Source organism: Vreelandella sp. 162(4c), assembly GCF_058152265.1.
Window position 1 is genome coordinate 4,632,299 of the sequence record NZ_CM176981.1, and the last position, 115,343, is coordinate 4,747,641.

93 protein-coding genes, 4 tRNA genes, 3 rRNA genes and 1 CRISPR repeat array (2 of these 101 running past the window's edge) are annotated in these 115,343 nt (G+C 55.0%); of the genes, 61 read left to right on the forward strand and 39 right to left on the reverse strand.

The window, feature by feature from the left end; genetic code table 11:
* The 3 genes in view from AC4EYZ_RS21295 to trpC are tightly spaced (at most 37 nt apart) and all read left to right on the forward strand, a layout consistent with a single transcriptional unit that may run on beyond the window.
* Positions 1 to 131 carry the final stretch of an anthranilate synthase component II gene (locus tag AC4EYZ_RS21295; protein ID WP_474192243.1) on the forward strand. Its footprint begins 505 nt before the window's first position, so 131 of the gene's 636 nt are visible here — the last part of the coding sequence; its start codon lies off the left edge, out of view; the stop codon is at positions 129 to 131.
* A 37-nt stretch (positions 132 to 168) separates the two neighbouring features.
* On the forward strand, positions 169 to 1,188 hold the full coding sequence (gene trpD, locus AC4EYZ_RS21300; RefSeq protein ID WP_027958429.1) for an anthranilate phosphoribosyltransferase: 1,020 nt from the start codon (positions 169 to 171) through the stop codon (positions 1,186 to 1,188).
* A gap of 9 nt (positions 1,189 to 1,197) precedes the next feature.
* Positions 1,198 to 2,001 (forward strand): indole-3-glycerol phosphate synthase TrpC, encoded by an 804-nt coding sequence (gene trpC, locus AC4EYZ_RS21305; protein WP_161463654.1) that lies wholly within the window; start codon positions 1,198 to 1,200, stop codon positions 1,999 to 2,001.
* A gap of 11 nt (positions 2,002 to 2,012) precedes the next feature.
* On the opposite strand, the gene AC4EYZ_RS21310 is transcribed toward trpC, so the two are convergent.
* From AC4EYZ_RS21310 to AC4EYZ_RS21330, 5 genes are all read right to left on the reverse strand, one after another.
* Positions 2,013 to 5,156: an efflux RND transporter permease subunit gene (locus AC4EYZ_RS21310; RefSeq protein WP_490204004.1), complete on the reverse strand. Its 3,144-nt coding sequence runs from the start codon at positions 5,154 to 5,156 to the stop codon at positions 2,013 to 2,015.
* A 17-nt stretch (positions 5,157 to 5,173) separates the two neighbouring features.
* Positions 5,174 to 6,235 (reverse strand): efflux RND transporter periplasmic adaptor subunit, encoded by a 1,062-nt coding sequence (locus AC4EYZ_RS21315; protein WP_490204005.1) that lies wholly within the window; start codon positions 6,233 to 6,235, stop codon positions 5,174 to 5,176.
* 87 nt (positions 6,236 to 6,322) lie between these two features.
* A complete protein-coding gene (locus AC4EYZ_RS21320; protein WP_490204006.1) occupies positions 6,323 to 9,547 on the reverse strand; it encodes an FAD-binding and (Fe-S)-binding domain-containing protein in 3,225 nt (1,074 codons plus the stop codon).
* Between the two features lie 102 nt (positions 9,548 to 9,649).
* A complete protein-coding gene (locus AC4EYZ_RS21325; RefSeq protein ID WP_490204007.1) occupies positions 9,650 to 10,240 on the reverse strand; it encodes a DUF4202 domain-containing protein in 591 nt (196 codons plus the stop codon).
* 162 nt (positions 10,241 to 10,402) lie between these two features.
* Positions 10,403 to 11,650, reverse strand: a complete 1,248-nt coding sequence (locus AC4EYZ_RS21330) for a dicarboxylate/amino acid:cation symporter (protein WP_009287993.1) — start codon at positions 11,648 to 11,650, stop codon at positions 10,403 to 10,405.
* Positions 11,651 to 11,997: 347 nt separating this feature from the next.
* On the opposite strand from AC4EYZ_RS21330, the gene AC4EYZ_RS21335 reads away from it, so the two are divergent.
* Both AC4EYZ_RS21335 and AC4EYZ_RS21340 read left to right on the forward strand, forming a co-directional pair.
* Positions 11,998 to 12,240, forward strand: coding sequence for a type II toxin-antitoxin system Phd/YefM family antitoxin (locus AC4EYZ_RS21335; RefSeq protein ID WP_125746783.1), 243 nt, complete (start codon positions 11,998 to 12,000; stop codon positions 12,238 to 12,240).
* On the forward strand, positions 12,237 to 12,500 hold the full coding sequence (locus AC4EYZ_RS21340) for a Txe/YoeB family addiction module toxin (protein ID WP_190372980.1): 264 nt from the start codon (positions 12,237 to 12,239) through the stop codon (positions 12,498 to 12,500). Before AC4EYZ_RS21335 ends, AC4EYZ_RS21340 begins: the two co-directional genes overlap by 4 nt.
* A 190-nt stretch (positions 12,501 to 12,690) precedes the next feature.
* Positions 12,691 to 17,729: a CRISPR direct-repeat array (repeat unit 33 nt; unit sequence GTTTCTATCCGCACGCCCCGGGCGGGGCGCGAC).
* A 188-nt stretch (positions 17,730 to 17,917) separates the two neighbouring features.
* On the opposite strand, the gene cas2 is transcribed toward AC4EYZ_RS21340, so the two are convergent.
* Genes cas2 through cas3 form a run of 7 tightly spaced genes read right to left on the reverse strand, consistent with a single transcriptional unit; the run spans position 17,918 to position 25,535 of the window.
* Entirely contained in the window at positions 17,918 to 18,208 is a 291-nt protein-coding gene (gene cas2 / locus AC4EYZ_RS21345; RefSeq protein ID WP_113270882.1) for a CRISPR-associated endonuclease Cas2, read from the reverse strand.
* 18 nt (positions 18,209 to 18,226) lie between these two features.
* Positions 18,227 to 19,270 (reverse strand): type I-C CRISPR-associated endonuclease Cas1c, encoded by a 1,044-nt coding sequence (gene cas1c / locus AC4EYZ_RS21350; RefSeq protein WP_474192005.1) that lies wholly within the window; start codon positions 19,268 to 19,270, stop codon positions 18,227 to 18,229.
* A 5-nt stretch (positions 19,271 to 19,275) separates the two neighbouring features.
* Positions 19,276 to 19,914, reverse strand: coding sequence for a CRISPR-associated protein Cas4 (gene cas4 / locus AC4EYZ_RS21355; RefSeq protein WP_474192006.1), 639 nt, complete (start codon positions 19,912 to 19,914; stop codon positions 19,276 to 19,278).
* Between the two features lie 10 nt (positions 19,915 to 19,924).
* A complete protein-coding gene (gene cas7c, locus AC4EYZ_RS21360; protein ID WP_474192007.1) occupies positions 19,925 to 20,794 on the reverse strand; it encodes a type I-C CRISPR-associated protein Cas7/Csd2 in 870 nt (289 codons plus the stop codon).
* Positions 20,791 to 22,590 carry a type I-C CRISPR-associated protein Cas8c/Csd1 gene (cas8c, locus tag AC4EYZ_RS21365; RefSeq protein WP_474192008.1) on the reverse strand — a complete coding sequence of 600 codons (1,800 nt, stop codon included), beginning with the start codon at positions 22,588 to 22,590 and terminating at the stop codon, positions 20,791 to 20,793. Before cas8c ends, cas7c begins: the two co-directional genes overlap by 4 nt.
* Positions 22,587 to 23,255, reverse strand: a complete 669-nt coding sequence (gene cas5c, locus AC4EYZ_RS21370; protein WP_190372984.1) for a type I-C CRISPR-associated protein Cas5c — start codon at positions 23,253 to 23,255, stop codon at positions 22,587 to 22,589. Before cas5c ends, cas8c begins: the two co-directional genes overlap by 4 nt.
* Positions 23,256 to 23,282: 27 nt before the next feature.
* Complete coding sequence (cas3, locus tag AC4EYZ_RS21375; protein WP_474192009.1) at positions 23,283 to 25,535, reverse strand: CRISPR-associated helicase Cas3'; 2,253 nt, start codon at positions 25,533 to 25,535, stop codon at positions 23,283 to 23,285.
* Positions 25,536 to 25,743: 208 nt separating this feature from the next.
* Here cas3 and serS point away from each other — a divergent pair, with 208 nt between their 5' ends.
* Positions 25,744 to 27,021: a serine--tRNA ligase gene (serS, locus tag AC4EYZ_RS21380; protein WP_041159200.1), complete on the forward strand. Its 1,278-nt coding sequence runs from the start codon at positions 25,744 to 25,746 to the stop codon at positions 27,019 to 27,021.
* Here the strand turns inward: serS and AC4EYZ_RS21385 are convergent.
* Complete coding sequence (locus AC4EYZ_RS21385; RefSeq protein WP_022522891.1) at positions 26,966 to 27,823, reverse strand: SIMPL domain-containing protein; 858 nt, start codon at positions 27,821 to 27,823, stop codon at positions 26,966 to 26,968. The two genes, serS and AC4EYZ_RS21385, sit on opposite strands and share 56 nt — an antisense overlap.
* 204 nt (positions 27,824 to 28,027) lie before the next feature.
* On the opposite strand from AC4EYZ_RS21385, the gene AC4EYZ_RS21390 reads away from it, so the two are divergent.
* Positions 28,028 to 29,131 (forward strand): AI-2E family transporter, encoded by a 1,104-nt coding sequence (locus AC4EYZ_RS21390; RefSeq protein ID WP_474192010.1) that lies wholly within the window; start codon positions 28,028 to 28,030, stop codon positions 29,129 to 29,131.
* A gap of 68 nt (positions 29,132 to 29,199) precedes the next feature.
* On the opposite strand, the gene trxA is transcribed toward AC4EYZ_RS21390, so the two are convergent.
* On the reverse strand, positions 29,200 to 29,523 hold the full coding sequence (gene trxA / locus AC4EYZ_RS21395; protein WP_007113240.1) for a thioredoxin: 324 nt from the start codon (positions 29,521 to 29,523) through the stop codon (positions 29,200 to 29,202).
* Between the two features lie 391 nt (positions 29,524 to 29,914).
* Here trxA and cysB point away from each other — a divergent pair, with 391 nt between their 5' ends.
* Positions 29,915 to 30,889 (forward strand): HTH-type transcriptional regulator CysB, encoded by a 975-nt coding sequence (cysB, locus tag AC4EYZ_RS21400; protein WP_490204008.1) that lies wholly within the window; start codon positions 29,915 to 29,917, stop codon positions 30,887 to 30,889.
* Between the two features lie 14 nt (positions 30,890 to 30,903).
* Here the strand turns inward: cysB and AC4EYZ_RS21405 are convergent, their stop codons facing one another.
* Together AC4EYZ_RS21405 and pabB are read right to left on the reverse strand one after the other, a co-directional pair.
* Positions 30,904 to 31,524: a phosphoadenosine phosphosulfate reductase domain-containing protein gene (locus tag AC4EYZ_RS21405; RefSeq protein ID WP_027958435.1), complete on the reverse strand. Its 621-nt coding sequence runs from the start codon at positions 31,522 to 31,524 to the stop codon at positions 30,904 to 30,906.
* 117 nt (positions 31,525 to 31,641) lie between these two features.
* Positions 31,642 to 32,997, reverse strand: a complete 1,356-nt coding sequence (pabB, locus tag AC4EYZ_RS21410; RefSeq protein ID WP_474191564.1) for an aminodeoxychorismate synthase component I — start codon at positions 32,995 to 32,997, stop codon at positions 31,642 to 31,644.
* 233 nt (positions 32,998 to 33,230) lie between these two features.
* On the opposite strand from pabB, the gene AC4EYZ_RS21415 reads away from it, so the two are divergent.
* From AC4EYZ_RS21415 to prpD, 6 genes are all read left to right on the forward strand, one after another.
* Positions 33,231 to 33,974, forward strand: a complete 744-nt coding sequence (locus tag AC4EYZ_RS21415; protein ID WP_490204009.1) for a GntR family transcriptional regulator — start codon at positions 33,231 to 33,233, stop codon at positions 33,972 to 33,974.
* Between the two features lie 48 nt (positions 33,975 to 34,022).
* Positions 34,023 to 34,913 carry a methylisocitrate lyase gene (gene prpB, locus AC4EYZ_RS21420; protein ID WP_022522896.1) on the forward strand — a complete coding sequence of 297 codons (891 nt, stop codon included), beginning with the start codon at positions 34,023 to 34,025 and terminating at the stop codon, positions 34,911 to 34,913.
* A 232-nt stretch (positions 34,914 to 35,145) separates the two neighbouring features.
* Positions 35,146 to 36,273: a bifunctional 2-methylcitrate synthase/citrate synthase gene (gene prpC, locus AC4EYZ_RS21425; protein WP_022522897.1), complete on the forward strand. Its 1,128-nt coding sequence runs from the start codon at positions 35,146 to 35,148 to the stop codon at positions 36,271 to 36,273.
* A 67-nt stretch (positions 36,274 to 36,340) separates the two neighbouring features.
* On the forward strand, positions 36,341 to 38,950 hold the full coding sequence (gene acnD, locus AC4EYZ_RS21430; protein WP_039860097.1) for a Fe/S-dependent 2-methylisocitrate dehydratase AcnD: 2,610 nt from the start codon (positions 36,341 to 36,343) through the stop codon (positions 38,948 to 38,950).
* Positions 38,951 to 39,051: 101 nt separating this feature from the next.
* Entirely contained in the window at positions 39,052 to 40,251 is a 1,200-nt protein-coding gene (prpF, locus tag AC4EYZ_RS21435) for a 2-methylaconitate cis-trans isomerase PrpF (RefSeq protein ID WP_457548043.1), read from the forward strand.
* 54 nt (positions 40,252 to 40,305) lie between these two features.
* Positions 40,306 to 41,790 (forward strand): 2-methylcitrate dehydratase, encoded by a 1,485-nt coding sequence (gene prpD / locus AC4EYZ_RS21440; RefSeq protein ID WP_474191566.1) that lies wholly within the window; start codon positions 40,306 to 40,308, stop codon positions 41,788 to 41,790.
* Between the two features lie 78 nt (positions 41,791 to 41,868).
* On the opposite strand, the gene AC4EYZ_RS21445 is transcribed toward prpD, so the two are convergent.
* Entirely contained in the window at positions 41,869 to 42,150 is a 282-nt protein-coding gene (locus AC4EYZ_RS21445) for a ComEA family DNA-binding protein (RefSeq protein WP_022522901.1), read from the reverse strand.
* Between the two features lie 271 nt (positions 42,151 to 42,421).
* On the opposite strand from AC4EYZ_RS21445, the gene pyrF reads away from it, so the two are divergent.
* A complete protein-coding gene (gene pyrF, locus AC4EYZ_RS21450) occupies positions 42,422 to 43,123 on the forward strand; it encodes an orotidine-5'-phosphate decarboxylase (protein ID WP_474191567.1) in 702 nt (233 codons plus the stop codon).
* 30 nt (positions 43,124 to 43,153) lie between these two features.
* Here pyrF and lapB read toward each other — a convergent pair whose 3' ends face one another.
* The 3 genes from lapB to AC4EYZ_RS21465 all read right to left on the reverse strand — a co-directional run bounded on the left by lapB (position 43,154) and on the right by AC4EYZ_RS21465 (position 45,051).
* Complete coding sequence (gene lapB / locus AC4EYZ_RS21455; protein WP_474191568.1) at positions 43,154 to 44,359, reverse strand: lipopolysaccharide assembly protein LapB; 1,206 nt, start codon at positions 44,357 to 44,359, stop codon at positions 43,154 to 43,156.
* A complete protein-coding gene (locus tag AC4EYZ_RS21460) occupies positions 44,360 to 44,665 on the reverse strand; it encodes a LapA family protein (RefSeq protein ID WP_474191569.1) in 306 nt (101 codons plus the stop codon).
* Positions 44,666 to 44,754: 89 nt separating this feature from the next.
* Positions 44,755 to 45,051: an integration host factor subunit beta gene (locus AC4EYZ_RS21465; protein ID WP_008959540.1), complete on the reverse strand. Its 297-nt coding sequence runs from the start codon at positions 45,049 to 45,051 to the stop codon at positions 44,755 to 44,757.
* Positions 45,052 to 45,257: 206 nt separating this feature from the next.
* Here AC4EYZ_RS21465 and AC4EYZ_RS21470 point away from each other — a divergent pair, with 206 nt between their 5' ends.
* Entirely contained in the window at positions 45,258 to 45,551 is a 294-nt protein-coding gene (locus AC4EYZ_RS21470; RefSeq protein WP_039860102.1) for an FAD assembly factor SdhE, read from the forward strand.
* Positions 45,511 to 45,939, forward strand: coding sequence for a hypothetical protein (locus tag AC4EYZ_RS21475; RefSeq protein ID WP_474191570.1), 429 nt, complete (start codon positions 45,511 to 45,513; stop codon positions 45,937 to 45,939). The genes AC4EYZ_RS21470 and AC4EYZ_RS21475 overlap by 41 nt, the downstream gene beginning before the upstream one ends.
* On the opposite strand, the gene nadB is transcribed toward AC4EYZ_RS21475, so the two are convergent.
* The 7 genes from nadB to uvrY all read right to left on the reverse strand — a co-directional run bounded on the left by nadB (position 45,936) and on the right by uvrY (position 51,438).
* Positions 45,936 to 47,543 (reverse strand): L-aspartate oxidase, encoded by a 1,608-nt coding sequence (nadB, locus tag AC4EYZ_RS21480; RefSeq protein WP_039860105.1) that lies wholly within the window; start codon positions 47,541 to 47,543, stop codon positions 45,936 to 45,938. The genes AC4EYZ_RS21475 and nadB overlap by 4 nt on opposite strands.
* Positions 47,544 to 47,813: 270 nt before the next feature.
* Positions 47,814 to 47,900: transfer RNA gene (locus AC4EYZ_RS21485), tRNA-Leu, on the reverse strand.
* Between the two features lie 68 nt (positions 47,901 to 47,968).
* Positions 47,969 to 48,042: transfer RNA gene (locus AC4EYZ_RS21490), tRNA-Cys, on the reverse strand.
* A gap of 86 nt (positions 48,043 to 48,128) precedes the next feature.
* Positions 48,129 to 48,203: transfer RNA gene (locus AC4EYZ_RS21495), tRNA-Gly, on the reverse strand.
* An 84-nt stretch (positions 48,204 to 48,287) separates the two neighbouring features.
* A complete protein-coding gene (gene pgsA, locus AC4EYZ_RS21500; RefSeq protein ID WP_027958445.1) occupies positions 48,288 to 48,836 on the reverse strand; it encodes a CDP-diacylglycerol--glycerol-3-phosphate 3-phosphatidyltransferase in 549 nt (182 codons plus the stop codon).
* Positions 48,837 to 48,931: 95 nt separating this feature from the next.
* Positions 48,932 to 50,746, reverse strand: coding sequence for an excinuclease ABC subunit UvrC (gene uvrC / locus AC4EYZ_RS21505; protein ID WP_027958446.1), 1,815 nt, complete (start codon positions 50,744 to 50,746; stop codon positions 48,932 to 48,934).
* Between the two features lie 41 nt (positions 50,747 to 50,787).
* Positions 50,788 to 51,438 (reverse strand): UvrY/SirA/GacA family response regulator transcription factor, encoded by a 651-nt coding sequence (uvrY, locus tag AC4EYZ_RS21510; protein ID WP_009288007.1) that lies wholly within the window; start codon positions 51,436 to 51,438, stop codon positions 50,788 to 50,790.
* Positions 51,439 to 51,640: 202 nt separating this feature from the next.
* On the opposite strand from uvrY, the gene AC4EYZ_RS21515 reads away from it, so the two are divergent.
* A tRNA-Ala gene (locus tag AC4EYZ_RS21515) sits at positions 51,641 to 51,716 on the forward strand.
* A 73-nt stretch (positions 51,717 to 51,789) separates the two neighbouring features.
* Here AC4EYZ_RS21515 and argF read toward each other — a convergent pair.
* On the reverse strand, positions 51,790 to 52,710 hold the full coding sequence (gene argF / locus AC4EYZ_RS21520) for an ornithine carbamoyltransferase (RefSeq protein WP_474192341.1): 921 nt from the start codon (positions 52,708 to 52,710) through the stop codon (positions 51,790 to 51,792).
* A gap of 261 nt (positions 52,711 to 52,971) precedes the next feature.
* Between argF and grxD the strand changes: the two genes are divergently transcribed.
* The 8 genes from grxD (at position 52,972) to AC4EYZ_RS21560 (ending at position 59,021) form a co-directional block, all read left to right on the forward strand.
* Positions 52,972 to 53,322 (forward strand): Grx4 family monothiol glutaredoxin, encoded by a 351-nt coding sequence (gene grxD / locus AC4EYZ_RS21525; protein ID WP_022522910.1) that lies wholly within the window; start codon positions 52,972 to 52,974, stop codon positions 53,320 to 53,322.
* A gap of 162 nt (positions 53,323 to 53,484) precedes the next feature.
* Entirely contained in the window at positions 53,485 to 55,437 is a 1,953-nt protein-coding gene (dnaX, locus tag AC4EYZ_RS21530; protein WP_474192340.1) for a DNA polymerase III subunit gamma/tau, read from the forward strand.
* Positions 55,438 to 55,512: 75 nt separating this feature from the next.
* A complete protein-coding gene (locus tag AC4EYZ_RS21535) occupies positions 55,513 to 55,839 on the forward strand; it encodes a YbaB/EbfC family nucleoid-associated protein (protein WP_022522912.1) in 327 nt (108 codons plus the stop codon).
* A gap of 3 nt (positions 55,840 to 55,842) precedes the next feature.
* Positions 55,843 to 56,448, forward strand: coding sequence for a recombination mediator RecR (gene recR / locus AC4EYZ_RS21540; protein WP_009288010.1), 606 nt, complete (start codon positions 55,843 to 55,845; stop codon positions 56,446 to 56,448).
* Between the two features lie 47 nt (positions 56,449 to 56,495).
* Positions 56,496 to 57,629: a ribonuclease D gene (gene rnd, locus AC4EYZ_RS21545; protein WP_035537978.1), complete on the forward strand. Its 1,134-nt coding sequence runs from the start codon at positions 56,496 to 56,498 to the stop codon at positions 57,627 to 57,629.
* Complete coding sequence (locus tag AC4EYZ_RS21550; protein WP_022522914.1) at positions 57,629 to 57,943, forward strand: YcgL domain-containing protein; 315 nt, start codon at positions 57,629 to 57,631, stop codon at positions 57,941 to 57,943. The genes rnd and AC4EYZ_RS21550 overlap by 1 nt, the downstream gene beginning before the upstream one ends.
* A 12-nt stretch (positions 57,944 to 57,955) precedes the next feature.
* The gene (locus tag AC4EYZ_RS21555; RefSeq protein ID WP_138800539.1) at positions 57,956 to 58,534 is read left to right on the forward strand and encodes an acyl carrier protein phosphodiesterase; all 579 of its coding nucleotides are present in this window, start codon (positions 57,956 to 57,958) and stop codon (positions 58,532 to 58,534) included.
* Positions 58,535 to 58,565: 31 nt separating this feature from the next.
* The gene (locus tag AC4EYZ_RS21560; RefSeq protein WP_041159210.1) at positions 58,566 to 59,021 is read left to right on the forward strand and encodes a YcgN family cysteine cluster protein; all 456 of its coding nucleotides are present in this window, start codon (positions 58,566 to 58,568) and stop codon (positions 59,019 to 59,021) included.
* A 15-nt stretch (positions 59,022 to 59,036) separates the two neighbouring features.
* On the opposite strand, the gene AC4EYZ_RS21565 is transcribed toward AC4EYZ_RS21560, so the two are convergent.
* Positions 59,037 to 61,139, reverse strand: coding sequence for a S9 family peptidase (locus AC4EYZ_RS21565; protein WP_490204010.1), 2,103 nt, complete (start codon positions 61,137 to 61,139; stop codon positions 59,037 to 59,039).
* A gap of 62 nt (positions 61,140 to 61,201) precedes the next feature.
* On the opposite strand from AC4EYZ_RS21565, the gene AC4EYZ_RS21570 reads away from it, so the two are divergent.
* From AC4EYZ_RS21570 to AC4EYZ_RS21650, 17 genes are all read left to right on the forward strand, one after another.
* Positions 61,202 to 61,627, forward strand: a complete 426-nt coding sequence (locus tag AC4EYZ_RS21570) for a hypothetical protein (RefSeq protein ID WP_022522917.1) — start codon at positions 61,202 to 61,204, stop codon at positions 61,625 to 61,627.
* A gap of 63 nt (positions 61,628 to 61,690) precedes the next feature.
* Complete coding sequence (locus AC4EYZ_RS21575; protein WP_474192889.1) at positions 61,691 to 62,470, forward strand: class II glutamine amidotransferase; 780 nt, start codon at positions 61,691 to 61,693, stop codon at positions 62,468 to 62,470.
* 210 nt (positions 62,471 to 62,680) lie between these two features.
* The gene (locus AC4EYZ_RS21580; RefSeq protein ID WP_474192888.1) at positions 62,681 to 64,351 is read left to right on the forward strand and encodes an AMP-binding protein; all 1,671 of its coding nucleotides are present in this window, start codon (positions 62,681 to 62,683) and stop codon (positions 64,349 to 64,351) included.
* A 305-nt stretch (positions 64,352 to 64,656) separates the two neighbouring features.
* Positions 64,657 to 68,691: an ATP-dependent RNA helicase HrpA gene (hrpA, locus tag AC4EYZ_RS21585; RefSeq protein WP_490204011.1), complete on the forward strand. Its 4,035-nt coding sequence runs from the start codon at positions 64,657 to 64,659 to the stop codon at positions 68,689 to 68,691.
* Between the two features lie 139 nt (positions 68,692 to 68,830).
* Positions 68,831 to 69,952, forward strand: a complete 1,122-nt coding sequence (locus tag AC4EYZ_RS21590; protein WP_027958455.1) for a beta-ketoacyl-ACP synthase III — start codon at positions 68,831 to 68,833, stop codon at positions 69,950 to 69,952.
* Between the two features lie 42 nt (positions 69,953 to 69,994).
* Entirely contained in the window at positions 69,995 to 70,819 is an 825-nt protein-coding gene (locus AC4EYZ_RS21595; protein WP_035537982.1) for an MlaA family lipoprotein, read from the forward strand.
* Positions 70,820 to 70,827: 8 nt separating this feature from the next.
* A complete protein-coding gene (locus tag AC4EYZ_RS21600) occupies positions 70,828 to 72,021 on the forward strand; it encodes a PP2C family protein-serine/threonine phosphatase (protein WP_027958456.1) in 1,194 nt (397 codons plus the stop codon).
* The gene (locus AC4EYZ_RS21605) at positions 72,011 to 72,529 is read left to right on the forward strand and encodes an STAS domain-containing protein (RefSeq protein WP_022522924.1); all 519 of its coding nucleotides are present in this window, start codon (positions 72,011 to 72,013) and stop codon (positions 72,527 to 72,529) included. The genes AC4EYZ_RS21600 and AC4EYZ_RS21605 overlap by 11 nt, the downstream gene beginning before the upstream one ends.
* 140 nt (positions 72,530 to 72,669) lie before the next feature.
* Complete coding sequence (locus tag AC4EYZ_RS21610) at positions 72,670 to 73,857, forward strand: multidrug effflux MFS transporter (protein ID WP_009288019.1); 1,188 nt, start codon at positions 72,670 to 72,672, stop codon at positions 73,855 to 73,857.
* A gap of 46 nt (positions 73,858 to 73,903) precedes the next feature.
* Positions 73,904 to 74,635, forward strand: a complete 732-nt coding sequence (locus AC4EYZ_RS21615; RefSeq protein WP_051052139.1) for a sulfite exporter TauE/SafE family protein — start codon at positions 73,904 to 73,906, stop codon at positions 74,633 to 74,635.
* Positions 74,636 to 74,765: 130 nt separating this feature from the next.
* Positions 74,766 to 75,779, forward strand: a complete 1,014-nt coding sequence (locus tag AC4EYZ_RS21620) for a PstS family phosphate ABC transporter substrate-binding protein (RefSeq protein WP_138800548.1) — start codon at positions 74,766 to 74,768, stop codon at positions 75,777 to 75,779.
* Positions 75,780 to 75,874: 95 nt separating this feature from the next.
* Positions 75,875 to 77,125, forward strand: coding sequence for a phosphate ABC transporter permease subunit PstC (pstC, locus tag AC4EYZ_RS21625; RefSeq protein WP_474193213.1), 1,251 nt, complete (start codon positions 75,875 to 75,877; stop codon positions 77,123 to 77,125).
* An 18-nt stretch (positions 77,126 to 77,143) separates the two neighbouring features.
* Entirely contained in the window at positions 77,144 to 78,310 is a 1,167-nt protein-coding gene (gene pstA / locus AC4EYZ_RS21630) for a phosphate ABC transporter permease PstA (RefSeq protein ID WP_009288022.1), read from the forward strand.
* A gap of 26 nt (positions 78,311 to 78,336) precedes the next feature.
* Positions 78,337 to 79,176 carry a phosphate ABC transporter ATP-binding protein PstB gene (gene pstB / locus AC4EYZ_RS21635; protein ID WP_009288023.1) on the forward strand — a complete coding sequence of 280 codons (840 nt, stop codon included), beginning with the start codon at positions 78,337 to 78,339 and terminating at the stop codon, positions 79,174 to 79,176.
* A gap of 159 nt (positions 79,177 to 79,335) precedes the next feature.
* Complete coding sequence (locus AC4EYZ_RS21640) at positions 79,336 to 80,382, forward strand: ArsJ-associated glyceraldehyde-3-phosphate dehydrogenase (RefSeq protein ID WP_159176992.1); 1,047 nt, start codon at positions 79,336 to 79,338, stop codon at positions 80,380 to 80,382.
* Between the two features lie 52 nt (positions 80,383 to 80,434).
* Positions 80,435 to 81,601 (forward strand): organoarsenical effux MFS transporter ArsJ, encoded by a 1,167-nt coding sequence (gene arsJ, locus AC4EYZ_RS21645; protein ID WP_101148356.1) that lies wholly within the window; start codon positions 80,435 to 80,437, stop codon positions 81,599 to 81,601.
* A 270-nt stretch (positions 81,602 to 81,871) separates the two neighbouring features.
* Positions 81,872 to 83,023, forward strand: coding sequence for a trans-sulfuration enzyme family protein (locus tag AC4EYZ_RS21650; RefSeq protein ID WP_009288026.1), 1,152 nt, complete (start codon positions 81,872 to 81,874; stop codon positions 83,021 to 83,023).
* Positions 83,024 to 83,078: 55 nt separating this feature from the next.
* On the opposite strand, the gene AC4EYZ_RS21655 is transcribed toward AC4EYZ_RS21650, so the two are convergent.
* The 3 genes from AC4EYZ_RS21655 to arsH all read right to left on the reverse strand — a co-directional run bounded on the left by AC4EYZ_RS21655 (position 83,079) and on the right by arsH (position 85,278).
* On the reverse strand, positions 83,079 to 83,372 hold the full coding sequence (locus AC4EYZ_RS21655; protein WP_022522929.1) for a CC/Se motif family (seleno)protein: 294 nt from the start codon (positions 83,370 to 83,372) through the stop codon (positions 83,079 to 83,081).
* Between the two features lie 75 nt (positions 83,373 to 83,447).
* Positions 83,448 to 84,527: an ACR3 family arsenite efflux transporter gene (gene arsB, locus AC4EYZ_RS21660; RefSeq protein ID WP_041159217.1), complete on the reverse strand. Its 1,080-nt coding sequence runs from the start codon at positions 84,525 to 84,527 to the stop codon at positions 83,448 to 83,450.
* Between the two features lie 13 nt (positions 84,528 to 84,540).
* Complete coding sequence (arsH, locus tag AC4EYZ_RS21665) at positions 84,541 to 85,278, reverse strand: arsenical resistance protein ArsH (protein ID WP_022522931.1); 738 nt, start codon at positions 85,276 to 85,278, stop codon at positions 84,541 to 84,543.
* Between the two features lie 151 nt (positions 85,279 to 85,429).
* Here arsH and AC4EYZ_RS21670 point away from each other — a divergent pair, with 151 nt between their 5' ends.
* The 3 genes from AC4EYZ_RS21670 to AC4EYZ_RS21680 all read left to right on the forward strand — a co-directional run bounded on the left by AC4EYZ_RS21670 (position 85,430) and on the right by AC4EYZ_RS21680 (position 88,785).
* Positions 85,430 to 85,843 carry an arsenate reductase ArsC gene (locus AC4EYZ_RS21670; protein WP_022522933.1) on the forward strand — a complete coding sequence of 138 codons (414 nt, stop codon included), beginning with the start codon at positions 85,430 to 85,432 and terminating at the stop codon, positions 85,841 to 85,843.
* 24 nt (positions 85,844 to 85,867) lie between these two features.
* Complete coding sequence (locus AC4EYZ_RS21675) at positions 85,868 to 87,568, forward strand: methyl-accepting chemotaxis protein (protein WP_009288029.1); 1,701 nt, start codon at positions 85,868 to 85,870, stop codon at positions 87,566 to 87,568.
* Between the two features lie 155 nt (positions 87,569 to 87,723).
* Positions 87,724 to 88,785, forward strand: a complete 1,062-nt coding sequence (locus AC4EYZ_RS21680) for an SLC13 family permease (protein WP_490204012.1) — start codon at positions 87,724 to 87,726, stop codon at positions 88,783 to 88,785.
* A gap of 47 nt (positions 88,786 to 88,832) precedes the next feature.
* Here AC4EYZ_RS21680 and AC4EYZ_RS21685 read toward each other — a convergent pair whose 3' ends face one another.
* A complete protein-coding gene (locus tag AC4EYZ_RS21685) occupies positions 88,833 to 90,020 on the reverse strand; it encodes an acetyl-CoA C-acyltransferase (protein WP_022522936.1) in 1,188 nt (395 codons plus the stop codon).
* Between the two features lie 125 nt (positions 90,021 to 90,145).
* Between AC4EYZ_RS21685 and AC4EYZ_RS21690 the strand changes: the two genes are divergently transcribed.
* The 8 genes from AC4EYZ_RS21690 (at position 90,146) to rlmM (ending at position 102,462) form a co-directional block, all read left to right on the forward strand.
* The gene (locus tag AC4EYZ_RS21690; protein ID WP_474191997.1) at positions 90,146 to 90,715 is read left to right on the forward strand and encodes a TetR/AcrR family transcriptional regulator; all 570 of its coding nucleotides are present in this window, start codon (positions 90,146 to 90,148) and stop codon (positions 90,713 to 90,715) included.
* Positions 90,716 to 90,904: 189 nt separating this feature from the next.
* Positions 90,905 to 92,575 (forward strand): AMP-binding protein, encoded by a 1,671-nt coding sequence (locus tag AC4EYZ_RS21695; RefSeq protein ID WP_474191998.1) that lies wholly within the window; start codon positions 90,905 to 90,907, stop codon positions 92,573 to 92,575.
* Positions 92,576 to 92,674: 99 nt separating this feature from the next.
* Complete coding sequence (locus tag AC4EYZ_RS21700; protein ID WP_022522939.1) at positions 92,675 to 93,442, forward strand: SDR family NAD(P)-dependent oxidoreductase; 768 nt, start codon at positions 92,675 to 92,677, stop codon at positions 93,440 to 93,442.
* A gap of 247 nt (positions 93,443 to 93,689) precedes the next feature.
* Complete coding sequence (locus tag AC4EYZ_RS21705; RefSeq protein ID WP_027958464.1) at positions 93,690 to 95,495, forward strand: acyl-CoA dehydrogenase C-terminal domain-containing protein; 1,806 nt, start codon at positions 93,690 to 93,692, stop codon at positions 95,493 to 95,495.
* Between the two features lie 583 nt (positions 95,496 to 96,078).
* Positions 96,079 to 97,611: ribosomal RNA gene (locus AC4EYZ_RS21710) — 16S ribosomal RNA — on the forward strand.
* A 245-nt stretch (positions 97,612 to 97,856) separates the two neighbouring features.
* Positions 97,857 to 100,754 (forward strand): 23S ribosomal RNA (locus AC4EYZ_RS21715).
* A gap of 166 nt (positions 100,755 to 100,920) precedes the next feature.
* Positions 100,921 to 101,036 (forward strand): 5S ribosomal RNA (gene rrf, locus AC4EYZ_RS21720).
* The 16S, 23S and 5S rRNA genes sit together here, the layout of an rRNA operon.
* Before the next feature lie 355 nt (positions 101,037 to 101,391).
* Positions 101,392 to 102,462, forward strand: a complete 1,071-nt coding sequence (gene rlmM / locus AC4EYZ_RS21725) for a 23S rRNA (cytidine(2498)-2'-O)-methyltransferase RlmM (protein WP_474191927.1) — start codon at positions 101,392 to 101,394, stop codon at positions 102,460 to 102,462.
* Between the two features lie 18 nt (positions 102,463 to 102,480).
* Here rlmM and AC4EYZ_RS21730 read toward each other — a convergent pair whose 3' ends face one another.
* On the reverse strand, positions 102,481 to 102,768 hold the full coding sequence (locus tag AC4EYZ_RS21730; protein WP_022522948.1) for an antibiotic biosynthesis monooxygenase family protein: 288 nt from the start codon (positions 102,766 to 102,768) through the stop codon (positions 102,481 to 102,483).
* 29 nt (positions 102,769 to 102,797) lie between these two features.
* Between AC4EYZ_RS21730 and tusA the strand changes: the two genes are divergently transcribed.
* Positions 102,798 to 103,052 carry a sulfurtransferase TusA gene (gene tusA / locus AC4EYZ_RS21735; protein ID WP_022522949.1) on the forward strand — a complete coding sequence of 85 codons (255 nt, stop codon included), beginning with the start codon at positions 102,798 to 102,800 and terminating at the stop codon, positions 103,050 to 103,052.
* 128 nt (positions 103,053 to 103,180) lie between these two features.
* On the opposite strand, the gene AC4EYZ_RS21740 is transcribed toward tusA, so the two are convergent.
* The 3 genes from AC4EYZ_RS21740 to AC4EYZ_RS21750 all read right to left on the reverse strand — a co-directional run bounded on the left by AC4EYZ_RS21740 (position 103,181) and on the right by AC4EYZ_RS21750 (position 106,393).
* Positions 103,181 to 103,876 carry a hypothetical protein gene (locus tag AC4EYZ_RS21740; protein ID WP_009288633.1) on the reverse strand — a complete coding sequence of 232 codons (696 nt, stop codon included), beginning with the start codon at positions 103,874 to 103,876 and terminating at the stop codon, positions 103,181 to 103,183.
* A gap of 109 nt (positions 103,877 to 103,985) precedes the next feature.
* Positions 103,986 to 104,975, reverse strand: a complete 990-nt coding sequence (locus AC4EYZ_RS21745) for a DUF3080 family protein (RefSeq protein ID WP_138801658.1) — start codon at positions 104,973 to 104,975, stop codon at positions 103,986 to 103,988.
* Positions 104,976 to 104,977: 2 nt separating this feature from the next.
* Positions 104,978 to 106,393: an MATE family efflux transporter gene (locus tag AC4EYZ_RS21750; protein WP_041159550.1), complete on the reverse strand. Its 1,416-nt coding sequence runs from the start codon at positions 106,391 to 106,393 to the stop codon at positions 104,978 to 104,980.
* Positions 106,394 to 106,530: 137 nt separating this feature from the next.
* On the opposite strand from AC4EYZ_RS21750, the gene AC4EYZ_RS21755 reads away from it, so the two are divergent.
* Positions 106,531 to 107,115, forward strand: coding sequence for an elongation factor P hydroxylase (locus tag AC4EYZ_RS21755; protein ID WP_027958879.1), 585 nt, complete (start codon positions 106,531 to 106,533; stop codon positions 107,113 to 107,115).
* On the opposite strand, the gene AC4EYZ_RS21760 is transcribed toward AC4EYZ_RS21755, so the two are convergent.
* Together AC4EYZ_RS21760 and AC4EYZ_RS21765 are read right to left on the reverse strand one after the other, a co-directional pair.
* Positions 107,112 to 107,591 carry a hypothetical protein gene (locus tag AC4EYZ_RS21760; RefSeq protein WP_022522953.1) on the reverse strand — a complete coding sequence of 160 codons (480 nt, stop codon included), beginning with the start codon at positions 107,589 to 107,591 and terminating at the stop codon, positions 107,112 to 107,114. The genes AC4EYZ_RS21755 and AC4EYZ_RS21760 overlap by 4 nt on opposite strands.
* A gap of 13 nt (positions 107,592 to 107,604) precedes the next feature.
* Complete coding sequence (locus tag AC4EYZ_RS21765; RefSeq protein ID WP_474191928.1) at positions 107,605 to 108,456, reverse strand: TatD family hydrolase; 852 nt, start codon at positions 108,454 to 108,456, stop codon at positions 107,605 to 107,607.
* 237 nt (positions 108,457 to 108,693) lie between these two features.
* Between AC4EYZ_RS21765 and AC4EYZ_RS21770 the strand changes: the two genes are divergently transcribed.
* The 5 genes in view from AC4EYZ_RS21770 to AC4EYZ_RS21790 are tightly spaced (at most 41 nt apart) and all read left to right on the forward strand, a layout consistent with a single transcriptional unit that may run on beyond the window.
* Complete coding sequence (locus AC4EYZ_RS21770; RefSeq protein WP_490204013.1) at positions 108,694 to 109,935, forward strand: ABC transporter substrate-binding protein; 1,242 nt, start codon at positions 108,694 to 108,696, stop codon at positions 109,933 to 109,935.
* Between the two features lie 39 nt (positions 109,936 to 109,974).
* A complete protein-coding gene (locus AC4EYZ_RS21775) occupies positions 109,975 to 111,555 on the forward strand; it encodes a fatty acyl-CoA synthetase (RefSeq protein WP_133732692.1) in 1,581 nt (526 codons plus the stop codon).
* Between the two features lie 2 nt (positions 111,556 to 111,557).
* Positions 111,558 to 112,700: an acyl-CoA dehydrogenase family protein gene (locus AC4EYZ_RS21780; protein ID WP_133732691.1), complete on the forward strand. Its 1,143-nt coding sequence runs from the start codon at positions 111,558 to 111,560 to the stop codon at positions 112,698 to 112,700.
* Between the two features lie 32 nt (positions 112,701 to 112,732).
* Positions 112,733 to 113,920, forward strand: coding sequence for a beta-ketothiolase BktB (bktB, locus tag AC4EYZ_RS21785; protein ID WP_474191930.1), 1,188 nt, complete (start codon positions 112,733 to 112,735; stop codon positions 113,918 to 113,920).
* Between the two features lie 41 nt (positions 113,921 to 113,961).
* Positions 113,962 to 115,343, forward strand: the 5' portion of a protein-coding gene (locus AC4EYZ_RS21790; protein WP_490204014.1) for a fatty acid--CoA ligase. Its footprint extends 271 nt past the window's final position; only the first 1,382 of its 1,653 coding nucleotides appear in the window; the start codon lies at positions 113,962 to 113,964; the stop codon falls past the right edge of the window.

The following is a 115,343-nucleotide window of genomic DNA, read 5'->3' on the forward strand; positions in this document are numbered from 1 at the left end:
ACGTAACCCCCGGTTTAGTCATGGGGTTTCGTCACCGCGAGTTGGATATTGAAGGGGTGCAGTTTCACCCCGAGTCAATTCTTACCCGCCAAGGCCATGAGCTGTTGGCCAACTTTTTAAAACGCGGCTGATAGCCGGTTTCACACGCTTTTAGGGGCCCCTCTGCTCATGCAAATGCGAGATGCGATTAATGCGGTGATGCGCCGCGAAGACCTCTCTTTCGATGCCATGCACGCTTTGATGCGTCAGATAATGACCGGCGATGCAAGCGATGCACAAATTGGTGGCCTGTTAGTAGGCCTCGCCATGAAAGGTGAAAGTGCCGCGGAAATTAGCGCCGCTGCTCAAGTAATGCGCGAGTTGATGAAGCGCGTTGAACTGAGTGCTGAAAACGTTGTGGACATTGTCGGCACCGGTGGCGATGGTGCCAACCTGTTTAACGTTTCCACCGCCGCCAGTTTTGTCGCCGCTGCCGCTGGTGCCCATGTGGCCAAACATGGCAACCGAAGCGTTTCGTCTTCATCGGGTAGTGCGGATCTGTTCGATGTGGCGGGCATCTACCTGGATCTCAAGCCTGACCAGGTAGCGCGCTGTATCGAGCAGGTGGGTGTAGGCTTTATGTTTGCGCCTAATCATCATCCGGCCATGCGCTATGCCATTGGCCCCCGCCGTGAAATGGGCGTGCGCACGCTGTTTAATATTTTGGGCCCGTTGACCAATCCTGCTGGTGCTCCCAATCAGGTACTGGGTGTTTACGCGCCGGAGCTGGTGCCGCTGATGGCGGAAGTGTTGCAAACCTTGGGTAGCCGCCACGTGATGGTCGTTCACTCCGAGGACGGCCTGGATGAGATATCTCTGGCCAGCCCCACCTTGGTAGCCGAGCTTAAAGCGGGTGAGATTACCCAGTACACCATTACACCCGAAGAGCTGGGTATTGAGCGCCAAAGCTTGGCAACGCTGAAAGCCGCCAGCGCCGAAGACAGCCTGCGCTTGGTTAAGGCCGCGCTTTCCGGTGAAGGTGCCGCTGCCGATATGGTCGCGCTAAATGCAGGGGCCGCGCTCTACTGTTCGGGCGTTGCGGATACGTTAAAAGAGGGTGTGATGGTAGCCCAGGACGCGCAAGCTTCTAAACTGCCGCTTGAGAAGCTTAGAGAGCTTTCGCACTTCACCAGCGTTTTTAAACAGTAAGAGACCACCATGACTCAACAGGCAACGCCGACTATTTTAACGCGCATTCTTGCTCGCAAAGACCAGGAAGTGGCAGAGCGCCGTCAGGCCGTTTCAGAGGCGGATTTGCTCGCGTTAGGAGAGCAGCAGAGCACCCCGCGTGGCTTTATTGAGGCGCTGAATACGCGCATCGCAACGGGTGATCCGGCGATTATCGCCGAGGTGAAAAAAGCCTCACCTTCAAAAGGCGTTATTCGCGAAGAATTTCACCCCTCGGATATCGCCAAAAGCTACGCCCAGGGCGGTGCTGCCTGTCTCTCTGTGCTTACCGACGCCGACTTTTTCCAGGGCCATGAAGACTATCTAATTGCCGCTCGGGACGTCTGCACGCTGCCGGTGATTCGCAAGGACTTTATCACCCATGGCTATCAGGTCTGTGAAGCGCGGGCGATTGGTTCTGACTGTATTCTGCTGATCGTCGCCGCCCTGGATGATGCTCAACTGCGCGACCTGCATCAGCAGGCCAATCAGTTGGGTATGGATGTGTTGGTCGAGGTACACGACGCCAACGAGCTTGAGCGTGCCCTGACACTGGATCTAAAGCTGGTCGGTATCAATAACCGCAACCTGCATACCTTTGAAACCAGCTTGAATACCACCCTGGATCTGTTGCCGCGCATTCCTGAGGGCGTCACGGTGATTACCGAATCGGGTATTCATACCCGCGATGACGTTGAGCTAATGCGTGACCACAATGTTAACGGCTTTCTGGTTGGCGAAGCTTTTATGCGCGAAAGTGATCCGGGGTTGGCACTTAAGCGTTTGTTCTTCTAAGTAGCCCGCTTTTAGCTCGCCGGTCGTTTGGTTTTCCAACTGAGCACGGCGACGGTAAGCGCTGGCAAGAAGGTGACGGTGACAATCGCCGTGCCGAGCAGCCCGAATAGCACAATGGCCCCAACGCCGCGGTAAAGCTCGGTGCCTTCCCCAGGCAGAAACACCAGCGGCGAAAGGCCGCAAAGGGTAGTGAGAGTCGTCATGGCGATAGGCCTTAAACGGCTCTCTACCGCCTGTTGAACGGCTTCACGAACCCCCATGCTCGCCGTGCGCAGATTCTCTCTCGCCTGATGAACAACCAATATCGGGTTGTTAACCACTGTCCCCATCAAAATCAAAAAGCCCAGCATGGTGATCATATCAAACGGCTGGCTGATGGCACTCAAGCCAATTTTTGGCAACTGAGCTCCCACGGTATTCATTAGCCATAGCCCCACAATTCCCCCAGCGGCGCCTAATGGAATAGTGGCGAGGATAAGCAGCGGATAACCCCAGTGGGCAAAAATTGCCACCAGCAGCAGATACACAATAGCTAATGCAATTAACGCATTGCCGGTAAGCGCCTGGCGGGTGGCGTCTAACTGATCCCCCGCGCCGGTCACGCTGACGTTAATGTTGGCAGGGATTGCGCTCTCATTGCGCAGTGGTTCAATCACCTCACGCTGCATACGGTCGATACCGGCTTCCAGCGCCACGCTGCGAGGTGGGATGACGTCCAGCGTAACACTGCGGCGACCATCCACCCGCCGAAGGGTGGCCGTTCCCACGGTTTCGCGAATTTCGGCAAGGGTATTGAGTGGAACGCTCACACCAGAAGGGGTATAGATGGGCAGGGTGGCAAGGGCATCCAGGTCAATATCCCCCGCCTCGGGGCCATAGCCGTAAAGGTCGATTTTCTCGTCGTCGAGATAAAAGTCATCCAGGTAGGCGCCGTTGGTGAGCACCGCGACGGTGGTGCCCAGGGCGTTGGTATCCAGGCCGACTTCTGCGGCGCGCTTCCAATCGGGATACACCTCAATCAGCGGCTGGCCAAGATCCAGGGCGGAGGGCCGCGACTGAATGCGCGGGTTGTCGAACACTGTCTCGGCGCGCTGATAAATCGCATTGGCGGTGGTGTAGAGTTCGTTTAGATCGTTGCCGGCAATATCCAGCGTGATGCTGCGCGTTCCGCCGTCGTTGCTGGAGATAATCGAGCCACGGGCGGCAAAGGCACGCATGTCCGGGTACCTTTCAAAGCGCCGGGTGAGGTCGTCCATCAAGGCTTCAATATGGGTGGGGTCGATGGTTTCTACAATGATCCGTAGGCTTTGAGCTTCGGCTTGTATGCCCATGGTGCGAATCGGCGGGATATCGGTGTCGCCGCGTTCGAAGCCCTCTGGAGCAGCGCCTACATGGGACTCCAGTTCTTGCTGCAGCGTTTGCGCAATGGCATCCATGGTGGCCAGGTTGTAACTCGCCGGGGCGTTCATACTGGCAAAAGTTTTGGCCTCTTCGCCTTCGGGCAGGTACTCGGCCGGGGGTGTCAACAATACAAAAATGCCGATACCTCCCATGATGCCCAGCACGATAGCGAGAAAGCGCCGGGAAGCAGTGCGGATCATGCCATCAACCACCCACAGGCAGCCGCGTACCCAGCGCGGTGATGACGTTGAGGCACTCTCCTTACCACGAAAATCGATATGCGCGCCCAGGGTGGGGATAACGGTAATGGCAACCACCATTGAGACAATAATCGAGGTTGAGATGGCCACTGCAATATCGGAGTAGAGCTGCCCGGCTTCCTGCTGAATAAAGAAGATGGGCACAAAGACTAAAATAGTGGTCAACGTTGAAGCGAGCACTGCAGGCCATACTTGCTTAACGCCCTCGAGAGCCGCTTCAAAACGCGCCAAGCCTCGGCGGCGCTGGGTCTCAATGCTCTCCAGCACCACGATGGTGTTGTCGATGGTCATGCCAATGGCGAAAGCGACACCCGCCAGGGAAATAACGTTGAGCGTGCGGTCCGCTAGCAGCAGGCCTAGAAAGGCGGCGATGGTGCAGATAGGGATGCCGATAACCCCGGCCATGGTGGCGCGGGCAGAGCGCAGGAAGGCGTACATCACCAGGGTGGCAAACAGCGCGCCCAGGCCCAGGTTAACCCAAACATTGGCAATCGATGACTCCACGTAGCGTACGTCGTCGCTGGAGAGCGTCATGCGCATGCCCTGCTCGGCTAGTAGACCTTCATTAAGCGCCGCGACTTCGTCGAGCATGGCGCGCTTGATGTCGATCACATTGGCGCCCGGTTCTCGGCGCACCTGCACGCTCAGTACCGGCTGACCGTCCGAGCTGTAAGCGCGGGATGTGAGTTCGGCGTAGGATTGGCGCACCTCAGCCACATCGCTTAGCTGGGTAACCGCGTCGCCGTCGCGGATGAGAATCAGCGCTTCAAGGCTTTCAACATCCTCAAAACGGCCTACGGTACGCAGCAGGTAGCGGCGTTTGCCGCTCTCTAGGTTACCGCCGGAGACATCCTGATTGCGGGCCTGAAGGGCGGCCTGAATATAAGCGATACTCAGTTCACGGGCGGCTAGCGCTTCGGGGTCGATCAACAGCTGCATTTGCCGTTCGGCGCCACCGGAAACCGTGACTTCTGATACGCCAGCAACACTCTCCAGGCGCGGGCGGACGTTATCTTCCAGGTAGTCGCGCATGGCGGGCATATCGAGCTGGCGCGGATTGCCCTCCCGGGGTCCAACGTTAAAGTACATAAAAGCGTTGGCGGAAAACGAGTTGGCCACGATGCGCGGCTGGTCGACGTTGTTGGGGTAGGAGGGCACCTGGCTTAGCGCGTTGTTAACCCGAATCAAGGTTTCGGTGAGATCGACGCCGAAAGGGAACTCTAGCTCGATTTCGGCGCTACCGCTGCTTGCGGTCGACTCCATGCGCTGCAGGTTGGGCACATTGCGCAGGAACTCCTCCTGCTCGATCAGGATATCCTTTTCAATATCCTGTGGCGTAGCCCCCGGCCACTGGGTCTCGATACCCACCACGCGGGTTTCCAGGTCGGGAATCATCTGAACAGGGATGCGCCAAATGGCGGCGATACCCAGAATCAGCAGGATCAGCGTAATGACGCTAACCAAGATGCCGTGACGAATAATGGCGGCAAGCATACGCGGGTATCGCTCCTTTAGTCGTCGCTCAGGGACACTTCTTGCCCCTCTTCAAGCCGCTCATTACCGACAACGATAACGCGGTCTCCCGCTGATAGGCCCTCATTGACGGCGACCTCTCCCTGGTAGCTGCTGCCGATCTCAACCCGCTGTTCGAACGCCTGCCAAGTATCATCGCTCTGGCGGGCTAGCCAAACGCTAACGCTGCCATCCGGGCGGCGAATGAGGGCATCCCGCGGCACGCTGGGCCCGCTTTCGCCGTTAAGTTGCAAACGGCCTTCCACCGCCATACCTGGCAGCATCTCCAGCGGTGTTTCCGGCGCCGCGCGAAGCAGAAACTGCCTTGAGCTGGCATCGAGAGGAATACGCGCGAGGGTGCGCGCCGGGTGCCATTGATCGCTGCCTTCTAAGCGCACCTCTAATTGAGAGCCCTCAAAGCGTTGGTAGGCAGAGAGTGGCACCGAGAAATCTAAACGAAGTGAAGCTAAATCGACCAAGGTGAGCAGGGTATCGCCAGGGTTGACCCACTCACCGATATTGCTCTCCCGGTGGGTGACCATGCCGTCGAAGGGAGCGCGTACCTGGTGACGCTCAAGCTGCAGTTGAGCCAGCTCGTAATCTGCTCGGCGCGCTTCAAGGGTGGCCTGGGCCGCTGCTAAAGCGCTTTCACGCTGGCGGCGGTCGCTGGCGGCAAAGTTTTGCGCCGAGAGCTGGTTGGCTTCGCTTACTAGGCGCTGTGCTTCGTCACGCTCGGCTTCGGCCTGGGCCAGATCCGCGCGGGCGCGCTGGCTTTCCAGGCTAATATCGCGGGTATCCAGGGAGAGCAGCGGCTGGCCTTGAGTGACTGTGTCGCCCATCTCAACCGTTAGCTCGCTGACCTGACCCGCTTCAGCACTTGATAGCAGCGAGGTACGTGGGGCACTGACGCTGCCGGTAAGTGGCAATATCTCTATCCGGGGAGAGTCAGCAACCACCTGCGTCTCAACACGGTTTTCCTGAGCGACCGCCATGGCCCCCAGGCTCAGGGTTAAAACAGCGCCTGCGCCTAGGCGAGTCAGGGAAGAAAATAGAGATAACAAGGCAGTTCCTGAAAAAATAACAGTCAATAAACAGCGTGACAGTTTTCTGCACCGCACGCCGTTAGCTCCCTCAACATTATACAAGGTTTAGTGTTTGTACAAACTTTGGCTGCGCTTTAGGGCAATGAGTAACGCCTGTAAAGGATGTAGCAGCACTTGTTCAGAGTAGCGCTTTACCTGGCTGCGGCAGGAGTAACCGGTGGCCAGCAACTTGCCTACGTTGTTTTCGGCTTCTACTTGGGGCTGCCACGACTGGGCGTATATAGTCTTTGACGTAGCGGCGTTGCGGGTTTCGTGGCCATAGGTGCCAGACATACCGCAGCAGCCGGTGGCCATCAGCTCAAGCTCTAACCCAAACGCCGCAAATACCTGCTGCCATGCTTTAGGGCTACCCGGTGCATTGGTTTTCTCGGTGCAGTGGGAGAGCAGCTTAAAGCCAGGGTCGGTTAGCTTAAGTTGGTTGGGCGCTAGCGTATTGATGCGGGTCGTGAGCCACTCCTGCAGCATCAGCACCTCCGGCACCGCCTCATTACCTAGCGCTTTGACGTACTCCTGGCGATAGGTGAGCGTCATCGCCGGGTCGATGCCCACCAGGGGGATATCAAAGCGGGCCAAGGTGCGTAGCCGCTCGGCCTGCTTGGCGGCGGTACGTTCGAAGGCGCCCAAGAAACCCTGTACCTGGAGTGGCTTGCCGTTCGCCGAATAGGGCATCACAAACACGCGTAGATTGAGGCGCGAGAGCAGTTCCACCACGTCCATCACCAGCTTGGCTTCAAAGTGGGTGGTGAAGGCATCCTGGACAATAATCACGCTATTGGCACGCTGCTGTTCGGTTAACAGGGCCAGTGAGAGCGGTGTTGCCTCGGCAACGCCCCAGGCGTTCAGCTGCTTTTTAACACTGGCCCGTGAAAGCGCCGGGGAGTCGCTCATGCCCAGCGTGCGGCGCATCAGTTGCTCTACCCAGCGCTGGCCAATCACGGCGTTATACAGCGGTGCGGCTTTGGCCAGGGTAGGCAGCATAAACTCGGTGCCGCCAATCACGTAGTCGCGAATCGGGCGCAGGTAGCGGCCGTGGTAGACCTCCAAGAACTGCGAGCGGAACTGGGGAACGTTGACCTTGATCGGGCACTGACTCGCGCAGGACTTACACGCCAGGCAACCCGCCATGGCGTCATAAACTTCATGGGAGTAGTCGTGGTGCTGCTTGCGGCTTAGAGTATTCGCCACCCGCAGCGGAAAGCGTTTAATAAAGCCCCAGCCGCCTTCGGCTTTTTTCTTGCGCGACTCCTCAACAACATCGATTCCCGCCTGGGTCTGCAGGCGCAGCCACTCGCGGATCAGGCTGGCGCGGCCTTTGGGCGAGTGGCGGCGATCCCGGGTGGCTTTCCACGACGGGCACATGGGGTCATCAAGGTCGTAGTTGTAGCAAGCGCCGTTACCGTTGCAGTACACCGCGGCGTCGTAGGCCTGCCAGGCGCGCTCGTCGATGGTGCGATCGAACTGACCGCGCATGGGCACGCCATCCACCGTCAACAGATCGGGGTCGCTATCTTTGGCGATTAGCTCGCTGCTTTGAGGCTTGCCCGCAGCGTCGGGCGAGGTGGAAATGCCCGCGGCCCCGGGCGGGTTAGAGAGGGGGGAGGCGATCTTACCAGGGTTAAGCTGGTTATAAGGGTCAAAGGCCGCTTTTACCCGCTGTAGGCTGGGGTAGAGCTCACCCAAGAATTTAGGTGAGTACTCCGAGCGCACGCCTTTGCCGTGTTCGCCCCACAGCAGGCCGCCATATTTCTGGGTCAGCTCCGCCACTTCATCGGACACCGCACGAATCAGCTTTTCCTGTTCGGGATCCTTCATATCGATGGCGGGGCGCACGTGCAGTACACCGGCGTCGACATGGCCAAACATCCCGTAGGCGAGGTCTCGGGCATCCAGCGCGGCGCGGAACTCGGTGATAAAGTCCGCCAAGTGCTCCGGCGGCACAGCGGTATCTTCCACAAACGGAATCGGCCGCTTCTCGCCCTGCACATTGCCGAGCAAACCCACCGAGCGCTTGCGCATGGCGTAGACTTTCTGGATCTGCCCACGCCCCTCGGCCAAGGTGTAGCCTAGGCGCTCAACGGTGGTGTCTTGGCTTAGGTGGTCGGTAAAGGCGCGAACCCGCTCGGCGAGGGCGCTCTCATCGTCGTCATTAAACTCGATCAGGTTAATGCCGCGAATCGCCGTGTTAGCGGTTGCCGGGAAGAACTCCGCCACGCTGTCCCAGACGAAGTCCTCCATGGCCAACTGCAGCACGGTGTCGTCGATGGTCTCTATGGAAGTAGGGCGCAGCGCCTGCGGCTGGGGTTGTAGCGCCTGCGGCTGAGGTTGTGAAGAGGTGCTAGCGGCCATCAGCGCTTTGGCATCCCGCAGTGCATCCATAAAACTGGTGTAGCGCACATTGACCAGAGTGGAGTGCTTGGGAATCGGCAGCACATTCAACACCGCCTCGTTCAAAAAGCCCAGCGAGCCTTCCGAGCCGCACAGCAGGCTGTTGAGGTTGAGCTGCCCCTCGCTATCGCGCAGGTGGGCCAAATCGTAGCCGGTTAAGCAGCGGTTGAGCGGTGGGAACTTGGCTGCAATCAAGTCACTCTGCTGGTCGATAATCTCGGCGGCGGTGGTATGTACGCGACCAAGAATACCTTCCTGCTGACACTCAGCCTGCTCTTCGTCCGATGTTAAAGCGCGGCTGTGCAGGTGCTTTCCACCGATCAAAATGGTATCGAGCTCCAGCACATGATCACGGGTTTTTCCGTATTCGCAGCTGCCCTGGCCGCTGGCATCGGTAGAGATCATGCCGCCAATGGTGGCGCGGTTGGAGGTCGAAAGCTCCGGGGCGAAAAACAGCCCATGGGGTTTGAGCGCGGCGTTTAATTGATCCTTCACCACCCCCGCCTGAACGCGCACCCGCCGTGCTTCCACATCGATCTCTAGGATCTGATTCATATGGCGGGAGACATCCACCACGATGCCATCGGTGAGCGACTGGCCGTTGGTGCCGGTGCCGCCGCCTCTGGGCGTTAACACAATGCTGCGGTGAGTGGTTTGCGCGGCCAACCGGGTAAGGCGCTCTAGGTCTTCGGCATGCTTGGGGTAGACCGCCGCCTGGGGCAGGCGCTGGTAAATTGAGTTATCCGTCGCCAGCACCGTGCGGTTGGCGTAATCGGGAGCAATTTCGCCTTCAAAACCGCGCGTTTTAAGAGCCTGTAAAAAACGTACATACTCATTGCCCAAGCGTGCGAACGGGGCGGTACGGGTGTCCAAGGATGCAATCATAGTTGATCAAGCCGTCAGTGCCGGGGGCGCAATAAAAGAAGACCGCTACTTTACCGCAGCGGCTGCCTCGCTGCATCTCACTGTAGCGCTTTACTCTGCACCTTACTCTGCTCCCAGGGCCTCTTTTACCAGCGCTAATGAGGCATCCGACATCGGTAGCTTCAAGGCTAGTGCATGGGCGCGGGGTGACATTTTACGCCAGGTCATCTGCACAATGCGCACCATATGGTCGTGCTCGATCTTGCGCGAGAAATCGGCAAAGTAGTTCTCTAGAAACACCAGGCAGGCGCAATCTTCCAGCGCTTGTACATCGGTATCGCGGCCCAGGCCTTTCTTGCCGATAATTGTTGCGGCTCGGGTGGCATCTTCGTCTGCGTAGCCTGCGTCGCGCATTAGCTGGGCGGTGGTATCGCCTGCGCGCTTGCCCTGGTCGCGCCTCCAGGTTAAGTAGCCTACGCGCCCTTCGGGGTACTCCTCACGCGGCACTAACCAGCGCTGTAAGTGCTGGGCGCGTACGGCTAAGCGCAGCACCTCATCTGGAGCGTCATGCACGCGGTCTAGCCAGTCGCTCATGCGCTGGGCATAAGCCAGTTCCTGGGGCATGGATGTGCCATCGGCAAGCGTCGTGGAGCGCGGGTCTTCGGCATGCAGGGCATCGATGGCGATGAGCGTTTGATCAAAAGCGGTAGGCATAGCAGCGTTGCTCGGCTAAAAATGATGCTAATAGGTTGCCGAGAAACCGTGCGAATCACAACTGCTGTATGGGAGGGGAGGTTATGAAAGGCGGTAAAGCGCAGCGCCCGCTGCTAAGCACAGCGGACGCCTTTTCTTACGCTATAAATGCTAGCGTTAAAGTTAGCGACGGTTGTAGATTTCTTCGTTGAGCTCACCCTCGCTTTTACCTACCAGCGTGGTGACCATTAAATCGCCCGCGACGTTGACGCTGGTGCGTGCCATATCAAGGATCCTATCAATCCCCGCGACCACGGCGATAGCTTCCAGCGGCAGGCCAACCTGGGCCATTACAATCGAGAGCATAATCAGGCCAGCGCCTGGTACGCCTGCGGTACCAATGGAGGCCAGCGTGCCGGTGGCGACAATCATGCCGTAATCCATCATGCTCAAATCAGTGCCAGTCATTTGGGCGATGAATAGCACGACCACGCCCTGGTAAAGCGCGGTGCCATCCATATTGATGGTGGCGCCTACCGGTAACACAAACCCTGAAACCCCTTCGGAAACGCCCAGGTTCTTCTGCGCGCAACGTATAGAGACCGGCAGGGTGCCCGCAGAAGAAGCGGACGAGAACGCCACAACAATAGCGTCCAGACTGCCCTGCAAATAGCGCATGGGGTTTAGCCGCCCCAGTAGCGAGATCAAACCCGAGTAGATCACCAGCACGTGAAGAATGCTGGCCAGGTACGCCACGCCAATCAACTTGGCCAGCGGCAGCAATATCTCTAAACCGTACTGTCCAGAGACGTGGGCGATTAAGCCAAATACGCCGAAGGGCGCAAACGCCATCACAATGCCGGTGAGCTTGTACATTGCCTCGGCAAAGCTATCGAAGACCTTCATGACCGGCTCGCCTTTATCGCCGATCAACGTCAGCGAAATACCTAAACCAATGGCAAACACAATGATCTGCATAATGTTGCCGTTGGCCAGGGCGTCCAACGGGTTACGCGGCACTAAGTTAACCAGAATAGAGACCAGCGATGGCGCTTCGTTAGCGGCCACTTCAGAGTCAAAACTTAAATCAACGCCCACGCCCGGCTGCAGCAGGGTGGAAAGTACCAGACCAATGGAGATAGCAAAGGCGGTGGTGACCAAATAGAGCGTAATGGTACGCGCGCCAATACGACCCATTTTCTGGGGGTCGCGCATTGAGGTAATACCCACCACCAGAGTGGAAAACACTAGTGGCACAATCAGCATCATAATGGCGTTAATAAAAATATCGCCCAGCGGTTTAAACACGCTGGCGGTCTCACCTAATAGCGCGCCTGCCAAAATACCCAACGCCAAGCCGGCGAGAATCTTCTTCCATAGGGCAATTCGTCGCCACCAGGCAAACTTTCCTTGCTGTGCTGTCTCCTGCACTGCGCTTCTCCTGTCAAAAGTGTTAAAACCTATTATTTATCGATTCGCCAGACGAATCGGCGGGCACTCTATCACTTTTGGCTAACGGGCTGGGATGGATATGCCGAGTGGTCATAGCACATGCGTTAAGTCCGAGAGTTAAATGCTGCTCAGCCGCAGGCATACCACGCGCTACTTGAGGTTGAGGGCTCACGCTACAGCTATTTTGAAAATACAACGATCAGAACAAAGCTCTGAATTGTGGTGATTTAATTCGAGCCTAAATAGGGTTAAATAGTACGTTCGTTTTGACGTACGTACTGGATGGCGTACAATCAAGGTGATACGGGATAAATTAGAGGTGCGTTATGACCGGAATATCTGCAACAGAGGCGCGCAGCAATCTTTATCGGTTGATTGATGAGACTGCCGAATCTCATCAGCCCATTGTCATTATGGGCAAGCGGAATAAAGCCGTTCTGGTGGCGGAGGAGGACTGGTCTGCCATTCAGGAGACGCTTTTCCTGCTTTCTGTGCCAGGGATGCGAGAGTCTGTTCGTGAGGGAATGGAGACCCCAGTGGATGAGTGCGACGAGGAGTTGGACTGGTGACATGGAAGTTGGTTTACACCAAACACGCTCAGAAAGACGCGAAGAAGTTAGCCTCCAGCGGATTGAAGCCAAAGGCACAGGAGCTGCTAGCACTGATCGCAGAAGACCCGTATCGGAAACCACCTCCGTTTGAGAAGCTCATCGGTGATCTTGCGGGGGCTTATTCACGGCGCATCAATATTCAGCATCGTTTGGTTTGCCAGGTACTTGAAGACGAAGGGGTAATTAAAGTGCTTCGGCTTTGGAGCCACTACAAATAATGCATAATTTTAGCCGCTGTTGCCGATCATCTAAGCAGCGCTGCGCGCTGTATTCGCGGATGCGCCATAGGCTTACCACGTGAGTTACGCAGGTGTTTTTATTCAGGTCGCTACTCTTTGCGGTTTCTATCCGTACGCCTCGTGGGGGCGCGACATTTGCCCCCGGCGCGTCGATGAGTCACCATTTAGAGTTTCTCTCCGCGCGCCCTGGGCGGGGCGCGACTTGTTGCAGCGTGTAGACGTTCCACCCGGTTTGCATGTTTCTATCCGCACGCCCTGGGCGGGGCGCGACGCCGTGGTGCCGATATTCAGCAGATTGCCAGTGCTGTTTCTATCCGCACGCCCCGGGCGGGGCGCGACCCTATGGATTGGACGCCATGCTCGCCTTGAGTATGTTTCTATCCGCACGCCCCGGGCGGGGCGCGACCTTACCCCCACAATATGACGACCGGGATCTATGTGTTTCTATCCGCACGCCCCGGGCGGGGCGCGACCCCTACGCCGTTCATCAAGTGCTTAACGGCATACCTGTTTCTATCCGCACGCCCCGGGCGGGGCGCGACATCGCGGCCCGTATCGCTCATTGCATTGTGGATGTTTCTATCCGCACGCCCCGGGCGGGGCGCGACGGGTATTGAGTCGATGCCTTCGTGGGCCATACCTGGTTTCTATCCGCACGCCCCGGGCGGGGCGCGACGCGAAACTCTGTATTCATGCCACGCACATGGCGCTGTTTCTATCCGCACGCCCCGGGCGGGGCGCGACCAAAAGAGGATGTGGATGTCCTGGTTGTTGATATAGTTTCTATCCGCACGCCCCGGGCGGGGCGCGACCGCCTAGACCCGCAAACATACGCCTGGATATGGGTTTCTATCCGCACGCCCCGGGCGGGGCGCGACCTTTTCGTTTGGTTGGTCGTGCGCTTGATTAACGGTTTCTATCCGCACGCCCCGGGCGGGGCGCGACCCGGTGCGTGTGCGGATATCATATCACTTGTGCCTGTTTCTATCCGCACGCCCCGGGCGGGGCGCGACAAGGCAAAACCCTAGAAGTCGCCACGCCGAAGCGTTTCTATCCGCACGCCCCGGGCGGGGCGCGACCGCGTGGCATTCAAGACGCGGCAGGAAGCGTTTGTTTCTATCCGCACGCCCCGGGCGGGGCGCGACGATTGATGAAGTGGCACCACCTCGAAACGACGGAGTTTCTATCCGCACGCCCCGGGCGGGGCGCGACAGGGTGGTTGGTCTATCCTAACGATATCGGCGTAGTTTCTATCCGCACGCCCCGGGCGGGGCGCGACCGATCTAAGTCCGCTAGTTAGCTCCATTAGCTGCTGTTTCTATCCGCACGCCCCGGGCGGGGCGCGACCTGACATTTTGCGCAGGGTGATACACTCCCACGGCGTTTCTATCCGCACGCCCCGGGCGGGGCGCGACTCGGTAATGGTTTGGCTAGCTGCTACACGAACATAGTTTCTATCCGCACGCCCCGGGCGGGGCGCGACCTGTTAAATTTAGCAACGGCACTGGGAATAACCAGTTTCTATCCGCACGCCCCGGGCGGGGCGCGACGCGCTTCATTGCTGTAGAGGTTGTACCCAAGAATTGTTTCTATCCGCACGCCCCGGGCGGGGCGCGACTAATGGCCGCGCTTGCTTCCTCTGCGGTTGCGCCGGTTTCTATCCGCACGCCCCGGGCGGGGCGCGACGCCATTTGCTAGCTCTCCTTATTTAAATTTCACGCGTTTCTATCCGCACGCCCCGGGCGGGGCGCGACACATGGTGTTACTAAGTTGACGCAACCCATTATCTGTTTCTATCCGCACGCCCCGGGCGGGGCGCGACGTTCGCTGACAAGGCATTCAGGGCCATCATGATTGTTTCTATCCGCACGCCCCGGGCGGGGCGCGACTTGTTCGCCAGCGGAGTTGACCATGAGGCCAATACCGGTTTCTATCCGCACGCCCCGGGCGGGGCGCGACGCGGAAAGCCGTGCGGAGACCCCATGGAGTACGATGTTTCTATCCGCACGCCCCGGGCGGGGCGCGACCAACTGTTACGATAGAGATAGATAGATACTAGGAGTTTCTATCCGCACGCCCCGGGCGGGGCGCGACGCCGCAACCTCGACCTAGGCTGGTCTGCGCCTGCTGTTTCTATCCGCACGCCCCGGGCGGGGCGCGACCTTAGCAGCATGGCGGGGCCGGGTTTAAACTTAGCGTTTCTATCCGCACGCCCCGGGCGGGGCGCGACGGGATAGCGACGCCTCGACAAGCTGCGGGCGTTCAAGGTTTCTATCCGCACGCCCCGGGCGGGGCGCGACATCTCGTCGCGGGTGTTGCCGTAGATGATGATAAGTTTCTATCCGCACGCCCCGGGCGGGGCGCGACCGGTACTCCCTACCTTATCCCCCGCGTAGGATATGTTTCTATCCGCACGCCCCGGGCGGGGCGCGACATAAACGCGGTCGCCAACATAAGCGATAAAATCAGTTTCTATCCGCACGCCCCGGGCGGGGCGCGACGCGGCACCGAGAGATTGCAGCGCGCAGGTGTGGGCGTTTCTATCCGCACGCCCCGGGCGGGGCGCGACCCACCTGAATGCCGGGTATTGCGACCCGGGTTGGTTTCTATCCGCACGCCCCGGGCGGGGCGCGACCGATGCTAGGGCCATCAACGACGAGCGTAAAAAAGTTTCTATCCGCACGCCCCGGGCGGGGCGCGACTAGAGCTAGACGAGGACTATTACAGGGCGGCACGCGTTTCTATCCGCACGCCCCGGGCGGGGCGCGACGTTATCGCTAACTGCATAGTAATATTGACCATCTTGTTTCTATCCGCACGCCCCGGGCGGGGCGCGACGTGCAAACTCGCTATTCTCAAATTGAATATACGGGTTTCTATCCGCACGCCCCGGGCGGGGCGCGACGGGTGACAGCATACGACCATCGATTAAAGTTTCAGTTTCTATCCGCACGCCCCGGGCGGGGCGCGACCCAACAGCATCCTTAACTCCGCTGCACAGCACATGGTTTCTATCCGCACGCCCCGGGCGGGGCGCGACCACTATATCCCCGAGCTTGTAGTGAGTTCCTATGAGTTTCTATCCGCACGCCCCGGGCGGGGCGCGACACCTGATTACGCCTGCTAACGTATTTAGTCAGGCTGTTTCTATCCGCACGCCCCGGGCGGGGCGCGACGCGACTACGGCTCTCGTCATGACCGCGCAATTGAGGTTTCTATCCGCACGCCCCGGGCGGGGCGCGACGAACAGCGCATTCAATTGGCAATGCTTGACCGTTTAGTTTCTATCCGCACGCCCCGGGCGGGGCGCGACTTGTCCAGGCTGCTGAGGCATACTAGCCGTGTTACTGTTTCTATCCGCACGCCCCGGGCGGGGCGCGACAATGATGTTTGTGTATCGTTCACTAGCCACGCGCTGTTTCTATCCGCACGCCCCGGGCGGGGCGCGACCAAGTTTCCAGGTTGCGTCAAGTATTATACTCACTGTTTCTATCCGCACGCCCCGGGCGGGGCGCGACACGACACGTGCTTTAGACCTGATTTACCGACCGGTGTTTCTATCCGCACGCCCCGGGCGGGGCGCGACGCGTGCAAACTCACTATTCTCAAATTGGATGTATGGGTTTCTATCCGCACGCCCCGGGCGGGGCGCGACCGTTCAATATTGTTTAGCAAACCTTCCAGTTGTGTTTCTATCCGCACGCCCCGGGCGGGGCGCGACTGCTAAATCCGCGCTTTTTCAACGTGACGTTTCCGTTTCTATCCGCACGCCCCGGGCGGGGCGCGACGCTCTTCGCTTAAATGATGCCCGGTAATGGCGCTGTTTCTATCCGCACGCCCCGGGCGGGGCGCGACATGCTGACATTGAGCAATGCGCTAGCTCATGCGATGTTTCTATCCGCACGCCCCGGGCGGGGCGCGACAATAAATCTACTAACAGTATGGCCGATTGACTGACTGTTTCTATCCGCACGCCCCGGGCGGGGCGCGACTCGGTCAGGTGTACAACTAATTGGTCAAGCGGGAGTTTCTATCCGCACGCCCCGGGCGGGGCGCGACCAGGCTATGAACCAAAGAGCAGTTATCAAGCAGCGTTTCTATCCGCACGCCCCGGGCGGGGCGCGACCTGCGCGTGCTATCGCGTAAGCCTCGCTAGCGATGTTTCTATCCGCACGCCCCGGGCGGGGCGCGACATACCGGCGTTAGAGTCGCAGCGCGAGGTATGGGTTTCTATCCGCACGCCCCGGGCGGGGCGCGACAAATGCAAACCCGACATTATGTCATTGAGAAAATTGTTTCTATCCGCACGCCCCGGGCGGGGCGCGACGACTGACGAATTCAGCATGCATCTCTATTTAATCGTTTCTATCCGCACGCCCCGGGCGGGGCGCGACGTGCCGACAACCGCGACGCCCGCGACCTAGCGCTAGTTTCTATCCGCACGCCCCGGGCGGGGCGCGACATGTCGCTGCACGATGCATGCACGACGCCTAACATGTTTCTATCCGCACGCCCCGGGCGGGGCGCGACTGTTGCTCTGACCCGACCCTATTTTCCAGATAAAGTTTCTATCCGCACGCCCCGGGCGGGGCGCGACGGGGTCTAAGGTAATGATCGTTCTTGAGAGCACAAAGTTTCTATCCGCACGCCCCGGGCGGGGCGCGACGCCATCGACACACAGGGCGAGTTCTACGACCTACGTGTTTCTATCCGCACGCCCCGGGCGGGGCGCGACCTTCCGCGAAAGCAAAAGCGCACTGGAAAGCATCGTTTCTATCCGCACGCCCCGGGCGGGGCGCGACAACAAGAAAACAATCATTAGCAAGGTGACGTTTGCGTTTCTATCCGCACGCCCCGGGCGGGGCGCGACCCATGTCCATCGAGAAGTTCAGCGAGCGTTACTTGTTTCTATCCGCACGCCCCGGGCGGGGCGCGACCATGGAGAGGAACGGGCCAGACCCCGAAGACATGGTTTCTATCCGCACGCCCCGGGCGGGGCGCGACAGCCCGCCTGGGACGATGCGCCAGGCTGGCAAATAGTTTCTATCCGCACGCCCCGGGCGGGGCGCGACCCGACGAGGCATTGGCAGAGGGCGTTATCTACAAGTTTCTATCCGCACGCCCCGGGCGGGGCGCGACCGTACCATATCCATTGCTGATGGGGATGGCCGGGCAGTTTCTATCCGCACGCCCCGGGCGGGGCGCGACCGTTCTGTTTATAACATCATGAAAAATAAAAGCAAAAAGACATGCTTTTGCGAAACGCTGAGTATCAGACGATCTTGCTTGGTGCAAAGGAGTTGGCGAAAGAATTTATTATTAAAATCAATTTATTAAAGAGCTGCGAACCTGACGGGGTTTGGCAAAACACTTGCGGTTCGCAAACAAGAGAAACATTAAAAAACTAAAGGGCCATTCATATCTAAGGCGGGCTTGGCGCCAATATGTTCGATGCGGTTTTTCCAATTTCGGCCTAAGAAGTAAAAGCGTAAGCTGTCCACCTCGTCATCAATCAAGTCGATCAAGCGTTGACGGAAGCGTACCCATTGATCGGGATCGACTTCAATTTCAAACACGGAAAATTGTACTCGCTGCCCTACATCTCGACACGCTTTTGCTACTCGCCGCAGCCTGCCTTCACCGCCCTCTGAAGAGGTGCTGACATCGTAACTGACCAGTACCATCATGATATTGCCCTCAGTGTGCTATTTCCAAAGGAAAGGTGGGTAAGCATCTAAGTCGCCCCGTAGGTGACGCGCCATCAGCTGAGCTTGCAGTATGGGCAGCATGCCTATAGGTGCTTTTTCGTCAATAAACGTATGCAATAACTCTTCACGCTTTCGCTCTTGGTAAGCAGTTAGAACCAGCTTGCGGGCATCATCGGTCATAACGACGCCATTGCTTTCAGTAATGTTAAAGTCCTTTTCGCGTAGCTGGCGTCGATTGATAAGCGAAAGGGCTAGGCGGTCACCTAACAAAGGGCGGAACTCTTCAGCAAGGTCTAATGCAAGGCTTGGACGACCTGGGCGATCCCGATGTAAAAAGCCTACGGCGGGGTCTAAGCCGACGCTTTCTAGTGCTGAACGGCAGTCGTGGGTGAGTAGCGTATACAAAAACGATAATAACGCATTAATGCGGTCTCTCGGCGGGCGGCGATTACGGCCTTTAAACTCAAAAGCACCACCTTCTTGGCGCACTAATAAATTGAAGACACTGAAATATACTTGGGCGGCTTCGCCTTCTAGGCCCCGTAGCTCATTGGTTGTGGCAGGTTGCAGTAATAAATTACGTGCGATGCGGCTTAGCCGGTTACGAGCCGCTTCCAGGCGCTGGCGATCATGAGGAGGCATCTTGCTGCCATAATCGCGAATGCCCCGAGCGAGAACAGCGCGCTGGTTATGGACTTTACCAATCAAAAGGCTACTGACTAGGCTCGAACAGGAGTCTTCGTTATCACTGACTCGATATTGAGTGCGCCTGAGTAATACATTGCCAGAGACGGGGCCTTCAATACGCGCCAAGAATTTCCCGTTCGGTGACAGGTGGGTGATGGTAACGCCTTGTTCAGCGCAGAATCCCATTAACGGCGGGGATACCAGTACACGCCCAAAGCATACAAGGGACTCCAGCATATGAATGGGAAGCCTGGCGCGCTCTTTCCCTTCTACCTGCATGACAATGTTGGCGCCTTCCTTTTTAAGCCAAGCACCTTCGGTGGTGATGTACAGTGAGTTTAATTGTCGTCGCATTGGCGTCACTCATCCAGGGCATCAAGTTGACGGTTAAGCCAGTGGCTTGCGGAGCGCTGTTTGCCAAACACTTGAGGTTGGCAAATATCGACAAGGGAGCAGTGATCACACTTCTTGGCATCGTAAATAGCCGGCGGCGTCTGCTGCTCATCAAAAATAGCGCGGGTTTGCTCAATAATGCGATGAGTTAACGTGCGTAGAGTGTCATCAAAGACGACTTCTTTGCGCCGTCGTGTTTTGCCATAAAATAGGGCACCAGAGTCGATGTGGATATCTAGCATCTCTTCCAGGCAGAGCGCCTGAGCGCAAAGCTGCACCTCATCCGCACGGTGCGCTTTAGGTCGCCCGCGTTTGTACTCAATAGGGCGTACAGTCAAAGGTGATTGACGTTCATCAAACTCTACAACATCGGCAATACCACTCAATCCCAGCTGTTCACTTGCCAAAGGCAAGGCCATGGAAGTGTGTACGCCCCGGCGACGCTGATGCCCCAACTGGTCAGCGCGTTCGTGTAATAAACGGCCCTCAGCAGTGTAACGGTTTTCTGCCCATTGCTGCTCTACATGGATCAGCGCGCATTGGCGCGGGCAGAACAGCGTATGTTGCAGGGCCGAAAGCGGAATGGGGCGTGCCTCTTCTTCCATGGCGTTTCACCTATAGGTGTTCTTCTACCGTCACACTAGGCGGCAGTGACTCGCTGGCGATGTTGACTTGATAGTCGCTGTAGTGGCGTGCCGGTGTATCTTCTTTCCCCTCAACACGCTTCACTTGAACACTATCGAAGAGCACATGGGCGGGCGCGTTACCCATTGGGTGATCATGCTTGAAAACAACAAGTTTTCGGGTGGACATCTCACCACGCGCGGCAGAGCGGTCGTGTTCAAACATATTGATTAGAGAGCGCCATAAAAGAGCTAAATCGTCCTCTGAAAAACCGGTACGTTCAGCTAGTTTTGCAGAGACGTAGCCATGTACGCGGTATAAGCCATAAGGAATTATGTGCTTGCGCCCCATGGTGCGCTCTTTTTCAAGATCCTTTTCGTTGGTAACCGCCATACGGGTAATGGAGACTTCCATGGGTATGACGGGATCGATAGAGCTGGCAAAGGCCACCTGGACAGGGCCGCGTACTTGGCCGGAGTTTACCTCGGTTGTCATGACTGCGCCGAAGGTGCGCACGTCGAAAAAGTTATTGCACATCCATTTGGTTACTTGGCGCGCTTTTTCCGCTTCCTTGGGAAGCTTTTTAGATTCAGGTTTAATATCCAGAGCTTCATAAGCTTTTTTATGCTGGTTGTTGAGCACTGACTTTTCTTGCATATAAATGGCATAGCCAGCGTCGTGTTCTTTTTCGAGAGCGACGTAGTTACGAATTTTACGTTTTAGGCAAACATCTGTAATAAGCCCCTGGTTGGTCTCTGGGTCGAGCCGTGGCAGGTTGCCTGCATCAGGGTCGCCGTTGGGGTTGCCGTTGGTTACATCAAATAAAAGGACAAATTCGTAGCGGTTAGCAATGGTGCTCATTCTGAGTCTCCCTGTTCAGATTGTTCATCGCTATTCGCGTTGTCTTTCTTAGCGAATCGCGTTTGTGATTGATGGTAGTAACCAATGGCAAAACGCCCTTGTTCTTCGATACCTAGGCTGCGCGGGAAGGTATCGCCTAGTCCGTCAATAATTTGACTGATTTCACTTTCAATAGTGTATGCAATACCGCTTTTGTCTTTTTTACGCATGGATGAAAGATGGTTCTGCACATTGCGCAGCAGCATAGGGAAAACGCTGGCGGGCGTCGCCGAGGCGGCACCGTAGTAGCGATCCTTAATGGTGGCATTTAACTCTCTACCAAGTGCGCCACGTTGGGCGTTTTCTAATTCGGCAAATAAGCGGCCCAATAAGTAACCTGGATGGGTGGAGCTTTTATCAAGGCTCACGGAAACCTCCTGATTGTTCGAGTTTAAGTGCGTGGTTAAGCGAGCCTCTCGGGCTAACACCGCTTTGCAAAGTGCGACGCGTAAGCCGTTGATATTGCCATCACTGCGAAAACGCATAACAACACTGGTAAGTAGCGGTCGGGGATAACGCTGCCCTGTGATAATGGCGCGCATCATTTCGCCAGCAAGCTGGGGCAGAACATCTTCTGATTTTGGCCGTGCGCCATGAATAGGCGCTGTTTGCAGGGTTAACCACCAAACGCTGGGGGCAATGCCTTTCCATGGTGCAGGCTGGATATCTAGATCTCGGTAATGCTGTGCGTAATGCTTAGTTAAATGTTCCAGGCTATCAACCAACCAAAAACGAACGGATAGACGAGCGGCATTGGGAGCGAGGCCTAGTACGTAAAATTGCGTTTCGGGTTCTAGTTCTGGAGCGACTTCCTTTAGTGGGCGGCCATCAGCTACCTGGGCAAGTAGGGAGCCTAGTTTGCTGGCTTCCTGTTCATCGTTGGGTGGTTGGTTGAGTACCGCAAAAAAACTTTCCGCTGCCTGTGCGGCCTGTGATGTTTGAGCATTTGCCCAAAATACAAGTGTGGTATCGCCTATTTGCAGACGTTGTTGGTTGTCTGCATCGCCACGCAGTAAATAGTTAAGCGCCGTTGTGTAGCCAAAAATCGCTGATGTGGAAATAGCCGCGTTTTGATTTTTACGAAAGCCGTAAGACTCGTAGGCCTCGCTGTTAAATGAGACTAGCGAGGCACCCGACGATTGTGCGTCTCTAACGCCTTTAATGGCAGGGTGATCCGTACCTAGTACGGCGTTTTCACCGGTGATTAAGCACTGCCCATAAATGCCGGTATTTTCTTCGAGGGCAGTGCTCCAAATTTGGCGAGCGTCATCGTTTTCATGTAAGTATTGTCGTTGTCCATCTAGCCGAAAAATAATATTGCTATCTAGTACCTCCTCGCTGTAACCGGGCAGCGAGGATAGCTTTTCAGGGTGCCATTGATCTAAGAACTTCAAAAAAGCCAGGAGTGATTTGTCATCACTGTTACGGAAAAGGTCAAACTGGCGGGTTTTGAAGGCGGCATGTTCATCGTTTAAGCGTTTGCCTTCTCCGGCTGTTACTCCTAATGCATACGCAGTTTTATCCCAAAGTGGGTAGGCGTGAATACCCGATGTACGACGTTTATCAACAGGCACCTGATAAGGGCGGGCACGGGGTTTTTTGCCTGAGGTGTCACGTAGATCATCAATCTGCTGTGGCACACCATTTTGATCGAATGCCAAGGCAAAGCTGATTTTTTCTGTACTAAAGCCGGACTGCGGTACTTTGCTTTCTTTGGAGAGCCGCTGGTAGTAGTCATTGAGGGCGGTCAGTATCATGCGAGTGTCTCCTGGAAGGGAGGCACTTCAATCACGCCATCTTGTATCTTGGCACGAAAAAATCGCGATGTTTTGCCGTTTGCAAAGTCAATATCGTGCAGCATGTAGCCAAGGTCTTTTTCACCGGTTAATGCTGGGTCAAAAGAGGGGAGAGGCTGCTCAATTTCAATGAGCGCAAAATTCGCCGGGAATTCGCGGGTGCCCATGCAGGGAGTGTGGAAGCATTGGCCTTGGCGAGCGCGGCGATTGAAAATATCCAGGTGTTTGCCGGGCGTGTCGCTATCATCCGCACGTGGGGTAAATTCAAAGTGCGCCTCAATAACGTAAGCTACATTGCGTAAAATGGTGGCGGCGCGCTGTTGGCGGTTCTGGTCAACAAAATAGGCCACATCATCAACGCGGCCCGCTTTCATAGCTTTTGTTACTGATGCAGCTGAGAGCTTGCCGCCGACTTCATTTCGCCGCAGCGACTCAAATTGAATGGGCTTGAGCACGTGGATACGGTCTACGCACCAGCGAATGGCGGGTTTCCAGTGGATGGCTTCCAGAATGCCACGTGCCGCCGAGGGTGTAATCACATCATAGGACACACGCTCTACTTTCATCTCTGGCCGCGTAAAGCAGGCCCTGTCACCCCAGATATGCAGTCGAACCCCGTATGACATAATAGCTCCCTATGTAATTTTGTATGTTTACCACTGTAAGCTTTCGGCTCGCATAAAGGTTGGGTCGCTCCAGTTCAACCCTAGCGCATCATCGTAGAGGTCTTCATTGACCAGCAGCATGAATTGGTCATTAAATTTATCCGGTTCGATAGGCGCAATGGCACCGACTTTTTCTAGGGCTCTAAAGCCGTTATGGGGCACTTGCACTGTATAGAGCTGCACTTTTCGGGCGATGCCGCCAGGGCTTGTGGCAAAGGCGAGATCTTTAATCGCTTTGCGTGCGTCAGTGTCTCTGGGAATAATGACACTTCGTTGATTGTTGTCGATGAGGCGAAATTCCTGCTCGAGGGTTTCAAAGGGCAGACCGTCAAGCCGCCCTTTTTCAATCAGCGAGAGCAGTTGGTGCTTGTCGAGTTGGTCAGGCCCTTGCTGCCAGTAAAGTAGCGTGAAATACGCCTCTATCGCTTCCAGCGAAAGCGGGTCGTGACCGTGTTGGCGTAGTACTTCGCGAGTGGCTTGGGCGAACTGTTTTAGCTCGGGCGGCGGCGCCCACTCCTCATTGGCAGTTGCAAAAATACGCACTTCGCTTTCTTCAGCGGTTCGTTTACCTTCCCGATTACAGCGCCCTGCGGCCTGGGCGATGGAATCTAGCCCCGACTCGGCGCGCAGCACCCTCGGAAAGTCTACATCCACGCCCGCTTCTATTAATGACGTAGACACCACCCGGCATGGTTTGCCTTCTTTTAGTGTTTCACGAATATGATGTAATACCTGCCGCCGATGAACAGCGCACATGGCGGTGGTCAGGTGAAAAGCCCCTGGCTGATCGGCGATAGATTCATACAAGGCTTTGGCGTGGCGGCGGTTATTGACGATGCACAGTACCTGATCGACGTCTAGGAGCTCGTGGCGCAGCTGGTCGTCATCTAAGCAGCCAATATGCTTTACCGTCACCCGCTTTAACTTTCGATACAGGTTTTTTGGATCGGGGGCCAGCTCCTCAACGTCTTTGAAGCCACCTGTGAAACTGCGGGCTGCGTCATTAGTTTCAAGCAGGGCGGGTTGGGTCGCGGTACAGAGCACAATGCTGGCGTGATAATTCAGCGCGAGTTCATCCAGTGCGGCAACGCTTGGGCGCAGCAAGGGCAGGGGCATTGTCTGTGCTTCATCCAGAATCACGACGCTATGGGCAATATTATGTAATTTGCGGCAGCGTGATGTTTTAGCGGCAAATAGGCTTTCCAGGAACTGCACAGATGTTGTCACGACAATCGGTGCGTCCCAGTTCTCACTGTCGCGTCTGAGTTTATCAAGACTATCTTTATCGCCTTTTGACGCTTTTTCAGCATCAAAGGTGCTGTGGTGTTCGAGCACTGCTTCAGCGCCATATTTGCTCAGCGCCTTCCGAAACACGGCAGCGTTCTGTTCTACGATACTGGTGAAGGGGATAACATAAATAACGCGATCCATGCCGTGGGTGATGGCGTGATCCAGGGCGAAGGCGAGGGAAGCGAGGGTTTTGCCACCGCCAGTGGGTACCGTGAGGCTGAAACAGCCGGGTCTCATTCCCGCTTTGTTACGTACCTCACGCAGGATATGCCCACGTAATTGGTTAATGCCTTTTTCGGTGTCGAAGGTTTCCAAGTGTTGATTGAGCACATCTCGAAGCAGCGTTAGCGAAGCGCCGCCACCGCGTTGCCGTGCTAAGCCGTTTTCATGTTGGGCGTAGAAGGTTTCGGTATCGATATAGTCTGCATCAACTAAACATGAAAAAAGCATTCTGGTGAGAAACGCGAGTTGAAAGAAACCCCGTTCTGAACGTTGGGTAAACGTGCCAGGAGGACGTAGCTCCTGTGGAAGCGTAAGCGCATCTTGCCAAGCGTTATCTATTGCAGGAATATCCGCTTTAAGGCGTTCACTAAGCGGGGAGCGTTCGCCTGAATCACGGCCATTGGCAAGCCCTGCATGATGGCCCGCAACACAGTAGGCCAGCAAGTCGCCGATTCCTCCTTTGAAGCGTTGTTTAGCGACAATAGCGCCTGCAGTGGAATGATCAACACGTTCTGAAGAACCTTCCAGTCGCCGCTGAAAAGGCGCGCTGTATTTGCCTAAATCATGCAAAAGACCCGCTGCATATCCTGCATCTGCCATACCAAAGCGTTCAGCGCGTGTTGCTGCCATTTCGGCGACACACTGTAAGTGATCATCTAGGGTTTGCCAGGCTTGCTTGTCTGTTTCTGGGAGTGAGTGAGCGTAAAAGTGCGACGATTTAGGTGGCATTTGCATGGCTCAACATGATTAATTATTTAGTCACCTTAGCCTTAAAGTATCCCCTTTTTCTATAGCTAAATGTTTACACTGTACAAGCTATTGCTTAGCCCCTGAGGCCACCCATAGCCCCCCGCCGCGCTTTTGCCTACAATAGACCCCTTTATGCACGCGCATTGGCGCGGTGCTTTTATTGTTTTCAGGCCAAGGGACAGGATTCATGCTCGATCCGAAACTGCTGCGCGGTGATCTTGACACGGTTGCTCAACAACTGGCCCGGCGGGGCTTTGTGCTTGATAAAGCGGGATTGCAGGCGCTGGAGTCGCGTCGCCGCGAGCTGCAAACGCAAACCGAGCAGCTGCAAAATGAGCGCAATATGCGCTCCAAAGCGATTGGTAAAGCCAAGGCCAACGGTGAAGATATTCAGCCGCTGCTGGATGAAGTCAGCGATTTAGGTGATCGCCTGGATAAAGCCAAGCGCGAGCTAGCCGACGTCCAGGAAGAATGGGACGACGCTATCAGCGGTATTCCCAACCTGCCCCATGAAAGCGTGCCGGAAGGCAAAAGCGAAGACGAGAATGTCGAGCTGCACCGCTGGGGCACGCCGCGGGAGTTTGATTTCGAGGTGTTGGATCACGTTGATCTGGGTAAGCAGTCGGGTTATCTCGATTTTGAGTTGGCGGCTAAAATCACTGGCGCTCGCTTTGCGGTCATGCGCGGGCCCATAGCGCGCCTGCATCGGGCGTTGGCGCAGTTTATGCTGGATACCCAAACCGAACAGCACGGCTACGAAGAGTGCTACGTGCCGTATATGGTCAACCGCGATTCGCTGATGGGCACCGGCCAGCTGCCGAAGTTTGGCGAAGATTTGTTCAAGCTGGACGATGAGCGCGAGTATCACCTGATTCCCACTTCAGAAGTACCACTGACCAACTTTGTACGCGATGAAATTATCGAGCAAGCGGCATTGCCGATGAAGCTTACCGCACATACGCCCTGTTTCCGCTCCGAGGCGGGCTCGCACGGGCGCGATACCCGCGGAATGATCCGCCAGCATCAGTTCGATAAAGTCGAGATGGTGCAGATTGTGGAGCCGGAGAAGAGCTACGAAGCGTTGGAAGAGATGCGTGGTCATGCAGAGGCGATCCTGCAGGCACTGGCGTTGCCGTATCGCGTAGTGACGCTATGCACTGGGGATATGGGCTTTGGGGCCACGAAGACCTACGACTTGGAAGTGTGGCTGCCCAGCCAGGAGACTTACCGGGAGATCTCGTCTGTCTCTAACTGCGAGGATTTCCAGGCCCGGCGTATGCAAGCGCGGTATCGCCATCCGGATTCCAAAAAGCCGCAGTTGCTACATACGCTGAACGGTTCAGGGCTGGCGGTTGGTCGTTGCCTGCTGGCGGTGCTTGAAAACCACCAGCAGGCAGATGGCTCGGTGATTATTCCTGAGCCGCTACGTCGCTATCTGGGCGGCGTGGAGCGTCTGGCCCTTTAAGCGCCCACTCAACGCTAACCCCGGCATCAATGCGGATGGTGCCGGGGCTGTAATCGCTGGCGGCACTGGATTGACTGGCGCCAGCGGCATCGCTTTCTGCACGCATCGCCATCATGCGCGGCTGGAAGATAGGTGATTGCGTCTCTTCAATGCGCTGCACATGACCAAGCTCAGCATCTAAGCTGTCGGCCATCAGGTTTGCTTTGTGTTGCGCTTTCTCCAGCGCTTTGACCAGGGCTTCGTCAGTGGCAGCGTCGCGGTCTTGTAGGTCAAACTGCACGCCATCCAATGAGTTAACACCAGCGGCTATTAGCGCGTCTAACACCTCGCTTAACTGACCAAGGTCGGTGAGTTCGACGGTGATCGGGCGCTCAAGACGTGTGCGCTGCAGGGTCTCATGCTCGCCATCTTCATTGCGTGGCCCTTGAATATGCTCAGGATAGACATTTAGCGAGCCTGCATTGATGGCATTGCGTTCAAGGCCGGTGGCTTCCATTTGTTCGATTAATTCGCTGGCGCGGGTCTCTAAGCGCTCGCGGGCATCGCTAAGTGCGCTACTATCGCTCTCTTCCAAGGTGGAAAGGGCGGGTGTGTTTTCCCACAATCGTGCATTCAGGGTGGCCTTGTCGGGTTCTACCTCAACCCAAGACTGCGCTTGAACATGCAAGCTTGGCTGGGGCGGTGTTGACGGTGAAGCGTGTGCAAAAGGAGCGCTAAGGAGTGCCAATAGAGCGCCGCCTAGTAGGCCATTGCGTAAACGTTTAGAGCCTGGTTTTTGAAGGTTAGCTGGTATGGCTTGCATAAATGTTTTCCTTAGTGAGCGGGCAGTGGCGCCGCCAAGTTAAAACCGGGTATAAATCATTCAAGTAGACGCAGCTTTGAAGCGAAGTAGAAAAGAAAGTTCAGTACGGAAGAGTGGACGCAAAACAGTTGCTTATTATTTGCACGGTTTGTGCAATACGCCGAATGCAGCCATCATATATGGACAACAAGCTAGGGATGGATTATGTCGAACTTGTCGGACGAGGATTACCGCAGTATTCCCCTCAATGCCACCTTGGCACTCGCTGCGTTGGTAGTGATCATCGCTGGAATGAAAGCAGGTGCTGATTTGTTAGTGCCGTTGCTGCTCGCGATATTTATCGCAGTAGTGTGTACTTCACCGGTGCAGTGGCTGCATCGCTGTGGCTTAAGCATGCGAATGTCGGCATTTCTAACATTGATGGTATTGCTGGCGTTTATATCGCTGATTGGCCTGCTGGTGGTCAATAGCTTCAGTACCTTCGTGGCAGCGTTGCCGGAAATTGAGTCGCGGCTTTATGAACAGTATTGGAATTTACTTAATGCGCTCTCTTCACGCGGGCTAGCAATTAATCCCGACCAGATTAACTCGCTGTTTGAAATGGAGGATGAGGGCTCTTGGATGCCTGCCTTACTGGGTCAGCTAGGCAACCTCTTTATGCAGGGCATCATTGTTGGACTGCTGGTTATATTCATGCTGTTCGAGACGTTGAACGTGCGCGATAAAATTTCCCGCGCACTGGAAAATCCGGCGCCTAGCTTGAAGCGTTTTAGTGAGTTCAGCTTAACGCTGAAGCGCTATCTAGCCGTAAAAACCATGATTAGCCTGGCCACTGGGGCGCTGGTATGGCTCTCTTGCATGATTGTAGGCGTGGATTTTCCGCTGTTGTGGGGCGTGTTGGCCTTTGCACTCAACTTTATTCCCAATATTGGCTCCGCGCTGGCGGCGATCCCCCCCGTGTTGTTGCTGTTGGTCGCCCAAGACGGCGGTGCTTTTCAGGCGTTACTGCTAGCCTCTGCTTATTTGGTCATCAACTTTGTGCTCGGCAATCTGATTGAACCGCGGGTAATGGGGCAGGCGTTGGGGCTTTCTACATTTGTGGCGTTTTTATCGCTGGTGGTATGGGGGTGGATCTTTGGTGCGGCGGGGATGCTACTTTCGGTGGTACTAACGATGACGTTGAAGATCGCACTTGATAGTCACCCACAAACACGGTGGATCGCTAGGCTGTTAGGGCCTGGAAGGCGTCGTGTAAAAGATATTCGGGTAAGCGATGCGAGTCTGCCGCCGTGGAAACGCAAAAAATAGGCAGGAAATTTAGCGAAGGCGTGTTACCGCCGACAGAGTCGGCGGCTATTACAAGTGCTACACATTCATCAGGCGTTTTGTTCGATGAACTGCGTCAGTTGTGACTTAGATTGTGCGCCAACCAGTGAAGCGACTTTGGTGCCAGATTTAAACAGCATGACGGTAGGTACACCGCGGACGCCTTGCTCGGCAGCAATTTCTGGTGCGTCGTCTACATTGACACTAACAACTTTCAGGCTTTCCTGACGTTCTGCAGCTACTTCATCAACGACCGGGGCCATGACCTTGCATGGGCCACACCAAGGCGCCCAGAACTTCATTAGCACAGGCTGTTCAGCGTTGAGGACTTCTTGCTCAAAATTGGCGTTGGTGACATCAACATTATTAGCCATTTGCTTCTCCCGTTTGCGTTGCTCTTACTGTTTCGTTGCCTCAAATGGAGCAACGGTCATTACGCGATCCATCGGTGCTCTTTCAGCGCGCCTCGTGTCTATCGCGATAAGTGTGGGCAGATGTTAGCGGGCGCGAAGGTTGCTGGCAAATTTCCTGCACAGTGAGTTAACTAAATAGCAGAAATTAAAGGGTGCTGGTAGGGCGTTTTTTTTATAATATAAAAGTATTATTTTGGTGTTTTTTATTCTATATGGTGCTGTAGAGTGCCGAGTGTGACGACACGATCCGTCAGACGTGATGTGGCATCAGCGCCTGTGTGTGCTTAACGATTCGGCCTACATCAAGATACGGTCTACATAGATCTGTATAGAGAATAAATAAGGTGAGGATATGAAGCTACAACAGCTCCGCTATATCTGGGAAGTCAATCGACATAACCTGAACGTCTCGGCCACGGCTCAAAGTCTATTTACCTCACAGCCGGGGATCTCTAAACAGATACGTTTGTTAGAAGATGAGCTTGGCGTCGAGATTTTTGCGCGCAGTGGCAAGCATTTGACACGTGTGACGCCTGCCGGGCAGTCAATTATTGACCTGGCCGGGCAGGTGCTGCGTCTCACCGAAAACATCAAGCAGGTGGCTCAGGAGCATAGCGATGAGCGCCGCGGTAGCCTGGCCATTGCTACGACCCATACCCAGGCCCGTTATGCGCTACCGCCCATTATCAGCGAATTCACCCTTAAATATCCTGATGTGGCGCTGCATATGCAGCAGGGTACGCCCAAGCAGATCGCACAGATGGTCAGTGAAGGCCAGGCCGATTTCGCCATCGCGACCGAGTCGCTGGAGCTATTTACCGATTTAGTATTACTGCCCTGCTATCGCTGGAACCGCTGCGTACTGGTGCCCAAGGGGCACCCGCTAGCCACTCATCAGGGCCCGTTGACCCTGGAGGCTCTCGGTGAGCATCCATTGGTTACCTACGTGTTCGGGTTTACCGGTCGCTCGCAGTTAGACGATGCTTTTAAAGCGAAAGGGTTAACGCCCAATGTGGTGCTAACCGCCGCCGATGCCGACGTGATCAAGACCTACGTACGGCTGGGCATGGGGGTTGGCATTGTGGCGCATATGGCTGTGGACAAGGCGCTTGATGATGACTTGGTGGCACTGGATGCAAGCCACCTGTTTGCCAGCTCTACGACAAAAATTGGTATCCGTCGTGGCACCTTTATGCGCGGTTACATGTATGATTTTTTGGAGCGCTTTGCGCCTCATTTAACCCGCGACCGGGTTGATGAAGCATTAACGGCAGGCCCGCGCCATGAGCAGTCGTTGTTTGACGACCTGGACCTGCCGGAGTATTAACCCGCAGTGTGGAGTTAGTGCTGCAAATGTAACCCGCACTCGCGCTTCTCTTCCACCTTGGTAGGGTCGAAGTAATCGAAGTTATTGGGCAGATTATGCGCCTGTAGATACTGGTACATATCTTTGGCGCTCCACTGCAGCAACGGGGCAACTTTCAATAGGCCATCGCTGTTGCGACTAACCGGCTGCATTTTTGCGCGCTCGGGGGTGTCCTCAGCGCGCAGTGCGGTGAACCATACGTCGGGCTGCATTTCACGCAGCGCACGCTCGAAGGGCTCGATTTTAACTTCCTGAGTAAAGGCTGCGTGGCGTGGGTCATCGATACCCGGCATGGGGCCTTCCAGCGCTTCACGGTGGGCGCGCGTGCGCCGGGGTACAAAGCTCACGATGTTCAGGTTGAGTTGTTGAATCACTTCGTCAGCGAATTGATAAGTCGCTTCGGTGTTGTAGCCGCTGTCCATCCACACAATGGGTATATCCGGGCGCACCTGGGTCACCATATGCAGAATCACCGCCTCAAAAGGGCGAAAGTTGGTGGTGCAAATAGGTCGTGCACCCTGGGCCAGCGCCCACTCAACTAACCCTTGAGGATTGTTGGCGAAATCTCTGTTAATCGCTTCAAGCTCTGAGGACATACTGCCTCCTAATCGGAAATTAAATAATACTGACTAGGCTACCAAACAGGAGGCAGCGAACCCCAATACCGTTTAGTTTGGCTTTTATATTCCTTTTTGATATAGAGCTCGCGCTGCTTATTCCAAAGCGCCAATAAGGTGGCGAATTTTATCCAGAGTCTCGGTGTACTCTTCGTCCGCTTGAGAGTCTGCTACTAAGCCCCCTCCGCCCCATACATGCAGTCTTCCCGCCTCGGCAACCATAGTGCGAATAGCGATGGAGGTATCCATGCTGCCACGTACATCGACATAGCCAAGGCTGCCGCAATAAACACTGCGTTGGCAGGGTTCTAGTTCATCAATGATCTGCATCGCGCGAATTTTAGGTGCGCCGGTAATTGAGCCGCCAGGAAAGGCCGCCTTAAGCAGTGCCAGCGGGGTGTAATTACCGGCCAGCGTTCCCTGCACCACGCTAACTAGGTGGTGCACGTTAGGGTAGCTCTCTAAGCGGCATAGCTGCGGAACGCGAATGGAGCCTGGCTGGCAGACGCGGCCCAGGTCATTGCGCAGCAGGTCAACGATCATCACATTTTCAGCGCGATCTTTAGTGCTGCTCAATAGCTGTTCCGCCAGCGCCTTATCCTCTTCAAGGGTGGCCCCCCGCGGGCGGGTACCTTTAATCGGCCGTGTTTCGACCTCGCCGTTGCTGCACTGAATAAACCGCTCGGGTGAAAGTGACAGTACGGCCTTATCGCCCCAGGCCATAAAACCTGAATAGGGTGTGGGGGTCGCTTTACGTAACTGCAGGTACGCCTGCCACTCATCCCCTTGGTAATCGGCATAAAAGCGCTGAGCCAAATTGATTTGGTAGCAGTCACCCGCGCGAATATAGCGCTGCACAGCGTTAAAGCGTGCGACGTATTGGGTGTGGCTAAGTTCTGCTTTAAAGCTATTCGTCAATGTAAACGCGCTATTCGGCGTTGGCGTCTTGGTAAGCCAGTTTTCCACCTGCTCACGACGCTGCGGAGTGGCGATTAGCCACGCCTGCTGGGCCATGTGATCCAGGGTGATACACCAGTCGTAAAGCCCCAAACGGGCTTGCGGTAAGGTGACCGGGCTTGCCTGAGCACTCTGAACCGATAAGGTTTTACGCCCTAAATCGTAGCCCCAGTAGCCTATTAGCCCGCCTAGAAAAGGGAGTTCACTGGTTTCATCAGGGATATCCAGTTGATCCAGTAGCCACTGCTGAAGGGCAAACGCATCGTTAGCCAAGTGCGCCGGTGGGCTAAGCTGATCTGACGCAATACTCGCTTCGCCATGATGAGTAACTTCCAGCGTAGCAAGTGGGTCGCTGCTGATAATATCAAAGCGACCGGTGGCGATAGGGCGGCCACTATCGAGCAGCACCGCGCCGGGCCTGGCACGTAGGCAGGCGAATATACCCAATGGGTCGGGTGAATAGGGCAGGGCAGTTATCGTCAACGCCTGGTTCATTAAGCAAACGCCTGGCCGGTAAAAGGGCTGCATATGTTAGAGGTCGTTGAAGATCGGCACCAGTCGCACGATTGACGCATTTCTCACGCTCGGAAGAGGATTGTTGACACTGTTTTTGCAGCTAGACTTTTTGCCTACAACGAAAGATGTATAAAGTCGCTTTATAAGCAGGTTGACGGCGGTGGTTCGCGGGGCTAAAGTTTCGCTATGTTTCTAATTGTCGACAATTCGCCATGAGCTTACCTGTTTCTTCTTCTTATTCCGATTCCTCGCCGCATGAAATGGCAACCCCTGAAGTACGCACGCTCGCCGAGCGGGTATTTCATCAGTTGCAGGATGCCATCGTACGCGGCGAGCTTGCTCCCGGCAGTAAGATCACCGAGCCGGGATTGTCTAAAACCTACGGTATTTCACGTGGGCCGCTGCGCGAGGCGATGCGCCGCCTGGAAGCACACCGCCTCATCGAGCGGGTTCCCCATGTGGGCGCAAGGGTGGTTAAGCTCTCAATGAAAGAGCTTTTAGAGCTGTTTGACCTGCGTGAAGCCCTGGAAAGTATGGCGGCGCGCTTGGCGGCTGAGCATATGTCACCGGCAGAGGTTCAGGGTTTGCGGGATGTGCTGGTGCTGCACGAAGGTCAGGCGGATTTAAAGCGTGGCGAAGCTTACTACCAGCGCGAAGGCGATCTCGATTTTCACTACTGCATCGTTCAGGGCAGTCACAACAAAATGCTAATGAACCTGCTCTGTGATGACCTTTACTACCTTGTGCGCCTTTATCGCACTCAGTTCAGTGCTAGCGGCACGCGACCGCAGCGCGCCTTTGTGGAACACCATCGCATTGTTGATGCCATTGAAGCTGGCGATGCGGAGCTGGCCGAGCTGCTCATGCGCCGCCATGTCAGCGCCTCCCGCGCCAATGTGGCGGATCGCTATGCAGCGACCCTCGAACAGTCAGCATCTAAATCGCAAAGCTCTTAATCACGCAGCTAAAACATAACTAGAAATTAGCAATAGGAGAAACACCCCATGTCCCAGATGACTCCCGGCGCCCGGTTTCGAGCCGCGCTTGAGGCTAACCGTCCGCTGCCGATCTTAGGCACCATTAATGCCTATACAGCGCTAATGGCCGACAAGGTTGGCCATCAAGCCATTTACCTCTCTGGTGGCGGCGTAGCTAACGCCTCGTTCGGCTTGCCGGATCTGGGCATGACGACCATGAATGATGTGGTGGAAGATGCCCACCGTATCTGCGGCGCTACCGAGCTGCCCCTGCTGGTGGATATCGATACCGGTTGGGGCGGTGCCTTCAATATTGCACGCACGGTAAAAGAAATGCAGCGCGCTGGCGTGGCCGCGGTACATATGGAAGACCAGGTGGCTCAAAAGCGCTGTGGACACCGCCCCAATAAAGCAATTGTCTCTCAGCAGGAGATGGTCGACCGCATTAAAGCTGCCGCCGATGCCAAGATCGACCCCGACTTCTATTTGATTGCTCGCACCGATGCGTTTCAAAAAGAGGGGCTTGATGCTGCCATTGAGCGTGCCAACGCCTGCGTTGAAGCCGGTGCAGATGCCATCTTCGCTGAAGCGGTTCATACCCTGGATGATTACAAAGCCTTCTGTGAACGGGTCAATGCCCCCATTTTGGCTAACATCACCGAGTTCGGTGCTACTCCGCTGTTTACTCAAACGGAGCTTGGCGAGGTTGGCTGCCGCATGGTGCTTTACCCGCTCTCGGCCTTCCGCGCCATGAACGCTGCGGCACTGCAGGTCTATCAAAGCATCCTCGACAACGGCCACCAAAAAGACGTGGTGCCGCTGATGCAAACCCGCGACGAACTCTACGATTTTCTCAATTACCACGACTTTGAGCAGAAGCTGGACGCGCTGTTTGCCGAGAAAGGCGATGACCAATAAACCGCCAGTTAAGATGAAGCGCAGTTGGAAATGATTTCTTCTGCAAACTGGTGAGAGGACAGGTTGAAGCGAGGGTCTTTTGTCATGGATGACAAAAGTAGCGCCCAGGGAGGGGTTCACAGCGCCCTCGCGGAAACCTGTCCTCTCACCAAGATAGCTTTGCCGAAAGTTTAATGAACGACCTTATTCATAAATCGATAGTAAAAATAAAAGCAGTAATAGGAGACACACCATGGCTGATAAACCCGCAACAGGAGCAGGACTGCGTGGCCAGAGCGCTGGTTCCACCGCGCTGTGTACGGTAGGTAAAACAGGCTCAGGCCTGACCTACCGCGGATTTGATATTAAAGAGCTGGCTGAAAAAGCCAAATTCGAAGAGGTCGCTTACCTGCTGTTAAAAGGCAAGTTGCCTAATCAGGGTGAGCTAGACCACTACATCAGCAAGCTCAAAAGCCTGCGCGGCTTGCCCGATGCATTAAAAACGGTACTTGAGCAGATCCCCAAAGACGCTCACCCGATGGACGTAATGCGCACCGGCACTTCAATGCTGGGCAATCTAGAAACCGAGGAGAATTTTGATCAGCAGCAAGACGTTGCTGATCGGCTGCTGGCGGTGCTGCCCTCGATTATTTGTTACTGGTACCGCTTCTCCCACGACGGTGTGCGCATCGATACCGAAACGGATGATGACTCAGTAGGCGGGCATTTCCTTAATATGCTGCGCGGCGAGCCCGCCTCTGAACTGCATGCGCGGGTCATGAACGTATCGCTGATTCTTTACGCCGAGCATGAATTCAATGCCTCTACCTTTACCGCAAGGGTATGCGCCTCGACGCTTTCCGATATGCACTCCTGCGTGACCGGTGCGATTGGGTCGCTGCGCGGCCCACTGCATGGCGGCGCCAACGAAGCGGCCATGGCGATGATCGAGGATTGGCAGTCGCCGGAAGAAGCAGAAAGCAAGATCATGGGCATGCTGGAGCGTAAGGATAAAATTATGGGCTTCGGGCATGCGATTTATCGCGAGTCCGACCCGCGCAACGCGATTATCAAGCACTGGTCCAAGAAGCTCTCTGACGATGTGGGTGATAAGGTGCTTTACCCGGTTTCTGAGCGGGTCGAAGAGGTCATGTGGCGTGAGAAGAAGCTGTTCTGTAACGCAGACTTCTTCCACGCCAGCGCATACCACTTCATGGATATACCCACCAAGCTGTTTACGCCGATTTTCGTCTGCTCTCGGCTGACCGGCTGGGCGGCGCACGTATTTGAGCAGCGCGCCAATAACCGCATTATTCGCCCTAGCGCCGATTACACTGGCCCCGAGAAGAGCGAGTGGGTGCCGATAGAAGCGCGAGACTGAACCGCCTGCTGCCCGGTGATTTGGACACCGGGCTTTTTTCAGCCCCCTTCTTGTGAGTCTATCTGCTATGAATACCCAATACCGTAAACCCCTGCCTGGCACAGCGCTTGAGTTTTTTGATGCTCGCGAGGCGGTGGAAGATATCCAGCCCGGTGCCTATGCGCAGCTGCCCTATACCTCACGTGTGCTGGCCGAGCAGCTGGTGCGCCGCTGCGATCCTGAATTGCTTACCGATGCGCTAAAACAGTTGATCGAGCGCAAGAGTGACCTGGATTTTCCTTGGTACCCGGCGCGTGTCGTCTGCCACGATATCCTAGGCCAGACTGCTCTGGTCGATTTGGCCGGGCTGCGTGACGCTATTGCCGAGAAGGGTGGTGACCCCGCCAAGGTTAATCCTGTAGTGCCCACCCAGCTAATCGTCGATCATTCACTGGCAGTGGAGCACGCAGGGTCGGAAGAGGGCGCCTTTGAGAAAAACCGCGCCATTGAAGATCGCCGTAACGATGACCGCTTCCACTTTATCAACTGGACTAAAACGGCCTTTGAGAATGTCGATGTAATTCCTCCCGGCAACGGCATCATGCACCAGATCAATCTGGAGAAGATGTCACCGGTGGTGCAGAACCGTGACGGCATTGCCTATCCGGATACCTGTGTGGGTACCGATAGCCATACGCCCATGGTCGATGCCCTTGGCGTTATATCCGTAGGTGTGGGTGGTCTGGAGGCCGAAAGCGTCATGCTGGGCCGTGCCTCCATGATGCGCCTGCCGGATATCGTCGGCGTGGAGCTGACCGGCAAGCTGCAGCCCGGCATTACCGGCACCGATATGGTACTGGCGATTACCGAGTTCCTGCGTAAAGAGCGGGTGGTTGGTGCTTACCTGGAGTTCTACGGTGAAGGTGCCGACGCGCTAACGGTCGGAGATCGCGCCACTATCTCCAATATGACCCCCGAATACGGCGCGACCGCGGCGATGTTCTACATCGATGGCCAAACTATCGACTACCTGAAAATTACCGGCCGTGAAGATGAACAGGTGGCGCTGGTCGAAACCTACGCCAAGCACACCGGCCTGTGGGCGGATAGCTTGACCGAGGTTGAGTACGAGCGGGTACTGACCTTTAACCTCTCGTCGGTAACCCGCACCCTGGCGGGGCCCTCCAACCCCCACGCCCATTTGCCAACTTCAGAGCTTGCCCAACGTGGTATTGCTGTTGGGCTTGAGGCGGCACAGGCGGAAGAGAAAGCGGGCAAAATGCCCGATGGCGCGGTTATCATCGCCGCCATTACCAGCTGCACTAACACTTCTAACCCTCGCAATATGGTCGCCGCCGGGCTAATCGCCCGTAACGCCAACCGGTTGGGTTTGCTGCGTAAGCCATGGGTGAAATCGTCGCTGGCGCCGGGCTCGAAAACCGTCAAGATGTACCTGGAAGAAGCTGGGTTGATGAGCGAGCTGGAAAGCCTCGGCTTTGGGGTAGTGGCCTACGCCTGCACCACCTGTAACGGGATGTCCGGGGCGCTGGATCCAAAAATTCAGCAGGAGATTATTGAGCGTGATCTCTACGCTACCGCCGTGCTTTCCGGCAACCGTAACTTCGATGGCCGTATCCATCCCCATGCCCAACAGGCCTTTCTGGCGTCACCGCCTCTGGTAGTTGCCTATGCCATCGCGGGCACGATTCGCTTTGATATCGAAAAAGACGTCCTGGGCGTGGATCAGGCGGGAAATCCTGTCACTTTGAAGGATATCTGGCCAGCGGATGAAGAGATCGATGCGATTGTTAAATCGTCGGTGAAGCCGGAGCAGTTCCGCCAGACCTATATTCCCATGTTCGATCTGGATAAGAGTGCCCGCGCTCAGGTCAGCCCGCTATATGACTGGCGGCCCCAGAGCACCTATATCCGTCGCCCGCCTTACTGGGAGGGCAATATGGCTAAAGTGCGCACCCTGAAAGGCATGCGGCCGCTGGCAATTTTGCCGGACAATATCACCACCGATCATCTCTCACCCTCCAACGCGATTCAGTTGAACAGCGCGGCAGGGGAGTACTTGGCCAAAATGGGCCTGCCGGAGGAAGACTTCAACTCCTACGCCACCCACCGCGGTGACCACCTGACTGCCCAGCGCGCTACCTTCGCCAACCCGAAGTTGTTCAACGAGATGGTGCGCGATGCCGACGGCAACGTTAAACAGGGCTCGCTGGCGCGGGTAGAGCCGGAAGGCCAAGTCACCCGCATGTGGGAGGCGATTGAAACCTACATGGCCCGCAAGCAGCCGCTGATCATTATTGCCGGGGCGGATTACGGTCAGGGCTCCTCACGGGACTGGGCGGCTAAAGGCGTGGCGCTGGCGGGCGTGGAAGCGATCGCCGCCGAAGGCTTTGAGCGTATTCACCGCACCAACCTGATCGGGATGGGGGTGATGCCGCTGGAGTTTGAGCCCGGGACTACGCGTATGACACTGGGCCTGGACGGCACTGAAACCTTTGATGTCGAAGGCGCCGTTTCGCCAGGGGCGATGCTCACCCTAGTGATCCACCGCCAAAACGGTGAAAGCGAGCGGGTTACGGTGAAGTGCCGTTTGGACACCGCCGAGGAGGTGTCTATTTACACTGCTGGTGGTGTACTGCAGCGTTTTGCCCAGGACTTTCTTGAGTCCACGGCGGCTTAATTGAAACGGCCTAGCTGACCAAGTGAACCCGGTGCCTTTAGCTTTTCGAACCTAGCTTTTCGAATCAGGCTTAGAGCACCGGGTTATTTTTAGGAGTGGTAATGATGAGCGAGTCAGTTCAAAACAACCGTGTGCCGCAGATAAAAATTCCAGCCACCTATATGCGCGGCGGCACCAGTAAGGGCGTGTTTTTTAAACTAAGCGACCTACCCGAAGCGGCCCAGCAGCCAGGCGTGGCGCGGGATCAGTTGCTACTGCGTGTCATCGGTAGCCCTGACCCTTACGAAAAGCAGATTGATGGTATGGGGGGCGCCACTTCAAGTACCAGCAAGACGGTGATTCTGTCTGAAAGTGAATCGGCAGAACACGATGTGGATTACCTGTTCGGTCAGGTCTCCATCGACAAGCCCTATGTGGATTGGAGCGGTAACTGCGGCAACCTCTCCGCGGCGGTCGGCCCTTTTGCGATTAGCAATGGTCTGGTTGACCCTGCACGTATTCCTGAAAACGGGGTGGCCGAGGTACGCATTTGGCAGGTGAATATACAGAAAACCATCGTCTCACGGGTTCCTATCGTCAATGGCGAAGTGCAGGAAACTGGCGATTTTGAGCTGGATGGCGTGACCTTTCCTGCTGCCGAGATTCCGGTGGCCTTTATGGATCCGGCCGATGGTGAGGGAGCCATTTTTCCCACCGGTAATCTCATTGATCAGCTTGATGTGCCAGGCGTGGGGATATTGAAAGCAACCCTGATTAATGCCGGTATTCCCACCGTGTTTATTAACGCCGCCGACATTGGCTATACCGGCGCCGAGCTGCAGGATGCCATCAATGGTGACAGCCGGGCGCTTGAGATGTTTGAAACTATCCGTGCCCATGGTGCTGTGCGCATGGGGCTAATCAGTGATGTCAGCGAAGCGGGTAAACGACAGCACACGCCCAAAGTGGCTTTCGTAGCGCCGTCGGCGGATTACGTATCATCGAGCGGTAAAAACGTACTGGCGACGGATATCGACCTGCTGGTGCGAGCGCTCTCCATGGGCAAGCTGCACCACGCCATGATGGGCACCGCCGCCGTTGCCATTGCTGCGGCGGCGGCCATTGAAGGCACATTAGTGAACCTGGCCGCCGGTGGCGGTAAACGAAACGAGGTCACCTTCGGGCATCCTTCCGGCAGCCTGCGGGTGGGAGCTGAGGCAAGCCTGGTGGAAGGGCGTTGGCATATCGAACAGGCACTGATGAGCCGCAGCGCGCGGGTGTTGATGGAAGGATTTGTGAGAATTCCTGGTGACAGCTTTTAGGACGCATTCCTTGGGCCATACTGAGTAGGTGATTCAACAGTAGGAGATAGATCCATGTCTGCCACATCCGAAGCCAATGAGCGGCCCGATTACGACCCCGAGCTACAGGCTATTGCCGATTACGTACTCAATTATCAGGTGGCGTCCGATGAGGCATTGGAAACCGCTCGCTACTGCTTAATGGATACGCTTGGCTGCGGGCTGTTGGCGCTGCGTTTTCCAGAGTGCACAAAGCACTTAGGCCCGATAGTGGAGGGCACGGTAGTACCGTTTGGGTCGCGGATACCGGGCACCTCGCTTCGCCTTGACCCGGTTAAGGCGGCGTGGGATATCGGCTGTATCATTCGCTGGTTGGATTATAACGACACTTGGCTTGCCGCCGAGTGGGGGCACCCTTCCGACAATCTTGGCGCGATACTCGCCGTTGCTGACCACCTTTCCCAGCAGCGGGTTGCACAAGGCGACGCTGCGCTTGCGATGCGCGATGTGCTCAACGCCATGATCATGGCCCATGAGATTCAGGGCGTGCTGGCGCTGGAGAATAGCTTCAATCGGGTTGGCCTCGATCACGTGGTGCTGGTGAAGGTCGCCTCTACGGCGGTGGCCGCCAAGCTGTTGGGCGCCAATCGTGAACAGTTGCTCTCGGCGCTTTCACACGCCTGGGTGGATGGTCAGAGCCTGCGCACCTATCGTCATGCGCCAAATGCTGGTTCACGTAAAAGCTGGGCCGCAGGGGACGCCACCTCACGGGGCGTGCGCTTAGCGGATATCGCCCTGCGCGGTGAAATGGGTATTCCCAGCGCGCTCTCGGCGCCCCAATGGGGCTTCTACGATGTGCTGTTCAGTCATGCCAACAAAGATTTGAGCCTCAAACCGGAAGCTGACCGCCGCCTACGCTTTCAGCGGGAGTTTGGCAGCTACGTAATGGAGAACATTCTGTTTAAGATCTCCTTCCCCGCTGAGTTTCACGCTCAAACCGCCTGTGAAGCCGCCGTGACGCTCCATCCGCAGGTGAAAGACCGCTTGGCCGATATCGAGAAAATCGTGCTCACCACCCACGATTCGGCTATTCGGATTATTTCCAAAACCGGCGCACTCGCCAATCCGGCGGATCGTGACCACTGCCTGCAATACATGACAGCGGTGCCGCTTATCTTTGGTGCGCTTACCGCCGAGCACTATGAAGACAGCTTTCATGCAGCTCATCCGCTAATAGATGAGCTGCGTAATAAAATGGTGGTAGAAGAAAACGCCGAGTATTCGGCGGATTACCACGACCCTGAGAAGCGCTCTATCGCTAATGCAGTGCAGGTGTTTTTTAGCGATGGGAGTGCGACCGATAAAGTGACAGTGGAGTATCCGGTCGGCCACCGACGTCGTCGGGAAGAGGGGATGCCGCTATTGGTTGAAAAGTTTGAGCGCAATCTGGCAACTCGCTTTCCAACAAGTCGTTGCCAAAAAATCGCCGAAATATGCAGCCATCAAACAACACTTGAAACGATGCCAGTACACAAATTTATGGATATGTGGATGATTTAACGTGCGCTATTCACAGTGCCCGGTGCTTATACACACCGGGCACTGTGGTGTTAACGAGCGACATGCTCTCCAATGAGGCTATTCAAATGTCACTTGATCGCGCATGCGGTCAACGGTGGCAGGCCCAATGCCGCTGACGCGCTCAAGATCTGCAGCGCTTTCAAAGACGCCATTGGTTTCGCGCTCTTCAATGATCGCGTCGGCTCGGCTAGGGCCGATCCCTGGTAGTTCGGCCAGCAGTTCAGCATCGGCAGTATTGACGTTAATCGGGGCTACATCTTGTGCCAGCACGCCACTGGAAAGCCCTAAGCTAATGCTAAACAGTAGTGCGGCCAGCATTCCTTTAAGTGTCATTTTCATATGCAATGATCCTTTTAATAGCGTTGGTTTTTTGTGTTTACACATGCGACGTCGTGTAGAGGTTTCTACCTGTGCCCGCGTTATCAGTGGGCAAGATAAACGCCGCTGCACTTGTTAACTTAGCCTTATTTAAAGCGTGTTTATGTCAGCGATATATGACAGCAGTTGTAAGATTTTAGCTATGGATATATGGCAAATGGCTTACATGATGAGGGCGCGAGGAGTAGGGAGAGGCTGATATAATGGTCAAAAACGTACTTGGAGTAACGTTGTGGTCACCGATTCCCCGATTATTATTGCCCTTGATTACCCGTCGCTAGACGCCGCGCTGTGCATGGCTGATCAGTTGGATCCCACCCGATGCCGTGTGAAAGTGGGTAAAGAACTGTTCACCCGTAGCGGCCCGGCAGTGCTTGAGGCGCTGCATGGGCGCGGGTTTGAGGTGTTTTTGGATCTTAAATTCCACGATATTCCCAATACCGTTGCCAGCGCTGTGCAGGCGGCGGCGGAGCAGGGCGTGTGGATGGTCAACGTACATGCCAGCGGTGGGCGGCGGATGATGGAGGCGGCCGTGCAACGTCTGGATCAGAATGCCTTAACGACCCATCTAATCGCCGTTACCGTATTGACCAGTATGCAGACCGATGATTTGGCAGAGCTGGGTATTAAGGCTCCACTCGCCGATCACGTAGAGCGCTTAGCGCTGCTGGCGAAGCAGAGTGGCTTACAAGGAGTGGTCTGCTCGGCCCAGGAGTCTGCGCGAATCAAAACGCTATGCGGTGAGTCGTTCTTGAAAGTGACCCCTGGTATTCGGCCAAGTTTTGCAGTCGCTAATGACCAACAGCGGACGATGGGCCCCAGTGAGGCTATGACAGCGGGAAGCAGCCACCTGGTCATTGGTCGCCCCGTCACTCAGGCTGACGACCCCATGGTAGCGCTTGAGGCGATTGAGGCGGAACTAGAGGGGCACTAAATATTTCTGCATACCTTAGCTTTGTGAGCACTATTCGCCCTCCACGCCAATGACCGGCTTAATCGTGCCCCAGAAGCGACAACTGGGGCACTGCCACTGTAACGCGTCGCTGGCAAAGCCGCAGCGCTGGCAGCGATGACGCGTGCGGTTAAGCAGCAGCGCATCGGTATGATGTTTTAGTAACAGTAGGCGCGTATCCGGGGAAGGTTTTCCGCTAAGGCGCTGGCTTTCAATATACAGATCGATCAAATAATCTAGCCCGCCTAAACTCGGCACGGCGCGCAATCGCTCACCAATCAACTCAATCGCTTTGTCGACGCCGTCACGCTGATGAACGAGCTGGCCTAGGGCAATAATGGTACTGGTGTAAGGCGCTTGCTCAAGCAGGCGATAGAGGTGCGCCTCGTAACCGGTGTTATCATTATTGCGCATATAGGCGTGCTTAAGGGCAGGCAGCATGGTGGGGATATGCGCTATCTCCTGACCGGGGATGTTGTCTAATCGCTCAATAGCGCGGGCATAGTGCCCGTTGTCCATCTCTAGTTCGGCCAGCATCAGGGTGGCGCGAACGCATTTCTCATCCAGCTGCAGGGCTTTTTTGAGATGCTTTTTCGCCAGAGGTCGACTGGCTTCACTAATTTCTTCCAGTGCCAGCTCGCATAGCCAGTGCGCCGCGGGGCGACGCATCTTAGGATACTGTTTAAGCAGCGGCTGAATAACGTCAAGGGCTTGCTGCCACGCTTTTTCACGCTCTAATAAGTCGACGAGCAGCTGTTTGGCAGCATAGCGGTGATCATCATCACCGCTATGCTCCAGCAGGGTATTGAGTAGCCGCTGGGCGCGGTCATGAACACCAAGCGCCATAAAATCCCGAGCAAGTTCAAGCTGGATCTGTTCGTTGGTGTGCTGCGAAAGGGCAGGGCGAGCCAATAGGTTTTGGTGAATGCTAACGGCTTTGTCGGCCTCGCCGCGGGCACGAAACAGCTTGCCGAGGGCGATATGGGTGTGAACCGTGTCACTGTTGACCGCTAGCACGTTGATAAAAGTATTGATCGCTTCGTCGGGCTGCTCATTAAGCAGGTAATTAAGCCCGACGAAGTAGTCCCGGGAGAGGCCTTGAGACGAGGCCGCAGGCGGATGGGTGCGATGTCGGCGGCGTAAGGCTTGGCGATAACCTAACCCGTAACCAATGGCAATGGCGACCAACAGTACGCTTAGCAGCGCGACATCCAGCATTTATGCCAGTTCCTTAAACTCCTGAGTGCGTAGGCTATCGAGCTCTTTACGCTGCTGCTTATTCTGGCGCTGGCTGCGGGCCAGGGAGGCTTTTAACCGCACGTAGACACCTAGCATGGCGAGCATGCCGAGTATGACGCCAAACACCAGGGTCGCGAGTAGCCAAACCGAGAGTGATACCGCTGGCAACTCCAGCCAGATAAGGTTTAAGGCAATGGTTTGCTGATTATTAACGGCAAACAGAATGCCTACCAGCACTACTATCAGCAAAATAACGGCTAAAATCAGCCCTTTGATCCAACGCATGTGAGTTTCCTAGTCTGTGACGTTCACGGTAGCGCTATTGTGTACGACTCAAGCGGCGACGTCATCCCACAGAAATTAATAGTCGCGTTTTAGTAGCCTAGTGCTCGACTAGCGTCTACCTGCTCGCGTAGCTCCTTGCCAGGCTTGAAGTGCGGCACATACTTACCTTCCAGATCGACTGCATCGCCTGTTTTTGGATTGCGCCCTACCCGCGGCTCCCGATAGTGCAGTGAAAAACTGCCGAAACCACGGATTTCAACACGACCGCCGCTAGCTAGAGAATCCGTCATGTCGTCCAGGATAATACGCACCGCCGTTTCAACATCTTTGGCGGATAACTCCGGCTGACGCATCGCAATTTGTTCGATTAATTCAGATTTAGTCATCGGTTGGCTCCCTGCGAACATTGAAGGCCGTGACGCGCTCTCGACCTCGCTAACATCAAATTCAGCATACTGCGCAATTCAGTATAAAACAATTCAGATAAAACAAGGTTCTACACTCTTTAATAGCATAGGCGATGGAGGGCGCTGGCGCGACCCCACAGCTTAGGTATACTGGCCTTTCATTTATATAACTGGAGCGGCTGACGTTGAACGACGATAATTCCCCAGCAGCCATTTTGCGCAAACGGCTTTACTGGCACTCCCGGCGCGGTATGTGGGAGCTTGACCTGCTGCTTATTCCATTTCTTGAACAGCGTTTTGACCATCTTAGCGAAGCGGATCAACTGGCCTACCAGCAGCTCATTGAAGGCGAGGATCAGGATCTTTTTGTCTGGCTGATGCACCGAGAGTGGCCCGAGGAGCCTAGCCAGCGGCGTATCGTACAAATGATCGTTGAACATGCTGAAACCACCGATAATTCTGCCTATCGTACCCTCTAAGTATTGGCTACTAGCCCAATGTGGATTGTTGATCGGCACTGTGGCGCTGAGCTATTGGGTAGGGGGCATGCCAGCGGCGGTGGCGATAACGGTGTTAGGCGTTGTCCTTGGATGGCGCGGCTATCTTCGTCAACCCAAAGGCGTGCTCTCGCTGACGTCGACGGCGCCACAAGTTCAAGGTCGTTGGCTGCGCGAGTCGCAGCCTGAAGAGGGGGCTCTCACGCGAAATGAGGCTCTGGGCGATACGGATCGAGTACGCTGTGACTATCTAGGGCCCTGGTTAATAGGGCTTTATGTGGGTAAGCAGCGGGTTTGGCTCTGGCCTGATAGCGCGCCTCAACAAAGCTTGCGTGAGGCGCGCAAGCTCTTTCATCGTCCGGGCCGCTAGCGGTTTGTTGCTAACGCGTCTGTTAAGTCGTTCATCGCAAGCGAAGAAGCAACGGCTTCAGGCTGCCGGCTAGGCCAGTCGGTGGAGTAATGCAGCCCGCGTGACTCATGCCGCTGCTGAGCGGCGAGAACAGTCAATAGTGCTAACTGTAGGGTCTGGTGCAGGCGTTTGCCTTCCGGGGCTGTTAGGGCTCCCTGAATCTCTTCCACGCTGTTTAGCAGTGACTTCAAGTGCGTCAGGGCAGTACTTAGCCCGGTGGCGCTGCGCACAATGGAGACATGCTGGCTCATGGTGGTGCGCATTTGTTGGCGTATATCGCTGAGTACTGCCTTGGGTAAGACAGTCGCCGCAGCCTGCGCCGGGGGCTGAAATCCGCTACCGCTGGTCGTTTGGCCGTGCTGTTCCACGTCGGCTAACAGCGCTTGTGCACAGCTGCGGGCAAATACCAAGCACTCTAACAGCGAGTTGCTGGCCATACGGTTGGCGCCATGAAGCCCCGTGCAGGCGGTTTCACCGATGGCATAGAGGTTGGCAACGTTCGTGGCGCCTTGCAAGTCGGTGGCGACACCGCCGCAGCTATAATGGGCGGCAGGCACCACGGGGATAGCCTGCTGGGTGATATCAATCCCCCGGCAGGCACAGTGCGCCAGAATAGTGGGGAAGTGGTGGCGAATTGCCTTTTCACCTAAATGGCGAATATCCAACCACACGTGGCCCAGAGTGCTGCGCTGTATTTCTGCATCAATGGCGCGGGCGACGACATCCCGCGGGGCTAGCTCCGCGCGCTTATCCAGCGCCAGCATGAAACGCTCTCCCGCCTCATTGAGCAGATGCCCGCCTTCACCACGAACCGCCTCACTTATCAAAAACGCCGGGCCTTCGGGGTCAAACAGGCAGGTTGGATGAAACTGTTGAAACTCTAGATTCATTAACCGAGCACCCAGCTCAGCAGCCATCATCATGCCTTCGCCGCTACTAGGAGCGGGCGTAGTGGTGTGGCGGTAAAGGCCGCTTGCGCCGCCAGTGGCCAATACAGTATGGCGCGCAGTGAGCGAGTGCCACTGGTGGTTGGCATCGCTGCCATAGGCGCCGCGGCAGGCACCTTGGGGATCTTGTAGCAGGCCAACCACCGTTAGATCGTTGCGCTGGGTGATGTTGGGGTGCTGCGCTACTTTGTCTACCAGCGTATCCACCACGGCACGGCCGGTGGCGTCGTCAGCATGTATGATCCGCCGTGCGTTGTGGCCGCCTTCTCGGGTTAGATGATATGGGTAGCGTGCGGCAGGGTCGTGCTCGGGTGTAAAGGGAACACCCTTATCAATCAGCCACTGAATAGCAGCGGGCCCATGGGTAACGGTAAAGCGAACGGCCTCGATATCGCATAGCCCATCGCCAGCCACCAAGGTGTCATTGATATGCGCGTCAAGGTCGTCATCCGGCGAGAGCACGGCCGCAATGCCGCCTTGAGCCCAGCGGCTGGCGCCTTGATCATCTTGTGCAGGGCGAACCAGCGTCACGGACCTGTGGTCAGCCACTTCCAAGGCAAGGGTGAGCCCAGCGACGCCGCCGCCAATGATAAGTACATCGGATGTTGGCGTGCTCATGGTGCCCGCTCCCCCTTGATACTGACCGAAATATTGCAAACCCTAAACGTCACTAGCTTCGTCGCGCGCGAAAAGTTAGAAGGCAGGCATCATAGCGCGGCGATTAGCGTTTAGCGATGCTTCGGCTTAAGAAATGAGTGATATTCGGGGAGACAATTGCGCGATGTTCGAGTACGCGAATAGGCGCGGTAAAAGGCCGCGTAAAGAAAACCGATACAGGAAATAAATGACTGAAGAAGAAAAGCTGGAGGGGAAGTAAAACAACAGAAATGGTGCCCGGAGCCGGACTTGAACCGGCACGGGGTTGCCCCCGAGAGATTTTAAGTCTCTTGCGTCTACCGATTTCGCCATCCGGGCTATACATCACAAAAAATCACATCGCAATGCTGTTTCGTTCTGCTTAAAACACCACTGCTACACAAAGATGGAGGCTGGAGTCGGAATCGAACCGGCGTACACGGAGTTGCAGTCCGCTGCATAACCACTCTGCCATCCAGCCTCAAAAGTCGTTGGAGCGGGAAAGTAGATTCGATCGGACTGGCGCACCAGCTCACGACCCTAGCCTTCAATACCACACATCCAAAATGGAGCGGGAAAGGAGATTCGAACTCCCGACCCTCGCCTTGGCAAGGCGATGCTCTACCACTGAGCTATTCCCGCTCGACTCGAGGGCGAATTATACGGATCGCCACCGCGTTGTCAATCAATGAATTAGCGTGTGTTCCTTATTTACTTATCAGCAGCTTACATGGAGCGGCTAAGATGCGGCCAGGCGGCTTTTAGGTACTGAATCATCGACCACAGCGTTAGGATAGCGGCGGTATATAGTACTACAACGCCTAACAGCGCAAATTCGTGCGTCGGTGGAAGCGCCAGCAAGATCAGCAGTGACACCATTTGCAGAGTGGTTTTAAGCTTGCCTATCCAAGAAACCGCCACCATGCCGCGTTTGCCCATTTCAGCCATCCACTCACGCAGCGCCGAAATGACAATTTCCCGGCCGATAATCACCAGCGCAGGGAGCGTCAGCACCAGGGTGTCGTAACGCTCGATCAATAGCGCTAGGGCGACGACCACCATGAGTTTGTCAGCCACTGGGTCTAAAAAAGCGCCAAAAGGCGTTGACTGATTCCAGCGTCGCGCTAAATAGCCATCCAGCCAGTCGGTAATGGAGGCCAGACCAAATAGACCGGCCGCCACGGGCATGCTCCAACTGAAGGGTAGATAAAACAGCACCACTAGCAGCGGAATAAAGGCGATTCTCGCCAGTGTCAGTATGTTGGGTATATTCATCGCAGAGAGCGATCCTTGCCGGAAAATCAGAGGATTCGAAGTGTCTGGCCTCATTCTATCCCCCTTGGCCGATGGCATCCATGCCAAACGGGCGTTTATCCGTTGAGTGCTCGGTAAATACTCTCGGCTAACGACGCATTAATGCCCGGTACGCGAGCGAGTTCATCGCGGCTGGCCTTTTGCACGCCCTGCAGGCCGCCGAAAAAGCGCAGTAATTCCCGTCGACGTTTGGGGCCAATGCCGGGGATATCTTGTAGGGTTGAAGTGCGTCGCGCTTTATCGCGCTGAGCGCGGTGGCCAGCAATGGCAAAACGGTGTGATTCATCACGAATATGCTGGATCAAGTGTAGGGCGGGGGAGGCAGGGTCCAAATCTAGCGGATTGTCCGCTGTTTCCACAAACAGGCTTTCAAGCCCCGCCTTGCGCGTGGTGCCTTTGGCGACACCCAATAGAATGATGTTGACGATGTCGAGTTCTTTAAACACCTCGCGGGCCATATTGAGCTGGCCCTTGCCACCGTCGACGATCAGGATGTCAGGGGCGACTGCTTCACCGCTTTTCACGCGCTTAAGGCGTCGGGTTAGGGCCTGCTGCATGGCAGCGTAGTCATCACCGGCGGCTACCCCTTCAATGCGGAAATGGCGGTAATCGCTTTTGCGTGGGCCTTGGTGATCAAACACCACGCAGGAGGCAACGGTCGCCTCGCCGTGGCTATGGCTGATGTCGAAACACTCCAGGCGTTGCGGTGTGTCCGCTAAGTCCAGCGCTTTCTGCAGGGCGGTAAAGCGTTGAGTGAGCTGGGTTTGGTTGGCCAGTTGAGAGGCTAGCTGCTGCTCAGCGTTGGTAATGGCGAGCTGTTGCCACTGGGCGCGGTGGCCGCGCACTTGGCTGGTAACGCGAATGCGCTTGCCCGCCTGTTGGGTCAGCGCTTCGGCAATCAGCTCGCTGTCGTCTAACGGGTGGCTGGTAATCACTTCGCTGGGCACGTTGTGCGGTTGACCGAAATAGTATTGGCTGACTACTTCGGTGAGCAGCGTTTCAAGCGGTAGATCCAGATCGTTTTTCGGCGTGTGATGACGCGCCCCCAGCAGGCGACCATCGCGCACGCTCAACACCGAAACGCCCAGTGCACCGGGGCGCTGGGCGAGGGCGAAAATATCCGCATCACCGCCGCCGGTGTCGACAAACTGGCGTTGCTGAAGCTGGCGCAGTTGCTGAACCTGGTCGCGAAGACGGGCGGCCTCCTCGAAGTTGAGTGCCTGGCTGGCCTTTTCCATCGCCTCCATCAGTTCTTGAGTAACACTCTCACTTTTGCCTTCCAGGCACATCACTGCGTGTTCGAGGTCGCGCCGGTAGTCTTCGGCGGAGATATAGTCGACGCAGGGAGCGCTACAGCGATGAATCTGATACTGCAAGCAGGGGCGTGAGCGATGGGCAAAGACGCTGTCCTCGCAGTTGCGAATATGAAATATCTTTTGCATCAGCGCCAAGCTTTCACGCACGGCTCCGCTGCTAGGGTAGGGGCCTAGGTAGCGACCATCGTCGCTGCGCTGACGGGCGCGCTTATACTCAAGTGCCGGGTAAGGGTGGCGGTCGGTGACAAAGACAAACGGGTAGGACTTATCGTCGCGCAGTAAAATGTTATAAGGCGGACGCAATTGTTTGATCAGCGTCTGTTCGAGCAGAAGGGCTTCAGTTTCCGTGCGGGTGACGGTGACCTGAACGTCGGCGATACGCCCCACCATGGCCTGGGTTTTGGTATTCAGTTGACCACGGAAATAGCTGGCTAGGCGTGCCTTTAAGCGCTTGGCTTTGCCCACATAGAGCGTATTGCTTTGCTCATCAAGCATGCGGTAAACCCCTGGCGAGGAGCTTACCGAGCTCAAGAACTGTTTTGAATCAAAGGTCATATTAGCGTGTCGGTACCCGATAACAGCAGGGAAGATAGGGGTTATATTTGGGTGGCGTCAAACCCCTCGACCAGCCCGTGACGGAGCGCTAAGTGAGTAAGCTCGACGTCGGTGGCAACCTGTAGTTTATCAAAGAGTCGGTAACGATAGGTGTTTACCGTTTTAGGGCTTAAGTGCAGGCGATCGGAGATATCTTGCACTCGCTGGCAGTTAACGATCATCAGGGCAATCTGTAGCTCACGGTGGGAGAGGTGGCTAAACGGATTATCTTCCTCGGTGAAGTGCGAAAGCGCCAGGCGTTGGGCAATTTCCTGACTGACATAGCGGCGGCCATGAAACACTTGGCGAATGGCATCGGTCATCTCTATCGCATCTGCACCTTTGCTTAAAAAGCCTGAAGCACCTGCTTCAAGCATGCGGCGCAGCACGCTGTCTTCCATATGCGCGGTCAAGATCAAGACCTTCACGTCTTCCATGTTGCGGTGAATGCGTCGAGTGGCTTCGAGCCCGCCTATGCCCGGCATGCGAATATCCATCAACACGATGTCGGGTTTTAAATGGCGACACTGTGTTACTGCACTTTCGCCATCGTCGACCTCGCCCACAATTTTAATGTCACACTCTTCATTTAGCAGGTGAGCAATGCTAGTTCTTACTAGGTGATGATCATCGGCGATAAGTACACTGATCAATGGACAGGCTCCTGCTTGGAAACATCATGGACTCAGGCGTTGGCCTTGGACTTGGACACTACTCTATCTTGTTAACTATATGTGCATATAGAGTGCCACAGCTAACGACAAAGGAGAATTAGTTGTCCGCTGCTGATGTAAAAACTTGACCGCGGTAAATGTTCACCGTAGTATCCGCCTCGCTGTTGGAAAGACAGCACGTGGGGCCTTAGCTCAGCTGGGAGAGCGCAACACTGGCAGTGTTGAGGTCAGCGGTTCGATCCCGCTAGGCTCCACCAACAAAAATTTCACCCAATATTAGAAAAAAGCCTCGTTGTTTAAACGAGGCTTTTTTTGTTTGCAGTAAATCGTTTATTCAGTGACCTTACCCAGAAGCAAAAACTCGATCAACGCTTTTTGTGCATGCAGGCGGTTGCCTGCTTCCTGCCAAACCACGGCACGTGGGTCGTCGAGCAGCGTGTGGCTGATCTCTTCTCCGCGATGGGCAGGCAGGCAGTGCAGGAAGAGGACGTCTTGGTCTGCCTGATCGAGCATGGCTTCAGTAACTTGGAAACCTGCGAAGTCGGCTTCACGTTTCGCCTGCTCCTCCTCTTGGCCCATGGAGGCCCAAACGTCGGTGGTGATCAGGTCGACGTGCTTTACCGCTTCCTGAGGGTCGTGCAGCAGCGTTACTTGATCGCCAGCGGCCGCCATAATATCGGCTCGGGGCTCGTAGCCTTTCGGGCAGCAAATGCGCAGATGGAAACCGAATTGGCGAGCGGCATTGATCCAGGAGTGGCACATGTTGTTACCATCACCAATCCACACTGCTGTGCGTCCCTTTACGCTGCCGCGTAGCTCAGTCCAGGTCATCACGTCGGCAAGTAGCTGGCAGGGGTGGTAGTCATCGCTTAAGGCGTTAATCACCGGTACGCTGCTGGCGCTGGCGTAGGTTTCCAGCCCAGCGTGGGAGAAGGTGCGAATCATCACCGCATCGACCATTTCAGACAGTACGCGAGCGGTGTCTTCAATTGGTTCGCCACGACCCAGCTGAGTATCGCGGGGGGAGAGAAAGAGTGCATGGCCGCCAAACTGTGCCATTCCCGTTTCAAACGAAACCCGTGTACGCGTCGATGATTTTTCAAAGATCATCGCCAGGGTACGGTTGGGGAAGGGTGTGTAAACAGGACCTTGGGCATTTAGATTAGTTTTGATCGTAATGGCACGCTGGATCAAATAGTCCAGCTCATCTGGGGTCAAATCTAGCAAGGTCAGGAAATGGCGTGTCGCCATAAGGGCTTCTCTCCGCGCAAAAACACTATCCTAGCTATGCTGCAGGGGATGCGCAACGCGAACGGCATGCGTAGAATGCCATATACACGTTAAAGCCGAGCGCTCTACTCAGGTACTATTCTAAGTACGATTTCTTAAGTACTAGTCTCAAGTACCCATTACAAGGGCTAGGTTTTAGAATCAGGTTCAAGGATCTGGTTCAAGGGCTAAGCCTAGTAGATGAGTGAGAGGGCATCGGTCATCAATAAGCGAGGAAATAGTATGAGCACAACTGCCGAAAACATTCAGCGTCAAATTAGCGAAAATCCGATCCTGATTTACATGAAAGGTTCGCCCCAACTGCCTCAGTGTGGGTTTTCTGCCCAGACCGTCCAAGCGCTTATGAGCTGTGGCGAGCGTTTTGCGTTCGTTAACGTTCTGGATAATCCGGATATTCGCGCCGAGCTGCCCAAAATTGCTAACTGGCCGACCTTCCCACAACTGTGGGTAGAAGGCGAGCTGGTGGGTGGTTGCGACATCGTGGTTGAGATGCATCAAAGTGGCGAGCTGGAAAAGCTAGTAAAAGCCGCTGCTGAGCGTGCTGGTGCGGCGGAAGGTGGTGATAACGCCTAGGCGTTGTCTAAAATAGCCCGCTTTATTCAGGCGGTTGGCGGGCTGCGGTGCAACCGTTAGAATGGCGTTTGTTCTCGCATCGTCTTTGTTATGCATCGTGGCCTTTGCCCCGCGCTGGCTACAGCGTGGGGCAAGTCAGCCCGCCGAAGGAAGTACAGCTTCATGAGTTATCAGGTTCTGGCCCGTAAGTGGCGGCCTCGCACATTCCACGAACTCGTGGGCCAGGCCCATGTTCAACGCGCCTTGGTCAATGCCCTGGATCAGGGTCGTTTGCATCATGCCTACCTGTTTACGGGGACTCGCGGTGTGGGCAAAACCACCTTGGCGCGTATTCTTGCCAAGTGTTTGAACTGCACGGCTAACGGACGTGGTGATGAGGGCATTACCTCTACACCGTGTGGGCAGTGCGATAGCTGTCAGGCAATTGATGAAGGGCGCTTTGTTGATCTTATTGAGGTCGATGCGGCGTCAAGAACCAAAGTAGAAGATACCCGGGAACTGCTGGACAATGTCCAGTATGCGCCTACCCAAGGGCGTTATAAGGTGTACCTGATCGATGAGGTGCACATGCTTTCCACCAGCAGTTTCAATGCGCTGCTGAAAACGCTGGAAGAGCCTCCCCCTCACGTTAAATTTCTGTTGGCGACCACCGATCCGCAAAAACTGCCGCCGACGGTACTTTCACGCTGTCTTCAATTTACCCTCAAACATATGCCACCAGAGCGCGTGGTGGAGCATCTCACCTATGTGTTGGGTGAAGAGGGCGTCGCTTTTGATGAAAGCGCCTTGTGGCTATTGGGTAAGGCGGCGGAAGGCTCAATGCGCGATGCCATGAGCCTCACCGATCAGGCTATTGCGTTTGGCCAGGGGGCCGTTCGTCATGCGGATGTGGCCGCCATGCTGGGCACCCTGGATCATCGCCATATTCTTGGGCTGGCAGAATCTCTGGCCGATGTGGATGTACAGCGCCTGCTCTCCGAAGTGGCCGAATTAGCCGAGCAAGGCCCGGACTTTGCCGCGGTGTTGGATGAGCTATCGAGCATACTGCACCGCTTGGCAGTGGCGCAGATGGTGCCGGATGCCGTGGATAACAGCCACGGTGATCGTGATGCTATCCTGCAGCTGGCAAGCCGCTTCACTGCTGAAGACATTCAGCTCTATTACCAGATTGGTATTCAGGGGCGTGGGGACATGGTGCACGCTCCTGATTTGCGCAGCGCGTTAGAGATGACGTTGCTGCGTATGTTGGCATTTCGCCCTCAGGGTGTACCGAAACCGCCGCGTACCCCGCTACCGCTTCGCCGCGAGCCTTCTCAATCGGCAGCGACCGAAACGAGTGCCCAAGTAGCAGAGACGCCATCACCGTCGCCGCAGCCCTCGCCAGCAGCTGATGCAAAGCCAGAAGTCCATTCCACACCAGGCGCTCAGCCTGAAACGCCATTAGAGCCAAGCCCTGAGCAGACAGCGTCTGCCGCTGAAGAGGAGCCGCCGCTGCAAGAGCCACCGCCTTGGGCAGTCGAAGCGGATACGCAAGCGTCTGAGGTGGAAGCTCCCCAGCAAGCCTCTGAGCCAGAGGCTATGTCTGAATCAGAACTTGCTACTGAGCCAGTGCCAGCCTCAGCGCCTTCACCCGATGCCGAGCCACAAACGGTGGAGTCCTCAACGGTGTTAGCGCCAGAAGCCTTTCCAGAAAGCCGGCCGGACATTCAGTCTGGCAAGCTGGATAATGCGCAGTGGTTGCAGTGCTTTGATTCTCTTGGCTTGGGTGGCTTAACCCGTAATTTGGCGGGTAACTGCCTGGTCGAGAGTGACGACGGTACGCTGCTGACGCTGCGCCTCGACCCCAGCCAAGAGGCCATGCAGGCGGAAGTACATCAAACCCGCATTGAGCGGGCGCTAAAAGAGCAGGGCATGCCAAGGCGAATAGCGTTTTACGTTGCCGAGTTGTCTAATAGCCTTGAGACGCCACGGCAGCGCGAAGAGCGTCTTAATAAAGAGCGTCATGCCCAGGCGGTTGATCTACTCAATCACGACCCCCATGTACAAAAGTTACAGCAGGCGTTTGGGGCAAAGCTGATAGAATCCAGCGTAAAGCCTGCCAACGCTATGCGCTAAGCTCATTTTCTAGACGCGTGATAGAAACACTCGTTTTAGCTATACCTTTTAACTACGTATGTTGGAGATCAGACCATGCTTAAAGGTGGAATGGGCAACTTAATGAAGCAAGCCCAAGAGATGCAGGAAAAAATGCAGCAAGCCCAGGAAGAGGTCGCCAAAGCCGAAGTCCAGGGTGAGGCGGGTGCCGGTATGGTCAAGGTCACCATGAACGGTCGCCATGACGTTTCAAACGTGACCATTGACCCCAGCGTCATGGAAGAGGACAAAGAGTTGCTGGAAGATTTGCTAGCCGCGGCGGTCAATGACGCAGTGCGCAAATTGGAAGTCAGTTCTAAACAGAAAATGGAAGAAGCGACGGCAGGTTTGAACCTTCCGCCCGGCTTTAAGATGCCGTTCTAAGCAATGCGTTTTTCTCCTCTCGTTGAGCAGTTAATGGATGCGTTTCGCGTATTGCCAGGCGTTGGGCCCAAAACGGCTCAGCGCATGGCGATGCATTTGCTGGAGCGTGAGCGTCCTGGAGGGCAGCGTCTGGCGGCGGTTATTCAACAAGCGATCGATGAAGTTGGATACTGCCAGCGCTGCCGCACGCTCACTGAAGCAGAGATCTGCATGCTGTGTGAAAGCCCGCGGCGCGATGATGCACTACTTTGCGTGGTGGAGTCGCCTGCCGATCAATTGGCGATTGAAGAAGCCGGTGGTTTTAAGGGGCGCTATTTTGTGCTCCACGGGCACCTTTCGCCGCTAGATGGCGTGGGGCCTGAGTCGATCGGTTTAGACTTACTGGAAGCGCGTGTTGCAGAAGGGCTCATCGAAGAGGTGGTGTTGGCGACTAACCCCACCATCGAAGGTGAAGCGACCGCCCATTATATTGCTTCGCTACTAGCAGAACACGGTGTCAAACTCTCGCGGCTTGCCTATGGCGTTCCCATGGGTGGAGAGCTGGAGTACGTAGATGGCGGCACTTTGAGCCGTGCATTTAATGGTCGCTTGCCGTTTGCCAGTGAATAAGCCTACCTAAAACGCAAATGCTTTAGTATTTGCGCCAACCTGGAAGAATGCTTTTGTCCTCTCTGACCCCCTCTTATCAATGGCTTGATACTCCAGAGGCGCTCGATGCAGCGTGTGAGCAAGTAGCCGATGCTTCTGTAATTGCTCTGGATACCGAGTTTTTCCGAGAGAACACGTTCTTTCCAGTGCCGGCGTTGGTTCAATTCACCGCGGGGGAAGAGGCTTATCTGATTGATCCGGTAGCCGTCCCGTGTACTGATAAATTCCGAGCCCTGCTGCAAAATAGTGCTATCAAGTTACTGCACGCCTGCAGCGAAGATCTAGAAGTCTTCCAGCACTGGGCAGGTGTATTGCCGGAACCGTTAATCGATACTCAGGTAGTACAAGGATTTTTAGGCGAAAATCCTGGAATGGGGTATCAAAAGCTGGTCGAATTTTGGGTCGGCGAAACCCTGCCTAAGGAAGAGACCCGCTCAAACTGGCTATTACGCCCGCTGTCGCCTGCGCAGTGCCAGTACGCTGCTCTGGATGTGATCTATTTGTTAAAAGTCTGGACGCTCCAGGCTGAAAAACTCGCCATGTTGGGGCGGCGTGAATGGGTAGACGCTGAGTGTGCTAGCTTAATTGAACAGGCGGGCCGCAGCGTCGATAACGACCAGCAGTGGTATACCCGTCAACGCCAATTGTGGCGCTTGACGCCCCGGCAAATGGAAGCGTATCGGCTGATGACCACCTGGCGTGAAGGCGAGACACGCCGTCGTGACTTGCCGCGCAACTGGTTGATTAGCGACAAGCTGCTATTTGCGATCGCCGAAAAGATGCCCAGTAATCGCTTCGAGCTCGCTGAGGTGGAAGGCGTTAAACCGATGCTGATCAAAAAAGAGGGTGACGCACTGCTGGCAATGGTCAAACAGGCCCAGCACTGTGATGAAGAGGCGCTGCCCAAGCGTTGGCCAGACCCCATGCACCCGACGTTCAAATCACGCTTTAAAGCACTCAAGAAGGCGGTAACCGCTAAAGCTAATGACTTGGGTGTGGCACCGGAAATGCTCATGCGCCGCCGTGATATTGAAACACTGGTGATGCAGGACTTGGCAGGGGAACCTCTCACCTGGCCGACCGGTTGGCGTGGCGAATGTCTGAATGGCGCGTTGGCCCAGGCCCTTGAGGAGCGAGCATAATGAGCGACAAGCTGATTTGCGAGGTTTTTAAAAGCTCGCGTAAAGATGAAATGTACTTATACGTCGATAAGCGTCAAGGATTTGCAGACGTCCCAGCGCAATTACTTGAAACCTTCGGCAAGCCTGTACCGGTGTTTACCATGCTGTTGACCGCTGACAAAAAATTGTCACGGGTTAATGCGGCAGACGTGGTGGAAGGGATTAAAGACAAAGGGTTCTACCTGCAAATGCCGCCGCCGAAAGAGGCCTATTTGCTCGACGTGCATCGTGCCCATGTGGCTTCGCGCTCTGATGCCCGCTCTGACGAACAGTAGCACCATCCGGTTATGAATTTTCTTGCCCATGCGTGGTTGGTGAGCGCTGGTAGCGATGATTTCCTCTACGGCAATTTAATTGCCGATGGCGTTAAGGGGCGCAATTTGGCCGATTGGCCTGCTGCTACTGCACTGGGCATTCGCCATCACCGCCGGGTAGATGCCTGGGTGGATAGTCATCCTAGCGTTGTTAATGCACGGCGCCGTGCGCCAACGGGGCAGCGGCGCTATGCGGGGATAGCCCTGGATATGGTGTGGGATCATTTTCTGGCTCGAGATACGGCAGGGCAGGCGGATCAGGACGCGATTATTGAGCGTTGTTATCGACTGCTCTCCGCCCGTACCGCGCCGAACCGGCTGGCCGGTATGATGCCGATTCTCGTCGAGCAGGACTGGCTAAGAGGCTATGCTGACTTTGCGTTTACCTGCCGGGCCGTTGCCGGGATTGGGCGGCGTTTGTCTGGCCCCAATCAGTTGGCTGCTTTAGTGCCTTGGCTGTACGACGATTATCAAGCGTTAGAGGCCGATTTCCAGACCCTATGGCCCGAACTATTGGCTGAATTAAGCCACCAAGATACACCCCCATCATAATGAGTTTTTCGTAATAATGAGCCAGGAGACGATGGAGACCGCAATGCGCGAACGTTTTTGGGAGCGCTTTACCCTCGAAGAGTTGACGCCCCAGGAGTGGGAAGCGTTATGCGATGGCTGTGGGCAGTGCTGCCTGCTAAAGTTGCACGACGAGGATACTCAGGAGTTAGCAGTACTGAACGTTGCTTGTCGCTTGCTGGATATTCACAGTTGCCAGTGCAGCGATTATGCGAACCGCTTTGAAACCGTTCCCGACTGCACCCAACTGACGCCTGCCTTGGTTAAAGAGTTCACCTGGCTGCCGCAGAGCTGTGGTTATCGGCGGGTGGCTGAAGGGCGCAAGTTGGCGGGTTGGCATCCGCTGTTAAGCAATGATGCCGAGCGGGTTCACCGCAAAGGCGTCAGCGTACGCAGCTTTGCGGTGTCCCAAGATGAGGTGCCCGAGCAGCAATTGGAGTCGCATATTATTGCCGTGCTGCCGATGTAGTTCCCTTCGAGCACTTTACTCAGCAGTTGAAGATGCTTGCGAGTGCAGTCCCAGCGCCCAGAGAATAAACGCGTCTTGGCGGGCGGTATCGCGCCACGCTTTGAATCGACCGGATGCGCCGCCGTGGCCGCTGCTCATATCGGTACGCATCAAAATCGGCGCTGAACCCAGCTGCTGCTGTGTCACCTGGGCATAAAACTTGGCGGGCTCCCAGTAGCTGACACGGGTGTCGAACCAACTGCCCTCAATCCATAGTGCAGGGTATATCTGCGCTTTAATGTTATCGATAGGTGAGTAAGCGGCTATTCGCTCGGCGACCTCTGGTTCTTCAGGGTTGCCCCACTCGCTGTACTCCGCGGTCGTCAGAGGCAGCTCCGGGTTCTGCATCGTGCGCAGCACGTCTAAGAAGGGCACGTCTAGCAGAGCGGCGCAAAACTTTTCCGGGGCACGATTAATGCAGGTGCCGACCAGCAGCCCTCCAGCGCTGGCGCCATAGGCCGCTATGCGCTGTGAATCACTGACACCCTGCTCCACAAGCGCTTCCCGGGCGGCCAGGAAATCGTTAAAGCTGTTCTCCTTGTGGGCCATCTTGCCGTTTAAATACCAGGGTTCGCCGCGCTCGCCGCCGCCACGCACATGAGCAACGGCAAAGGCCGCACCGCGCTCAAGCAGTTCCAGCCGGGCGATCGAGAACCAGGGGTCGAGAGCCTCACCGTAAGCGCCGTAGCCATACAGCAGCGTGGGTAAGGGCTGATCTGCCAGGTCGGCGCGCATCACCACCGATACGGGCACTTGCTCACCGTCGCTGCTGGTGGCCCAAAGGCGGCGACTGACGAGCTGTTCCGGCTGTAAATTGCCGTAAACAGGTACCCGTTTCAGCAGCGTCCGCTCGCCGCTGGTTAGATCGAGTGAAAACCAGCTGGGCGGCTGGGTAAACGACTCTTCGCGCAGGCGCACTACCTGAGTATCGAAGTGCGGGGCATCTTCAAGCATCTGCGAACAGGGTTGTTCAGGCAGTGCCAGGGTCTCATCCAGGGTGCAGCTATGCTGGGCATCGAAAAGTAAACGCCGCAAACGCACTTGCGCCTGGGCATGATCGCGCTCAGCCAGCATCAGCCCCCAAGAGAACGCATCAACACCTTCCAGGGTGGCTTCTTCACGGTGGGCGATTAACGTTTGCCAATTCAATTGGGGCTGACCAAGCTGACTTTCGGGCAGGAAGTCGAGCTGGAAGTGAGCACCTGCCTGGTTATGCAGGCGGTAAAAGCTGCCTGGTCGGTGATCAATGCTGTACTCAACCCCCGCCTGGCGCTGCTGAATACACAGCGGGGCTGAATCAGGAGAGTGAGCGGCCAATAGGTGAATTTCACTGGTGTCTTTTGAGCCGCTTTCTAGCAGCAGCCACGACCGCGAGCGCGTTTTGCCAATACCGAGCCAAAACTCAGGATCCTCTTCCCGTAGCACCAATACTGGCTCATTTGCAGCATCAGACTCCATCAGTGAAAGCGCAAGCCGCCAAACGCTGTCTGGGCGCTGAGTGTCGTCAAACCGCGTGAACAGCAGCGTCGCTGTAGTGGCAGTTTGATCTTCTGCCCAGCAAAGCCCCGCACCAATATCGCTTAATAGTTGCACGGGCGTTCCGTTAGGCAGCGCTTTCAGCCACAGAGTAAAACGCTCGTCGCCTTGAGTATCTTCTGTCCAGGCCAACCACTGCTCATCGGGTGACAGCGCCATATCGCCCATGTCGTAAAAGTCTTGCTCGGCGGCACGGGCTCTAACGTCGAAAAAGCATTCCTGTTGTTCAGGCTGGCGATTGGGGTGGCGCCACCAGCAGGGGTAATCATCTTCGGCACTGGTTTCGTTCCAGAACGTGAAGTGGTCAAGCGTTGTCTTAAGGCTGGTCACCGCTAATTCGCGGCGCGCCAGGTGACTCTGGTATAACGCTTCCTCCAGCGGGGAAAGCGGGGCAAACCAATCGGCTTGTTGCTGGTTGGCGGCCTCTAAAAAGGCACTGACCTGTGGGTCGTCGCGCTCTTCTAACCAGTGCCATTGCGGGTCATTAGCGCGATAATAGTGTGCAGCGGGTAAGCCTGAAGGTATGCCTTGCTGTGCTTTCATAAATTGATAGGTACCATAACGGGAAATCAACGTCGGGTGAGTTCACCCATATGAGGGGTATTATGCTGTTTGCAAATTCAACGCCACTACTGTGGTTGAGTTATTACGGGCTGTCGCTGTTAGTGATTGTCGCGGTCTATTTTGCGTTCACTTTTCTGCCTCGCTTGCCACGTCTTGTGCTGACCTGGATGGTGGCAGGGGCAATATGGGCACCCGCCACTTTCCGGCTGCCGTTAATAGAAGAGGGTGAATTCTATACCGGTTGGGCACCTTCGGCGATGGTGGCGGCGGTTGGGTTTTTAGAAAACAACGGCGCAGCACTTCGTGGCGGGCTAATGTGGCTGGTGTTGGGGATGGCATTAGGCGCGCTGATTGGCGTTGCTCTGTGGTGGTGGCGCCGTCCTGGGGACGATGAGTATGTCGCCCAGGAAGAAGAGAGTGCCGATGAAAGCGAATCACCACGCCGTCGCGAACCGGTGATTGGTTAATGGCTGTGTTTAGGTTCCATGCTTTTGCAGAGAGCGCCGGGTGTCTATGTATTGGTAAAGCGTATGTGTGAACTGCTGGGTATGAGCGCCAATGTGCCCACCGATATCTGTTTTAGCTTTTCGGGCTTTTTGCATCGCGGTGGGGGCACCGGCCCTCATCGCGATGGTTGGGGAATTGCCTTCTACGAAGAGGGCGGTTACCGCGATTTTCGCGACCCCCATCCCTCCGTCGATTCCCCTATCGCCCGGCTAATTTGCGATTACCCGATTAAGTCCAATGTGGTGATCAGTCACATTCGCCAGGCCAACGTGGGGGGCGTAAAGCTTGCCAATACCCACCCGTTCACGCGAGAAATGTGGGGGCGGCCCTGGTGTTATGCCCACAATGGGCAATTAAGTGGCTGGGAGCGCCTAGCATTAGGAAACTACATCCCAGTTGGCAGCACTGATAGCGAGCACGCCTACTGCTGGTTAATGGGCGAGCTTCGCCGCGAGTTTCCTTCCCCGCCCGCTGATCCCGCAACGCTGTGGGGGCGCTTGCACCAGCTATGCGAGCAGCTAAGAGCGCTGGGCGTGTTCAATATGCTGCTCTCCGATGGAATCTACCTGTATACATTTTGCGCCACGAAACTGGCGCACATTACGCGCTGCGCGCCCTTCGGCGAGGCAGAGCTCTCCGACGCCGAGATGACGGTAAATTTTGCCGAACATACCACACCTGATGACATCGTTTCAGTGATTGCCACTGAACCGCTCACCCACAATGAAGCCTGGCAGCGCATGGTGCCGGGCGAGCTATTGGTCTGGCGCGATGGAGAAATTCAGGCACGTTACTGTCCATAAAGAAACCATCTACTAAATTGAAATGAGGGAAGTTGCAGCGCATCAGGTGAGCCCGACTATGGGCTAAAGTTGAAACGTCAGTTTCAATCGATCGTTTTACAGCCTGTTAGAGGTCGTATATCGTTGGGCTTCTTTACCTCTTTTCAGATAGAGTCTAGCGACAACAACAAGGTCGGTGACTTACGCCGACGCTAATAGCGGAGATTGCCCATGAGCGAACACGCCAACGCCGCCGTTCTACGTGGCCCAGCGCTTGAAGGGTTGGATCAGTACGATTCAGTCACGGATGTTTTTCATAACGCAGTAGCACGCTTTAAGGACAAGCCAGCTTTTTCCTGCATGGGAAAAACGCTCTCTTTCGCTGATCTTGACCGCCTCTCTGCAGACTTTGCTGCATGGCTACAGCATGAAACCGACCTCGTTCCCGGTGATCGTATCGCCATCCAGTTGCCCAACGTACTGCAGTTTCCTGTGGCGGTATTTGGTGCACTGCGCGCAGGCTTGGTCGTGGTCAACACCAACCCGCTATATACCGAGCGGGAAATGGCCAACCAGTTCAAGGACTCCAACGCTAAAGCCATTGTGATTTTGGCCAATATGGCGGATAAGCTGGAGAAAGTGCTCGATAAAACAGATATCAAGCATGTGCTCATCACCCAGCTAGCTGACTTGCACGATGTGCCCAAGCGCTGGTTAATCAATGCAGTGGTCAAGCACGTTAAGAAAATGGTGCCTGCTTATTCACTGCCCAGTGCGGTTGGCTTTCGCGATGCGCTAAAAAAAGGTGCCTCGCTAAGTCATACCGAGGTCAAGAGGAGTCCCGACGATTTAGCCGCGCTTCAATATACCGGTGGCACCACGGGTATGCCAAAAGGTGCCATGCTGACCCATCGCAATCTCATCGCCAATATGCTGCAAGCGCGGGAAGCGATTGGTACTCATTTGACCGATGGCGAAGAGCTGGTTATCGCACCGCTACCGGTTTATCACATTTATACTTTTACGGTTAACTGCCTGTTCCTAATGGAAACCGGTAACCACTCTTTGCTGATCACTAACCCTCGCGACCTGGATGGCTTTGTCAAAGAGCTCAAGGGGCTGCCCTTTACCGCTTTTATTGGCCTCAACACGCTGTTTAATGCGCTGTGTAATCGCGACGACTTCAAGCAGCTCGATTTTTCTAAATTGAAGCTGACGATCTCCGGCGGCATGGCGCTGACCAAAGCAGCGGCGCAGCGGTGGGAAAAAACCACCGGTTGCCCAATCGCCGAAGGGTATGGCCTGACCGAGACTTCTCCCATTGTCAGCTTCAACCCGACCGATGCGATCCAACTGGGCACTATCGGTAAGCCCGTGGCAGGCACCGCGGTAAAAGTCGTCGACGCCGATGGCAGCGACGTGGTGCTGGGCGAGCCGGGAGAATTGTGCGTGCAAGGCCCGCAGGTGATGAAAGGCTACTGGCAGCGCGAAGACGAAACCCGTGACGCCATCGATGAGGATGGCTGGTTCCACACTGGCGACATCGCTGTGCTACAAGATGACGGCTACATCCGCATCGTTGATCGCAAAAAAGACATGATCCTGGTCTCTGGCTTTAATGTTTATCCCAACGAAGTTGAAGATGTGGTGGCAGCGCACCCGGATGTGCTTGAGTCTGCAGCGGTCGGCGTGCCGGACGAAAATGCTGGCGAAGCCATAAAGCTGTTTGTGGTCAGTAAAAATGATCAGCTAGATGAAAAAACGCTACGCGACTGGTGCAAAAAAGAGCTCACTGGCTACAAAGTACCTAAGATCATAGAGTTTCGCGATGAGCTGCCCAAAACCAATGTGGGTAAAGTACTCCGCCGACAGTTGCGTGACGAAGAACCCTCAAAAACGTAATCAGATAGCCATTAATAAACACTCGATTAGCGGGCGAGGGCAGGTTGTAACAAGGGTCTTTCGCCATGGCCGGAAAATATTCCTGACAATTCCGGCATTTCCGCCATCCATGGCGGTCAGATGGCGAAAGTAGCGCCTACGGATGGGTTCACAGCGCCCTTGTGGAAACCTGGGCTCGCCCGCTTCCTGCTTGCTTTGTGGTTAGGCGTCGCGGAGCTGAAAGCGTTACACTATACGACCCGCTCAATTGAGCGGGTTGATTTTTTATAACTCTTACTAATATCTCTTGTTAAATGCCCAAGCGAATGGAAGCCGACTCAATCGTGACCACCGACACATCCCCAGCCCCCACCGATAGTCAACGTCTTGCGTCGCTGAAACAGGCCGCGGGCGATGTGATGCTGCGCGATGCAGAGCGGCTGGAGCGGCGGCTGGCCGGTTTAAACCGTCGCCTGCGCGATAACAAGCCGATTAGTCGTGGCTTGGACGAAGTCCAGCGCGAGCTTAGCCGCGCCCAGCAGCAGCTTGGCCAGCGCGAAACCCAAAAGGTCGCCCTCAACTACCCGCCAGAATTGCCGGTGGTCGAACGCCGGGAAGATATCGTTAACGCCATTCGTGATCATCAGGTAGTGGTGGTGGCGGGGGAGACCGGCTCAGGCAAAACCACCCAACTGCCTAAAATGTGTTTAGAGCTGGGCCGGGGCCGCCGTGGCTTAATTGGCCACACTCAGCCGCGTCGCTTGGCTGCCCGCAGCGTTGCCGGTCGCCTGGCGGAAGAGTTGGAAGTCTCTCTGGGCGAGCAGGTGGGCTATCAGGTGCGCTTCACCGACCAGAGCAGCCCGACGACCCTGGTCAAACTGATGACCGACGGGATCTTGCTGGCCGAAACCCAGCATGATCCGCTGCTGCTGCGTTACGACACCATCATTATTGATGAGGCCCACGAGCGCAGCCTGAATATCGACTTTCTGCTCGGCTACCTCAAGCGCTTACTACCCAAGCGGCCCGATCTAAAAGTCATCATTACCTCGGCGACTATCGACGTGGAGCGCTTTGCCAAACACTTCGGCACCACCAAGACGCCTGCACCGGTGGTGGAAGTCACCGGGCGCACCTACCCCGTTGAAGTACACTACCGGCCGCTGGTGCGCGATGAGGACGATGAAGAAGACCGCACGCTGCAAGAGGGCATTCTGCACGCGGTGGAAGAGATTGAAGCCGTTGAGCGTGAAAAAGGCTGGTTGCATGGCCCTCGCGATGTGCTGGTGTTTTTACCTGGTGAGCGCGAAATTCGTGAAACCGCCGATACCCTGCGCCGCGCCGAGCTGAAAGGCACTGAAATCCTGCCACTCTACGCGAGACTCTCCAACGAAGAGCAGAACCGTGTGTTTGCTCCGCACCGTGGCAGGCGCATTGTACTCGCCACCAACGTCGCGGAAACGTCGCTGACCGTGCCTGGGATTCGCTACGTGATTGACCCTGGCCTCGTACGTATCAGCCGCTATAGCTACCGTTCCAAGATCCAGCGACTGCCGGTAGAAGCGGTTAGCCAGGCCAGCGCCAACCAGCGTAAAGGGCGCTGTGGGCGGATTGCCGAAGGCGTGTGTATTCGCCTCTACAGCGAAGAGGATTTCCTATCCCGGCCCGGCTTTACCGACCCGGAAATCCAGCGCACCAACCTTGCCTCGGTGATTCTCTCGATGCTGGGGCTCAAGCTCGGCGATATCGAGGCCTTTCCGTTTGTTGATCCACCGGATAGCCGCTTTGTTAAAGACGGCTTTCGACTGCTGTTCGAGCTGGGGGCGGTGGACGACAAGCAGCGCCTTTCTCCGCTTGGGCGTAAGCTGGCGCGGCTGCCGATTGACCCGCGCTTGGCGCGAATGGTGTTGGCGGGTGCCGAATTCGGCAGCCTTCGCGATGTGCTGATCGTCGTCTCGGCGCTAGCCATCCAAGACCCCCGCGACCGACCGGCGGATAAGCGCCAGGCGGCCGACCAAGCTCACCAGCGCTGGCATGATCCGGATTCCGATTTTGTCGCCTTGCTGAACCTTTGGCACGGCATTGAGAATGCCCGTGAGGCGCTTTCAGGTAATCAACTGCGCCGCTGGTGCCGCGAGCACTACATCAACTACCTGCGCATGCGCGAATGGCACGACACCTTCCGCCAACTGCGCCAACTGCTGCGCGATATGGATATCGACGTGCCCGCGCCGCCGCCCCGTAATGAAGACGAGAGCGAAGAACAGGCGCGTCAAACGCGGCGTAAAACGTCGGGCAAGGTGCATCAGGCGCTACTCTCGGGGCTGCTCTCTAATCTGGGGACGTTGGTGGAGAACCGCGAGTATCTCGGCGCCCGCAATCGCAAGTTTATGATTCATCCAGGCTCAGGGTTGGCCAAGAAGTCGCCCAAGTGGATCATGGCGTTCGAGATGGTGGAAACCTCCAAGCTGTTTGCCCGCACCGTGGCCAAAATCGATCCCCAGTGGATTGAACCCCAGGCGCAGCACCTGGTTAAACGCAGCTACAGCGAACCGCATTGGGAAATGAAGCGCGCCCAGGTAGTGGCCTTTGAACAGGTCACGCTGTTTGGTCTGCCGATTGTGGCGCGGCGCAAGGTACATTACGGGCCAATCGCGCCCCAGGAGTCCCGGGAGCTGTTTATTCGCCGTGCGCTGGTGGAAGGGGAATTTCACACCAAAGGTGCCTTCTTTGCTCATAACCGCGCGTTGATCGACGAAGTCGAAGCGCTGGAAGATCGCGCTCGGCGGCGAGATATTCTGGTCGATGAAGACACGCTCTATGACTTTTACGACCAGCGGATCCCGGCGGAGATAGTCAACGGCAAGGGCTTTGAGCACTGGCGCAAGCAGGCCGAGCAGCAAGAGCCACAATTACTGCATTTCGATATTGATTCACTTAAAGCGCGCGACGCGGAGGACGTTACCCAGGCGCAGTATCCTGATCATTTGATTCTGGCGGGCGTCGCGTATCCGGTAAGCTACCACTTTGACCCCGAAGCCGAGGATGACGGTGTTACCCTGACCGTTCCCGCTGCAATGTTGCCCCAGGTGCCGGTGCATGCTCTGGAGTGGTTGGTACCTGGGCTGCTGCGTGAAAAGTGTATTGCGCTTCTGAAGTCACTGCCGAAAAGCATCCGCCGCCAGGTGGTGCCGATTCCTGATTGGGTGGATGCGGCGCTGGAAACCCTGGTGCCCGATCAGCGCCCGTTAACCGAGGCCTTGGGGGAGTTTATTCGCCGCCGTACATCGACCTGGGTGCATCCCGACGACTGGCGCCTCGACGTGCTCGAACCGCATCTGATCATGAATATTCGTGTGGTCGATCATGCGGGCGAAACCTTAGGGCAGGGGCGCGATCTGCGTGCTTTAGAGCAGCGCTTTGAAGCGGCAGCCAGCGCAGGCGCCCAGGCACTGGCTGAACAGGTTAGCCAAGAGCCCGCTGTGGCCGGGCTACCCAAGACGCCGCTGCCCGCTTCGCGCGTTACCACCCAGGCAGGCATTCGCGTAGAGGCGTATCCTGCCCTGGTCGCTGAAAGCAGGATTGCGAAAACCAGCGGCATTGATGCCAGCGAGTTCAAGGTGGCGCTGTTTGATCACCCTGCAAAAGCTGACGCTGCCCACCAGGAGGGCATCGCCCGGCTGGCAATTGCCAAGCTACCTGAACAGGTTAAAGCGATTAAGCAACTGCCGGGTGTTGAGAAGTGCGCGCTACTGTTCGCCAAAGTGGGCAGTAAACAAGCTTTGATCGACGATCTGCTGCTCGCGGTGTTTACCCAGGTGATTGCTCAGCACCCCCTGCCGCGCTCGGAAGGCGAGTTTAGCCAGCGACTAAACGCTACTCAGGGTCAGCTTGTAGACGAGGCGAAAGCACTGCTGGTGCGCGTGGAGGCCGCGCTAAAAGGGCATTTGGCGGTCAGCAAGGTGCTTAAAGGGAAGCTTAATTTTGCGCTGGCGCTGGTGTATAGCGATGTTAGCGCGCAGATGCAGCGCTTGGTCTATCCAGGCTTTATCCGCGATGCGGGCGCTTGGCTGGACGAATACCCGCGCTACACTGAGGCGGCGCTCATTCGGCTTGAAAAAGCTGCCCGTGAGCGCGGTCGCGATCAAATGATGATGCAAGATGTCCAGGCATTAGAGGCCCGCTTTGATGCCCGCCGCGAAAGCGAGCGACGCGGAAGGGTGGAAGATCCTGAATTGGTCGCTTTTGGCTGGTGGCTGCAGGAGCTTAGAGTATCGCTATTTGCACAGCAGTTGGGGACTAACATGGTGGTGTCGGTAAAACGATTGGAAAAACGCTGGCAAGAGATCACTAGCGTTTAGCCGTGGTTGGAAAAAGTTGTTGAAAAAAGTTGCTGGAAAAACCGCTATTTTACGCACACAGTAACGTGATGGGTTCGCCGTAAGTCGCACGCTACATTGATGGCCGGTCACGTCGGCAAGCCGCTTAGAGGAGATTGGCATGACACATGTGGTGATTACCGGTACAGGTCTCTATACACCGGAACACGCCATTGATAATGCGGCCCTGGTGGCGGCATTTAATGCTTGGGTAGACAGCGAGAATGAACAGCATGCCGGAGCCATTGCGCGCGGCGAGCGCGAACCGCTGGCACATTCAAGCAGCGAATTTATCGAAAAAGCCTCCGGTATTAAGAGCCGCTATGTGCTCGATGCAGCTGGGATCCTTGACCCACAGCGTATGCGGCCTAAACTTCCGCAGCGGGGCAATGACGAACCCTCTATTCAGTGCGAGATGGCGACCGCTGCCGCGCGGCAGGCGCTGGCCGCTGCCAAGGTAGAAGCTGCTGACATCGAGCTGGTGATCGTGGCCTGCTCAAACCTGGAGCGTGCCTACCCCGCTATGGCGGTCGAGGTGCAGCAGGCCTTGGGCACAAGTGGTTACGGGTTCGATATGAATGTGGCCTGTAGTTCAGCGACGTTTGCTTTGGAAACGGCTGCCAACGCCATAGCCTCCGGCAGTGTGAAGCGTGCCCTGGTGGTCAATCCGGAAATTTGCTCGGCGCACCTCAACTTTCGAGACCGTGACAGCCACTTCATTTTCGGCGATGCTTGTACCGCTGTGGTACTAGAAAATAGCGCTATTGCGGTGGCCGATGAGCAGTTTGAAATTCTTGGCACGCGTCTGGTTACCCAGTTTTCCAACGCGATCCGTAATAATGCAGGGTTCCTTAACCGCGTAACGGACAGTGACCCACTCGCCTTGGATAAGCTGTTTGTGCAGGAAGGGCGTCGGGTGTTTAGAGAAGTTTGCCCGATGGTGGCTAAATTGATCACCGATCATTTGGCCTCCTTAGAGTTGGCCGGTGGCGATCTGAAGCGCATGTGGCTACACCAGGCTAACCGGCATATGAACGATTTGATTGCCCGCAAAGTATTGGGCTATGACCCGAGTGAAACACAGGCGCCGATTATTTTGGATCGTTACGCCAACACCAGTTCAGCGGGTTCTATAATCGCCTTTCACCTCCATCGCGAGGCGCTTGTGGAGGGCGATATTGGCGTGATTTGCTCCTTTGGAGCAGGTTATAGCGCGGGCAGTGTGGTTATTCGTCGTTTGTAGATGTCTGTATAAGGTGCAAGGGAATTGAAAAAGGAAAATGTCATGTGGCAGTGGTTTAATAACGCGCAGCCTGCGCTTTCGCTGCGTAGCAAAGGGTTGCCACTACTACTGGTGACGTTACTCGCAACCGGAGGCTGTGCCAGTACGCAAATGGCGGAAAATACTGCTCCCGAAGACCCTTGGGAAGGCTTTAACCGCAAAGTGTTTGCGTTTAACGATGTGTTGGATCGCTACGCGCTCAAGCCGGTGGCAACAGGCTATCGTGCTATTACCCCCGACCCGGTAGAAACGGGCGTAGGTAATTTTTTCTCCAACTTAGGTGAAGTGCGTACTGCGCTTAACAGCGTGCTGCAGGGCAAACCGTCAAACGCGGGCCTCGCCACGTCACGTTTTTTAATTAACTCCACGGTAGGCATTGGCGGACTGTTAGATTATGCCACCCTAATGGAAATTACTGCGGATGAAGAAGATTTTGGCCAAACGTTAGCGGTGTGGGGGTGGGAAGATTCGCGTTATCTGGTGCTGCCTTTCTTTGGCCCCAGCACGCTGCGGGATACCACCGGTATGCCCGCGAACATGGCAACGAACCCCGTTAATTATGCAGAAGACGATATTGTTCGAGTAGGCCTTACCGCACTCAAAGCGATCGATATTCGAGCGGGTTTGCTTGACCAGGAAGAATTAATTCGTGGTGATCGCTACCGTTTTATTCGTGACGCTTACTTGCAGAACCGCCAATTTGAGGTGAGCGATGGAGAATTGGGTGATGACCCCTTTGCCAGCGAAACCTTCGACTTTGATGACAGCGATTTTGATGACAGCGGTCAGGATGATAGTGACTTTGGTGACAACGAAGTCACCGATTGAGGCTTATGATGGATCATTCTAAGCAGTTGATCGCGGTGATCGACGAACCTGGTCGTGAACGTGATGCGCTGGCTGAAGCGATTACCTGCGATGGCATGTGGGTGTTTGCCGCTGAGGATATCGCGCATTTGCCTGCTGACACGGCGCTCATTGTTGCCCATGCTCGGGCAGTTCCGCGGCAGCAATGGACACACCTAACGCGACGCCTACCGACACTGGTAGTCAGTGACTCGCGTCAGGACGCCGACTTGATCAAAGCGATTGATGTGGGGCTGGTGGACTATATTGTCCATCCGCTGCGACACGCCGAGCTGTTGCGACGAATGATCCGTAAGGCCATTAAGCTCAACGATTTGGCGCTGGAGCGCGAGCGTGACCATGCGCGGCTGGCGGAGTTAAACGAGAGCCTAGAGACCCATCTCGCGCTGCTGCGGATGGATCAGCAGAGTGGAGGGCATATCCAGCGGCGTTTGTTACCGCTGCGGCCCAAGGTGATTAACGGGGTGTATTACGACTACGTATTTGCTCCTTCGCTCTATTTGTCTGGTGATTTTCTCGATTACCAACGCTATAACGAGCGCTACAGTGCCTTCTATTTCGCCGATGTATCGGGGCATGGTGCCTCGTCGGCATTTGTTACCGTGCTGCTCAAATATTTATGCAACCGCTGGCTGAGTGAGTGGGATGGCCAGCATCCGGAAAATCTGCCGCCTGATTGGTTAAAGGCGATGAACCGCGAGCTGCAGGGCACCGATATTGGTAAACATGCCACCTTATTTGTCGGTGTTATTGACCACGAGGCGCATACTCTTCACTATTCGCTCGGCGCGCAGCTTCCCATGCCCCTGTTGGCAGCAGAAGGAGAGCTACGCCGTTTAGAAGGCGAGGGAATGCCGGTAGGCCTTTTCCCCGATGTGGAGTATCCTTCGCTGAGTTGTGCATTGCCGAATAAATTTCGTCTATGGCTCTGCTCAGATGGAGTATTGGAATGCTTGCCGGGTAAAACGCTCGACACGCGGCTCAAGGAGCTTGAGCAATTAGTAAGCGAGAGTGTAACGCTTGAGCAGTTGCGCGACCGGCTAGCAGAAACGAATGCACTCCTTGCCGAAGGGGATGCAGAGTTTGATGCCAACCAAGAGCGCGATGCTTTACCCGATGATCTAACAATCATGATGGTGAGCGGATTTGGTCATGCTGATTGAAGAGGGCCGCATTAAAGCGGCGTTCGATTCTGGTGTTTTTATTCTAAAACTGTGTGGTGATGTGCGTTTGACGCTCTGCGCCACGCTGGATACTCAAGCCCAGCGTCTTGCCGAGACGCCGGGGTTGCGTGCCGTATTGATTGACCTGCGTGAAGCCACCAATGTCGATTCGACGGCGCTTGGTTTTTTGGCCAAGGTCGCGATGGCGGTGAAAGGGCGCCTGGAGCAGCCGCCGACGATTATTGTCGATAATCCTGATGTACGGCAGATGTTGGACGTGATGGGCTTTGCGCGTTTCTTCACGCTGATGGAAGCGCCGCTACAACAGACGAGTACGCTCAACAATGAGCTTGAAGAGCTGCCCCAAGAGCCGGCAGACGAAGAGGGACTGCGCGATCGTATCCTGGAAGCCCACCGTATTTTAATGCATATGAACGAGCATAACCGTGAGCAGTTTCAGCCACTGGTTGACATGCTTGAGTCGCAAGACGCCACTACGCATCACTAAGCTCCCCTCTCCTTGATAAGCCCCTGGCCTCTCCCAAGGGCTATCTACCGATAGTCTCCAATCCCGACAAAGGCCTTAAAATCAGCTATGATTAGCGGCCTATCTATTCCAGTGCGTACATTATCGCCTTAAGGAGACCCATGGATCTTAATCCTCGCCGGGTAGCACTGTTGGTTGCCGCCAATACGGCGCTGGCACCCTTTGCTATCGACGCTTATTTGCCTGCCATGGGTATCATTGCTGAAAGCATTGGCGCCAGTATTCACCGTACTGAACTCTCCATCAGCGTATTCTTGTTCGGCTTTGCATTGGGCCAGCTATGCTTTGGGCCGCTTTCGGATCGGATGGGTAGAAAGCCTGTGCTGTTGGGCGGATTGGTGGTGTTTATGCTGGCAAGTCTTGCTATTACGATGGCGAACAGTTTGCCCACGCTGCTGGCTTGGCGGTTTATTCAAGCGCTGGGAGGCGGGGCCTGCGTGGTCAACTCGGCGGCGATTGTGCGCGACTGCTTTAGCGGGCGTGAGGCCGCCAAAGTGATGTCCACCATGGCAATGATTATGATGCTGGCGCCGCTGGTGGCGCCTGCAGTGGGCAGTTTGCTACTGCACGTGGCCGGCTGGTGGCTGATTTTTGTGTTCTTAGCCGTTTACGCAGGCTTTTTGCTCTGGCTGCTAGGAACGCGGTTACCTGAAACCCGCGATATGTCGCTGCCGGCAGCTTCACCACGGCAGGTAATACGCAACTACGCCAGCGTGCTTAAGCATCGTGAAGGCATGGGCTATATCTGTGCGGTAGCGGCTTCCTTTGCGGGCCTGTTTGCCTTTGTGACCGCTTCGCCGTTTCTTTATCTCGACTATTTTGGCCTCTCGCCCGGCACTTATCCGCTAGTGTTTGGGGTCAACGTGGTCGTTATTGCGCTCTCTAATCGGGTCAATATTCATCTGCTCCGCAAGCGCACTCCTCAGCAGAATTTGCGTTTAGGGTTGCTTATACAACTGGTGGCCGCGCTTGGGTTGGTAGCGGTGACCGCCCTGGACATCGCGTCGCTAGTGATCGTGGTGCCGTTGATTATGCTGTTTACCGGTATGATCGGGCTGATTACACCCAACGCGATCTCGTCGTTACTGGATCATTTTGGCCATATCAGCGCCACGGCAACGGCGCTACTGGGCGGGATCCAGTTTACCTGCGGCGCCCTCGCGGGAGTGATGGTAGGGCTGTTCGAGGTAGAGCATCTTTGGCCCATGGTACTCACCATGCTGGGCGCTGCGTTGCTAGGCAATATCGGTGTGCGCAAACTGACTAAAGCACCTGCTGCGGATGAATAGTTTTCAAATGGATAGAGCATATGGATAGTTTGAATGGGTAAGTTGAATGGATAGCATGCTGGCTTGGGTCAATATGCCGATGAGCACTTGGTTAGCTTGCTCCGCCGTACTGTTAATGGGTGCTTTTGTGCAGCGCGCTACCGGCTTTGGTTTGGCCATTATTGGCGCACCGCTACTGTTGATGCTAGAGCCTCGTCTGGTGCCGGTCACTCTGGTACTGTTCGGATTTACCGTCTCCCTGATGATGGTGCGTCATTACTGGCACGAGGTGCGCCTGGATTCCATTGGCATGGCGCTAGTGGGGCGCCTTCCCGGCAATGCGCTGGGTATTTGGCTGCTACTCGCCGCCCCCATGTTTGTGTTAGAAAAGCTGATTGCGGTCATCGTCCTGTTTGCGGTACTCGTCACCTTGTGCCGCTTTCAGTTGCCGGTAAACCGAATAACGCTGTTTGGCGCTGGGGTGCTCTCTGGCATTTTTGGCACCGTTGCGGCTATTGGTGGCCCACCCATCGTGCTGCTGATGCACGGCTTACCCACTGATCGTGTGCGCGGCAATCTAGCCGCCTTTTTCATTTTGACCTCTCTATTGACCTTAATCACCCTTGCCTTGGCTGACCAGATTCAGCTTTGGCATTTCCAGGTCGCGCTTACCTTCCTACCTGCAGTATTAATAGGTAACGCCTTGGCAGATACCGTAGCCCACCGTTTAGACCGACGCATGCTGCAAGGTGCCTCGCTGGCGTTATGCACCCTCGCGGCGCTAGGACTTTTGTGGTGATGTAAGGTCGGGTTGCCTCTATGTAACGAAAAATTTTCTACGTTTTGCTCGCTGTCATGAAGTTGTCATGGAACCAGTGCAAGGTATGCCTTGCGAAGGCCAGATCCCTACATGAACAGGAGTATTTCGCATGAACCGTATTCTCAAAACCACCGTTATCGCGGCTGCTGTAATGAGCGTTGCCGGTGTTGCTCAAGCCCGTGATCAAATCCGAATCGTTGGTTCCAGTACCGTTTACCCGTTTGCCAGCTACGTAACGGAAGAGTTCGGTGCGACTACTGGTAACCCGACGCCTGTTATTGAATCGACTGGTTCGGGCGGCGGTTTGCGTCTGTTCTGTAATGGTGTTGGTGAAGGCACACCCGACATTACTAACGCTTCTCGTCGCATGAAAGTGTCTGAGTTTGAGCGTTGTGAAGAGAACGGCGTTACCGATATCACCGAGGCTAAAATCGGTTCTGACGGCATCGTATTGGGTCAATCAAGCGAAAACGATGACATTGCTTTAACCCGCGAACAGATCTTCATGGCGGTAGCTGCCATGGTGCCGGTTGATGGCGAGTTAGTTGAAAACCCCTACACCAACTGGAGCGAGATCGATTCTTCGCTGCCAGACCGTGAAATCTCCATTTATGGGCCGCCGACAACTTCGGGTACCCGCGATGCTTTTGAAGAGCTGGTAATGGAATCTGCGTCTGAGGGTATGGATGTTTACGGCGATGAAGGCTACACCGATATTCGTTCTGACGGTGTTTACATCGATGCCGGTGAAAACGACAACCTGATCGTTCAGCGCCTTTCAGAAGACACCGGTGCCTTTGGTATCTTCGGCTACTCTTTCCTTGAAGAGAATACTGACACGATCAGCGCCGCCAGCATTGATGGCGTCGATCCTGAGGCTGAGGCGATCAGCTCCGGTGACTATCCTATCGCGCGTTCACTGTGGTTCTACGTGAAGAACCAGCACGCTGAAGACGTCCCGCCGATGTACGATTACGTCGATATGTTTATGAGCGAAATGATGATTGGCGATGATGGCTACTTGCGTGATATCGGCTTGATCGTTCTGCCAGAAGGAGAGCGCGAAGAGTGGCGCCAGGCTGTTGCAGATCGCACTTCAATGACAGCAGACGTTCTTAAGTAAGTTGGTAGGTCAGATTAAAAGTGGTCGGCAGCGCAAGCTGCCGACCCGTTATTGTTGATAGGTTTCTTAACCGGTGACCACGTGAGAGAGATGCGATGCAGACCAACCAGCTTCTTCTGATTTTTTGCAGTGCATTATTGCTGCTGGGGCTGCTGGCTTTTTTTGCTGGCCGTTCAAAAGCCACTCGGTTACGTAGCGCGGGTACGGCGATGTTCGCCCAGCCTGACCAATACGCTTGGTTTACAGTACTCTCCACCGCCGGGCCAGCCGTGGTAGTGAGTGCCTTGGGCGCTTTCGTTTTGCTTCTAATGGGCGCCGACATTCCTACGCTTTATCTGCTGGCGGCGAGCTTAGTGATAGCAGCCATCGGGCTACTGGTGAGTCTTAATCAAGTAAAACCCGATTTTCATGCCCGTCAAGCCATTGAGCGGGTCATTCGCATGACCCTGGCTGGGGCAGCGTTAATCTCCATTTTGACGACCTTTGGTATTTTAATTTCGATTATTTCCGAGGCGCTGCGCTTTTTCCAAATGCACAGCTTCTGGGAGTTCATCACCGGCACCACTTGGAATCCAGGCGCGAGCTTTTTAGCATCCGCGGGTCGCGGTGATGGTAGCGGCGCTGAGTTTGGCTCGGTACCGCTGTTTGCTGGCACCTTTATGATTACCGCCATCGCTATGCTGGTGGCGGTGCCTATCGGTTTGCTTTCAGCGATTTATATGTCTGAATTTGCACCGCGCAAAGTGCGTACCGTCGCCAAGCCGGTGTTAGAAGTATTGGCAGGTATTCCTACCGTCGTTTATGGCTTTTTTGCCGCCATCACCGTGGCGCCGATCATTGTCAATATTGCCGGTTTTCTGGGGCTCGATGCGTCTTATAACAATGCGCTGGCACCCGGCATTGTGATGGGCATTATGATCATTCCGTTTATCTCATCGCTATCTGATGATGTGATCAATGCGGTGCCCGATAGCATGCGCCAGGGGTCGCTGGCACTCGGTATGACCAAAGGGGAAACGATTCGTGATGTGGTAGTGCCCGCTGCCATGCCGGGGATTATCTCAGCGTCGCTCTTGGGTATGTCTCGTGCCATGGGTGAAACCATGATCGTGGTTATGGCGGCGGGTATGCGGCCTAATTTAACCGCTAATCCGCTGGAAGATATGACCACGGTGACTGTGCGTATCGTGGCGGCGCTCACCGGCGACCAAGAGTTTGAAAGTGCCGAAACATTATCAGCTTTTGCCCTTGGACTCGTGCTCTTCGTGATCACACTCGCACTCAACTTGGTGTCAGTATTGATGATCCGTCGTTTCCGTGAAAAATACCGCGTGAATAACCTGTAACGCCGAGGAACTGTTTCGATGAGCCACTCTTTTGACGAAATCAGCCAGCAGCTTAAGCGGCGTCACCGAAAGTCTACCCGCCTTAAATGGATAACCATGGGATCGTTAGGTCTCGCGGGCCTTTTTCTGGTGCTGTTTTTTGCCGATATGCTGAGTAAAGGTCTACCCGCTTTCCAGCAGGCCTATATACAAACCGAGATTAGCTACACACAAGAAGCCGAAACCGATGGGCGGCGGGCGTTTGATGAAGAGCTGTTGCCGTTAATTAGCCGTACGGCGGTGCGTACAATTCCATTAGAGTTGCGCAACAATCCTGACATGATCGGCACCAGTAAAGCGGAGTGGGTATTAGCGAATAGTGATGTCGATCAATACTTGAAGGGACACCGGCATCGCTTGAGTGACGAGGAGCAGGAAGCCCTTGATGCCCGAGTCGAATCTGGACAGGTGGATCTACGCTTTAATACCACTTTCTTTGGTTCGGGTGATTCAAAAATTGCCGAGAACGCGGGCATTTTATCGGCAGTGGTCGGCACCATTATGACCATGATCGTCACCCTGGCGATATCTTTCCCGATCGGCGTGATGACAGCTATTTATCTTGAAGAGTTTGCGCCGGATAACCGCTTAACCCAGATTATTGAAATTAACATCAATAACCTAGCGGCGATCCCGTCGATTCTATTTGGTCTGCTGGGTCTTGCGATCTTTATTAACTTTTTCGGGGTGCCGCGGTCGTCTCCATTAGTGGGCGGTATGACGCTGGCATTGATGACGCTGCCAGTGATCATTATTTCGACACGTACCGCACTGCGTAGCGTGCCTGAATCCATCCGTCACGCAGGCTTTGGGGTGGGCTGTTCACGCTGGCAGGTAGTGCGGGATCACGTTCTACCCTTAGCAATGCCGGGTATTATGACAGGTTCTATTATCGGCCTGGCGCAAGCGATGGGTGAAACGGCGCCGCTGATTATTGTAGGGATGGTGGCCTTTATCCCCGATGTGGGCGTTTCCTTTACCAACGCGGCAACAGTGATGCCTGCGCAAATATTCACCTGGGCTGGTGAACCTGAGCAGGCGTTTGTGGAAAAAACTGCTGGCGGTATTTTGGTGCTACTCACCATACTCATCTCACTCAACGCTTTTGCCGTTGTGATGCGTAAGAAATTTGAGCGTCGCTGGTAGGCCAGTGCGTTTTAGAGGACATTTCTATGAATAGCCATGCAACTGTAATGAACGGCCAGCAGACACCTGCGGTTGGGCAACCCTATACACGAAATGAAGCTGCGTGCCACGACCTGAGTTTCCGGGTTCGCGATTTGAATCTGTGGTATGGCAAAAACCAAGCGCTGAAGAATCTAAATATTGATCTTTTTCAGAAAAATGTGACGGCGCTGATTGGCCCTTCGGGGTGTGGTAAGTCGACGTTCTTACGCTGTTTGAATCGTATGAACGACCTGATTCCTAGCGTACGCACCGAAGGCCTGGTCGAGATGGACGGGTTGGACGTTAACGCACCTAAAATGGATGAAGTGGCGCTCCGTCGCCGGGTGGGCATGGTTTTCCAAAAGCCTAATCCGTTTCCTAAGTCGATCTTTGAAAATATCGCTTACGCACCACGCATGCACGACTTGGTCAGCCGTAAAGCCGAGCAGGAAGAATTGGTTGAAAAAGCGCTGCGTGACGCTGGGTTGTGGAATGAGGTGAAAGACAAGCTGCATGAGCCAGGCACCTCTCTGTCCGGTGGTCAGCAACAGCGGTTGTGTATTGCCCGCGCTATTGCGGTTCAGCCTGATGTGATTTTGATGGATGAGCCAACCTCAGCGCTTGATCCTATTTCCACCGCCACCATCGAAGACCTGATGGACAAGCTGAAAGAGAAATTCACCATCATTACCGTGACGCATAATATGCAGCAGGCGGCGCGGGTGGCGGACTACACGGCGTTCTTCCACCTGGGGGAAATCATTGAGTACAACGACACCAAAGTGATGTTCTCAACCCCGGCACAGAAGAAGACCGAGGACTATATCTCGGGTCGTTATGGTTAATTAATGCTTGCTAATTAATACTTACTACGCAGGCCTACTACACGGTGGTGGGCCTGTTTGTTAGTAGGCGTTTTTTTAAGTGTTTATATATGTTTTAACGTATATAGCCGTTATGCTTTCTCTTAATAGATTGTGTAACCGTTAGCTTAGGAGGCACTCATGGCACTACGTATTGGCATTAACGGCTTTGGGCGGATTGGGCGTTTGGCATTGCGCAGTTTGTGGGGGCAGGTAGACGCTGGCGCGGTAGCAATAACACGCATTAACGACCCGGGCGGCGATGCGGCAACCTTTGCCCACCTGCTGGAGTTTGATTCAGTTCACGGGCGCTGGACACCAGGGAAGGGTATCTTGGCAACCGATGACGCTATCGTTCTCGATGGAAAAACTGTCGTCTTTAGCGCTAATAAAGCAATTGCCGATAGCGATTGGTCGAACTGCGATATCGTGATCGAGTGCTCGGGCGTAATGAAAACCACCGATAAACTGCAGGCGTACATTGATCAAGGCGTCGGTCGTGTGGTGGTGAGTGCGCCTATGAAAGAGGCGAACGTGCTTAATGTGGTGGTGGGGGTGAACGACCACCTTTACGATCCTGCTCAACATAAGATCGTTACCGCTGCCAGTTGCACCACCAACTGCCTGGCACCGGTAGTCAAAGTCATTCAGGAAACCTTTGGTATCCGCCATGGCTCGATGACCACGGTGCACGACATCACCAACACTCAAACCATTTTAGATGCCCCGCATAAAGACCTGCGCCGCGCCCGGGCTTGCGGCATGAGCTTAATCCCCACCACCACCGGCTCGGCCAAAGCCATCACTGCTATTTTCCCCGAACTGGAAGGCAAGCTAAACGGTCACGCGATTCGTGTGCCGCTGGCTAACGCTTCGCTTACCGATATGGTGTTCGAGCTTGAGCGCGAAGTGACCGTCGAAGAGATCAATCAGGCGCTAAAAGCCGCGGCTGATGGCGAGCTTGCCGGTATTTTGGGCTATGAAGAGCGCCCGCTAGTGTCGATTGATTACCGCACCGACCCGCGCAGCTCGATCATTGATGCGCTCTCCACCATGGTGATCAATGGCACCCAGCTAAAACTCTATGCCTGGTACGACAACGAGTGGGGCTACGCCAACCGCACGGCAGAGTTGGCCCTGATGGTAGGTAGTGGGCAGGTAGGCGGTGAGCAGGTGGGCCGTGGCTGATTTATCGTTGTTAAAGCGGGTAAAGGCGCTACCTTTCGAGGTGCGCCAATATATGCTGATTACCGGCAACTACTGGGCCTTCACGGTAACCGACGGCGCGCTGCGTATGCTGGTGGTCATGCACTTCCATCAACTGGGTTACTCGCCGTTAGAAATCGCCATGCTGTTTCTGTTTTACGAAGCTTTTGGTGTGGTGACTAACCTGGTAGGTGGCTGGTTGGGTGCGCGGTTGGGTCTCAACCGCACCATGAATGTGGGGCTTGGGCTGCAAATTATTGCGCTTGCTATGCTGATGGTACCCGCTAGCCTGCTGACAGTTGCTTGGGTGATGGCCGCTCAGGCGCTGTCGGGGATCGCCAAAGACCTCAACAAAATGAGCGCTAAAAGCGCCGTTAAAGTGCTGGTGCCAAAAGAGAGTGCTAACGCCAATAGTTCACTCTACCGCTGGGTGGCGATGCTGACTGGCTCTAAAAACGCGTTAAAGGGGCTGGGCTTTTTTGTTGGCGGGTTGCTGCTAACGTTGATTGGCTTCCAGGCCGCTGTGTTGGTCATGGCGGTGATGCTTGGCAGCGTGTTACTGCTTTCACTGTTGAGGCTTAAGGCGGATTTAGGCCGCCAAAAAGTAAAGCCCAAGTTCTCCGAAATCTTCTCAAAATCACGCGCTATTAACGTGCTCTCCGCGGCGCGCTTTTGCCTGTTTTCGGCACGGGATGTGTGGTTTGTGGTAGCGCTGCCGGTGTTTTTATACGATCAGCACGGCTGGACACACTGGACAGTGGGTGGGCTGTTAGCGGTATGGGTGATCGGTTATGGCGGGGTGCAAACCCAAGCACCTAAATTAACCCGGCTGATCAAAGGCGATGCGCGGGCACTTACCGCCGGCTGGGCGGCGGCATTGGGCGTGCTGGCGATTTTGTTGGCGATGCTGCCCTTGGCGCAGGTAGGCTGGTTAGTCGTCGGTTTGCTCGCCTTTGGCGTATTGTTTGCGATTAACTCCAGCTGGCACAGTTACTTGATTGTGCATTATGCCCGCGCTGACGGCGTCTCCATGGATGTTGGTTTCTATTATATGGCCAATGCCATGGGGCGTTTAGTGGGCACGCTACTGTCGGGCTGGCTATATATGGCATATGGGCTGAGCGCCTGCCTGTGGGTATCCGCCGCCTTAGTGGCTGCCAGCGCATTGATGGCGCTGGCGTTGCCTAAGCAAGTCGCATGATCCGCGCTTCGCCCAGACTGGGTTTAACGCTCACTTTAGGCAGTGCACAAACTCTTGCCTGGGCCTCCAGCTATTACTTGACCGCTATCCTTGTGGTGCCCATGGCCCGCGAGCGGGATTTGAGCTTCTGTGTATTCGTGTGCTTCGACTGTAAGGGCGAGGCGTCTATATAAAGGCGACGTAGTTTCCACTGTCCGATCTGTATGAATTGGATTGGTTTATGGTATATGTGATATATCTTGCATTGAGCTTACTTAAGCGAGAGTTTATATGACAGACCATCCTTTTTCGTCTCAATCACTCCTTGCTCAGGGCGGTAGTCACCTTGAGCACGAATATGGAGTAATCATCCCGCCAGTATATACATCAACGACTTACCTTCGAGACAGCGATAATCAATATCGCAGCGGTCGAGTGTATTCCAGAGCTGACAACCCAACGTACCGACCTGCAGAAATACTCTTGGCAGAGCTGGAAAATGCGGTTGATGCCCGTTTATTCGCCTCGGGTATGGCAGCGGCAACAACTGTTTTTCAGGCGTTAAAGCCCGGCGATTCAGTCATCGCTCCTAAAGTGATGTACTGGGCGTTGCGTAAATGGCTGCAGACCTTTGGTGTCGATAGCGGGCTGAATGTTCGTTTTGTGGACACTACAAATCTGGACGAATTACGCCTTGCCATTGATGAAAAAGCACCCACACTTATTTGGCTTGAAACGCCTGGCAATCCGCTCTGGACCGTTACCGATATTGCTGCAGTAGCTGATTTAGCAAAAGACTGCAGAGCCCTGCTTGCTGTTGACTCTACTGTTGCTACACCATTGCTAACAAAACCGTTGAACCTTGGTGCTGATATCGTGATGCATTCAGCCACCAAATACCTCAACGGCCACTCTGATGTTATTTCCGGAGTATTGGCTGCACGGGAAGATAACGCCTTCTGGCAGCGTCTGGTTGCCATTCGCGCCCAATCTGGTGCAGTTCCTGGCCCAACTGATGCAGCTCAATTACTACGTGGAATGCGAACCTTGTTTTTACGGGTGCGGGAAAGCTGTCAAAGTGCGTTATATATTGCTGGACAGCTGGAGCAGCATCCGCATGTAATTGAGGTGTTATACCCCGGTTTAAAAAGTTTTTCCGGCCACGACGTGGCTCAAAAGCAAATGAGCAGTGGTTTCGGCGGTATGTTGTCTATTCGTTTAGCCGGTGGAGAAAAAGCCGCTATTGCAGTTGCCGCTAAAACGCAGCTCTGGTGTCGGGCTACTTCGTTAGGCGGTGTAGAAAGTTTGATTGAGCACCGTGCCAGTATTGAAGGTTCTGACTCGCCAGTTCCGCTGGATTTGCTGCGCTTGTCGGTCGGGATTGAAAAGGCCGACGATCTGCTGGCCGATTTGCAGCAATCCATTGATAGCGCTCACGCGTAAATGCTCATGTACGTAAAGCCGCGCGTACCATTAACCCTTGTTACCGTCTTCTTAGCTAAGGCTGTAACAAGGGTGAACCCTCCATATACAGGTGGCGAAGCTTCCACCATCCCTCAACGTTTAAGCTTAACCCTTGCCCTATAAGCGCCGGGTCAATGAACAGCGTTATATTTTGGTAGCGATGGCATTGGTAAAGCGAAGAGTCTGCGGGTGGGTTTGCCTCGGCAATGGCGACCTTGGCAAGCCCACCGCAGCAGCCATGTCTTGGGGAAAGGCGTACGGTAAGGATGCCGCCTCGCTGCTTGATAAAGTCTAGTGCTTTGCTATCTATATCAATCACATTACCCATGGCCTATCCAATCGTTATTGAGCCCAATGCTTGGGATGGCTACAGGCATGATGACCTGGTGACCTAGCTCAAAATTTAATGATTAACAGTAGCCGGAAAATGATGGCGGGTCTTGTTTGCAATTCTTACCAGCGCGAGCATCAGCGGTACTTCGACCAATACGCCGACAACAGTGGCTAGCGCAGCGCCCGACTGTAAGCCAAACAGTGCGATAGCCGCTGCCACCGCCAGTTCAAAGAAGTTGCTGGCGCCGATCATCGCCCCCGGGGCGGCAATATTGTGCGGCAACTTCCAGGCCTTAGCCCAGCCATAGGCAATAAAGAAGATCAAAAAGGTCTGAATAATCAGCGGGATCGCGATCAGCACGATATGCAGCGGATTATTCAGAATGACCTCGCCCTGGAAGGCAAACAGCAGCACTAGGGTAATGATCAAACCAATCGGCGTGATCGGGCCAACGCGCTTCATAAAGACATTGTCGTACCATTCGGCGCCGCGTTTTTTAATCAAGCTCTGCCGGGTGATATAGCCCGCCGCCAGGGGAATCACTATATATAGGATCACTGATAGTGCGACGGTGTCCCAGGGCACCTGAATATTGGAAATGCCCAGTAGGAAGACCACGATAGGAGCAAACGCGAACAGCATAATTAGATCATTAAGCGCCACTTGCACCAGAGTGTAGGCGGCATCGCCGCGGGTCAGGTAGCTCCACACAAACACCATGGCGGTACACGGCGCGGCGCCCAGCAGAATTGCACCGGCTAAATACTGGCTGGCTAGCTCGGCGGGAATAAACGGTCGAAAGATCACCATCAGGAATAGCCAGGAGATGGCGAACATAGTGAAAGGTTTGATCAACCAGTTCACTGATGTAGTGATGATCAGACCTTTTGGCTGCCGACGCACGCCCAGCAGCGAGGTGAAGTCAATTTGCGCCATCATGGGGAAAATCATTGCCCAGATAAGTATCGCCACTGGAATCGACACTTGCGCCACTTCAAAGCGTGACAGTGTTTCCGGTACTGCTGGGATAAATTGCCCAATTAAGATGCCTACCACAATGGCGAGTGCTACCCATAGCGTGAGGTAGCGCTCAAAAATTCCCATGCCTTCGGCGGTAGAGGGTGAGGCGTTGTCTTGCAGTGCTGGCATGTGAAGCTCCTGATTAGATGGCGCGTTGATTAACCCGCTTTGAGACTTCTTCGGCGCTCTCTTTGCGCTCCGAATAACGATCCGTCAGCACGTCACTGCGATCACGCACTAGTAGAGTGAATTTCACCAGCTCTTCCATGACATCCACGATACGGTCATAAAACGGTGAAGGCTTCATCCGGTCTTTATCATCAAACTCCATAAAGGCTTTGGGTATCGAGGACTGATTGGGAATCGTCAGCATACGCATCCAACGCCCCAAGATGCGTAGCTGATTGACCGTATTGAAGGACTGCGAACCGCCGCAGACCTGCATTACTGCCAAGGTTTTGCCCTGAGTAGGGCGGACGCCACCCAGGGCAAGGGGGATCCAATCTATTTGCGCCTTCATAATGCCGGTCATTGCGCCGTGACGTTCGGGGGAGCACCACACCATCCCTTCTGCCCATTGGGCCAATTGGCGTAGCTCATCGACTTTGGGGTGGCTGGCATCTTCTGCATCCGGTAACGGCAGCCCCCTGGGGTCAAAGATTCTTGTTTCTGCGCCCATGGCATTGAGTAAATGTGCGGCTTCCTCAACCGCTAACCGGCTGAAAGAGCGCTCACGCAGAGAGCCGTATAGCAGCAATATTTTAGGTGCGTGTTCAGTGCTATGTGGAATCCTCAGCCGTTCGCTGCTGGGCGGTTCAAAGAGTTCAGCGTCTATATTAGGCAGATCATTCAGGTCGGAAAAATCAGTCAGTGAGGTCATCGCGGTTTACTCGGATTGGGTCTTAATAGCTTGATGATTCCATCATATATGTTTTTTCGTATATTTCTAGGGCAACTGTGTGCCTGCAATATTGCCGTCATGAACCCGGCGTAGAGTGACAGCCACTAACTACATAAGAGGCTGTTTATTTATGACGAAGCGCCGCGTGTTGTTCCTCTGCAATGCTAACTCTGCACGGTCTCTGATGGGGGAGGCGTTGCTTCGCCATTTGGCAGATGATCGTTTTGAAGCGTTTAGTGCCGGTTCTGAACCGGATGAGCCCCATGCATTGACACTTGAAGCGTTGCGTAAACACGGGCTCCCCACCGAGGGCCTGCGCAGTAAGTCGTTGGATGAGTTTGAAAGCGAGACCTTCGATTTTGTCATTGTGCTGTGCGACAAATCCCAGCAAGCCTGCCGCGATTGGCAAGGGGAGGCGGGCGAAGTTCTATCCTGGGATATTCGTGACCCTCGCTTGATCGGCAAGTCAGATGCTTATGAGCAGGCATTATTAGAGATTCGTCGGCGCCTACAGCTCTGGCTGCCTCTCCACACATCTGATTAACCTTACTGAAAGGGGCGGGTCGAGATGAAATGGATTAATAACTTAAGCGTCAAGGCAAGTTGGACGCTTGTATTAGTGGCCTTTAGCGGCCTGGTCGTCGTCATTGGCGCACTGGGTTTGTTCGCCAACCATTTTGGCCGTGAGGCATTTACGTCGCTTCATGAACGGGACATGGCACAAATTAGTCAGCTCAATAGCGCCTATACCCAGCTGTTGCGTGCGCGTATTCAGATGAACCGTGCAGCGGAGTTAATTCGTACCCCTTCGTTTGATCGACCTGACCCTCTGATAGAAGAAGCCCAGCGGTTGCTTGATGAGGCATCCGAGAACTTCACTCAATTTACAGCGAGTGATTTTGATCAGGATCAGCAGTCGTTTGTCGAACAGTTAGCTTCGAACTTTCAATCATTTGTTAACAATAATCTCAATCTTCAGATGATGATGCTTGAAGAGCGCGACATATCAGGCTTTTTCTCGGGTGAGTCGCGAGTGGATGATAGTAGCGAGCACTTTGTGGCAAGCGCTGAGGCTTTTATTGGCGCTTCCACTCAGCGGGGTAACACCTTGCTTATGCGCTTTGAGCAGGTTTCATCGCTACTTTTTTGGGGAGTGATTACAGCGCTTGGCGCTGCGCTGTTGGTAGTGACGGTAGTGGTATGGGGCGTGCGTAAAAATGTGCTTCGCCCATTGAAGAAAATCACTGGGCACTTCCAGCGCATTGCTAACGGTGACCTGTCGGCGCCAGTAACGGCGCACTCAAGTAACGAAATTGGTCAGCTATTTAGTGAGCTGGATAAGATGCAGCACTCGCTGACGGCCACGGTTAATCGTCTTAATACGAGCAGCCAGCAGGTATATAGCAATAGTCAGGAGATGACTGAGCAGAACCAGCTTTTGGCGAGCCAAACCGACACTCAAGTGTCAGCTTTGCAGCAAATGGCAGCGAGCTTGGAACAGCTAACCGCCACGGTGAATCAGAATGCTGAAAGTGCGGCGCATGTTAACCAGTCAACGGCAGATGTGTCTCAAAAAGCGCAGCAGGGTGATGAGGTGATTACCCAGTTTATCGCCACCATGGAGGCGATAAATAGTCACTCCGAAGAGATTCAAAGCATTATTCGCATGATTGAAAGCATTGCTTTCCAAACCAATATTTTAGCGCTCAATGCATCGGTTGAAGCCGCGCGTGCCGGTGAGCACGGGCGTGGGTTTGCGGTGGTCGCCAATGAGGTGCGTGCACTGGCAACGCGCAGTGCCAGTGCCGCCAGTGATATTCGCTCACGCATTGAAGCGTCGAGTGCGAGCGTCCAGCAAGGCAGCATATTGTCTCAGCAGGCTGGTGAACATACACGGGCGATCATGCAAGCAGCGAGGAATGTGGACACGCTGATGACGCAAATCACCCATGCCTCTGAAGAGCAGCGGCGAGGCATTGAGGAGGTCAACCACGCGGTTGCTCAGATCGATACCACTACCCAAGACACCATGCGCTTAGTCAATCAGGCGGCCCAGAGCGCGGAGGTGCTGTCCCAAGAAGCTTTGCAGATGCGTGAATATGCCGGTCAATTTAGTGTGTTGGAGAGTGCCATTGAACCAGGCTTGTCTGGTATTGATAAAAATCAAACTGACTATCCCGAATGGGAGCAGCTCAGTCATCAAGAGGGCGCCTTACCGGATGACCATGAGCAAGCCCGTCGTCAGGCGGGATTATTGGCTTCGGCTTAGCATTCTGGATGAAGGAATTTAGCTTTACTCCTGAGCTTACAACGCTATCATGCGATTTTCTCTGAGCGTCATGTAGCGTGTTAGCAACAAAGTGGTTAGTGACACCCTTTAGCTTGTTTTTTCAGCGTTTTCTGAACGACCCTATGCTGCTCTCAATGAGTACCCTATGGGTCGTTTTGTGTTGGCTGGAGCCTCAATCACTGAGTGAAATGGCTGACCGGGTTCACTGGACAACCCTTGTAGTATTAACCGGCCTAATGCTGCTCAGTCGCGCGTTAGAACTGAGTGGTTATTTAACGCTCTGGGGTCGTCAGTTATTAGCTCTACTGCGTGGTGAGCGCCGACTTGCGGTCGGTTTGATTCTGTTTTCGGGGCTTCTCTCGGCGATAGTCACTAACGATGTGGCGCTGTTTATTGTGGTACCACTGACGCTTAGTCTGGCGGGAATGGCAACACTGCCGATTGAACGCTTGATTGTGTTTGAGGCGCTGGCTGTGAATGCAGGCTCATCGCTGAGCCCGATTGGTAATCCGCAAAATCTCTATTTATGGCAGCTTTCAGGCATTCGCTTCGGCGACTTTTTATGGGTAATGTTGCCGCTTGGGGTGGGCTTGATGCTGTTGCTCTTACTTTTTGTTCCCTTGGCATTTCCGAAAGCGTCAATACACTTGGAAGCAGTTTCTGCGATGACGGCTGAGCGCCGAAAGGCGCCGTTATGGGAGGCGCTTATTGGCTATCCACTTTTTCTGGTCGCGGTAGACATGGGGTGGGTGCTATCGGCGCTGGCTGGCGTTTTGCTTTCGATGCTATGGGTGGCTCGACGGGCGGTATTCAGTATTGATTGGCTACTGCTGATAGTGTTTGTATTGATGTTCGTAAATCTAAGTGTCATCGGTGAGCTGAGCGTTGTTCAGCAGTTTATACATTCAATGCGCCAGTGGCCGGGTGGCGATGTTAGTGCTGGCGTACTCCTTTCACAGGTCGTATCCAACGTGCCAGCGACCCTACTGCTTGCCCAGCAGAGTGAGTGGCAGCCGCTGGCTTGGGGCGTTAGCGTGGGTGGCTTTGGTTTGGCGGTAGGCTCAATGGCGAATTTAATCGCGCTACGTTTGGCACGCCAGCCTGGGATTTGGAAGGAGTTTCATTGCTGGTCGCTCCCCATGTTGGGGCTGGGGTGGTTGTTTGCCGCCGTATGGCTCAGCGCCCTGGCGCGGTAATAGGGTCAGGGCGCTTCACAAAAGGCTATATTTTGTAATAGCGCAGCTTAATCAACTAGCTCGACGGCGACAGCCGTTGCTTCGCCACCGCCAATGCATAAGCTGGCAATACCGCGTTTGCCGCCTTTGGTACGTAGGGCATGAATTAGCGTAGCGATGATGCGTGAGCCGGTAGAGCCAATCGGGTGGCCTTGGGCGCAGGCGCCGCCAAACACATTGACTTTGTCGTGGGGCAGGCCCAAGTCATCCATGGCCATCAGTGTCACCACCGCAAAGGCTTCGTTAATCTCGAATAGGTCTACGTCATTCACGCCCCAATCGAGCTTTTTCATCAGCTTTTCAATCGCACCCACTGGCGCGATGGTGAACTCACTAGGGTGTCGCGAGTGAGTCGTGTGGCCTAGCATACGCGCTAGCGGCTTAATACCTTGTTGATCTGCAGCTTCCTGACTCGCCAAGATAAGTGCCGAAGCGCCGTCGGAAATTGAGCTGGCGTTGGCGGCAGTAATCGTACCGTCTTTGGCAAAAGCGGGGCGCAACTGGCGGATTTTGTCGAGCTTAGCTTGGAAGGGCTGCTCATCGTGTTCGACAAGGGTTTCGCCCTGGCGAGAGGTGACCATCACCGGTGCGATCTCTGCGCTTAGGTGGCCTGAGTTGGTGGCGGCCATGGCGCGCTCAAGGGACGCAATAGCAAAATCATCCAGGCGCTCCCGCGTGTAGCCTCGCTCAGTAGCCACATCCTGGGCAAACACGCCCATTAGTTTGCCCGTTTCGGCGTCTTCCAGCCCATCCAAAAACATATGGTCTTTAAGCTCGCCGTGCCCCAGCCGATAGCCGCCCCGCGCCTTGGTAAGCACGTGGGGGGCGTTAGACATGGACTCCATGCCGCCAGCCAGCAAAATATCGCCACTGCCCGCTTTGATTAAATCGTGGGCAAGCATGGTGGCTTTCATCCCCGAGCCGCACAGCTTGTTAATAGTGGTGGCGCCATTGGCATCAGGAATGCCCGCTTGGCGCATTGCTTGCCGCGCAGGGCCCTGCTTAACACCAGCGGGCAGTACACAGCCCATAATGCCTTCGGTGATCAGGGCTGGGTCAATTCCCGCCTCTTCAATGGCCGCTTTGATGGCGACTGCGCCAAGCTGTGGCGCTGTCATGCTTGCAAGGCTGCCCATCATGCCGCCCATCGGCGTGCGTTTGGCGGCGAGAAATACAACATCGGTGGGGTTGCTCATGGCCAATCTCCTTCAGTTTATTGTGATTATCATAACGAGTAGTGGGTGATACGTTGACCCGTAGGCGGTGCTGTGGTTCTCTCCAGAGTAACCAAGCAAGCGCTAGTGTAAATGACATGAATGTAATGAATGCATCCCCTCGCCGCAAGGAACTGACGCGCCTCGCTGCTCAGCTATTCGTCCAAGAGGGCTTTGATCGCACGACCGTGCGAATGCTGGCGCAGGAAATGGGTATTAAGTCCGGTAGCTTGTTTCATCATTTTAAAGATAAGCAGGAAATCCTCGCTGCGGTCATTGAAGAGGGCACTCAAAATGCCTTGATGATTGCGCGAAAAGCGCTGGACGAGTGCGCTGCAGAGCCTGAAGTTCGGCTGCGCGCTATGGCACGTGCCCATCTTGAAACCCTCTTTACCGATCGCAATGCCCATGTGGTGGCACTCTTTGAGTGGCGCCGACTCGACCCAGCGGCCAGTGCTCATTTGAGCCACTTGCGTGACGCTTACGAGGCGCTGTGGGTCGCTGTTATCGACGATGCGTTGGAAGCAGGCTTGATCCATGGTGACCGCTTTCTTGTCTCGCGTTTTGTTTTGGGGGCGCTGAACTGGACAGTGCGCTGGTACGACCCCAATGGGCCACGCTCGCCTGATGACCTCGCTGACGAGCTGGTTGCCATGATTATGCCCACCTCTGCTTAATACTCTGATGACAACAGCCTCGACCAACGTCTAACGCTGAAGCTTATATCAGTGCTTGCTCTCTGCGCCGTTTACTTTTAGCGTTGCTATTATCTTTTAGCTTACGTTAACGTCAACGGATAAATATAACAACATTGCTTGCGCTTATTCTCACTACGAGCTCATTTCCAATAACACAAGAGAGCGATCATGACAGCGACATCACAATCACTGCCCGACTATCACCACTACCTCGATAACTTTTCCGTGGATAGCGTTATCGCTCGCCTGGATGACCACCAAGACGGCCTGCTAAATGCCTTTGAGGCCTGCTGTGGGCGTCATGTGCGCGCTGGCCGCGGCGAGGTGCTGGCGCTGGTTCAAGAGGACTCTCAAGGTGATATGCATACCCTGAGCTACGCCGAGCTAGATGAACAGAGTGCAAAGTTGGCAGGGTGGTTTCAATCCCAGGGGTTGGGTATAGGCGACCGCATTGCCTGCATGCTGCCCCGGTCACCACAGCTATTGATTGCAGTGCTCGCCACTTGGCGTATTGGTGCGGTCTATCAGCCACTGTTTACCGCCTTTGGCCCTGATGCGGTGGACTATCGGCTAGGGCGTGCAGGCACCAAGTTGGTGATTACTGATCACGCTAACCGCTATAAATTCGATGGCCTTAGCCAATGCCCGCCGGTACTGGCTGTGGGCGGGGCGACCAGTGAGCATGCCGATGATCACGACTGGCAGGCGGCGTTGACGCATACGTCAATGAACGACAAACCACCGAGGCTCGCGCCTGAAGCACCATTTCTGCAAATGTTTACCTCTGGCACCGTGGGCAAGCCGAAAGGCGTTGCCGTTCCACTGGCAGGGATGACTGCTTTTGCGATCTATATGGAGCTGGCCATTGACCTGCGTAATGATGACCGCTTCTGGAATATGGCCGATCCCGGTTGGGCTTATGGTCTCTACTATGCGATTGCCGGGCCTTTACTGCTTGGTGTGACGACGCATTTTTGTGAGGCAGGATTTAGCGCCGAGGGGGCGCTGGCGTTTATGAAGCGCCACCACATTACCAATTTTGCTGCCGCGCCGACCGCTTACCGCCTAATGAAAGCGTCAGGGCTATTTGATGACGCCCATGAAACGCTTGAGCTGCGCGCGGCTAGCTCGGCGGGCGAACCTCTAAATACTGAAGTAGTGACCTGGGTTGAGAAGTCGTTGGGATGCCCGGTTATGGATCACTACGGCCAGACCGAAACCGGCATGACGTGCAATAACCACCATGCCCTTGACCATCTCAAGCATGTGGGCGCAATGGGCGTGCCGATGCCGGGTTATCGACTGGCAATTTTGGACGCGGAGTATAAAGAGCTGCCTGCCGGGGAGCCTGGTGTCCTCGCCGTCGATATCAAGAACTCCCCGGCACACTTCTTCCAGGGCTACACCTGGCAAGAGAAGAATCCCTTTGTGGAAGGCTATTACCTGACGGGCGATGTGGTTATCCGCAATGAAGACGGTACCTTTCAATTTGCCGGGCGTGATGACGATATTATTACCACCGCGGGTTATCGGGTGGGGCCAACGGACGTTGAAAATAGTGTGATGACGCATCCTGCAGTCGCCGAATCGGCGGCAGTGGGGCAGCCTGATGAGATCCGCGGCGAGGTGATCAAGTCGTATATCGTGCTCCGCGAAGGCTATGAAGCCAGTGACGAGCTGGCTGATGAAATCAAACAGCGAGTGCGTGAGCGGCTTTCGACCCACGCTTTTCCGCGCATTATTGAGTTTGTCGATGAGTTGCCTAAAACCCCCAGCGGCAAGATTCAGCGCTTTAAATTACGTGCCCAGGCAGTAGAAGAAGCCAAAGCAAGTCAATAGCCCATCAAGTGAGTAGCCAAATCAAATGAATAAAAAAGCGAGTGAATAAACCCACCACGATATATAGCAACCATACATAACGACCAAAGGGATACGGAAATGCAGGTTAAGGAGAGTACCTTTTTAATTACCGGGGCTGCCTCTGGTCTTGGGGCGGCTACCGCTGAGCGCTTAGTCGCTGCAGGCGCTCGCGTCGTGTTATGCGACTTAAACGACAGTGTCAATGCCCATGCCCAGCAGCTGGGGGCAAGCGCACGCGCCATTCTGGCGGATATTACGTCAGGCGAACAGATGCAGCAGGCTGTAGATGCGGCGGTAGCGCTGGGTGGCGAGCACGGGCTTTCAGGCGTAGTTCACTGCGCGGGTGTGGTTAGCGTGGCCAAGCTGGTTGATCGTGAAGGCAACCCGGCTGATTTAGAAAGCTATATGAAAACGATCAATATCAATCTGGTCGGCACTTTTAACGTCATGCGCCTTGCGGCTGCCGCCATGGCTAAAAACGCGCCGAATGAGAGTGGTGAGCGCGGGGTGATTATTAATACTGCGTCCATTGCTGCTTTTGATGGGCAGGTAGGCCAGTGTGCTTATAGTGCCTCTAAAGCGGGTGTTGTGGGTATGAGCTTGCCAGCGGCGCGGGAATTGTCGCGCCATGCTATTCGGGTGATGGCCATCGCCCCTGGCGTATTTGAAACGCCGATGATGAGTGAAATTCCTGACGAGGCGGCCCAGGCACTAGCGGCGGCGGTACCTTTTCCTAAGCGTTTAGGTAAGCCAGATGAGTTTGCTCAATTAGCCGAGCAGATTATTACCAACCCCATGCTCAATGGCGAACTGATCCGCTTAGACGGTGGCATTCGCATGCAGTAACTAGATGGCCAGTAGGTAAAAGAAAAATAAAACGACTCGTCGGCTTTTGGTTGGCGAGTTTTTTTATTATTTGCACCAGGGGTTTACTGGTTGGGCGACCAAAGTTCTAGAGTGTTTTTGGGCTAAATTCAAACGCTCGCTTGACTCTGAGGGGCGCCCGCGCTAATTTTCAAACATGTGTTTGAAAGCTCTCTGCCATTAAGAGTTGCTTGGCTTTCAACCCCCCCCCTTTCTTAGGAGAAGTGTGATGCCCAGCTATCAGGCCCCTATTCGTGATATGCGTTTCGTTATGGACGAGATGCTTGACTACCCCGCTCACTACGCGCGCCTGCCAAGCGGTGACGATGCATCGCCAGATGTTGTCAGCGCTATTTTGGAAGAGGGGGCACGCTTCGCCCGCGATGTACTGCTGCCGATCAATCAGAGTGGCGATGAAGAAGGGTGCCTACTGGAAGGGGGCGAGGTCAAAGCGCCTAACGGTTTCAAAGAGGCCTACCAGCAGTACGTAGAGGGGGGGTGGCCGAGTCTGGCCGCCGATCCTGCTCATGGTGGTCAAGGGCTGCCGCCTTCATTGGCGATGCTGTTGTCGGAAATGATCTGCGCCACTAACTTGGCGTGGGGCATGTACCCAGGGCTCTCTCATGGTGCGGCAGACGCACTTCGCCATCATGGCACCGATGAGCAGAAGGCGACGTATCTCACCAAGCTGGTAGAAGGGGTATGGACGGGCACTATGTGCTTAACTGAACCGCACTGCGGCACTGACCTAGGATTGATCAAGACGCGAGCAGTGCCCGCTGATGGCGATGCCTATGCGATTACTGGCACCAAAATCTTTATCTCGGCCGGTGAGCATAATCTGGCTGAAAACATTGTCCACCTGGTATTGGCAAAACTGCCTGGCGCACCGGAAGGTTCTAAAGGTATTTCGCTATTTGTAGTGCCTAAGTTCTTGCCCGATGCCCAAGGTAATGTGGGTGAGCGTAATGGCGTCACCTGCGGTTCGCTCGAGCATAAAATGGGCATTCATGGTAATGCCACCTGTGTGATGAACTTCGACGACGCAACCGGCTACTTGGTAGGGCCGCCCAATAAAGGGCTGGCGTGCATGTTCACCATGATGAACGCTGCGCGTCTTGGGGTGGGGATTCAAGGGCTGGGGTTGATTGAAGCCAGTTTCCAGAATTCATTGAGCTATGCCCGTGACCGGTTACAGATGCGCGGCTTATCGGGCAAACAGGCTCCTGAAAAGCCCGCTGATCCGATTATCGTCCACCCTGATGTGCGCCGCATGCTGCTGACCCAGAAAGCCTTCGCCGAAGGCGGGCGTATGTTGGTGCTTTATACCGCGCAAATGCTCGATTTGGTGGAGCATGGTGAGCCGGGTGAAGAGCGAGATCACGCTGAAACCCTACTTGGCTTGCTAACGCCTATTGTTAAAGCCTTCCTGACCGAAGTTGGTTTTGAAAGCACTAACGAGGGCGTACAGATCTACGGTGGTCATGGCTTCATTAAAGAGTGGGGCATGGAGCAATTGGTGCGCGATGCTCGCATTACTCGACTCTATGAAGGTACTACCGGTATCCAGGCGCTTGATCTGCTAGGCCGTAAAGTACTAATGAGTCAGGGTGAATCGCTGAAGGTATTCACCAAAGAGATCCATAAGTTCTGTAAAGCTGAAGCCGACAACCCTGCACTCAAAGAGTTTGTTGGGCCGCTCGCCAAGCTGAATGCAGAGTGGGGCGAACTGACCATGGGCGTGGGGATGAAGGCAATGCAAGACCGCGAGGAAGTAGGTGCGGCGAGTGTTGATTACCTAATGTATTCAGGCTATGTCACCCTGGCGTACCTATTTGCACGCGCGGCCAAACAGGCGTCTATTTCTTTAGAAGGTGACGATAAGGCCTTCTACGCTGCAAAATTGAATACTGCTCGCTTCTATTATCAGCGTCTATTGCCGCGTACCAAGGCCCATGCGCAGATGATACAAGCAGGTGCTGCAAGCCTGATGGCCATCTCCAGCGAAGATTTTGGTCTGGGATTTGAAATTTAATTAACGGCTAAAATGTGAAAAGAGCACTCTCTGATCAGGCGTTCTGATCGGTGGTTTGCGGCAGAAGGGTAGCCTTCTGCCGCTTTTTTATACGCAATAACTTCTTTTACTTGCTATCTTATTAGTCAGGCCTTAAAGTACGCATCCGCTGCCGGGGACGCCAAGCGTTACCAGCGGTGAATGAAGTGTAAAAGCTTCGGTTTGTCAGGTAGTTAGTGCTTTTACGAAAGCCAGCGGTTTTGGATGTGGTCAGGTTTGCATCGAAAACAACGCCCTTGACAACCACCAGGAAATGCGTAGAATACGCCTTCCTCGCTGAGGCAAGCCAAGTCAACGGCAGCCCGGTTGCTTTCACAGCAACCTAACAGCGAAACAGCTCTTTAACAATTTGATCAGGTAATTCATGTGGGCGCTTGCTGATGTTGGTGACAAATCACCCAATATCAAGGCAAGCGACTCAAGCAATAAGGTTTTAAAGGATTCGTCCTTTGGGATCTGTTTTGAATGAATTCGTTTGAACCTTGAGCCAAGTTTGGTTCGCTTCTGTCACTTTCGGGTGGCAGGTAAGAACCGCATAGATCTTAAACTGAAGAGTTTGATCATGGCTCAGATTGAACGCTGGCGGCAGGCCTAACACATGCAAGTCGAGCGGTAACAGGGGTAGCTTGCTACCCGCTGACGAGCGGCGGACGGGTGAGTAATGCATAGGAATCTGCCCGATAGTGGGGGATAACCTGGGGAAACCCAGGCTAATACCGCATACGTCCTACGGGAGAAAGGGGGCTTCGGCTCCCGCTATTGGATGAGCCTATGTCGGATTAGCTAGTTGGTAAGGTAATGGCTTACCAAGGCAACGATCCGTAGCTGGTCTGAGAGGATGATCAGCCACATCGGGACTGAGACACGGCCCGAACTCCTACGGGAGGCAGCAGTGGGGAATATTGGACAATGGGGGCAACCCTGATCCAGCCATGCCGCGTGTGTGAAGAAGGCCCTCGGGTTGTAAAGCACTTTCAGCGAGGAAGAACGCCTATCGGTTAATACCCGGTAGGAAAGACATCACTCGCAGAAGAAGCACCGGCTAACTCCGTGCCAGCAGCCGCGGTAATACGGAGGGTGCAAGCGTTAATCGGAATTACTGGGCGTAAAGCGCGCGTAGGTGGCTTGATAAGCCGGTTGTGAAAGCCCCGGGCTCAACCTGGGAACGGCATCCGGAACTGTCAGGCTAGAGTGCAGGAGAGGAAGGTAGAATTCCCGGTGTAGCGGTGAAATGCGTAGAGATCGGGAGGAATACCAGTGGCGAAGGCGGCCTTCTGGACTGACACTGACACTGAGGTGCGAAAGCGTGGGTAGCAAACAGGATTAGATACCCTGGTAGTCCACGCCGTAAACGATGTCGACCAGCCGTTGGGTGCCTAGAGCACTTTGTGGCGAAGTTAACGCGATAAGTCGACCGCCTGGGGAGTACGGCCGCAAGGTTAAAACTCAAATGAATTGACGGGGGCCCGCACAAGCGGTGGAGCATGTGGTTTAATTCGATGCAACGCGAAGAACCTTACCTACCCTTGACATCTACAGAAGCCGGAAGAGATTCTGGTGTGCCTTCGGGAACTGTAAGACAGGTGCTGCATGGCTGTCGTCAGCTCGTGTTGTGAAATGTTGGGTTAAGTCCCGTAACGAGCGCAACCCTTGTCCTTATTTGCCAGCGAGTAATGTCGGGAACTCTAAGGAGACTGCCGGTGACAAACCGGAGGAAGGTGGGGACGACGTCAAGTCATCATGGCCCTTACGGGTAGGGCTACACACGTGCTACAATGGCCGGTACAAAGGGCTGCGAGCTCGCGAGAGTCAGCGAATCCCTTAAAGCCGGTCTCAGTCCGGATCGGAGTCTGCAACTCGACTCCGTGAAGTCGGAATCGCTAGTAATCGTGAATCAGAATGTCACGGTGAATACGTTCCCGGGCCTTGTACACACCGCCCGTCACACCATGGGAGTGGACTGCACCAGAAGTGGTTAGCCTAACGCAAGAGGGCGATCACCACGGTGTGGTTCATGACTGGGGTGAAGTCGTAACAAGGTAGCCGTAGGGGAACCTGCGGCTGGATCACCTCCTTAAACGATGCGTCACAGTTGGTAAGCGTCCACAATGAATTACCTGATCAGATAGCTGTTGATGAGCAGTGATAAGCCAGACGCCTTCGGCGTTGTCTTATCACTGCTTATAGCAGTCGCTCTTTAACAATGTATATCATGCTGACAAGAACACTTCGCAAGAAGTGGTCTTAAATTGTGATACGCGTCAGCGTATCCGGCAAAATGAAACGTGATCATTGCGACATCCAGACTCCTTCGGGTTATAGGGTCAAGCAATGAAGCGCACACGGTGGATGCCTAGGCAGCCAGAGGCGATGAAAGACGTGGTAGCCTGCGATAAGGCTCGGTGAGGTGGCAACAACCTGTGACCCGGGCATTTCTGAATGGGGAAACCCACTCATCACAAGATGAGTATCGTGCACTGAATACATAGGTGTACGAGGCGAACCAGGGGAACTGAAACATCTAAGTACCCTGAGGAAAAGAAATCAACCGAGATTCCCCTAGTAGCGGCGAGCGAACGGGGACCAGCCCTTAAGCATGTGACTGATTAGGCGAACACGCTGGGAAGCGTGGCCGTAGCGGGTGATAGCCCCGTAGTCGAAAATCTGATCATGTGAAATCGAGTAGGTCGGGGCACGAGAAACCTTGACTGAAGACGGGGGGACCATCCTCCAAGGCTAAATACTCCTGGCTGACCGATAGTGAACCAGTACCGTGAGGGAAAGGCGAAAAGAACCCCGGAGAGGGGAGTGAAATAGATCCTGAAACCGTGTGCGTACAAGCAGTAGGAGCAGACTTGTTCTGTGACTGCGTACCTTTTGTATAATGGGTCAGCGACTTATATTCAGTGGCGAGGTTAACCGTATAGGGGAGCCGTAGGGAAACCGAGTCTTAACTGGGCGACACAGTCGCTGGATATAGACCCGAAACCGAGCGATCTATCCATGAGCAGGGTGAAGATTGAGTAACATCAATTGGAGGCCCGAACCAGGATCTGTTGAAAAAGATTTGGATGACTTGTGGATCGGAGTGAAAGGCTAATCAAGCTCGGAGATAGCTGGTTCTCCTCGAAAGCTATTTAGGTAGCGCCTCACGTAGTACCGCCGGGGGTAGAGCACTGTTTCGGCTAGGGGGTCATCCCGACTTACCAACCCGAGGCAAACTCCGAATACCGGTGAGTAACGCGTGGGAGACACACGGCGGGTGCTAACGTCCGTCGTGAAAAGGGAAACAACCCAGACCGTCAGCTAAGGTCCCGAAATCCTGGTTAAGTGGGAAACGATGTGGGAAGGCTCAGACAGCTAGGAGGTTGGCTTAGAAGCAGCCATCCTTTAAAGAAAGCGTAATAGCTCACTAGTCGAGTCGGCCTGCGCGGAAGATGTAACGGGGCTAAACCAGGTACCGAAGCTACGGGTGAGTTTCTATTTCGATAGGAATTCGCGGTAGAGGAGCGTCGTGTAAGCCGATGAAGGTGAATTGAGAAGTTCGCTGGAGGTATCACGAGTGCGAATGCTGACATGAGTAACGATAAAGGGTGTGAAAAACACCCTCGCCGGAAGACCAAGGGTTTCTGTTCGACGCTAATCGGAGCAGAGTGAGTCGGCCCCTAAGGCGAGGCCGAAAGGCGTAGTCGATGGGAAACGGGTCAATATTCCCGTACCGGACATGGTTGCGATGGGGGGACGAAGAAGGCTAGGTGAGCCAGGCGTTGGTAGTCCTGGTGAAAGTGAGTAGGCCGAGACCTTAGGTAAATCCGGGGTCTTAAAGCCGAGACACGAGACGAACTGACCACGGTCAGGAAGTCACTGATGCCACGCTTCCAGGAAAAGCCTCTAAGCTTCAGATCATGTGCGACCGTACCCCAAACCGACACAGGTGGTCAGGGTGAGAATCCCAAGGCGCTTGAGAGAACTCGGGTGAAGGAACTAGGCAAAATGGTGCCGTAACTTCGGGAGAAGGCACGCCGGCATAGGGTGAAGAGACTTGCTCTCCTAGCCCGAACCGGTCGAAGATACCAGGTGGCTGCAACTGTTTATTAAAAACACAGCACTCTGCTAACGCGCAAGCGGACGTATAGGGTGTGACGCCTGCCCGGTGCCGGAAGGTTAAATGATGGTGTTAGCCGCAAGGCGAAGCTCTTGATTGAAGCCCCGGTAAACGGCGGCCGTAACTATAACGGTCCTAAGGTAGCGAAATTCCTTGTCGGGTAAGTTCCGACCTGCACGAATGGCGTAATGATGGCCACGCTGTCTCCACCCGAGACTCAGTGAAATTGAAATCGCCGTGAAGATGCGGTGTACCCGCGGCTAGACGGAAAGACCCCGTGAACCTTTACTATAGCTTCACACTGGACGCTGATGTTGCCTGTGTAGGATAGCTGGGAGGCTTTGAACTCTGGACGCCAGTTCGGAGGGAGCCAACCTTGAAATACCAGCCTGGCATCATTGGCGTTCTCACTCAGGTCCGTTATCCGGATCGAGGACAGTGTGTGGTGGGTAGTTTGACTGGGGCGGTCTCCTCCTAAAGAGTAACGGAGGAGCACGAAGGTACCCTCAGCACGGTCGGACATCGTGCATTGAGTGCAAGAGCATAAGGGTGCTTGACTGCGAGACAGACACGTCGAGCAGGTGCGAAAGCAGGTTCTAGTGATCCGGTGGTTCTGTATGGAAGGGCCATCGCTCAACGGATAAAAGGTACTCCGGGGATAACAGGCTGATACCGCCCAAGAGTTCACATCGACGGCGGTGTTTGGCACCTCGATGTCGGCTCATCACATCCTGGGGCTGAAGTCGGTCCCAAGGGTATGGCTGTTCGCCATTTAAAGTGGTACGCGAGCTGGGTTTAGAACGTCGTGAGACAGTTCGGTCCCTATCTGCCGTGGGCGTTGGATGTTTGAGAAGGGCTGCTCCTAGTACGAGAGGACCGGAGTGGACGACCCTCTGGTGTTCCGGTTGTCACGCCAGTGGCATTGCCGGGTAGCTATGGTCGGACGGGATAACCGCTGAAAGCATCTAAGCGGGAAGCCCCCTTCAAGATGAGACATCCCTGAGGCCTAGAGCCTCCTGAAGGGCCCAGCGAGACCAGCTGGTTGATAGGCACGGTGTGGAAGCGCTGCAAGGCGTTGAGCTAACGTGTACTAATGGCCCGTGAGGCTTGACCCTATAACACCCAAGGGGTCTGGTCGTAATGATGACGTCAATGAAAACCGGATACGCAGCGTGTGGCCCAAGCGACATAACGCCAGGGCGATAGGCGATGAGACGCACACAATTGAGCAAGCAACGCTAGAAAGCCTGCTCGTCAGCATGATGTACATTAACAGTTACGCCTGACGACCATAGCACGCGTGAACCACCTGATCCCTTGCCGAACTCAGAAGTGAAACCGCTTAGCGCCGATGGTAGTGTGGGGTCTCCCCATGCGAGAGTAGGTCATCGTCAGGCACTTATTATGAAAAATCCCCCAGGGCTGATGCCTTGGGGGATTTTTTTTGCGTGTGGGGGAGGTTGTGAGGGGAAAATGGTGAGGTGTGAGGGGTAAAGGGTGGGCAGTAAAGGGTAAGTCGTGAATCGTGAGCAGGAAACGTTGGTGAATGGCTATCGCCCGAATATCCTGTTCCGCCTCACGCCTCACGCCTCACGCCTCACGCCTCACGCCTCACGCCTCACGCCTCACGCCTCACGCCTCACGCCTCACGCCTCACGCCTCACGCCTCACGCCTCAGCTAGATAAATGCTATGATGCGCCCCAATTAATTAGCCAGCCATCACCGTTTGTGATGGGCGGAATCGAGGTGAAGTGGTGAGTGAAACGGTACCTACGTCATGGTTAGTTTACTGCCGTCCTGGGTTTGAGAGTGATGCGTTGGCAGAGCTACAGCATCACGCAGCATTACAGGGCATCGCCTGTGAGTCATCTCATGGTGAGGGGTGGGTAAGCTTAACGCGTGTTGATGGTGAAGCGGTAAATGATTTACACCGCCAGGCAGCGTTTAAAAAGCTGATTTTTGCGCGCCAGAGCTTAGCGGCTTTACCTGCGCTCACTCTTTCACGTGACGATCGTCTTACCGCTATCTTGGAACAGGTCAAAGCCAGCCGTTGGAGCTTTGAAGAGATTTGGCATGAAACGCCGGATACCAACGATGGCAAAGCACTGGCCGGGCTGATTAAGGCGCTTACCAAGCCGCTGGAAAGTATGTTGAAAAAACGTGGTGCGTTAAGGCGCAGCGCGGGCGCACGACGTTTACATATTTTCTGGACTGACGGTGATCAAGTGCAGCTGGCGATGAGCTTCCCAGGCAATCGTAGTGATTTGATTAATGGTATTCGTCGGCTGCGCTTTCCCTCTCGTGCGCCTAGCCGCTCAACGCTGAAGTTGGAGGAGGCGTGGCACGAGTTTATTCCTAGGGATGAGTGGGATGTGCGGCTAGCACCGCATATGCAAGCAGCTGACTTAGGGGCCGCTCCAGGAGGTTGGACGTGGCAGTTGGTTCAGCGCGGCATGTACGTGTATGCCGTCGATAATGGCCCAATGGAATCACAGTTGATGAAGACTGGGCAGATTGATCATCTCAAAGAGGATGGCTTTATCTGGGAGCCACCACAACGTCTAGACTGGCTGGTGTGCGATATTGTTGATAAACCAGTGAGAGTGCTAGCCATGGTGGAGCGATGGCTGATTCGTAAATGGTGCAAAGAGGCGATCTTTAACCTCAAGTTGCCCATGAAAAAGCGCTGGGATGAGGTAACTCGTTGTCTAACGGCGTTGGAAGAGTCGCTGGAAAAAGCGGGTGTGCATGCCAACGTATCATGCCGTCACCTCTATCACGATAGGGAAGAGGTAACGGTGCATGTAAGGCTTAGGGATTAATGCTAGTGAAACCCATGTTTAATAGCTTGGCTCGTAAATCCGGATAGTTTCATCTTCGGTTAACAGCGGTAAAATACGCTGCATGGCCATTGCCCGCGCTTCGCTTGAGTGCCACTCCTTCCAAGCGCGGAGGTCACGCCATTTGGTAATCATCAGTCGGCGATCGGTATGGCCCAGTTCTACCAATGTTTCACCACTGATAAAGCCCCTTACGCCTAGAGAAACACGCATTGCCTCTCGCGCTGCTTGCTCAAATTCTTCTTCAAGACCGGGCATAATTCGCCGTTCGATGATAACTTTAATCATACTTTCTGTTTCCTACATCGAGGATATTGATGGCTGATAATACGGGTACGTTACCCAACGTTGATGCGGTATTGGACACCACAGGACTCTACTGCCCAGAGCCGATTATGCTGATGCATAACAAAGTGCGCGACATGACCCCAGGCCAAGTGCTCAAAGTGATTGCCACAGATCCAGCCACCACGCGAGATGTGCCCAAGTTTTGTCAGTTTTTAGGGCACGAGCTGCTAGAGCAGCACACCGTCTCTGAGAGCAACTACCTCTACTTTATTCGTTTAGCATAACCTTTTGAGATAGACCTTTGAGATAGTCCGTCGAAATAGCCCTTCGAAATAGCCCGAAAAGCCATGCGAGGCTCAAATCAAAATCGTTGATGTTGGCCTCGCTCACAAAGCGACATTAAGGCACTCGATTAATCACTGGCCACAACCATCATGGCTAGCGCATCAAGCGTCGCTGGATCTTCTTCCAGGATACGGTTGGCGATATGGCGCTGGAAAAAGTAAACGGTCTGATGGCGGGCGTGAGCGCTGTACAGGCATTCATCCCCTAACAAAATCGGTGTCATCGCCGCTTTGTTCTCGTCGGCAAGGAGCGCGTCAAGGCTACCGTCGCTGTAGAGACGCCAACCGTAAACGGGCTTCATATGCCAGGGTGAATCGGGGTGATTCATGCACAGCGCGTGGGTGCCCAGAGTGTCGGGGATTTGCTGAATAAGGGTGACTTCGCCAGAAGCCTCATAATCAAAGTATTCAGCCGCCGCAACTAGCTCGTGGTATTTGTGATCCGGTGGCGTATCAAAAATTTCTTCCGTTTCAGGATCGCGATAACCTACGAAGTAGCCATTTTCCTGGCTGTTCAGATCATGGCAGGCTGCCAGGCTTTCCATCCACGGCACCAAACCGATGACGCTACCGTCCTCTCTTAACCCCCAGGCCAAAATAGGTAAGCCATAGTAGGCGTCGGGACTCGCAGCGAGCTGGTACACCATCTCTAAGCCATCTAGCTCAGGGGCTAAACGGACAAGGCACTTTTGCGCCTGCTGACGCTGGCGCACAGTTTCCAGGTCGATGACCTGGGCAGAGCGGGGTGACAAGGATGCGCCCATTGTGTCCCTCCTTATGCTGCGTGGTCATCAGATTGGCAAAGCTGATTCATTTGCCTCTCATATCCACAAATAGCACAACTTGCTCATAAGGTTAAGGGTTCTGCGCTTTTTAATTATCTGAACAAGTTGGAAAGCGAGCTCGCAGCGCTTGATGCTCAGAGAGCGCTTGCTGAAACTGGCCCCAGGGCGCTTGGGCATTATCCAGCGAAAGCCAGCGTTCCTGGTAGCGTTGAATCGCTATTGGCTTGCCTACCTGCTGTGCGTCAATTAAGCGATTGATCGCTGTTAGCCATTGCTGGGCAGCGTTCTCCAAGCGCTCAAGCGACGGCGATTCCCAACGGCTTAAGCAACGTGTGGTATCACTCTGCCGAGCTAACAATGCATTCGCTTCTGTTAAGCGTTGAGTGGCGAGTAGCAGGGCGCGCAACACCTCAGCGGTCAATGGCCGCTCTTGCAGGGTTTTCAAATGGTTTTCAAGGGTTGAAGAGTCCTGCTGCCAGTCGAGGTCAAACTGGTGATCCGTCATTTGCTGCAAGTAATCGATCGCTTCAAGCTGGCCAGCAATAGTAGTTTCATCGATGTTAGATAAAGGCTGGCTTGCTCGTGAGAAGCTTTTAACCCACTCGCTGGAATCAAAAATAGCGTTCCAGCTTACCGCGGGTAACTGTGTCGTTTTAGTCGTGGTTAATCGGTTTAGGCGCGTTCTATCTTCATCGCTTAACTGCTCGGGAACTTCGCTATTTAAGCAGGTGCTTAGCCGCTGCCATAGAGTGCGCTCATATAGCCACTGTTGGCTAGGCGGTGCTACACGCCCCAGTTGATTGTTACGTGCAGCGACTAGCGACGTGATTTGGCATTCGCGTAGCGCGTATACATTCAACAGGCTGTCCCGGGTTTCGGGGATATCTATAATTCGATCGGGGCGCTCAGGGAAGTCGCCAATATTACCCGGGTCAGCTCTTTGAATGTTTGATAGTGCAAGGTCATTGGCGAGTTGCTGATGATAACGCTGCCACTGCTGCTCAGCGGGGTTGTCCCCACAGCCAGACAGGAGGGCGCTTAGGATGATAGCTAGAGAAAAGTTTCTCCATCGAGCCATGTTTACTCCCGAATGCTAATACGCTGTAAACGCCAGCCAAGTAGCAGTGCTGCGGTGCTCAAGCCCGCAATCAACCCAATCCAGTAGCCATGAACCCCTAGCGGGGCGACCTCGCCCACTCCATAGGAGCCCAGCCAGTGGCCGCCACCCAAGCCTACAATCCAGTAGGAGAGCACCGTAATCACCATCACAATGCGGGTATCTTTATAGCCGCGTAAAGCACCCGCTAAATTGACCTGCAACGAGTCTGAGAGCTGAAAAATGACGGCTAAAGCAATGATCGAGAGCGCTAGCGCCTGTATCTCACTATTGGAGGTGTAAAGTGCGATTACCGGCTCGGCGCTAACCCACAGTACGAGGCTGTTAATAGCGGCAATGATGACGCTGATGACAATTCCATTCCAAGCGACTTTACGGGCTAGTGCTAAGCGCTGCTGACCCAGCGTATTACCCACTCGTACGGTCAGTGCCATACTCAGCGACAGGGGCAGCATAAACAGAATGGAGGTGAAACTTAGCGCTATTTGGTGAGCTCCCACCGTGACTTCACCAAAGCTGGCAATGAAGAGCGCAATGAGTGTGAACAGAGTCACTTCAACAAAAATGGCTACGCCAATGGGAACGCCCACCACCACTAATTCACGTATACCTAGCCACTGGGGCGGTGTCAGTTTTTGCCAAATCGCAACGCTTTTATAAGTACTTCCCCTGCGCGTGTAGTAGGCCATCGCGAGTGCCATCGTCCACATGGAGAGCGCCGTCGCAATGCCGCAGCCAAAAGCGCCCAAGGCAGGTAACTGTTGCAGACTAGTGGGAACCCAGGCGCCAAATAAATCAACCAAACCATCACCGCCGTAGATCAAGAGGTAGTTGGCAGGAATGTTCACGCTTAAACCGACCAAGCTGATCCATAGCGCCGGACGGGTATGATTCATACCATCTGAAAACGCTCTAAGCGCCTGAAATAGAGCGATCCCCGGCATGCCAAAGGCGACGGCTGACAGATAGGCGGCAGACTGGCTGGCGACCGCTGGGGGCACACTCATTAATTCAAATATCGGCATGATAGCCGACCAAAGCAGCACAGCCGCGATAGCGCCTAGTAGCAGCGCGACCCAAAGCGCCTGATGAACGGCTGGACGAATAGCCTCATTGCGCTTCCCACCCAGCAAATGCGCCACAATTGGGGTAAGCCCCATTAAAGTGCCCGTCATAAATAGCATGAGTGGCATCCACAGGCTCGAGCCCACCGATACAGCGGCAAGTGAGGTGGCGTCATGCCGACCGGTCATCATAACGTCGACGACACTCATCCCTGCCTGAGCCAACTGAGCACCGCAAATAGGCAGTGCCAAGTGCATTAACATTCGTGTTTCTGGCCAGTAAACCGATTTAATTTGCTGAGTAAAGCCGCCCACTTGTTGGCTCCTGAAGGGGAAAAGTTGCTGTGAAAGGCCGCTATATTAGCAGGAGCGACTCACTTTTGGGGTTAGCCGTTAGCTTGTATTAATCGTGTGGGTATAATGCCCCAAAACCAGTATCAAACGAGGTCAATGTGAGTGACAGGCAGGAGCGATGGACGCTCGAGGATATTACCGCGCTTTTTGACGGGATTTTTGCTGAGCGGTATCAAACCCGGTTGATTCGGGGCGGGGATGAGCCTCTCTATCGGCCCGCTAACAGTGAAACCCCTTATCATCAGGTTATCTTTGCGCGGGGTTACTATGCCAGTGCGCTGCACGAAATCAGCCATTGGTGTATTGCGGGAGCACAGCGGCGCCAACAAGAGGATTACGGCTACTGGTACTGCCCTGATGGGCGCGATGCTGAACAGCAAAAAGCGTTTGAGCAGGCTGAGATTGCGCCACAGGCGTTGGAGTCTATCTTCACCCGTGCCTGTGGTCGCGTGTTTCATGTCAGCGTGGACAATCTAGGCGGCGATATAGAGGTAGATATAGAGGCATTTGCAGCGCGAGTGGAGGCCCGCGCCCAGCGCTACTTGAAGGAGGGCTTTCCAGCCCGCGCAAACGCCTTCCAGGTGGCGCTTAAACGCTTCTACTCTGACCAGGCGACACTAGCGGAAGCCGTGGCACAGGCGCATGCCACGTTGGATAAAATGGATAAAGCGCTGCCGGCTTAATCCTCTTCGGTCAGGCGCTGATGCATCGATAGCATCACTTCCAGCTCATGCTCTGGGCGCATCGGCTCTAAACCCAGCTCGCTGAACGTTTCGCGCCGTTGGCGGTGCCATTCGCCTGGGGTAAGTGAAGGGTAGAGCACCGACGCTGGGGCTAGCTCAACAAAAGGATCAAGCCCGTAGGTGTCAAAAAGGCGCGCTAGTGCCGCTTCGTCGTCGCCATTGTCGCTGGTATACAGCGTGGCGGAGAAGTGGTCGTTCTCAAGCTCGCGAATTACCTCAAGCGGACTAACCCCTAAGCTCTCCAGCTCTTCCATGCTGTAAGCGCCCATGGCATTGGTATCCTCTTTGATCCAGCTATCGTCCGGCTGAATCAATGTTTGCTTCACCCGGCCATCGGGGAGCGACCAGGCAATGGCTAGCGGGAGCCCATCGTCTTCGCCTGTTTCAATGGCTATAAACCCTGGATAATCGGCCACGCTAATACTCCTTTTAAGATTCCGTGGGAAGACGGAAAAAACGCTGGGCGGTCTGTGTGGTTGCCGCACCTAGCTCTGTTTCGCTAATACCATGCCACTGGGCGATCTCGCGGACAATCCACGGTAGCAACGCCGGTTCGTGTCTTCGCCCCTTTAACTTCGCCGGTAGGTTGCGGGGCAACAGATAAGGGCAGTCGGTTTCCACCATTAATCGCTCCAGCGGTATATCGCTTACCAGAGGGCGCAAATGATGACCGCGCCGCTCGTCGCAAATCCAACCGGTCAGGCCTATATGCAAGTCTAGGTCGAGATAACCAAACAGCGTATCGCGGTCAGCGGTAAAACAGTGCACTACCGCGTGGCTGATGTCGTCTCGCCACGCATGCAGGATTTCGCGCATACGCTGGCCCGCATCCCGCTCGTGCAAAAACAGCGGCAAGCCGCTTTCTACTGCCAGTGCCAGCTGTGCTTCAAAGGCTCGCTCCTGCTCCTGGGGCGTTGAGAAGTTGCGATTAAAATCCAAGCCGCACTCGCCTACGGCGACGACTTCCGGCATGGCATGCAGGGCCGCCATGTCGCGCTCGAGGTTCTTATCCCAGCGACTGGCGTCGTGGGGATGCACTCCCGCTGTGGCGTAGAGGCCAGGATACTGCTTGGCAAGCGCAACCGCTTGCTCGGCGTGGGCCAGGTCGGTGCCGGTGACGATCATGGTGGTTACCTGCGCGGCCCGGGCACGCTGGATAACCGCCTCAAGATCACGACCGAAGCTATCGTGGGTCAAGTTAGCGCCGATATCCACCAAAGGGGCGCTAGGCCGAAACTGTAGTGCTTCGGGTAAAAAATCATCGGCATCAGCAGTAGCCAAAGGTCTCTCCCGTTCAATCTGCAAAGGCACCATTGTAACGGCATGCGCGAGCATCGACTAATGGTGTATTTAAGAATGTGAGCGCAAGGAAATGGCACGAATTGCAAAAAAACTGGCTCGATAGGTAAACAGCTAGGGCTTATTAGCGCCTAAGATGAACGCAAGCTATGGCGTGCTACGTCGCTGCGATTGATTCAATAACACCCTTTAATAACAACAAAAGAGAGCAACATAATAATGCCAGTATCTCCTCGTTTATCTCACAGCTTTGCTACTTCCACTCTCGCCGCTGCCATTCTGATGGCCAGCTATGCGCCCACTACTTTTGCTGATGAGGGTATCTCTGATAACGAAATCCGCATTGGCTATTTAGCCGATATGTCCGGCGTTTATCGCGACCCCATTGGCCCATTGGGTGAAGACGCTATCAATATGGCGATTGAAGATATGGGCGGCAGCGTCAATGGGGCCAATATTGTGGTGTTTAGCGCCGATGACCGTAATAGCCCCGATGTAGGCTCAAGCGTCGTGCGTGAGTGGATCGATGAGCGCAACGTCGATATGGTCACCGGGCTGGTGGCATCTTCTGTCACTCTGGCGGCGGTGAGCCTGCTGGAAGAGGCGGATAAACTTGGACTGGTCAATGGCGCTGTCTCTTCAAGCATTACCAATGAGCACTGTTCGCCCAATCATATTCACTGGGTTTATGACACCTGGGCGATGTCCAACGGAACGGCAAAGGCAATTACCGATGAGGGCCACAAAAATTGGTATTTGTTAAGCGCTGACTACTCCTTTGGCCATGCACTGGAAGCCGACGTCACACGCGTAGTGACTGAAAATGGCGGCACCATCGTGGGCAGCGCTCGCCACCCTTTCCCCAGCAGTGACTTCTCCTCTTTTATGCTCCAGGCCCAGGCGTCCGGCGCTGATGTCATTGCGCTGAATAACGCTGGCGGCGATACGATTAACGCGGTGCAGACAGCAGGGGAATTCGGCATTACCCAGGCAGGGCAGATTCTGGCGGGCATGGTGCTGTTTAGTACTGATATACGCAGCATTGGCTTGGAGAACGCGCAGGGTCTGCAGTTTACCAAAGCGTGGTACTACGATCTAAACGAAGAAACCCGGGCCTGGGCGGAGCGTTTCCGTGAGCGTACCGGCAGCATGCCTACCATGGTACACGCGGGTCTCTATTCCAGTACTCGCCACTACCTTGAAGCGATTGAAGCTACCGGCACCGATGACACCCAAACCGTCCGTCAGCAAATGGCCGATACCCCCATCAACGACATCTTCGCCACCGATGGCTACATCCGTGAGGATGGCCGCATGGTTCACGATATGTATTTAGTAGAAGTGAAAACACCTGAAGAGTCGCAGGATGAGGATGATCTCTTTCATGTTATTCGCACCATTCCTGCAGAAGAGGCCTTCCGTCCGCTTTCAGAGAGTGTCTGCCCGCTGGTAAACAGTTAAGTCTTTGCCAACTCATTACAACAACTCAGAGGATTTGGCATGCCGGAAACGTCGGTTATTCAGCAAAACAGTATCGGGGCTGCTCTAAACCGCAGCGCTCGAAAATATTCTCACCAGCTGGCGCTGGTATTTGGCGAGCGCCAATGGCGCTATCAAACGCTCAACCAGGCAGCCAACCGCGTAGCCAATGGCCTGCTGGCAGCCGGGCTTACGCCAGGTGATCGGCTGGCGGTGTATGGCAAAAACTCTGATGCCTATGTCATCGCCTGGCTTGCCGCTGCTAAAGCGGGGTTGGTGCATGTGCCGATCAATTTCGCTTTAAGCAGCGATGAGCTGCGCTATATTCTTGACCAGTCGGGGGCAACTGGCCTGCTCAGCGATATCAGCCTCGCCGACAAAGTAAGTGCCGCGACCGAAGGCTTGGATCTAACCATGATGGGCACCCTGCATGCGGATCAGGGGCGGGATGCGAAAAGCTTTGATGTACTCGCTCATGCAGTTTCAGGATCCAGTAGTGAAGCGCCCAATAGTGAAAAGAGTAGCGAAGAGCCCAATGTGACGGTCGACGGTGCCAGCCTTGCTCAATTGCTCTATACCTCGGGCACCACCGCCGCGCCTAAGGCCGCGATGATGACCCATCAGGCACTGATGGCCGAATATATGGCTTGTATGGTTGAGCTGGATATTAAAGGCAGCGACGCCATGCTCGCCGCGCTGCCGCTCTACCACTCAGCACAAATGCACGTCTTTCTCATGCCAGCACTGTTGCTCGGTGCGCCCGTCTATTTGCTAGAGGCGCCGCTTCCCGAGCTGTGTTTAAGCGCTATAGCTGATCACCAGATCGCGTCATTTTTTGCCCCGCCCACGGTCTGGATCAGCCTGTTGCGCCACGCTGAATTTGATCGCTTTGATTTAAGCGCTCTAAATAAAGCCTATTACGGTGCCTCGATTATGCCGGTGCCGGTACTGGAAGAGCTTCAGCAGCGTATACCGGGCGTCGGGCTCTATAACTGTTATGGGCAGAGCGAAATAGCGCCCTTGGCGACCGTGCTTCGACCTGAAGAGCACGCCGAGCGGCCCGCTTCAGCCGGGCGGCCCATTTTGACGGTGGAAACCCGCATCGTCGATCTTGAGATGAACGATGTGCCGCCCGGCGAGCATGGTGAAATCGTCCATCGATCGCCGCAGCTCATGAACGGGTACTGGGATAAGCCGGCGATGACTGAAGAAGCCTTCCAGGGCGGTTGGTTCCACTCAGGGGACGTGGGCTACTTCGATGAAGCGGGCTATTTGTACGTTGTTGACCGTATCAAGGACGTGATCAATACCGGCGGCGTACTGGTGGCTAGCCGTGAAGTAGAGGAGGGGCTATTCAAGCATCCGGCGGTCTCCGAAGTGGCGGTGATCGGTCAGCCCGACGAGAAATGGATCGAAGCCATCACGGCGGTAGTTGTATTGAAAGAGGGCCAAGAGGCAAGCGAGGAGGAGCTGATCCATCACGCAAAAACGCTGATGGCGCCTTATAAAGTGCCTAAACACATCCTTTTTGCCGATGCGCTGCCCAAAAGTACCGCAGGCAAAATCCTTAAACGCCACCTACGTCAAGACCTTAAGGGGTAAGCATGGACGCGCAAACAACCGACCTGTTTCACGCCATGATCAAACGCTGCCTAAGCCAGGAGGTTGCCCCGTACTACGATGAGTGGGAGGCAGCGGGTGAAATGCCGCGCTCACTGTGGCATGCATTGGGCGCTGCGGGGCTGCTCGGCATTGACCTTGACGAACAGCACGGTGGTTCAGGGGCTGATATCGCCATCACCCAGCTGGCGCTGGAAGAGCTCTCCCGCCAGGGGTTTGGTGGCCTTGCCAGTGCCTATAATATCCACGCCAATATCGTTATGCCCTACCTGCAGAACCTGGGGACAGCGGCGCAATGTGAGCGTTGGCTACCTGCCATGGCCCGTGGTGATGCGCTTGGGGCCATCGCCATGACCGAACCCCATGCGGGTAGTGATCTTGCTTCAATGAGAACTAGGGCGAAGCGCACTAGCGATGGCTGGGAGTTAAGCGGTAGCAAAATCTTTATCACCAACGGTCAGTTTGCCGACCTGGTCATCGTATGTGCCAAAACCGATCCTTCCGCCGGGTCAAAGGGCGTGTCACTGTTTTTGGTTGACACCCACTTACCCGGCTTTTCGCGGGGTAAACCGATTAAAAAGATCGGCCAGCACGCCAGCGACACCGCCGAGCTTGCCTTTGATCAAATGCAGTTGCCCCATGAGGCGCTGCTGGGTGAGGAGGGCGCCGGGTTCCGCTACCTAATGCAGGAACTGCCCCGTGAACGCCTGGGTGTTGGGGCACAGGCGCTGGGCGCCGTGGAGGGAGCGCTGGCGCTGACGTTGGAGTACGTACAACAGCGCCAGGCGTTTGGACAGCGGGTGGCGGATTTTCAAAATACCCGCTTTACCCTGGCAGAGATCAAAGCCCAGCTGGACGTGGCCCGTGCCTACTTTGAGCACTGCGTCGAAAAGTACCGCCAGGGCACCATGAGCAGCACGGATGCGGCGATTTTAAAACTGCAGCTCAGCGAACTGCAGTGCCAAGCGGTGGATCGCTGCCTGCAGCTATTTGGCGGTTACGGCTACACCCACGAGTATCCCATTTCACGCTTTTATCTGGATGCCCGAGTACAAACGATCTATGCCGGCAGCTCAGAGATCATGAAAGAAGTTGTCGCCCGCTCGCTGCTAGGCAAAGTGGCTTAGCAAGACGATGCGTTTGAACACAGGAGAGAGCCATGCGGTTGGATGATGTAGTGATTTTAGGCGGCGCACGAACCGCGATCGGTAGTTTTGGCGGTTCGCTCTCAACCAAGGCGCCGTTTGAGTTGGGGGCGATAACCGCCAAGGAGGCGTTGCGCCGTGCTGGCGTTGAGGGCGGAGATATCGATCACTCGGTCTATGGTCACATTATTACCACCGGCCCCCAGGATGCCTATCTGGCGCGCCATATTGCACTCGAAGCTGGTGTGCCGAAAGAGGCGGGGGCCTTCAACGTCAATCGGCTGTGTGGTTCAGGTGTACAGGCGGTGGTCTCAGCCGCCCAGCAGATTGCCATGGGCGACAGCCGTTTAGCGCTGGCAGGTGGCGCGGAGTTGATGTCGCGTGGTGCCTATCTGCTGCCGCCCCAGGCGCGCAACGGCGTACGTATGGGTGATGTAAACGTTCAGGATTTAACCCTGGGCATCTTGAGCGATCCCTTTGGCAGCGGCCATATGGGCTGCACCGCCGAGAACATCGCTAAACAGTATGGCCTAAGCCGTGAGCAGCTGGATCAGTTTGCCCTTGAGAGCCATCAAAAAGCGGCGCGTGCCATCGCGGAAGGCCGCTTTGACGATCAAATCGTAGCAGTGGAGGTCAGTCGTGGTAAGCAAACAGCTCTTTTTTTCCGCGATGAGCATGTACGCGATGGCGTCCAACTTAGCGATTTGGCGCGGCTCAAGCCCGCCTTCCAAAAAGATGGCATGGTGACCGCAGGCAATGCCTCGGGTATCAACGATGGTGCAGCCACGTTAGTGCTTGCCCATGCCGATGAAGCCACACAGCGGGGCTTAGCGCCCAGAGCGCATCTTCGTGTTGCCACAACAGCAGGCGTTGAGCCAACGCTAATGGGCCTTGGTCCGATTCCTGCGGTGCAACGCTGCCTCCAACAGGCGGGGCTAAGCATTAACGATATTGACGTGATTGAGTCCAATGAAGCCTTTGCTGCCCAAGCTCTGGCGGTGGCCGACACGCTAGGTTTTCCGTTAGAGAAACTAAACCCTAACGGCGGCGCGGTTGCCTTGGGGCATCCGGTGGGGGCCACGGGGGCTATTCTGATTCTCAAAGCGCTACACGAATTGGAACGTATTAACGGTCGCTACGGCTTGATAACCCTGTGTATTGGTGGTGGGCAGGGCATCGCCCTGCTTATCGAGCGCAGCTGATCCGATTTGATTACCACAAGAACACGTTTAAAGGAGTGTTTATGCCTTCAGTAACCCCGAAAATTTTACCCGCCACGGCCTCTGCGACGAACCCCGCTTTAATGATTGGCGACCTGCTGGAGGCAGGTGTGCGCATGGCAGGCGACAATCAGATTGTCTACCGGGATCAGAGCCGTCACAGCTATGAGCGTTTTCGTGAGAGAGTGCACCAACTGGCCCATACGCTGACGTCACAGGGCGTACAAGCCGGTGACGTGGTAGCGGTGCTGGATTGGGATAGCCACCGCTATCTGGAGTGCTTTTTTGCCATTCCAATGATCGGCGCGGTACTCCACACGGTGAACGTGCGCCTGGCTCCGGAGCAAATCCTCTACACCATGGAGCATGCCGAAGACGTTTTCGTCATCGTGCACGAAGAGTTTGTGCCGCTGCTTGAGCCGCTGGCCGATAAGCTGCCCCAAGTACGTGGCTATCTGCTGTGTCAGGAGGCTCCGCAAACAATCGATACCACGCTGCCGCTGGTGGGCGAGTTTGAAGCGCTATTAAGCCAGCAGCCCATTCACTATGACTTTCCCTCCTTTGATGAAAACGCCGTCGCCACACTGTTCTATACCACCGGCACTACGGGTAACCCCAAAGGGGTTTTCTTTACCCACCGCCAGTTGGTGCTGCATACATTGAACGAGTCTAGCGCTTTCCAGGCGCCCGGTTTTGAGCTGCTCAACCGCGACAAGGTCTATATGCCCATTACCCCCATGTTTCACGTTCACGCCTGGGGAGTGCCGTATACCGCCACGCTGATGGGGGCTACCCAGGTCTACCCTGGCCGCTACGAGCCGGAAATGCTGGTCAAGCTGCTGGTTAGCGAGAAGGTCGACTTCTCCCACTGCGTTCCCACCCTGCTCAACATGGTAGTCAGCGCCGAGGCGATTGCCTCAAAGCAGGTCGACCTCTCCGGCTGGAAAGTTTTGGTCGGCGGCAGTGCGTTAACCGAGTCGCTAGCGAGCAAGGCATGGGCGTTGGGGATCGACACTCGCAGTGCATATGGCATGTCGGAAACCTGCCCGCTACTCACTGCCGATATTCTACCGCAGGATATCGGCGACGCTGATTTTGAGACCCAGCTACCCTGGCGCTGTAAAGCGGGCCTGCCGATACCATTGGTTAAACTGCAAGTGGTTGATGCGGACGGCGAGCCGCTACCCAATGATGGTAAAAGCGTTGGCGAAGTGCGTGTTCAAGCGCCTTGGCTGACCCAGGCCTACTATAAAGAGGAGAAGCGCAGTGCGGAGCTATGGCGCAACGGCTGGCTGCATACCGGGGATGTGGGCTCGCTTGATGAGCGGGGCTTTCTGACCATTAGCGACCGCATAAAAGACGTGATTAAAACCGGCGGCGAGTGGCTCTCGTCGTTAGAACTGGA

What these genes read in the sequence shown, in the direction of transcription:
- AC4EYZ_RS21555 (WP_138800539.1), top strand. Translation starts at nt 57,956, where the DNA reads ATGAATTTTCTTGCCCATGCGTGGTTGGTGAGCGCTGGTAGCGATGAT.
- trpD (WP_027958429.1), top strand. Translation starts at nt 169, where the DNA reads ATGCAAATGCGAGATGCGATTAATGCGGTGATGCGCCGCGAAGACCTC.
- AC4EYZ_RS21590 (WP_027958455.1), top strand. Translation starts at nt 68,831, where the DNA reads ATGACACATGTGGTGATTACCGGTACAGGTCTCTATACACCGGAACAC.
- AC4EYZ_RS21670 (WP_022522933.1), top strand. Translation starts at nt 85,430, where the DNA reads ATGACGAAGCGCCGCGTGTTGTTCCTCTGCAATGCTAACTCTGCACGG.
- trxA (WP_007113240.1), bottom strand. Translation starts at nt 29,523, where the DNA reads ATGGCTAATAATGTTGATGTCACCAACGCCAATTTTGAGCAAGAAGTC.
- AC4EYZ_RS21745 (WP_138801658.1), bottom strand. Translation starts at nt 104,975, where the DNA reads ATGGCTCGATGGAGAAACTTTTCTCTAGCTATCATCCTAAGCGCCCTC.
- pstC (WP_474193213.1), top strand. Translation starts at nt 75,875, where the DNA reads ATGCAGACCAACCAGCTTCTTCTGATTTTTTGCAGTGCATTATTGCTG.
- AC4EYZ_RS21595 (WP_035537982.1), top strand. Translation starts at nt 69,995, where the DNA reads ATGTGGCAGTGGTTTAATAACGCGCAGCCTGCGCTTTCGCTGCGTAGC.
- AC4EYZ_RS21325 (WP_490204007.1), bottom strand. Translation starts at nt 10,240, where the DNA reads ATGCCTACCGCTTTTGATCAAACGCTCATCGCCATCGATGCCCTGCAT.
- serS (WP_041159200.1), top strand. Translation starts at nt 25,744, where the DNA reads ATGCTCGATCCGAAACTGCTGCGCGGTGATCTTGACACGGTTGCTCAA.
- cas2 (WP_113270882.1), bottom strand. Translation starts at nt 18,208, where the DNA reads ATGATGGTACTGGTCAGTTACGATGTCAGCACCTCTTCAGAGGGCGGT.
- AC4EYZ_RS21415 (WP_490204009.1), top strand. Translation starts at nt 33,231, where the DNA reads ATGAGCTTACCTGTTTCTTCTTCTTATTCCGATTCCTCGCCGCATGAA.
- AC4EYZ_RS21770 (WP_490204013.1), top strand. Translation starts at nt 108,694, where the DNA reads ATGCCAGTATCTCCTCGTTTATCTCACAGCTTTGCTACTTCCACTCTC.
- AC4EYZ_RS21335 (WP_125746783.1), top strand. Translation starts at nt 11,998, where the DNA reads ATGACCGGAATATCTGCAACAGAGGCGCGCAGCAATCTTTATCGGTTG.
- AC4EYZ_RS21405 (WP_027958435.1), bottom strand. Translation starts at nt 31,524, where the DNA reads ATGTCCTCAGAGCTTGAAGCGATTAACAGAGATTTCGCCAACAATCCT.
- AC4EYZ_RS21700 (WP_022522939.1), top strand. Translation starts at nt 92,675, where the DNA reads ATGCAGGTTAAGGAGAGTACCTTTTTAATTACCGGGGCTGCCTCTGGT.
- pgsA (WP_027958445.1), bottom strand. Translation starts at nt 48,836, where the DNA reads ATGAATATACCCAACATACTGACACTGGCGAGAATCGCCTTTATTCCG.
- pstA (WP_009288022.1), top strand. Translation starts at nt 77,144, where the DNA reads ATGAGCCACTCTTTTGACGAAATCAGCCAGCAGCTTAAGCGGCGTCAC.
- AC4EYZ_RS21560 (WP_041159210.1), top strand. Translation starts at nt 58,566, where the DNA reads ATGGAGACCGCAATGCGCGAACGTTTTTGGGAGCGCTTTACCCTCGAA.
- AC4EYZ_RS21460 (WP_474191569.1), bottom strand. Translation starts at nt 44,665, where the DNA reads ATGCGTTGGATCAAAGGGCTGATTTTAGCCGTTATTTTGCTGATAGTA.
- uvrC (WP_027958446.1), bottom strand. Translation starts at nt 50,746, where the DNA reads ATGACCTTTGATTCAAAACAGTTCTTGAGCTCGGTAAGCTCCTCGCCA.
- AC4EYZ_RS21705 (WP_027958464.1), top strand. Translation starts at nt 93,690, where the DNA reads ATGCCCAGCTATCAGGCCCCTATTCGTGATATGCGTTTCGTTATGGAC.
- cas3 (WP_474192009.1), bottom strand. Translation starts at nt 25,535, where the DNA reads ATGCCACCTAAATCGTCGCACTTTTACGCTCACTCACTCCCAGAAACA.
- cas8c (WP_474192008.1), bottom strand. Translation starts at nt 22,590, where the DNA reads ATGATACTGACCGCCCTCAATGACTACTACCAGCGGCTCTCCAAAGAA.
- AC4EYZ_RS21575 (WP_474192889.1), top strand. Translation starts at nt 61,691, where the DNA reads ATGTGTGAACTGCTGGGTATGAGCGCCAATGTGCCCACCGATATCTGT.
- AC4EYZ_RS21690 (WP_474191997.1), top strand. Translation starts at nt 90,146, where the DNA reads ATGAATGCATCCCCTCGCCGCAAGGAACTGACGCGCCTCGCTGCTCAG.
- cas4 (WP_474192006.1), bottom strand. Translation starts at nt 19,914, where the DNA reads ATGGAAGAAGAGGCACGCCCCATTCCGCTTTCGGCCCTGCAACATACG.
- AC4EYZ_RS21385 (WP_022522891.1), bottom strand. Translation starts at nt 27,823, where the DNA reads ATGCAAGCCATACCAGCTAACCTTCAAAAACCAGGCTCTAAACGTTTA.
- hrpA (WP_490204011.1), top strand. Translation starts at nt 64,657, where the DNA reads ATGGAAGCCGACTCAATCGTGACCACCGACACATCCCCAGCCCCCACC.
- AC4EYZ_RS21550 (WP_022522914.1), top strand. Translation starts at nt 57,629, where the DNA reads ATGAGCGACAAGCTGATTTGCGAGGTTTTTAAAAGCTCGCGTAAAGAT.
- AC4EYZ_RS21775 (WP_133732692.1), top strand. Translation starts at nt 109,975, where the DNA reads ATGCCGGAAACGTCGGTTATTCAGCAAAACAGTATCGGGGCTGCTCTA.
- AC4EYZ_RS21580 (WP_474192888.1), top strand. Translation starts at nt 62,681, where the DNA reads ATGAGCGAACACGCCAACGCCGCCGTTCTACGTGGCCCAGCGCTTGAA.
- trpC (WP_161463654.1), top strand. Translation starts at nt 1,198, where the DNA reads ATGACTCAACAGGCAACGCCGACTATTTTAACGCGCATTCTTGCTCGC.
- AC4EYZ_RS21640 (WP_159176992.1), top strand. Translation starts at nt 79,336, where the DNA reads ATGGCACTACGTATTGGCATTAACGGCTTTGGGCGGATTGGGCGTTTG.
- AC4EYZ_RS21695 (WP_474191998.1), top strand. Translation starts at nt 90,905, where the DNA reads ATGACAGCGACATCACAATCACTGCCCGACTATCACCACTACCTCGAT.
- cas1c (WP_474192005.1), bottom strand. Translation starts at nt 19,270, where the DNA reads ATGCGACGACAATTAAACTCACTGTACATCACCACCGAAGGTGCTTGG.
- AC4EYZ_RS21390 (WP_474192010.1), top strand. Translation starts at nt 28,028, where the DNA reads ATGTCGAACTTGTCGGACGAGGATTACCGCAGTATTCCCCTCAATGCC.
- arsB (WP_041159217.1), bottom strand. Translation starts at nt 84,527, where the DNA reads ATGCCAGCACTGCAAGACAACGCCTCACCCTCTACCGCCGAAGGCATG.
- cysB (WP_490204008.1), top strand. Translation starts at nt 29,915, where the DNA reads ATGAAGCTACAACAGCTCCGCTATATCTGGGAAGTCAATCGACATAAC.
- AC4EYZ_RS21730 (WP_022522948.1), bottom strand. Translation starts at nt 102,768, where the DNA reads ATGATTAAAGTTATCATCGAACGGCGAATTATGCCCGGTCTTGAAGAA.
- AC4EYZ_RS21605 (WP_022522924.1), top strand. Translation starts at nt 72,011, where the DNA reads ATGCTGATTGAAGAGGGCCGCATTAAAGCGGCGTTCGATTCTGGTGTT.
- recR (WP_009288010.1), top strand. Translation starts at nt 55,843, where the DNA reads ATGCGTTTTTCTCCTCTCGTTGAGCAGTTAATGGATGCGTTTCGCGTA.
- pabB (WP_474191564.1), bottom strand. Translation starts at nt 32,997, where the DNA reads ATGAACCAGGCGTTGACGATAACTGCCCTGCCCTATTCACCCGACCCA.
- bktB (WP_474191930.1), top strand. Translation starts at nt 112,733, where the DNA reads ATGCGGTTGGATGATGTAGTGATTTTAGGCGGCGCACGAACCGCGATC.
- AC4EYZ_RS21610 (WP_009288019.1), top strand. Translation starts at nt 72,670, where the DNA reads ATGGATCTTAATCCTCGCCGGGTAGCACTGTTGGTTGCCGCCAATACG.
- AC4EYZ_RS21620 (WP_138800548.1), top strand. Translation starts at nt 74,766, where the DNA reads ATGAACCGTATTCTCAAAACCACCGTTATCGCGGCTGCTGTAATGAGC.
- pstB (WP_009288023.1), top strand. Translation starts at nt 78,337, where the DNA reads ATGAATAGCCATGCAACTGTAATGAACGGCCAGCAGACACCTGCGGTT.
- AC4EYZ_RS21565 (WP_490204010.1), bottom strand. Translation starts at nt 61,139, where the DNA reads ATGAAAGCACAGCAAGGCATACCTTCAGGCTTACCCGCTGCACACTAT.
- arsH (WP_022522931.1), bottom strand. Translation starts at nt 85,278, where the DNA reads ATGACCTCACTGACTGATTTTTCCGACCTGAATGATCTGCCTAATATA.
- rnd (WP_035537978.1), top strand. Translation starts at nt 56,496, where the DNA reads ATGCTTTTGTCCTCTCTGACCCCCTCTTATCAATGGCTTGATACTCCA.
- dnaX (WP_474192340.1), top strand. Translation starts at nt 53,485, where the DNA reads ATGAGTTATCAGGTTCTGGCCCGTAAGTGGCGGCCTCGCACATTCCAC.
- AC4EYZ_RS21570 (WP_022522917.1), top strand. Translation starts at nt 61,202, where the DNA reads ATGCTGTTTGCAAATTCAACGCCACTACTGTGGTTGAGTTATTACGGG.
- arsJ (WP_101148356.1), top strand. Translation starts at nt 80,435, where the DNA reads ATGCTGATTACCGGCAACTACTGGGCCTTCACGGTAACCGACGGCGCG.
- AC4EYZ_RS21535 (WP_022522912.1), top strand. Translation starts at nt 55,513, where the DNA reads ATGCTTAAAGGTGGAATGGGCAACTTAATGAAGCAAGCCCAAGAGATG.
- AC4EYZ_RS21740 (WP_009288633.1), bottom strand. Translation starts at nt 103,876, where the DNA reads ATGGGCGCATCCTTGTCACCCCGCTCTGCCCAGGTCATCGACCTGGAA.
- AC4EYZ_RS21780 (WP_133732691.1), top strand. Translation starts at nt 111,558, where the DNA reads ATGGACGCGCAAACAACCGACCTGTTTCACGCCATGATCAAACGCTGC.
- prpC (WP_022522897.1), top strand. Translation starts at nt 35,146, where the DNA reads ATGGCTGATAAACCCGCAACAGGAGCAGGACTGCGTGGCCAGAGCGCT.
- AC4EYZ_RS21650 (WP_009288026.1), top strand. Translation starts at nt 81,872, where the DNA reads ATGACAGACCATCCTTTTTCGTCTCAATCACTCCTTGCTCAGGGCGGT.
- AC4EYZ_RS21320 (WP_490204006.1), bottom strand. Translation starts at nt 9,547, where the DNA reads ATGATTGCATCCTTGGACACCCGTACCGCCCCGTTCGCACGCTTGGGC.
- AC4EYZ_RS21475 (WP_474191570.1), top strand. Translation starts at nt 45,511, where the DNA reads ATGCTGAAACCACCGATAATTCTGCCTATCGTACCCTCTAAGTATTGG.
- AC4EYZ_RS21615 (WP_051052139.1), top strand. Translation starts at nt 73,904, where the DNA reads ATGGATAGCATGCTGGCTTGGGTCAATATGCCGATGAGCACTTGGTTA.
- prpB (WP_022522896.1), top strand. Translation starts at nt 34,023, where the DNA reads ATGTCCCAGATGACTCCCGGCGCCCGGTTTCGAGCCGCGCTTGAGGCT.
- prpD (WP_474191566.1), top strand. Translation starts at nt 40,306, where the DNA reads ATGTCTGCCACATCCGAAGCCAATGAGCGGCCCGATTACGACCCCGAG.
- lapB (WP_474191568.1), bottom strand. Translation starts at nt 44,359, where the DNA reads ATGCTGGATGTCGCGCTGCTAAGCGTACTGTTGGTCGCCATTGCCATT.
- cas5c (WP_190372984.1), bottom strand. Translation starts at nt 23,255, where the DNA reads ATGTCATACGGGGTTCGACTGCATATCTGGGGTGACAGGGCCTGCTTT.
- cas7c (WP_474192007.1), bottom strand. Translation starts at nt 20,794, where the DNA reads ATGAGCACCATTGCTAACCGCTACGAATTTGTCCTTTTATTTGATGTA.
- nadB (WP_039860105.1), bottom strand. Translation starts at nt 47,543, where the DNA reads ATGAGCACGCCAACATCCGATGTACTTATCATTGGCGGCGGCGTCGCT.
- AC4EYZ_RS21685 (WP_022522936.1), bottom strand. Translation starts at nt 90,020, where the DNA reads ATGAGCAACCCCACCGATGTTGTATTTCTCGCCGCCAAACGCACGCCG.
- argF (WP_474192341.1), bottom strand. Translation starts at nt 52,710, where the DNA reads ATGGCGACACGCCATTTCCTGACCTTGCTAGATTTGACCCCAGATGAG.
- prpF (WP_457548043.1), top strand. Translation starts at nt 39,052, where the DNA reads ATGATGAGCGAGTCAGTTCAAAACAACCGTGTGCCGCAGATAAAAATT.
- acnD (WP_039860097.1), top strand. Translation starts at nt 36,341, where the DNA reads ATGAATACCCAATACCGTAAACCCCTGCCTGGCACAGCGCTTGAGTTT.
- AC4EYZ_RS21445 (WP_022522901.1), bottom strand. Translation starts at nt 42,150, where the DNA reads ATGAAAATGACACTTAAAGGAATGCTGGCCGCACTACTGTTTAGCATT.
- AC4EYZ_RS21675 (WP_009288029.1), top strand. Translation starts at nt 85,868, where the DNA reads ATGAAATGGATTAATAACTTAAGCGTCAAGGCAAGTTGGACGCTTGTA.
- grxD (WP_022522910.1), top strand. Translation starts at nt 52,972, where the DNA reads ATGAGCACAACTGCCGAAAACATTCAGCGTCAAATTAGCGAAAATCCG.
- AC4EYZ_RS21600 (WP_027958456.1), top strand. Translation starts at nt 70,828, where the DNA reads ATGGATCATTCTAAGCAGTTGATCGCGGTGATCGACGAACCTGGTCGT.
- AC4EYZ_RS21655 (WP_022522929.1), bottom strand. Translation starts at nt 83,372, where the DNA reads ATGGGTAATGTGATTGATATAGATAGCAAAGCACTAGACTTTATCAAG.
- AC4EYZ_RS21465 (WP_008959540.1), bottom strand. Translation starts at nt 45,051, where the DNA reads ATGACTAAATCTGAATTAATCGAACAAATTGCGATGCGTCAGCCGGAG.
- AC4EYZ_RS21680 (WP_490204012.1), top strand. Translation starts at nt 87,724, where the DNA reads ATGAGTACCCTATGGGTCGTTTTGTGTTGGCTGGAGCCTCAATCACTG.
- AC4EYZ_RS21310 (WP_490204004.1), bottom strand. Translation starts at nt 5,156, where the DNA reads ATGCTTGCCGCCATTATTCGTCACGGCATCTTGGTTAGCGTCATTACG.
- tusA (WP_022522949.1), top strand. Translation starts at nt 102,798, where the DNA reads ATGGCTGATAATACGGGTACGTTACCCAACGTTGATGCGGTATTGGAC.